Here is a 115343-nt window from a genome sequence, read left to right as displayed (position 1 = left end):
GGCCAACGCTGGCGCATAATTTGCTCAGACAAGAACGTGCCTATGAGGATTAGGGGGATGTTGTTTTCCCTTGTCCACGCAATCAGGAACGGAAAGATCGTTTGCAACGGCTGCCACTGGTCACCTTTTCGTCCCATATACAACAGGAGGCGTTCCCAATGGTTCACAAGCAATCCACGCGATAATGTCTGACTGCGCGCCAGGTCTTTGAATGCCTGCCGGGGCACGCCTATGCCCCGTATCCTGCTGACCTGTGCCATTGCATCGGGCCAGATACATGATGCCAGCCAGACGAGAAACTCGCTTTCATCAGCAACTAGATGGTTGGCTTCAAGATTAGATTGGGTGTTGGACCATTGGCGCAAATCTATATCTACCAGGCGCGCGCTGGAGTAAAGCCTTTCATTGATAGCGTTTATCAGCCCTGGGCGGGAAAAGGGCGTCGCTTCCAGCAAAATTGGCTTTCGTTGCTTGAGTTTGACCTCTAGATCGCGAATGACCAGCTCAGCCGTGCGTGGCAAATCCTGTTCCCACTCCAATGTAGCCCGTGTTCTGGACGTTATTTCGTCAAATTGCAAAACGTCTGCATGATCCTTCCATCCCTCCGGCGGGAGGAAGTATCGCATGGTCATTGTCAGGTGAGCTACCTGATCGGCGGGCGCTGTGGGCGACAGAATGGCGCGTAATCGGAGAAGTCGCTCGCCTTGCGATTCGATTCGCATCCCCTTGATGGGGGTTTCCGTTGTTGCGCTACAAGGATATATGTGGTTGCCATATGCCAATTTGGTTTTCTCTATCTGGACGGAGAGGTCTTCAAGATTGCCGGCATGTCCTACATTCCGCAACACGACTTCCAACATCAACTCATCCCCTCGCCGTATCGCTTGCCCTGGTCTTATCTCCAACTGCGGCGGACGCATCAACAACGCCAGTTTTGCATCCAGGGGACCATCCGGTTGCACCCAACGCCATAACAAGCCGGCCAGATGGCGCGCAAACAGGGGAGGGCGTCGTTCTTGATCCGGAACGCTTACCCACTGATGGCGAAAGTCATACGCCAAACGCCGAAGAGATTCTTTGACACGAGCGACGCTATCCGCTGTCAGTGATAACTGCGCCTGGAAGTCTGCCACTTCGCGCATCATCCGCTGAAACAATTCATTCGTTTGGCGATCCGATGACGGAATGATTTCGTCCAACAACTCACCTAACCGCCCCAGACCGCCCCCATGCAGCCGGTCTCCTACAAATTGCAGCCAGTCCTCATATTTTTCGCTTTCCAGTCCAACCTCAAACAGACGATATATGTCATAATAACGTCGCTGATAGGATTGGTTTTGCGGCGGTGATAGTTGCGCTTCGTGCAGATTGTGGATGATGGCTTGCAACTGCGCGGCGATTACCTCCAACTGGATATCCTTGTGCAAATCCGCCAGGCATTGAATCGCCTCCGCCAACGGTTCGGAATCCAGGAGGTGGGGTGATCGCTGTGTGCTATCCCCACTGCCGAGGATGGAAAGAATGCCAGGGCGGGCCAGTTCTACCAAAGCGCGATGAGCCAGTACCCATAGATTGACGTTATCCGCCAGGGTCATATCTCGCAAGAAGGCTGCCAGGTCCTCGAAAACCCAGGCGTCGTCGCTGCTGTTGGGGCGCAGTATCAGGCGCAGAATTTCCCATACATGCGGCGGCAGCGTGACCTTGGAAGGGTCGAATGGCTGTAGGTGTCGCAGGGCGTAGAGGACGGCTCGCTGCACTTCTGCTTCGGCGTGCGTGGCGGCCTGACGCAGCACGGGCATCCAGGTTTCCAGGTCACCGGTGCGCAGGCGTCCGGGAAGCATGAGGTGGCGCAGCACGGAGATGCCGGCACGAGGGGCTGTGCCGGCATCTCGCAACAAGGCCACGAGCCGTTCAACAATCCAGGACAACAGTTCCGACCCAGGTTCGGCATAACAAGCCGCGTCTACCAACGCCTGCGCATACGCCTGTTGTACCTGATCAGATCGTGAGGACACATTGACGGATGTCAGAATTTCCGCGGCGGCACGATTGCCGGCACAAGCCTCCCCAGCCAGATAACAAAGCGCATAACCCACCAACCGTTCATTCTTGGATGACGCCAGCCAACCCATGGTCAGCGCCAGGCCCGTCCGTTCTGTGCATCGCGCCAACTCATCCAGACAATCACGAGCTGCCGCGCGTATTTCCTTCTCCTCTTGCTCCCCTGGCGGATTAACCTGGACCACGTGCAATGCCTGGTTCAGGTCAATCATGAGCAGCAACGGCTGCCGGTCTCGGCTCATCACGGATGAAACATGCGTGATCGGCGACATGGCGGGAATGTGCCACTTGATCGCACCACTCACATCCAGGATCAAAACCATGTTCTCTCCCGCCTGTGTCTCCGCCCCCACAATCACTTCCTGACTGCCGTCGCTATCAACATCGCAGGCGGCAAGATTACGCGCCACCAGTCCTACCTGATAGCGCCACTGCTGCACGCCATCATGCTTGAGCAAGTACACGTATCCATCATCACAAGCCACGGCAATTTGCTTATCGCCGTGGCCGGCCTGCTCGACCATCACCACATCTAGCACCGTCCCATTGAACCGGTAATTGGCACGCTCACTGCCATCCAGGTTCAAGAGGTACAAGACGCCTTTGCCACTTGCCGCGGCTCCACCAACGAGAATGACCGGCATGGTTCCCTTCACCAGAGACGACACCTTGAGGGTGTTGATCCATTCCACCGGCAGGGAAAAGGACCTTGTCAATTGCCACTCGCCCGCGGATGTCTGGCAGTATTGAGCAACTTCGTTGCGATAGCAAAGTACGATCTGGGGGGCGTTGCTGCGCTCACGGGGGACAATGTCTAACCCTTGTATGTTGTGGCCGATGTGAAATGCCGGCATCAAATCCGCCAACTCACTGCTCGATGACGCCGGACCGATAAATATCTGCCCCCCGGCCGTCGCCACCGCTATTACATACTCCCGCTCATTAAACAACCGACCCGCGGCCAACGTGTGCGGCAAGTGACGGCCATTCTCTCCCCCCAGAATGGTCGAATCCTTGATCGTTGGCGACGCGGCCAGGTCCAAATGATATACACAACCAGACCATGTGGTCAGAAACACCTGCCCGCTTTCCCGCATGGAAACCACGTCACGCAGCGAGGTGTCCGCGGCAAACAACCAACGCACCTGCCGTCTATCCGCCAACATCTGCGCGTGTAAAGACAGCCCGGCCGTTAACAATTCCGTATCATTCGCCACCCGCCCCTGCTGCACCAGGTTCTTCGCCAGCGTGCGGTCCCCCATTTTTCGCTTTTCCCGAATCACCTGGTAATGGGTATTTGCGTTTATTTCTTGGCCAAAGCGTGCCGCCAGACGACCGGCCAGTAGATCAACGCCGCGACTGAGCGAAAGCGTGATGTCCCTCTGCCACTGGCTGGCGATGCGTAACCAATACGAGACAATGGCATCACCAACGGTCTCCGCGCGCAGGGCAGCGTCGGCTATCACTTCCAGAATACGGAGTCGTTCCTTCGCCGACAGTTGCTCGCTGTTTGCCGGCAATAAATTACCCAAAAACTCGTCAATCGGAGGACAACCCGGCACAGGATCATGCAACAAAGCATCCAAAGCAGCAATAAAACAGTCCATCTGCCCTGAATCGAGCCATGCCCGCAGTTGCGCCGCCAATTCCACGGACGACAACTGACCCAGGGCAGTCGCCAGCGTCGGTAAAACAACCGTCGCCAGCGGCTCCCAAACAGGCCGCAAACAGTACAACTCTCCATTATCAAAAGCAGCGTACAAATAACCCTGTTCCGAGTCGGCAACCATGGCCATGATAGTATGTGGCAGCGGGATCTCTTTCTGTGTATGGCCCGTCATATCAATAATCAGTAGTTTGCGTTCGTTGGTTGCCAACAACAGCAGCCAATCATCCGCGTCTTTACTGGAGGGACGCCGCCACAACGCCGCGGCCGTCGGCTGCCCACTCACCGGCACGCCCATCTCCGGCCACGTTTCATGCGTCACCCATCCCTGCTCATGCCAGCGCCAACACCAAAGTGACTCTCTGTCATCCCCTACCCAGGCGTAATGCGCCGTATGAACAAGTGTCGTAGGACGGCCAGATAGCGGCTGTTCCGCTGCCTTTCCCAACGGTGAAATGCCTCGGAGAACAGGGTGCTGCTCATGTTCAACCAACACGGCGTGCCACAAGCCATCCGTCGTGGGCGGTCCATAGCGACAGCCCGTTTTGATATGACGCGCCGGCAGATTTCGTGGGCGGCGCACAAACCGTAAATCAGCTTTATCGTAATACAGTTCAAGCCGTACATCCCTCTGATCCTGGCGTACGATGGCGTAGGCAGCAGCACCACCTGCATAGGTCGCGGGTTGGGACTGTAGTCCGATTATTTGATGCTCTGTAGGTTGCGAGGCTGTTTCAGAATTCCAGGCGGCGTGTTCGGTTGGCGGCGGAAATTCGTAAATGATCCCGTTCTGGCAGGCGACCAGCAGCTCCTGTGTGCCGTCCCCATCAAGGTCTACCAGAACAATGTCAATGACCTGGAACGATTGTGGCAGTATTGCTGTGTGTTGCGCGAGGAATTGTCGTGGCCACAGTTGGGCCAGCCGCGTTAGTTGCGTCGCCGTCGGTTTTCGCGGAGGAATGCCGGCATCCAACCAATCAGCCACAACATCCGCATACAATTGACCCGTCTTCTCGAGCTTGAGGATGGTATCGAACACAATGGCCTCCACCAAATAAGAACCCTTCCGGCGCACCCTTCAATTCCCAATTCCACGGATGCGCCCCGAGACAACGCCAACGCATATTTATTCCATATCGGGCCGGGTTTCAGAGATAAAGAGGAATCGCTCCGGGTACTCCTCGAACATATCGATGATCTGGTAGGGCAGGGCGCGCAGCAGGGGGGCGAGGGGCATATTCGCGGGGATAAAGGGGCGGGGCGGACGCGGTGGCGGGGGGCGGCGGGCGGGTTCCTGCCAGAGGGTGCGCTTGCGCAGCAGACGGCGATCATCGCTGAGGAACCCGAGGTAGTTGCCGCTGGGGTCATATATCTCCCGCCCCACCAAGAAACCAAGCCATTCCCCTTCAACACTAAACAGGTGACCACTTTCGTAAACGGCCACCCACTCACCGTCGCTGCGGTAAATTGAGATCATATTATTCCACCTTGCTATGTTCGGCTTGCTTCCGCCCGGTTGGCGTGTTGACATTATAGTGACAGCGGCGTGGAGAGGCAACCAGGAGAGGGAAAGGGGGAAGGATAAAGGCAGAAGGGTTAGGGGAGGGGAAGAAGGATGTGGTCGGAGGGGGGCGTCGGCGGTTGGATGGGGAGGCGCGCGCCGCTGACGGGGTCGTAGAGGCCAATGGAGAGTTGATAACCCGCGAGATCGGTCTGCGCTGACAATGATAGCAGGTAGGAGTCGAGCAGGTATTCGCCCGGCAGCCAGCCGGTGGTGGGGCGGGTCCAGTTGACGGGTTCGCCGTCCGCCTGGGCGATGATCTGGCCCGCGGCATCCAGCAGATGGACAAAAACGCGATAACTGGTATCTGTTTCCGCTTGCGCTTGCCAGAGGAGGGTCACGGCCACGGCTCCGGCGGCATCCGCTTCGGCGGCGGCATCCGCTTCGGCGGCGGCATCCGCTTCGGCGGCGGCATCCGCTCCGGCGGCGGCATCCGCGCGCACATCCGCGCCGCGCAGGGCGGCAATGTCGCCAAAGCGCGCGTCCACGGTCATCGGCATGGGGGGCGCGGTCCATTGGCGCTCCGGGGCGTCTATTTGCAGGCTGCCGAGGTCGGCGGGCGGTTCCAGACAGGGACCCTGGGGTGGGCAAAGTTGCAGGGTCCAGTGGTAGGCGGCGGAGGTGAGAGATGCCGGCATTCTCCCCCCCAACACCCCGCGCCACACATCCCCCGCCTGCCACCGCGTCGTCGGCCAATCCCCCCCCGCCGGCGGCGCATTCAACGTCAGCGCCGCCGCGCCATCCGGTCCCCACAGCGTCACTTGCGCCCGCCAATCCACCGTGGGCGCGGCCCACGCCCGCCAGAACAGCGTCAACTGGAACGGATCCCCCGGACGCGCCTCCCGCCGGTCCACGTTATACCCCAGCAAGGCCACATCTCCCCAGGTCACGGCCAACGGCCGCGCCATGTCCAGGTCCGCCACAGTCGGCGGCTGCGCCGGGCGCGATACGGCCAGCGACATCAGCGGCACAGGGCCGGCATTCGTGCCCGGTCGTGGCAGCAGCGCCAGCGTCTCCTTGTCAAACAAGCGCAGGTCTACCCGGTACGTCCCCGGCGGCGTCCCCGGCAGCGGACGCAGCAAGTGGCTGTCCACCGCCACCTGGCCGGGGGACCAGGCGCGCGTGTCATACGGTGGGCGAAAATCGCGCGGCGGGTCGCTCTCCTTCGGCGACCACCGCAGACCATCCGCGCCCACCAACTCCAGGGTTGTCTGGTACGGGCGGATGGGCGTCTGCGTGGCCGTCCAGTAAAGGTCAATGCGCCAGGTTCCCGGCTCCACCTGCCGCCAATCGTACCCCAGCAAGCGCATACCATCCTGAAAAGGCACATCCAGCGGCGTGATATTCGCGGCTACGCGGCTCTCTTGCCGCAGGGGATGGCGCAGGGGGGACGTGATGCGCGGCAGCAGCAGCCAGAGGCCGGCATTGAGGAGCAGGGCCAGCAGCCAGAAGGGGGCGAGGGGCGCGGCGGTGGGGACATGGGCGGCGGTTCGCCGGCGCGCCGTAGCGAATAGAAGGAGGATGGCGGCCAGGCTGGCGAGGGAGAGGAGATCGGCGGCGCGGCGCAGGGGGGTTTCGCGCCAGACGACGCGGAGTTCGTGCCGGCCTGCCGGCATTTCGAATGTCACCAATCCCGTCTGTGGCGCGGGAAATGCCGGCACAACCACCCCATCCACCCGCGCCTCCCAACCCGGATAATAAAACAGGCTGGCCGTCACCATCAGCGGCGCAGCCGCCTCAACCACGGCCGCCCGCCCCACCGCCTGCGGCAAGGTTCGCGTCAATTGCGCCTCCGGAGGCAAAATAAAAGGCACGTCCGCCGGCTCCGTGGGCATCACCGCCACCACGCGCGGCACATACTCCCCCTTCGCCGTCGTCCCAATTGTCGCCGTCTGCTGCTCAAACAAGCGGATGTCCGCGGCGGTCGGCTGCATCACGCCAGGACAATAACGGGGATTGAACCAGAACAGGCTCCCCAGCGAAAGGAGCAGAATTCCCCCGCCAGCGGCAACCACGGGACCACGCGCGCCCGGCCACACGTCCACCGCCAGCGCCAGTAGCAGCCCCAGGCAAATAACCGCCGGTCCCAACAGCCGCCAGGGAAACTGCACGAATTCCAACAGTGGCACGCGCGCCCACACCGGTTCGGAAACGGTCAGCATCAGAAAAATGTAGGCGAGTAGCGCCACTCCAACGCCTCCCGCGAGTGTGCGCCGGGCCGTGCCGCGGCGCAAGTGCGCCAGGGCGGGCAAAGCCAGGAATAGGGGCAGAATGCCCAGGGCGCGCGGCGGCGAGGGGTTGATCAGGTCGGGGTGGATGGCGCGGGGCCAGGCGAGGAGTTCGTCCAGGGTGATGAAGTTGTTCCAGTAGACGAAAATGGGCGGGACGAGCAGGCGGTCGCTGTGGATGTAGGGTCGCTCCAGAAGTGCCGGCATCCAAAAGAAAGCCGCCACCCCCAACCCCAACCCCAGCGCCACCCCCAACGGCAGCAGGCGACGGCGCGCCGCCCCCGCCAACCACCCGTTCAACAAGGCAAACCCGGCCAGCAGCGGGCTAAAAATAAGGGCAAAAACATTATGCGTGAGCAGCACAGCTCCGTAGCTGAGCGCGGCGGCGGCCACCCAGCCCCGCCCCCCCTCGCGCGCCAATCGCCCTATCGTCCACAGCGCCAGCGGCAGCAGCGCCCAGGCAAACGACTCCGCCAGATTGCCGCGAAAATAGACATCGTACCCCAGGTAGGGGGCGTACATGACGGCCACGGCAGCGGTGAGCGCGGCGGGGCGGCTGGCGTAGTCCCGCGCCAGGCGGTAGGTGGACAGCCCCGCGCCCCAAATGCTCAGGGCGAAGGCCAGCCGCAAGCCGAGGTTCAGCCCCGCGCCCAAATGCGACAGCAGGGCGGCGGCGTAGTAAGCAAGAGGAGCGTAGAAGTTGAACAGGGGATAGCCGTATCCCTGCGCCATGTCCGGCGCCCAGCGACTGTACCAGACGCCCTGCCGCAGCAGCACGTCAAGCTGGGTCAGGCGCAGCAGGTGGAAAGCGGCATCGTCGGAACAGGGGAGCGCGGGCAGAATACCCGCCCATGCGCCACTGCCCAACACGCCGATCAACAAGGCGACCGCCAGCGGCGACCGCCACCGGCGACCAGAGGGAATTCGTCTATCCATCGTGGCGATTATACCGTCAGGCGCGCCGTAACAACCAGAAATCAACCGTCAACGGGAAGCCGACAACGGAAAACGGACGACCGGCAACTGTCCTCCGCTTCTTATCCACTATATAATTAGACTTATCAGGTAACTGCTAAGGACTGGCGATGAAATAAGAAACGAAACTGCATCGCCAGTTTGAAGGAGCGGTAAGGAAACAACTTCGTTGTCTTATTTAATCTCCGCTCCTAAGGGTTCGCCCAAAATCAACTTTGGACTTTAGATTGGTTCATTCCTGGAGAATGAACCAATCTTGGGGTAGCCCGTTGCCTGAGCCTGCCGAAGGCAATACCGGCTTCCACAAGCTCAGTCCACGAGAGCGTTGACAGTTACCTTGAGAAACTGAATGGAGTTATGAACACAAGACAGCGAAAAAGAGCGTTGGTCTTATCAGGCGGCGGGGGGCGCGGGGCGTACCACATTGGCGTGCTGCGCTTCTTGCAGGAGCATGAGTGGTTCCCCGACGTGGTTGTGGGCACGTCGATTGGCGCGGTGAACGGCGCGGCGATTGCCTCCGGGCACGACGCGCATTCGTTGTGGGCGCTGTGGCGGCGGCTGGACACAAAACAGGTGCAAAAGGCGAATCTGAACCCGCTGGCGGGCAATTTTTTGCTGGACACGGCCCCGCTGCGCCAGACGTTGTTACGGGAAGGCTGGGTCGATTTCGCGCGCATCAATTCGGCGGAGGCGCGCGTACATTTGCGCGTGACGGCCATGGAGGTGGAAACGGGGCGGCTGTGCGTGTTCGGCAACAGCGCAGACGTGTTTCCCAGCCAGGTGCGCCAGGAGCCGCTGACGCTGGACCACATTATCGCCAGTTGTTCCATCCCCATTGTTTATCCGGCCACGACGGTGCACGAGACGCTGTATTGGGATGGGGGCACAGTGGCGAATACGCCGCTGAGTCCGGCGATTGATGCTGGGGCAGAAGAGATTGTGGTGGTGCTGATGACACCGTGGGAGGATGACGACGAGGCGGGGGAGATAGCAAACAAGCCCCGCTCACTGCTGGATGCGGCCGGCGCGGCGTTTGAGTGGGCGCTGCTGGCATCGTTCCAGGCGGATTTGAAACTGTTTCGTCGGGTAAACCAGTTGGTGCGGCTGCAACTGCAAAACGCGCGGCTGCAGGCGGCCAATACGCTGCCGCGGCAACAGTTGGCGGGGGAGCCACTGCCGCCGCTGGCGGACGCGGACCACAACGGCGTGCCCGATATTCTGGAAAAATCGTGGCAGGATTTGCCCGAACCGATTATTGTCGCCCCGCGCCGCCCTATTCCCGTGGAGCAGATTATCAGCTACACGGCGGCGGGGCATGAGCGCGTGTATCAGTTGGGGTATGAGGATGCGCGGCGCGCCTGGCGGGCGTCGGGGCGGACGGTGGAGGGGAGTGGCGGGCGGCAATTGCCTGCCGAAGGAAAGGAATCCAATGAAGATAGCAGATAGCGTAATCATTGTTACGGGGGCGAGCGCGGGCATCGGCGCGGAGACGGTGCGGGTGCTGGCGCAAAAAGGCGCGAATGTGGTGCTGACGGCGCGGCGCGCGGAGCGGTTGCAGGCGCTGGCGACGCACCTGGCGCATTATCCGGGGGAGCGGCTGGTGGTGGCGGGGGATATTGCCGAGGAGGCGTTCTGCCAGGAGTTGGTGCGGCGGACGGTGGAGGCGTTTGGGCGGGTGGATGTGTTGGTGAATAATGCCGGCATCGGCCACCGCTCCACCCTGCAAGAAATCCCCACCGACGACGTCCGCACCATCATGGACACCAACGTCCTGGGGCCGGTCTACGCCATCCAGGCCGTTTTGCCGCACATGCTGCGGCAGCGGCGCGGCCAAATCGTCAACGTCTCCTCCATCGTCGGCCAACAGATCGTGCCCGAATCCAGCCTCTACTGCGCCTCCAAAACCACCTTAAACGCCCTCACGCGGGGCCTGCGCATGGAGTTGCAGGGGCAGCCCATCCTCGTCACGCTCGTCTATCCGGGGCTGACGGAAACGGAATTTTACCAGGCGCGGTTGGGCACAGAGGTGAAACGGCGCGTCAGGCGCACCGGGGTTCCGGCGCGGCGGGTGGCGGAAGCGATTGCCGACGCCATCGCGCATGATCGGCGCGAGGTGTACATTACGTGGCCGGATTGGCTGCTGGTACAGGCCAGTCGCCTCTTCCCGCGCGCGCTGGACTGGGTGGTCGGCCGTTTCGCCTGAGTTTCTGGCGCGCCCAAGGTTGGTTCATTCTCCTAGAATGAACCAACCTGAACCTTTATTCTTGGAAGAGGTGGAGGAGGGGGATGGCGTCCATGCCGGCATTATCCCGCAACCGCGCCCCCGTCTCCCCGTCATACAGCCCCACAATCAGCACGTAGTCGCCTGGCGGCGCATCCGCGGGCACAGCCAACGTGTAGGGGTCCGCCAGGAACTCACCGGGGAACCAGCCCGTCGTCGGGCGGCGGCCTGCCAGCGGCGGCTGATCCTGCTGCGCCAGCACGCGCCCATCGTGCAGAAGCTGCACAAACACCGTGTAGCCGGTCGTGGTCGCCTGGACGCCGCGCCAGTAAAGCGTCAGCGGTAGGGGCGCGCCGGGCGCAAATGCGGCGGGATCCAGGTCGTACCCGACCAGTTCCGCCACGTCGCCCAGCGTGACGCCCAGCGGGTGCGCGGGGGCGGGGGGCGTAAAGGAGCGCGCCGGCACGGTGACGGTCCATTGCCCCAGGTCGGTGTATGCCGGCATCACCTCTCCCCCCGCCGTCAGCAAATCCAGGCGCAGCGTATAGCTCCCGGCAGGCACAATCCCCCCATCATCCGCCATCACCGGCAGCAAAAACGCGGCATCATCCCGCACGACGGCCCCCATGGGCCACGCCGGCGGCAGGAAGGTAGCCCGCCCCAGCGGACGCACGACCGTTGTGATCACCCGCCCTGTGGCATCCAGCAGCCGCAGTCGCGCCTGCATCAATGACGGCGCGCCGGTTGCCTGCCAGTACAGCGTAAACGGGAGCGTCTGCCCCACTTCGCCGCCATCCGGCCAGCCGGTCACGCCGACCAGCCGCACGCCGTTGCCCAGCTCGGCATCCAGGCGGCGGGTGATGGGAAGTGTGGCGGGGTCGGGCCAGGATGCCGGCATTGTCAACACCACCTCCCCCAGGACAAAACGCCCGCCCATCGGCTGCCCGCCGTCATCCAGCACGTCCAGCAGCCGCCCGCTGCCCGGCTCATACACCTGCGCCGTCAGCGTATACCGGCCGGGCGGCGTGCCGGGGAAAATGGCCAGGTCGTGGCGGTCCGCGCCATATTCGCCCGCACCCCAGCGCGTCACCGGATAGCCGGCGGGATGGAGGGAGTCCGACTGCCCATAGCGCCGCCCCTCGTCGTCCAGCAGATGCACGGCCACGCTGTATTCGCCGCGCACGGGCGGCAAGGCGCGCCAGTAGAGGGTGAGCGGGAGGACGCCGTCTGCCGGTGCGCGTCCCTGCGCCCCATCCGCGCCCAGGAGCAGCAACTGGTTGCCAAAGTTCACGCGGAGCGGCTGCGCCACGCCCATCAGCCCCGTCTCGTCCAGGCGTGTCTGGCAGACGGGATTGTGGCAGCGGTCCAGGTAGAGGGTTTTGCCCGCCAGTAGGGAGAGTCCCAACAGGATGCCCGCCAGGGCCACGGACGGCGACAATGGGGGCGGGGCGGCGGGCGGGGGCGGCGCAGGGCGGCGGCGCGGCCAGAGGCCAATGAGGGCGAGGCTGCCCAGGGCCAGGAGGGAAATGATGTCGGCGGCGCGGCGCAGGGGGGTTTCTTTCCAGGCGAGGCGCAGGGTGTGCGTGCCTGCCGGCATTTCCACCAACACCAACCCTTCCGGCTCGTCGGCGCGCCCATCCACGGGGCGGCCATCCAGCCAGGCATACCAGCCGGGGAAGGCGAAGCGACGGAAGCGGGCCGTAAAGGGCGCGGGCGCGTCCACGGTCACCGTCGTCGCCAGCCACTTTTCTTCCACGGCGATGATGTGCGCATCTGCCGGCAAACTGGCGGGGTCCAGGCGAGGTATGCGCGTATCCGGGGCCATCGCCTCGTATGCCGGCAGCAACGAAGCCGCATCTGGCAAACTGCCGACGGTCACGGGCAGGTAATCCCCCACGGAGGTTGTGCCCAGGAAGCCCAAATCCGCCTCGAAGCGAATCAAATCAATGGGGGAGGGGTCGGGAGGGGGGGGAAAGCGACCGGGAAACAGCCAGGGCAGGGCGAACAGGATGATGACGAGCGTTGCCAGCAGGCTGCCGCCACTGCCCAGGCGCACCGCGCCCAGTCCGGCGAGGCAGGCGAGGCAGAGGCTGGCGGGGCCGAGGAAGCGCCACGGGAACAGGACGAAGTGGAGCAGCGGCGCGTGCGTCCACAGTGGCGCGCTGATGGGCAGCACGAGGCCGATCAAGAGGAGGAAGGCGATGGTAAACAGCAGGCGGGCGCGCCGATAGGTGGGGGAGTGGGCGCGGGAGGGGAGCCAACCGATGGCGGCGAGTAGTAGTTGGGGCCAGCCGATGCTGAAGGGGATGGCGGGGTTGACGGCGGCGTAGTCGGCGGGGCGGGGCAGGGCCAGGAGTTGGCGGAGGGTGAGGAAGTGGGCGCGGTAGTCGAAGTTGGCGGCGTCGTTGAGTTTGTTGATCTGGACGAGGGATTTTTGGAAGAATGCCGGCATCCAGAAGAAAGCCGCCAATCCCAACCCCAACAGCAGCGCGCCCAGCGCCCACCCCGCACCCCGGCGTGGTTCCCTCCGCGCCGCCAGCAACCCATACCCCAGTAGCAGCGGCGCACCCACCAGCGCCAGAATGTTGTGGGACAGCAGCAGCCCGGCGTAGCAGCCCGCCAGCCACAGCATACCGGCCCGATCTTGCCGTTGCGCCAGTCGCTCCGCTGCCCACAGCCCCAGGCTCAGCCAGGCTACGCCCCAGGCTTCGGCATAAGCGCCCCGGTGGTAGACGTTCACGAGCAGATAGGGCGCGTAGGCGGCGGCGGTGGCGGCCACGATCATGGGGTGGTGGGCCATGCCGGCATCCGCGCGCCGCGAGAATGCCCGCAACCACAACGCCGCGCCCGCGCCCGTCAGCAGCAGCGCCAGGGCGTAGCCAATCAGGTAGGCGGTGGCGGTGCTGATCCCCACCACCCGCGGCGGCAGCAAAATAATGTAGCTGAGTGGCGCGTAGTAGTTAAAGAGGGGAAAGCCATAGCCGTACCCCATGTCCGGCTGCCAGCGAGAAAAAAGCACGCCGTGCCGCAGCGCCTGCTCCAGTTCCACCAGGCGATAAAAGTGCAGCGGACCATCTCCCCGCTGCGGCAGCCAGCCGCGCAGCAGCGGTTGGGCCGCGGGGAGTAGCAGAGCCAGGAACAGCAGCAGCCCGGTCAGGCGGGCGAAACGGTTGGCGCGCGTCATGGCGTGTAACAGTAGCAAATCAAGTCGAGATGGGCAACGATCTTCCTGGAAGCTGGCCTGCACAGGGCGGCAACATGGTTCACAACTTCCAGGAAGATGCGACCCCTGATACAATTGCCGGCATGACCCAACGCCGCGCCCTCTTCTGGATGGTAGGCTGCCTGCTGCTGGCCGCCCTGCTGCGCCTGCCCGCCCTATCCCAGTTCCCCCCCGGTTTGCACTACGATGAAGCCGCCAACGCCATCCTGGCCGGCGACATTGGCCTGCGCGGCGCGCGCCCTCTGTTCATCCCCAGCTACACCGGCAAGGAAGTCCTCTTTTTCTACCTGGCGGGCGGCGTCATGCGCCTGGTGGGCGAATCCGTGTTCGCGCTGCGCCTCACCGCTGCCTGCCTCGGCCTGCTCACGGTGGCCGCCGCCTACCGTGTGGGGCGCGAACTGCCGCGGGACCGCCGCACCGCGCTGCTGGGAGCGGCGCTGCTGGCCGTCAGCTTCTGGCATCTGCTCTTTAGCCGCCTCGGTTTCCGCGCCATCAGCCAGCCGTTGCTGCAGGCCTTGACTGTGGCGGCGCTGTGGCGCGGGCTGCGGTTGGTGGAAACCAAACCGACCGACGCTCAGACCTGGGCCACCTTTGCCCTCGGCGGCCTCTTCCTCGGCCTGACCGCGTACACGTACCTGGCGGCGCGCCTGTTCCCCGTGCTGCTGGCGCTGGCGCTGCTGCCCACGCTGCGGCGCAACTGGCGGCATCTCCTCCTCAGCGGTGGCGTGGCGCTCCTGATCGTGCTGCCGCTGCTCAACTATTTCCGCCAGCACCCGGACGCCTTCTGGGTGCGTATCCAGCAGGTGGGCGGGGATGGCCTCAGCCTGGGGGAGAGCGTGCTGCGGTCGCTGGGTATGTTTTTTCTGCGTGGCGATCCCTACTGGCGTTTTAATTTGCCGGCACGCCCGCTGTTTTCCGGGGTGGGGGGGGCGCTGCTGCTGGCGGGGGGGGCGCTGCTGGCGTGGCGGGCGTGGCGGGTGCGTGGTCGGCGGCGCGGCGCGGCGCTGCTGCTGCTGCTGGCTCCGCTGGTGATGCTGTTGCCGACGGCGCTGGCGACGAATGAGATTGTGCCCAGCAATTTGCGGGCGATGGGGATGCTGCCGTTTTTGATGCTATTGCCGGCATTTTCTCTCACTACCCTCCTCGATCTTACGCCCATCCGCCTCCCCCACTTGCTCCTCCCCTTGCTGTTGATTGGCGGTGGCCTCACTGCCCAGGCCTACTTCCAACAGTGGGGTCGGCGCGCCGACGTTTTTTACGAGAACGACGCGGATCTCGTGGCCGTGGCTGCTTTCCTGGACGCCACGGCGCGTCCCGACGAGACGGTTTTCCTGGCGGCGAAGCATTATCGCCATCCGACGGTGGCTTTTTTGAGCGGGGTGTATGAGCAGGTTAAGTGGCTGCCAGGTGGCGAGGCGCTTGTTTTCCCCGCCGCCGGACGGGTCCGCATTATTTATCCGCACAGCAGTCCAATGCCGGCATGGACCACTTCCCTCTTAGCTGACGCCGACGTGGAAACCGGGCCATTGGGACCGGATGGACAACCCCTCTTTACCGCCTACACCCTCACCGCGTCCCCTACGCTGACCATTTCCCACCCGTTGACCGTCAACTTCGGCAACGCCATCACCCTCCGGGGATATGATGTGGGCGCGGTGGCGGCAGGCGCGCTGCCGCTCACGTTGTACTGGCAAACGCAGGGGGTGCCATCGCGGGCGTTTGCGCCGTTTGTGCATCTGGAGGATGCCTGGGGCTATCGCTGGAGCCAGGTGGAGCGGGATGCGTACCCCAGTGAGCAGTGGGCGGCGGGGGAGTTGGTGGTGCAGCGGATGATTGTGCCGCTGCCGGCAGGCGCGCCGCCGGGGGATTATGAACCACGGGTGGGTTTGTTTAACGAGGAATCAGGCGAGCGGCTGCCAAATCTGGACGGGGAGGGACGATATGCCGGCAGCGCCGCCCGCCTTCATTCCATCACCATTCCCGCCAGCCCACCGCCCGACACCCTGCCCACGCCCCCCTTTCCCGCCGACCAATCCGTCTCCCCCGGCCTCACCCTCCGCGGCTACGAGCGCGGCAGCGCGACGGCGCAATCAGGGGAACATCTGGAACTCGCCTTCTGGTGGTCAGCAACCGCCCCCTTGCCCTCTGATTGGCGTCTGCGCGTGACGCTGACGGGGCCGAATCAACAGACGTGGACGCTGTGGGAAGGCCAGCCCGTCCACGACAGTTATCCCTTCGCCCAGTGGCCGACGCCCCTGTTCCTGATTGACCGCCAGACCGCCCCCCTCCCGCCTGACCTGCCCGCCGGCGCATACCAACTGGCTCTGCGACTGCTGGACGGGAGCAACACGACGGTTCTCAGCCAATCGCTAGGACCGCTGCAAGTCGCCGCCGCCGACCGCCTCTTCCGGACGCCGCCGATCTCCCACCGTCTGAACGCCCGCTTTGGCGACGAAATCGATCTGTTGGGCTACAACCTTGACGGAGACACGCTGACGCTGGTCTGGCAGGCGTTGACCCCGCCCGCCGCCGACTATACGGTCTTCGTTCACTTGCTGGACGCGCAAGGGGTTTGCTGCCTGTGGCAGAAAGACGCCTGGCCCCAAGACGGCACATATCCCACCGGCCATTGGCTGCCTGATGAAGTCGTGGTGGACCTCTACACCATCCCCGCGCCGGCGACGGCGTCCGCACCCCTCACCCTGGAAATCGGCCTCTACATCGCGGATACAGGGCAGCGTCTCCAGGTCACGCGAGCGAACGCCCCGCAAGGCGATGCCGTCCGCTTCTCCTGGCCCCCGCCCTCAGGAACGGAAATTAAATAAGACAGCGAAGTTGTTTCCTTGCCGTTCCTTGAAACTGACGATGCAATTCCGTACTTAATTTCATCGTCAGTCCTAAAGCGCGGAAAACTCCTTGGGATGTTCGCGGAATCCCCGGCGTCAGGCGCACACTTTGCTGGGTGCGTTTTGGTTCACGAATACTGATTTTTCATCGTCGTATTGCCCCATTTTTCCATTGCTTGAAGTATTGGGGCAAGGGTGTATCCTTTTTGGGTCAGTGAATACTCTACTTGCGGCGGGACAACTGGATAAACTTCTCGGTGAACTATGCCATCTCGTTCTAATTCTCGAAGTTGTTGCGTCAACATTTTTTGCGTAATTTTCGGTATAGCTCTTTTCAATTCACTGAATCGCCGTTTTTCTTGAAACAATATCCACAAAATTATTGGCTTCCATTTGCCGCCGATGATAGAAACTGTTGCTGTGACTGGGCAAAAATAATCCTGACTCATTCTTGGTATCCTTTTGGGTACTATGGCACAAAAAAGTGCGTACTTCCCTTCCTGATATTGAAATTGTATAATGCGCCACAGTGAAAAGCAAGCCAACCAAATGAAATCAGGAGAAAATATGTCAACGCTCGAACAAAACAAAGAAATAGCCTTAAGTGTGTCTCGCGCCATTCTGAATGGAGAATGGAACAAGTTGGACGCACTTTTGGACGACCAATTTACATACACAGGCGATGGATTTCATTTTACAAAGGATGAATACATCGGTTTTATGCAAGATATGAAAGCCGCTTTTTCGGGCTTGCACATGGAATTCCCAAATATCGTTGCTGAGGGGCAATACGTTTCAATTCGATTTGTCTCTACGGCGGTTAACACAGGCAGTTTTATGGGTGCCCCCGCAAATAGGAAAAACTTGGAGATTCACGGTATATTTGTGCGGAAGATAGAAAACGGTAAAGTTGTGCAAGAATGGCAAACTACGGATCTATTAGGCGTAATGAGACAGATAGGTTTTGGGGCTTTACTTGGATATGCGATATTTGTAGGGCTTTTCAAAGTGAAGCAAAAAGCACCAGTTCGTAAAGCATAAGGCTTTTTCGGAATTTAACAGACGGCGAAACAGGCTGTCAACTCGCTTGAGGCCATAAGAACGTTGTGCGACCGTTTTCAATTTGTTGTTAACACCTTCGACAAAACCACTACTGGCGCGCCTGTCAAAATAGCTGGCAATTTCGTCCAGATAGTTGTGGAGGGTTTTGAGAAAGTAACTGGACTCTGGTGTTTTTGGCGTAGAGGCTTCAGCCGGTCCACATATGGGGGTTGACCCGGCTAAAGCCTCGACTCCGATCACCCTATGTGGAATTCGCCAAACTCCAGAAAGTAACTGTTCAGCCTCTGGGGTGTATGGTCCAAGAGATCTTCCCGGAAGCTCGATTTCAAACCCCAAAACGTAACTGCTAAGCCAGATTGGACCAATTTTCTCTGGTGAAAATGGCCATTGAGCGCGTGAAATTGGTCCAATCTTCAGAGAGGGTTAGTAGTTACCCCAAAACGCCGCATCATTCGGCTTGTTTGGCATCAAAACAGCTTCCGGGAAGGTGGTCGTGAATACTCAACGTTCGCTCAAATTTTGCGGATAAAACCAAATTTGGTATACCCATATCCTATGGTAGACATTAACAGGTTCGACATACAGACAGAGCGAGTAGATGACATCCCGCTCATTTACAATTCGCTACAAAAAATGGGCATTCAAGCCATTGTGGATAGCATCATCGTCCCCCATGGCAACTGGCAGGGGTTGACGCCCGGTTGGGTCATTACCATCTGGCTGACACATATCCTGGTCAAGCACACCCACCGGATGGATTGCGTTCAGGAGTGGGTTGCCAAACACTTGTTGACACTGGGACACCTAACTGGGCAACTGGTTACGCCGTTAGATTTCACCGATGACCGGTTAGCCCTTTGTCTGCGGTATCTACAGCCGCAAAGCGACTGGGCTGAGGTCGAAAGTCGCCTGGGCAATCGCCTGGTGCGGGTCTATGACCTGGCCAAGAAACTGCCCGAACGGTGGTGTGCGCGGCTAGATGGCACCGTTGGCATTGTCAACCACGACCCCAACGGGTCGTGGCTGTTCCAGGTTGGCAAAGCCAAGAATGGTTTGTTCGAGACCCTGTACAAAATGATGATCGGCAGCCTCGACCCCTTGGGTTTACCGCTGGCGGTGGATATCGTCCCAGGCAACCGGGCTGATGACCCACTCTACATTCCCATTTACCAGCGCATCAAGCAGACTTTTCCGGGTCGGGCGCTGCTGGTCGTGGGAGATAGCAAGATGAGCGCGCTCCTGACACGCGCCACCGTCGCCAACAACAACGACCACTATTTGACACCCCTGGCCTATCTCAAAGATGAACCCAAGCTGCTCGACGAACTGCTGGTCGGACAGCAAGAGCGGGAAGCCCAGATACCGCTTATCTTTTTGGATGGGGCGCTGCCGACCAATGGCACAGCGCCCAATGCGGCTGATGCGGTGGCGCGGGGTTTTGAAGTCAGCCGGTCGCGCAGCGCCATCGTCAATAAGCGCCACGTCACCTGGCAAGAGCGTTTGCTGGTGGTGCGTTCCTTCAGCTACATGCAGAGTGAACGAGACGCATTACAGAAACGGTTGGATAAAGCCGAAGCCGCTTTACGCGCCCTGACACCGCCACGGCAACGCGGCAAAAAGCAGATAGAAGACGAGAAAACGCTGTTAGCGGCCATCAAGCGCATCCAAAAACAGTACAAAGTGTCCGGCTTATTCGTCTGCACGACTAAACGTGAGGTCGCGGAGCGTCCGATACGCGCCTATAAAGACAAGCCAGCGCGGGTGGAAAAGACGGTGCGCTACCAATTGACCGTACAGCGTGACCTGGTGGCGATTGCCGCGGCCATGTTCAAGATGGGGTGGCGGATTTATGCCACCAACGCGCCCGCTGTCGAGTTGTCATTGACCCAGGCGGTGCAAGCCTATCGCAGCCAGTACGTCGCGGAGAACATCTTTCGTCGTCTGCAAGGCAAGTTGCTCTCCATTACCCCGGTCTATGTGCAGCGTGATGACCATGCCGAAGGACTTTTCCACCTGCTGACCCTGGCAGCCCGGGTATTGGCTCTGGGTGATTACGTGGCTAAAGAGGCGTTGGCGGAGGTCAAAGAGGAATTGACCGGCATTTTTCCGGGTAATCCCAAACGAGGCACCGCCACGCCCACGATGGAGCGCATGCTGCAAGCCTTTGAGGACATCAACTTAACCGTCTTCCGGTTAGGAGCGCAGGTTCTTTACCAATTAACCCCGTTGACCGGTGTGCAAGAACGCATTTTGGGACTCTTGGGCATTCCGTTGACGGCCTACACGGGTTTGGCGGCCCTGCAATCCGCCTAATCCAGGGGAGGAGAGGGTCTATTATCTGTATGTGATTGGTAAAGTACGGTGAAAAGCCTCGATGAGTCAAGCGTTTACGGCATTATCGTAGTTTGCATTGTTTTGGAATCACCATCATCAACCGCAATCGCGCAAATTGACTTTTGGCATAAATTTTGAGCGAACGTTGAGAGAATATGATTGTCAACAGCAATTCCCAATATGAATGAACGGCTTTTGGTGCGAATTCCCTGGAAAAATGTTCTGGCCCGTCAAAAGTGGGGCATGGCTTGTTTCAGAGGGAAAAAAGGGGCTTGACCCTGCGGAATCACCATCATTGGAATTGCTGGCGGCGATTGGTTTCCCTGTCAAACTGGCAAAAAGCGAGTAAAATAGGGCATCTGAGTGACCGTCCAGAAATTGCTTGCCATTTTGCAGGTTAGCAGGTCACTTCAAGCGTATCCGACGATTCCGCGATAATTTATTCTTGGATGCGTTCTAAATCGCTTTGGCGCGCACACCCTGCCGCGGGAATGCGCCGCGCATGAACCCGGTGTCACCAACCGGCAACCCAAAACTATCCGCTACCCGCTGATCACGACTTTCAGAGGAAAACACGCAAATGACGCAAAATGACAATGGCCTGCGCTATTTTGGCGCAGCTTCCGCCTACTCCTGGCATGGCTCCGCAAACTCCATTGCTTTCGACCCCGTTGCCATCAAGGCAACCTTGCTGGACGTGAACACACCCTGCTACGTGGTGCGTGACCAGTATGGGCGCATCGGCGTCACCCGCGAGGGATATTTTCAATCCGCTTCCGCCGCGCCCTCCGGCATTGAGGGACTGACCGTACTCGCGCCCATGCCCGTCTATCAGTTGGGCGACCCCTTCTTCCGCGCCTTTCACCAGGTGCAGTACGCCTATGCCACCGGCGCCATGGCCAACGGCATCGCTTCCGAAGCGTTGGTCATCGCCATGGGGCAGGCCGGCTTCCTCGGCTCATTTGGTGCCGCGGGCCTGATGCCGGACCGCGTGGAACAGGCCATCCAGTCTATCCAGCAGGCCCTCCCCGGCGGCCCCTACGCCTTCAATCTGATCCACAGCCCGCAGGAAGAAGACATTGAACGGGCCGCGGTTGACCTGTACTTGCGGCACAACGTTGCCACGGTAGAAGCCTCGGCCTTTATGGACCTGACGCCCAATGTGGTTTACTACCGCGTGGCCGGTCTGGGTGTCGCGCCCGAAGGGTATATCACGGTTCGGAACAAAATCATCGCCAAAATTTCCCGCCGCGAGGTAGCGGAAAAGTTCCTGAAGCCGGCCCCGCCGCGCCTGCTGAACCAACTCGTCTCGGCGGGCTTGATCACGCAGCAGCAAGCGTCGCTGGCGGAGCATGTGCCCATGGCGGACGACATCACCGTGGAGGCGGACTCCGGCGGCCATACGGACAACCAATCGCTCGTCTGCCTGTTCCCCTCAATTACCCTCCTGCGCGACGAAATCCAGAGCCAATCCGCCTACCAGACGCGCATCGGGGCGGCGGGGGGCATTGGCACCCCGACGGCGGCGCTGGCGGCGTTCATGATGGGCGCTTCTTACGTGGTCACGGGTTCGGTCAATCAGTCTTGCCTGGAGGCGGGTGTGTCGCCGCATACGAAGGCGTTGTTGGCGCAGGCGGCTGTGCCGGATGTGGCGATGGCTCCGGCGGCGGATATGTTCGAGATGGGGGTGCAGGTGCAGGTGTTGAAGAAGGGGACGTTTTTCCCGATGCGGGCGCAGAAGTTGTACAGCGTGTATCGTGCTTACGATTCAATTGAGGCGATTCCGGCGGCGGAGCGGCAGCAGTTGGAGTCACAGATTTTCCAGCGCAATCTGGATGACGTGTGGGCGGATACGGCGGCGTTTTTTCAGAAGCGGGATCCGTCCCAATTGGAAAAGGCGAATCGGGACCCGAAGCGGAAGATGGCGCTGGTTTTCCGCTGGTATCTGGGGCTGTCGTCGCGCTGGTCGAACACGGGTGTGCCTGATCGCACGTATGATTATCAAATCTGGTGCGGTCCGGCGATGGGTTCGTTTAATGATTGGGTGCGTGGTTCGTACCTGGAGCCGCCGGAGAATCGGCGCGCGGTGGAGGTGGCCCAGCACATTATGTTGGGCGCGGCTTATTTGTATCGGTTGCATCAGGCGGGGTTGGGGGGTGTGATGATGCCGGCATTCTACCGCCAATACATCCCCACTCCCTTTGCCTAATCGCCCCATGAGCGAAAAAACCGACTCCCTGAAATCACCGGAATTCTCACGTTTTAATTCAGGGACCTTTTTTTGACGACACCCATCAGGTAGCTGCGGGTTAACGCCTTTACGGAACCCAGGTAGGTTGTTGCCCGGCGGCGACGACCTGGCGCGGCGCGCCGCCCGCCACATCCACCACCCAAATTTCCGGGCGCGCATTGGCTTCGGCCAGGGCATATCTTTGAAAGGCCAATGCGCGCCCGTCGGGGGACCATGCCGGCAAAACATAATACGCCGCAGGATCAACCGTCAACGCCCGCGCCTCGCGCCCATCCGCCCGCATCACCCACAACTGCTTCCCCATCGTCGTCCCCGCCTGCTGCCGCCCAAACGCAATCCACGCCCCATCCGGCGACCACACCGGCCCATCATCCTCCACCGCCGCCGCGCCGCTCAAATCCACCGGAGCCGCGTCGCTCAAATCCGCATAAAAAAGATGCACGGAAAAGCCCTCAATCGTGGTCGCATAAGCCGTAAACACCAGCGTGGGCGTGGTCGGATTCCAGACGGGCGACTGCCCCGTCTCGCTGGGCAACAAGCGTGTCTCCCCTGAATCCAGATTATAAAGCTGCACCTCTTGCGATTGTGGCGCCACGTAGCCGATCCAGCGGCCATCGGCGGAAAACGTCGCGCCCAATCCCAACCACTGGCTGTCACTGAACACAGGAAGCGTTTGCCCGGAAGCCACATCGAGCCACCACAGGCGCGGCGGCCCCGTTTGCTGCGTCGTCGCGTCAATGTTGCGCCGTTCATAAAGCAGCCGCTTGCCGTCGGGCGACCACGTAGGCCGGTGGCACAGGCCATCGTCGCAGCGTAGCAGGCGGCGCGCGCCCCGTCCATCCGTGCCCACCAGCCACATTTCGCTGCTGGCGGCTCCCGGCGCGGCCACGCTGTAAAGCACGGTGGTTCCATCCGGGGAGAGCGCGTAATCCACCACGTTCTCTTTTCCCCGCGTCAACGCCTCCGGCTCGCCGCCTGTGGGCGACACCAGAAATAGTTGGCTGACATCGGAGCGATCCCAGCCCAGGTAGAGGAGACGCGGCGTGGCTGTGTGGAATTCCCAGGTGAGGGGACGCAGCAGTAATTGTCCACGCTGGCTTCGCAATCCTGCCGGCACGCTCACGCTGTACGTCGTGTCTGGGGCTAATGGCGCGGTGGGCTGAACCAGGAGCGCGCGCCCATCCCAGGACACCGCCGCTTCTACGTCGGGGACCACCGTCACGGACACGTCCGCCGCCTCCATTTCCTGCGCGAAGGTCACGCGCAGGCCCGCCCGCGTGGAAACCGCGCGGCTCCCATCCACCGGGAATACGTCCACCACCCGCGCCCCCACCCGATCCCCGCGCAAGGCCATGAAGCCCGCCAGGAGCAACAGCCCCACCATCGTCGCCCAAACCAGGCGATCAAAACGGCTCAATGAAAGAGGAAATCGTCGTACACGCAACATTTTCGTTTTCCGTTATCCGTTGACTGTTATCCGTTGACTGTTGCTCAGGGCAGCCAGGCGGGCTGGCTGCCCACGCGGGCGATTTCCCGTTGCGCGCCGGTTTGCACATTCAGCAGCCAGATGCCCGGCTCGCCCTGGCTGGTGAGGATATAGCGCTGAAACAGCAGAGAGCGGGCATCAGGCGACCAACGCGGCGGCCCATGATTCACGTCCGCGTCCTGGGTTAACGGCTTGGCCTCGCTGCCGTCGGCTCGCGCCAGCCACAACTGCTTGCCCATGGGCGCGCGCGCCAGCTTGCGGTTGAAGGCAATCCACGCGCCGTCCGGCGACCAGGCGGGGAAGCCGTCATTCACGTTCAGTTCGGCGCTGAGGTTGATCACGGTATGGCTGTACACATCGGCGCTGAACAGGTTGATGGCGAATGCCTCTCCCTGGATTTGCACGTCCGTCAGCAGCAGACGGCGGCTGTCGGGACTCCAGGCAGCGACTTCGCCCGTCTGGCTGGGGGCGAAGACGCTTTGCCCCGTCTCCAGATTATACGCCTGCACTTCCTGGCTGAAAGGGACGTTGAAGCTCAACCAACGGCCATCGGGCGAAATGCGTGGATTCATGCCCAGCAGTTGGCTGTCCTGGAAGACGGGAACGGTCTCGCCAGAAGCCAGGTCTACCCACCAGAGGCGGGGCGGGCCGGGGGGCGCGCCGGCGAGACCGCGGGCGCGTCGCTCGTAGATGAGGCGGCGGCCATCGGGCGTCCAGGTGGGCGCGCTGCATACGTCGCCGGCGCAGTCTACTAGCTGCCGGCTGTCGCCTCCGAGGGCGGGTATGAACCACAAATTGGCGCGACCATCCGGTTGGCTGAGGCTGTAGGCGATGATGCCGGCATCTGGCGAGACCACAAAATCGACAACCTCATCCGTTCCCTGCGTCAGCGGTCGGGGCGGCTGCCCGTCCAGCGCCGTCACGAACAGTTGTTGCTGCCCCTGGGCATCCGGCGAGAGGAAGAGGATGTGCGGCGGGCGGGTGTGGAATTGCCAGGTGGGGACACGCAGCAGGCGCTGACCCTGTTGGGAACGGAGAGGGGGCAGGGTGACAGTGTATAGGGTGTCGGGTTGTAGCGGGGCGGCGGGAGTGAAGATGAGGGTGCTGCCGTCCCATGTGGTTTCTCCGGGCGCGGCGGGCTGCAGGGTAAGGGCAGGGGTGTCGGTGGTATTCATGGGTTGGGCGAAGGTGAGGCGCAGGGTGGTTTCCGTGGAAATGCCGGCAGCGTCCAATTCAGGAACAAACGCCGCCACCCGCGCCCCCACGCGGTCCCCACGCCACGCCAGCAGCCCCGCCAGCGCCAACGAACCCGCTATCACCAACCACGCCAGACGATCAAAACGACTCAAATGCAAATGACTTCCTATCGGGGACCGGCTCACGGATACAGGTACGGCTGTTTTGGCTGCTCAATCGGCGTGATCTCCTCCGCCATGAGGATCGGCATCTGCGCATTGATAAACGTCCCCACCTGAAATGCCCCCTTCACTTGCAGCCATTGGTCATCCGCATACGCCGCCGCATCCGCGGTGCGCACAATCACGCCAATGGGGGAGGCATCCGCCACACAGCAGCTCACCACGAACCGCGCCAGCATAAACTCATCCGCCGCAAACCGCTCATCCCGATACAAAAAACCGGTGAGATTGGCCTCCATCCCATTGAAAGCGGTGTCATCCGGGTTACGCTGGAAATCGGTGAGCCAGTCAAGGATGTTGCGCTCCCCGGCAACCAGCCCCATGCGGTCATCGCCGCGCGGCGGCGCAATGGAATTCAGGCTGCCGACCTGCACCTCCCGATTGCCCACCGCCGCCGCCCCCAACGGTTGCGGCGGAACCAGCAGCCCCAAGACGACGGGCACGGCCACCACGAAAAGCCCCAGCCAGGACAAAGAGCCGTGCGTGTGCCCTTCGTGATCGTGATCGTGGCCGTCGTCGGGCGGTTGGCGCAGGAAAAAGCTGGCGGCCACAATCAACAACCCGACGGATGCCAGTAGCACCAACGAGATGAAGCGCGGATGGATGTAGAACTCAATGACGCCCGTGGTCAGCCGTGTGTAGAGGTAGAGACCGAGGGCGACGAGGAGGAGGGATTTGAGAATGCGGGTCATGGTAAAGTAAAACCCTTCCCGGAAGCTCGAACAGCTTCCGCGAAGACAGGTTGCCTACCAGCCGAGGTTCAGGTTGACGAAAATGCCCAGGACGAGGGCGAAACAGAGCGGCAGCAGGATGAGGTAGAGAACGGTGCGTCGCCGGAAGACGCCGAGGAACATGAGCGAGCTTTTGATGTCCACCATGGGGCCAAAGACAAGGAAGCTGAGGATGGAGCCGGTGGTGAAGGTGCTGACGAAGGAGAGGGCCAGGAAGGCGTCCACAGTGGAGCAGACGGACAGGACGAAGGCCAGCAGCATGAGGGTGACGACGGAAATGACGGGGCCGCGCCCCAACGCCAGCAGGGTGGCCTGGGGCACGAGCGTTTGCATCGCGGCAGCCAACGCGGAACCCATGATCAGGTAGCGAGCCATGTCCAGGAAGTCGTCCCCACCGACGCTGAGCGCCTGCCAGATGGAGCGACGCGCATGGCCGTGGCCGTGATCATGGTCGTGATCATGCTCATGGTCCGGCGCGCAGAGGCGGGCTTCATCGGGCCGCAGGATTTCGTCCGGTTTGGCGAAGGTGAACAGGAGGCCAATGGCAAAGGCGATCAAGATGCTGAAGCCGACGCGCCCGAAGAAAACAGGTCCCCAGCCGAAGGCGGCGTAGGTGCTGATGAGGACGACGGGATTGACCACGGGCGCGGCCAGGAGAAAGGCGATGCCCACGGAGAGGGGCATGCCTTTCTGATAGAGGCGGCGCGTGACGGGGACCACGCCACACTCGCAGACGGGGAAGGCAAAGCCGAGCAGCGCGCCGACGAAGGCGGCGGGGATAGGGCGGCGGGGCAGGAAACGATCAAAGGCGCCGCGATCCACGTACACTTCTATCAGGCCGGAGACGATGGAACCGGCCAGGAGAAAGGGCAGGGCTTCCACCAGGATGCCGAGGAAGATGGTGACGAAGGTGCGAAAGCGGCTGCTGATGGCGGGGGGCGTCCAGTTGGTGAGGGCGTAGGTGGCCAGGATGAGGAGGAGTATGCCGATGGCAAAAACCAGCGGACGGCGCGATGTGGGAATTTCCCGTGGCGGCTTTGCCTGGGGCGTGGCGTGGTTGTATGGCTCACTCGTATCCATGAAGCCAACTGTCTCACGAAAATGAATCAGCGTCAAGATGCGCGGGCATGGTTTTAGAGATTGGTTCATTCTTGAAGAATGAACCAATCTTGGGTAGCCCAAATTATGGTAGAATGTGGCGAAATTCTCTGGCTGGAGGCTCACGTTGCGCGCAGGTGTGGATACGGGTGGCACTTTTACGGATTTTGTGTGGTGGGATGGGCGGCTGCTGCACATTCATAAGGAGTTGAGTACGCCGACGGACCCGTCACGGGCGATTTTGGCGGGGATTGAGCGGATGGGGGTGGGAGAAAATGCCGGCATTGTCCACGGCAGCACCGTCGCCACCAACGCTATCCTGGAACGACGCGGCGCGCCCACCGCCCTCGTCACCACCGCCGGCTTCGCCGACATCCTGTCCATCGGGCGGCAAAATCGCCCCGACCTTTACGCCCTTGTGCCGCAAAAACCGGAGCCACTCGTCCCCCAACGCTGGCGCTTCACCGTTGCCGAGCGCGTCACCGCCGCCGGCGACATCCTGCGCGCCCTCGACCCCGCCGCGCTGGAAACGCTGCTCGCCCAACTGGCGGCGGAGCCAATCGAATCCGTCGCCGTCTGCCTCCTTTTCGCCTTCCTCCGCCCCGATCACGAGCGGGCCATCGCCCAGGCCATCGCCGACCGCCTGCCCCACATCGCCAACGTTTCTCTCTCCAGCGACATCCTGCCCGAATATCGTGAATATGAGCGCACCAGCACCACCGTGATCAACGCCTACGTCGCGCCCCTGATGCGCCGTTATTTGCAGCGGCTGGCGGCGGGCGTGGCTCCCCGTCCGCTCACCGTGATGCAAAGCAACGGGGGCGTTATCCAGGCGGAGACGGCGGGTAAGCAGGCGGCGCGCACGGTGCTCTCCGGGCCGGCGGGGGGCGTGGTGGGGGCGCGCTTCGTGGCGGCTCAGGTGGGGCTGCAGGAAATCATTACGTTTGACATGGGGGGAACCAGCACGGATGTGGCGCTTTGCCCGGCGCGCTTGCCTACGACGACGCATGGGGAAATTGCCGGCATGCCCCTACGCCTACCCATCATCGACATCCACACCGTGGGCGCGGGCGGCGGCAGCCTGGCTTACGTGGACGCGGGCGGGGCGCTGCACGTAGGACCGCAAAGCGCGGGCGCGGACCCCGGTCCCGCGTGTTATGGCCGCCAGGCGGGGCAAGCGCCACCCCAGGCAACGACCACGGACGCCAATCTGGTTCTGGGTCGGCTGGACGCGGCTCATTTTCTGGGGGGGACGATGCGGTTGCGCGAGGATGTGGCGCGGCAGGCGCTGCGGAGGTTGGCGACGGCCATGCGCGCGCCGACGGCGCAGGCGGCGGCCTGGGGCGTGCTACAAGTGGCGAATGCGACGATGGAGCGGGCGATCCGCCGCATTTCCGTGGAGCGGGGGTACGATCCGCGCCATTTTACGCTGGTGGCGTTTGGGGGGGCGGGACCGCTACATGCCTGTGATCTGGCGCATAGTCTGGGGATTCCGCGGGTTTTAGTGCCGGCATTTCCCGGTGTCCTCTCCGCCCTGGGCATGTTGGTTGCCCCCCCCACCAGAGACTACTCCCAAACCATCATGCTCAAGCTCCAGGCCGATGACCCGCCCACCCTCCTCACCGCCGCCTACGACGACCTCTCCCGCCGCGCCCTGGCCGACATGAGCGCCGCCGGACACTCCCCCGACCACCTCACCCGGCAATGCCGCCTGGACATGCGCTACGTCGGGCAGTCGCACGAACTGAGCGTGCCCGCTCCCGCCGACCTGTCCGATCCGTCATCGCTGATGATGGCCTTTCACCAGGCGCACCAGCAGCGATACGGCTACCATCAACCGGAAGCCGCCGTGGAAATCGTCACCATCCGCCTGGCCGCCATCGCGGACATCCCCCTCCCCACCTGGCACACACCCGCCAACGAACGCGAACACCAGGAGGCGCGCATGGGGCGCAAACAAGTCTGGTTCCACCCCAACGGCCCCACGCCAACCCCCCTGCTCGACCGCGCCCGCCTCCGCTCCGGCGACACCTTCACCGGCCCCGCCATCCTCGTGCAGTACGACACCACCACCGTCGTCCCGCCCGATTGGTTGGGCCAGGTGGTGCAGCACGGACACTTGCTGCTGCAAAAAATCGACGAAAATACGGACTAATTCTTGGTGACCGTCTAAAAATCACTGTGACTATACAGGTCATCTGCCCAGATTGGACCAATTTGCTCTGGTTGAATCTTATTGATGTCTACAAAATTGGTCCAATCTCTCGGAGACGTGAATAGTTACAAATCACTTATCATTTGGCCGGTTGAAAGGTCACTTCAAGCGCATCCAGCGGACCCGTAATTTATTTTTCGATGCGCCCCAAAACATCCTCGGTAAATCATGGAAATCCGACGCGCCTTACCCACGGAAGCAGATGAACTAACGCGCATTACGCAAGCATCCAAGCAACATTGGCAATACCCACAGGCCTATCTTGATTTGTGGAATAGCCTGAATCTGCTCACCATTTCCGTGGATTACGTGGTAAACCACCCCGTTTTTGTTGCCGTTGGCAAAACTCACGGAACAGACAATATCATGGGCTACTGTGCTTGTGCCGGCACGGGTCAGACGCAAGAATTGGACAACCTGTTTGTATCCCCCGCATACATCGGTCAAGGCGTTGGACAGGCGCTGTTGCTGTATAGCCTGGCCTATATGCGCCAACAAGGCGCGCGCGCCGTGCGCATTGTGTCCGACCCGCACGCCGTTGCCTTCTATCAAAAATTCGGCGCGCGCCACATTAGTGATGTCCCTTCGCTGCCTGAGGGGCGACAATTACCATTGTTACAGATTGACCTGGAGGCCATAGCAAGGGATGGTTGACGGCTAATGGACATAGAAGAATCGGCGACCATGATACCTGTGGACTACGATTTGTTCAGTCGCGCCTTCAAGCGGGACCCGTTCCCCACGTTTGCCCACATGCGGCAGCACGCGCCCATCTACCGCCACGTTGCCCCCAATGGCATCGCCATCTGGTACATCACGCGCTATGAAGACGTGGCCGCCGTCCTCAAAGACGAACGATTCGTGAAGGACATCTTCAACGCGCTGCCGCCCGCCGACTGGGGCCAGATTCCGCACACCGACACCCTCTTGCAGCTCATTAACCGCAACATGCTGTTCGCCGATCCGCCTGACCATACGCGGCTGCGGGCGCTGGTCAGCCAGGCCTTCACACCTCGCCGCGTGGCGCAAATGGCCCCGCGCATCCAGGCTATCGCGCACGCGCTGCTGGACCGGGTGGCCGCGCGCGGCGAAATGGACCTGATTGAGGCGTATGCCTATCCGCTGCCTTTGACCGTCATCATGGAGATGCTGGGCATTCCCGCGGCGGACCAGGAAGAGATGCGCTTCTGGTCGCAGGCAATTATTGCCGCCGGCAGCCACGGCATCAGCTATCGGCAGCGCAAACAGCGCATCAGGGCGCTGGTGGATTACCTGGGACGCACCTTTGCCGCGCGGCGAGTGCAGCCGGAGGACGACCTGATCACGGCGCTGGTGCAGGCGGAGCAGGCGGGCGACCGGCTCACGGAGACGGAGCTTTCTAGCATGGCGGTGCTGCTGCTGGTGACGGGGCACGAAACGACCGTGAATTTGATCGGCAACGGCGCGCATACGTTGTTGACGCACCCCCCGCAGCGGGCATTGGCGCAGGCCAATCCCGCCATCCTGGAAACGGCTGTTGACGAACTGCTGCGCTTCGATGGCCCCGTGGAAACGTCCACGACGCGCTGGGCGCGTGAAGACGTTTTATTTCGTGGGCATCTGATCCAACGGGGGGATGTGGTGCGGGTGGTGCTGGCGTCCGCCAATCGGGACCCGGCCCAGTTTGACCACCCGGACGTGTGCGACTTGCGCCGCGAGGATAACCGCCATCTGGCTTTTGGCCTGGGCATTCATTACTGCCTGGGCGCACCGCTGGCGCGGCTGGAAGGACAGATCGCCCTGCAAACCCTGCTGGCGCGCTTCCCCGACGTGCGCCTGGCCGCCCCCGCTGACCTGACCTGGCGCTCCGGCGTCCTCTTTCGCGGCCTGAAGCGCCTGCCGCTCGTCTGGAGCCAGACGGCGGCTCATTGATGCGCGTCTACGACGAACCACAACGACGCCATATCATGCCCGGTTCCGCCTGTTGCCTGACCTCAACGGGCGCGGTCAGGTGCCGGCAAAAACAGCATGATACCTCACCAATCCGCCACGCCCCGCCAGCGCACCCGGCAGCAGTTCCACGACCATGAACACATCATCAGGCACGGCGAATTCGCAGCGAAGGCCGCGCGGCGGCGCGGGAGTGAAGCCGAAGCGGGGGTAGAATCTCGGGTGACCCAGAACAAAGACGATGGGTTGCCCGGTATCCAGGCAGGCGGTCAATCCTGCCGGCACTAACGCCGAACCAACACCCTGATTTTGCCAGGATGGTCGCACGGCCATTGGCCCCAACGCGATTGCCTGCCAATCGCCCGCCGCGGATGCAACCGTAACCGGCGTGAACAGGATGTGTCCCACCACCTGTCCTTCCGCTTCCGCCACCAGCGACAGAAACGGCGACACCACGCCACGCAGCGCGTCTACCAGATTGGCTTCATTGGCGCGGCCAAAGGCGGACTCGTTGACGCCGCGAATGGCGGGGAGATCCGCCTCCGTTTCTGGGCGAATCGTCAAATTTGTGAGCGCCTTGTTATTGGACATGACATATTCTCCCTCTTCGCTCAGGCGTATGGCCGGCGTAGCTATTTGGCCTCCGGGGCACATAATCCGTGAGACCTTCCCGGAAGCGCGATTTTAGACCCAAAGCGCCCCATTACCCAAGGGGTGTGTTTCAAATGGGTTGCTCAGGCTGCCCGCGCCGTAGGACAATTTGCCTAAATTGTCCCTTCATCGCGGAGGACAATTCAGCGAATTGTCCGACAGCAAGCAACCGTCAACTGAAATGAAACACACCCTTACCCAAGTCATTTAGCATCAAAACAGCTTCCGGGAAGATGGTCGTGGATAGGTAGATGCCGGCATCTTCAACGATTCACACGCCGCCACGCATCCGGGTTAACCGATCCGGACAACCAGCTAACCACCGCCCCCAACACCGCCCAGATGAGGACTGTTTCCCCCGTTGTCTTGCCCCGCGTCGCCAGCAGGGCGCGGGCCAGCGCATCCGCCAGAAAACGGACCCCACGCCAGAGCGCGGCGGCAATGGTCTGATCCAGCAAGAGCAAGATGACCAGCACAACGACGAGTCCCACAACGGCGAACCGCCCCTTCTGTTCCAGCCCAAACACGAAGAAGCCTATCAACACGATCAGCACGATTCCGAGGAAGGTCATCAGAATGCGCGCCAGCGCCAGCGGAGCCGCCGACAGGATCAAGCCGATAATCGCGCCCAAAGCTCCGCCGCCAAGAAGCCGAACAATGGTTTCACCCAGTTTCATAATGACTGCCTGTCCCTTTCTTGACCGCGAGGGGGGGGTGCTCGCGTTCCAGCCGCTTGCGGAATGCCGGCATTTTACCAACCCACTCAACTATCATTGCGACCACCTCCGCCCCCATGCTATAATCCCGCGGCTATGGTACAACCGGCCTCCAGAAAATTGAAAACTTGCGCGATGAACGCCGCCGGGAAAAAACGTGTGCTTTTGACAAACAGTATATCGCACCACAACCGGCGCGGCATATCCCCATCCGCGCCGCTTCGCCGCATGGTACATGGGCAACGCACATCGCACCAGAGAAAAATGGACTATTTGCATGAGTGAAAAGCTGAGTTTCGCCGACATTATCCTGCGTTTATTGACCTACTGGAAAGACCAGGGCTGCCTCGTATGGCAGCCATACAACATCCAGGTTGGCGCGGGCACAATGAACCCGGCCACATCGCTGCGCGTGTTGGGGCCGGAGCCGTGGAACGTCGTCTATGTCGAACCCAGCATTCGCCCCGATGACGGGCGCTTTGGCGACAACCCCAACCGAATGCAGCAACATTACCAGCTTCAGGTCATCCTCAAGCCCGACCCAGGAAACCCGCAAGAGCTGTACCTCAAGAGCCTGGAAGCAATCGGCATCAACCCCCGCGAACACGACATCCGCTTCGTGGAAGATAACTGGGAAAGCCCGGCACTCGGCGCGTGGGGACTGGGTTGGGAAGTCTGGCTGGACGGCCAGGAGATCACGCAGTTTACCTACTTCCAGCAGGCGGGCGGCTTTGACCTGGACCCCGTTTCCGTGGAGATCACCTATGGCCTCGACCGCATCTGCCTGGCCCTGCAAAACGCGGATAGCGTGTGGGAGATGACGTATGGCGCGGGCGTGCCCTATGGCGAAGTGCTGCTGCAAGCGGAGATTGAACACTGCCAGTATTACTTCTTTGGTGCGGACGTGGAGGCGCTGCACGAAGTCTACGACACCTACGAGCGGGAAGCCCAACGCTGCCTCACGGCCGGCCTGGTGGCGCCCGCGCATGATTACAATTTGAAGTGTTCCCATCTGTTCAATGTGCTGGACACACGCGGGGCGATTGGGGTGACGGAGCGGGCGAACTATTTCCGGCGTATGCGTACGATTGCGCGGCAGGTGGCGGAGCAGTATTTGCAGCAGCGCGAGAAACTGGGGCATCCTCTTTTCCAGACGCCCGGCTGGAACCAGCCGCCGCGCGTGGCGGAAACGCCGCCGCCGCCCGCGCTCACGGACGCCGACCCGCGTGCTTTTCTGCTGGAAATTGGCGGCGAAGAACTCCCCGCCGCCGACCTGACCTCCGCGCTCAATCAACTGCGGCAGATGGTTCCCGAACTCCTCGACAGTTTGCGCCTCGGCTATGATCGCGTGGAGGTCCACGGCACGCCCCGCCGTCTGTCTGTGTTTGTGCCTAACCTGGCGGCGCGCCAGACTGACCTGGAAACGGAGGCGAAAGGCCCGCCCGCCGACCGCGCATTTACGCCGGATGGGCAACCAACGGCGGCGGCTATCGGTTTCGCGCGTGGCAAGGGCGTGGATGTGGCGAATTTGCGCGTGGTCACGGAAGGGAAGCGCCGCTACGTGGTGGCCTCTGTGTTTGAGCCGGGGCGTCCCGCGCCGGAGGTGCTGGCGGAGCGGCTGCCGGACCTGATTGCCGGCATTAAATTCGAGCGTTCGATGCGGTGGAATCATACCAACATCACCTACAGCCGCCCGCTGCGCTGGCTGGTGGCATTGTATGGGACGGACGTGGTGCCTTTTGTGTATGCCGGCATTTCCGCCAACCGCACCAGCCGCGGCCTTCGCCCCTACGACTCCCCCCCCATCCCCCTCGCCGCCGCCGCCGACTACGCCCAGGCCATGCAACAAAACGGCATCATCGTGGACACGAACCACCGCCGAGAAACCATCTGGCGCGAAGCCGGCGCCCTCGCCGCCGCCCGTGGCGGTCATCTGCGCCGCGACGACGCCCTCCTCGCCGAAGTCACCAATCTCGTTGAGCGCCCCACGCCCCTGCTGGGCAGCTTCGAGCAGAAGTACCTGGCCCTGCCCGCCGACGCCCTCGTCGCCGTCATGAAAAAGCACCAACGCTACTTCCCTGTTTACGATGATGCCGGCAATCTACTCCCCTACTTCATCGCCGTGCGCAACGGGGACAACGTGCATCTGGACATCGTCACCGACGGCAACGAACACGTCATCCGCGCCCGCTTCGCCGACGCCGACTTCTTCTACAACAACGACATCAAGCGCGAACTGGCCGACTTCCTCCCCGACCTGGACAAACTCACCTTCCAGTTTGACCTCGGCTCCATGCGCGACAAGGTGCGCCGTCTGGAAAAACTGACGCCCGCCCTCGCCGCCATGCTGCACCTGACGCCGGCGGAAACCGCCATTGCCAGCCGCGCCGCCGTCCTCAGCAAGGCCGACCTGGCCACCAGCCTCGTGGTTGAAATGACCTCCCTGCAAGGGCTGATGGGCGGGCACTACGCGCGGCGCAGCGGCGAAAGCGCGGACGTCGCCGCGGCCATTGCCGAGCAGTACGAGGCGGTCAGCCGCACGCGGCCCGGCCTGGCGCTGGCCCTGGCGGACCGCCTGGACAGCCTTGTGGGACTGTTTGCCGCCGGACTGGCCCCCAAAGGCTCCAATGACCCCTTTGCCTTGCGCCGCGCCGCCATTCACATCATCGAGAACCTGATCGGCAACCAGATTCGCTTCGATTTGCGCCCGGCGCTGGCGCAGGCGGCGGCGTTGTTGCCCGTGGCCGCCGACTGGCCGGTGCAGCGGGAAGTGCTGGACTTCATCACGGGGCGGCTGGAAGTGGTGCTGCGGGAGAAGGGCATTAGCACGCATGTGGTGAAGGCGGTGCTGGCGGAGCAGGCGTTTGATCCCTTTGCCGCCGGCGAAACGGCGCGGGCGCTGGATGCGGCTATTCAGCAGCCGGGCTGGAGCGATTTGCTGGACGCCTTCGCCCGCTGCGTGCGCATCACGCGCGGCCACGACCAGGTGTATGCGCTGCGCCCCGATGCTTTCGCGCTGGCGGATGAGCAGCAGCTTTTGGCCGCTTATCGGCAGGCGAGCGACAGGATGGATGGGTCGCTGCCGGCATTTCTTGACGCGCTACGCCAGATGCAGCCGGCCATCACCCGCTTCTTTGATAACGTGCTGGTGATGGACGAGGATCAGGCGGTGCGCGAGAATCGGCTGGCGCTGCTGCAAGCGATTGCCCGCCTGCCGCGCGGCCTCGCGGACTTGTCGGAGTTGGAGGGGTTCTAAAATAGAAATAGAAACCCGGTTTTTTTGAAAAACCGGGTTTCTTCTTTTTAAGTCAGTTGTTGCAGCAGGTCGGCTTCGTCGGCGAAGGTGCGCGGCGTCGGTGTGGGGGAGAGCCGCGCCGCCAGCGCCGCCGCCTCTTTCTGGACGGCCTGGCTGCTGCCGGCATTTTCCCGCACATACGCCAGCAGTCCCGCCGCCAGGTCCACCTTCCCCTCGCGCCAACTCAACTCCGCCCAAGTCACCAGCGTCTCCATCTTCAGGCGCGCCTGTTCTCCCGCCTGCGTCAGTTGCAGCGCCTCCCGCAAGTAGCGCCGCGCCGCCGCCAGGTCTCCCTGACGGATCATCGTCTGCCCCAGGTAGCGCAGCGCCAGCACTGTGTCCATCTGGCTGTCCAACGTGCGATACAGAGACAGCGCCTGCCGCAGTTCTGCTTCCGCCTCCGCATCCAAGCCGCGCAACAGGGCCACCCGGCCCAACCAGAACAGGGCGTGCGCGTTGCCCATCGCGTGCCCCATTTCGCGCCAGATGCGCGCGCTTTCCGCGAGTACCTCCCCGGCCCGCGCCAACTCGTCCATCAACACGGCTACTTCCCCCAGATTGCTGAGCGATTGCGCCAGACCGGCGCGATGTCCCATGTCGCGAAAGAGGGACACGGCCCGCTCATAGAGGCGCATGGCGTCGGCTTGATTGCCGGCATCTGAGGCCGCCACGGCCAGGTTATTCGCGGAGATAGCCATGCCCCAGCGGTCTTGCTGCGCCTCGCGGATGCGCATGGCGGCCTGGAACTGCTCCGTGGCGGCGGCCATGTCTCCTAATTCGCGGGCGACAGTCCCCAGATTGTCGAGATAGACGGCCAGTTGGCGCGGACTGCCGGCATACGCCCCTCCTGCCAGCCCCGCTTCGTATAGTTGACGTGCTTCGTGATACCGCCCCGCCTGGATGCAGGCGTTGCCCCAGTAAAGGCGGGCCAACGTTTCCTTCTGTTGATCCTGGGCCGCTTGCGCCAGCGCCAGGCTTTCGCGCAGGTAGGGGATGGCGGCGACGGCGTTGTTTTGCAGCCGTTCCCCTTCGCCAAGATAGGCGAGGGCCAGCGCCAGTTCGCGTGGCCGGTTGGCGGCGCGGAGGATGGTGACACTGGTTTGCAGCCGTCGGCGGGCGTCATCGTACTGCCCCAGGCGTTGGTCGAAGCGCGCCCAGCGTGTGAGCAGGCGCGCGCGTTGCATGTCGCGGTCGGGGCCGGGAGGGAAGGTGTCCAGGTGGGCGGCGGCTTCCGCCAGCATTTGCCAACCCGGCTGGTAGAGGCTGTGGCGGTCGTAGAGGTAGAAGAGGGCGTGCAGCATGTCGCCCACGTCGGCTAACTGCCGCTGCGCCAGCGCCCAGGTCCAGGCGGCGCGGATGTTGTCGATTTCGGCGTCGATGGCGGCGATGTGCGTTTTTTCGTCGGGGGTGTTGAGCAGCGGTTCGCGCTGCCGCAGGAAGGCGGCGTAGCAGCGGCTGTGGCGGGCGGCGACCTGGAATTGGGCGGTGGGATCGCGGTTGAGTTCGATGCCGGCATAATGCCGCAGCAGCGTGTGTAGTTCCCAACGTCCGGCGGCGGTGCGGCGCAGCAGCGACTTGTCCGCCAGGTCGGCCAGCAGCGTCGGCGTGGCCGCGGCGACCGTCTCCGCCGCCGCGGACGTGAAGGAGGCGGCGAAAATGGCAAGCCGGTAAAACGTGGCGCGCTCTGTATCGCGCAGCAGGGCGCAGGTGTGCGTGAAGACGGCTTGCAAGCTACGATGGCGGGCGGGCAGGTTGCGGTAGGGGGTGCTGAGGAAGTCGAGGCTGGCGGCGACGTGGGCGGCGATTTCCGGGCAGGTGAACTGGCGCACCCAGGCGGCGGCGAGTTCGATTCCCAGGGGCATGCCTTCGAGATGCCGGCATACCTGGGCCATCGCCCGCCAATCTTCCTCCGTCGGCGTAAAATCTCGCCGCAGTTGCCGCGCCTGCTGCCAGAACAACCGCACCGCGCTGAAGTCCACCGCCCCCTCCGGCGACACGTCCGCCGGCGGGTACGCCAGGCCGGGCGCGTCGTGGACCCACTCCTCCCGCAAATTGAGCCGCTCGCGGGAAGTGACCAGCAGTTTCACGTCAGGGGCGTGATGCAGAAGGTGCGCCAGCAGCGCCGCGCCTTCCTCTTCCGCCAGCAGATGCTCCATGTTGTCCAGTATGAGCAGCAATTCTCGCTCTCGCAATTGCTGCGTCAGTTGCGTGTCGGGGGGGGCCTGCCCGGACAGTTCCAGCCCCAGGGCGTCGGCGATGGTGGCGGAGAGCAGGCGCGCGGAGGAGAGCGCGGCCAGCGGGACGTACCAGATGCCATCGAGGAACATGCCGGGGCGCTGTTGGATGATGTCTTGCGCCGTTTGCAGGGCCAGGCGGGTTTTGCCGATGCCGCCGGGGCCGAGAATGGTGAGCAGGCGGCAGTCGGGGTCGGCAAGGTGTCGGCGCAGGGCGGCGCGTTCGGCGGTGCGCCCGACGAAGGGGGTGGGGGCGGGGGGGAGGTTGTGCCGCCCGATGGCCCCGGCGCGGCGCAGGCGTTCGTAGAAGGCGGTGGTTTCCGCCAGGGGGAGGACGCCGAGGTCGTCGGCGAGGAGCTGCCGGCATTTTTGATACTGCTGTAAGGCGGCGTGGCGTTGTCCGGCGCGGGCCAGGAGCTGCATCAGGTGGCGATGGGCTTCCTCGCTGTAGGGGTCGAGATCTGCCAGGCGAGTCGCGTAGGGAATGCCGGCCTGATAATCGCCCACGAGCAGGAAATGGCGCACCAACATTTGCCACGCCTGCACCGCCAGCCGTCGCAGCCGTTCCCGCGTGACCAGCAGCCACGCTTCAAACTCTCGCCCGTCGCGGATGGTGAAATGGGCCAGGAAATCGCCCTGGTAGAGCGCCGCCGCCGTTTGTAGTTGCGACAGGTCGTTTTCTGTGAGGGGAAATGCCGGCATCCGCGTTTCCCAATCCCGCGGCAAGGCCTCAAAACGGCGCGCGTCAATCTCATGCGGCGACTGGAAATTAAAAGCCACATCCTGGCGCGTGATCAGCAGGTGGTCGCCCACCGCCCGCCGCAGCGCGGACAGCAGCGAGCGCAGATTCGCCTGCGCCTGCTCCTGCGGACGATCATCCCAGAGCAGGTCCGCCAGCGCCTCGCGCGCCACCGGTCGGTCCTGGCAAGCCACGTAGATGAGGAGCGCTTCCGCGGTGCGTGAAGGGAGGCTGGTGAGCGGCTGACCATTTAGGAGGATGGTCACATTGCCCAGAAGGTTGAGGGTGAGGTAGTCGGTCATAGTGCAATTTGTGTTCGCTTCTACATTATAGATACCCTTATCTAACAATCAACTGAAAACCACCAACTGAAAACTACCAACTGATGACTCTACTGAAAAAGGCCAAAAACCGGGTTTTTACACATGAACCACTCTGGTTATTTCGGCCGGACACTCGAAAAACCCGGTTTTTTCAGTGACTCAACTGATCACTATCCACCGACCGCCATCCACTGTTCCCTGTTCCGTCCACTAACCGATTCGCATTACATCGGGTATAATCCACCTATCCCGCGATAAACTATGCCAGCCAACCGGCCCAACGAGAACATGAGCGTATCCCAGGAAATTAAGAGCCGACTCGATATCGTCGAAATCGTCGAGGAGTACCTGCCGCTGCGTAAATCAGGTAGCTCTTACACCGGTTTTTGCCCTTTTCATTCCAACACGCGCACGCCGGCCTTCGTCGTCTTCCCCGACAGCCAGACCTGGCGCTGTTTTGGGGCTTGCGCCGAAGGAGGCGACGTTTTTTCCTTCCTGATGAAGAAGGAGGGGTGGGATTTTAAGGAGGCGTTGACGCGGTTGGCGCAGCGGGCGGGCGTGGAACTCCACGAGGCAACGCCCGCGCAGCAGGCGATGCAGGTGGTTGAGGATCGGCTGGCGAATTTGTTGGATGCGGCGGCGGACTATTTCCACCAGCTTTTGCTCTATGCGCCGCAGGCGGAATATGCGCGCCGCTATGTGGCCGGGCGCGCCCTGCGTGAGGAGACGGTGGCTGCGTTCCGGTTGGGTTTTGCGCTAGATAGTTGGGATGCGTGCCGCACGCATTTCATGAGCCAGGGGTATGATCTGGATGATTTGATGGATGTGGGGTTGTTGAGCAAGCATGAGGAGCGGGGCACAACGTATGACCGTTTCCGCAACCGGTTGATGATTCCGATCCGGGATGTGAATGGGCGCACGGTGGGGTTTGGGGCGCGCACGTTTGACCCGGATGGCGTGCCTAAGTATCTCAATTCGCCGCAGACGACGTTGTTTGACAAAAGCCATTTGCTGTATGGCCTGGATATGGGGAAGCGCCATATTCGGGAGGCGCGGCAGGCGGTGATTGTGGAAGGGTACATGGATGTGATGCAGGCGCACCAGATGGGGTTCAAGAATGTGGTGGCGCAGATGGGGACGGCGCTGACGGAGGAGCAGTTGCGGCTGCTGAAGCGGTATACGAAGCGGTTTGTGATTGCGTTGGATGCGGATAATGCCGGCATGAAAGCCACCCTCCGCAGCCTGGAAGTCGCCCGCGATACCCTCGACCGCGAAGCAGACACGCGCTTCGATCCTCATGGGCTGGTGCGTCATGAAGGCCGCCTGCAAGCAGACATCCGCATTGTTACCCTGCCTGCCGGCAACGACCCGGACAAGCTCATTCGCACCCAGCCCGGCCAATGGCCCCTCCTCGTCTCGCAGGCACGGCCCATCGTTGAATACGTTATCGGCGTTTACACCAGCGACCTTGACGCCAACGACGCCAAAGCGAAAGCAGAGGTCGCCCAAAAAGTGCTGCCCCTGATCGCCGACGTGGCCGACCCGGTGGAGCGGGAGCATTATCGCCAGACATTGGCCCGTACCCTGCGCATTGACGAACGCACACTGCTCAAAGTGGCCGTTCCTCGGGCCAGGTCCCATTCTCCGGCGGAAACCAAAGCGGCTGCGAGCGCGCCGCCCAAACGCTCCGCGCTTCCGCTGGGGCAGACCTTTGCTATTGAAAAGCGAGAGACCAATTATCTGCGGCAGGTGCTGGCCCATCCGCACATCATGATTGAGGTTGACAACATGCTGCGGCAGCAGGAGCAGCCCGTGCTGGCGGAGACGGATTTTTCCATTTTTGAGGATAGAATGCTTTTTCTGTCGCTGCGGCAGGTCATCTACGCGGGACTTTTTACGGCTGTGGAAGACCTGGTGGACCAACTGGATGCCCCATTGCAGGAACGGCTGGACTTCCTCACCAGTCAGGATGGGCAGCAGCGGTTCCTTTCCACGCCGGATACAGCCGATTCGCTGGTGCTTTCGGTGCTCCATTGCCGTGGCGAAAGGATCAGGCAGCAGTTGAGTAGTGTCAAGCAATTGTTGGAGCAGAGTGATAAGCAGCGGAATCCTGATTTGTTGGCGGCTTATGACCAGCAGTTGGGGCAGGATTTGTTGCGCATTAACAAGGCGAAGGCGGCGATGATGGCGGTTAATCGTCGTCGCGCCGCCGAAAAACGTCTGTGATGGAGAATGGGCGTTACGGGGTGGTTGGTTATACAATGGTAAATGCCGGCATTTTGCCCAACATGCCGGCTTGCTTACAAACGTATCACGCGCCTTCCCCAAGGCTACGTCTCCCAGTTGCCAGAGACCGCGTCATCAATTTTGTCCGCGAACAAACAGGCAACAACTGATCGTAAGATTTTACTTCTTAGTAGCCCTCCGAAAACAAGTTCACGTTTTCATCGGACGGCTACTGACAAGCTGTCCGCACAATTCCGCTAACTTAATTGCGGACAGCCACTTAGGTGCGACATACTTCTCTCCGGGCAAAGCGTGGCGTTATTCATGTCTGTGCATTGCCCTTCTGTCCGCTGCACAGTTACCAGGGATTAAGTCATGACCGACCTGATTGATAATGAATGGGAAGAGGTTGAGGAAGAAAGCTCTGGCAACGACGACTCCCCCATAAATGTGGAAGCGTTAGTCAAAGAAGCCCGCCGCTCCGGTCAAATTGACGAAGCGGATGTGCAGACGATCCTGGCTTCTACCGATGAAGAACAGGCCGACCTCCTCTATGAGCGACTGCAGAAGTTGGGAATCCGCATTGTCTCCGATAACGGGCAGACAGTGGAAGACATCGCCGAATCCTCCAGCTTACTGGGGTACGACACGGACGACACCTTCGGCGACGATGTCTATTACACGGACACGGTCGAAGATGACCCTGTCCACACCTATCTCAAGGAGATTGGGCAGGTGCCGCTGCTGACGGCGGAACAAGAAATCTGGCTGGCGACCCAGTTGGTCGCTTCCACCGTGTTGGAGAAGTTGACCACAAAGGCGAAAAAAGCCAACCCCGAAGGAAATTTCCGCCGCGAAGCAATGGTCATGAACTATGGCATCCTCTGGGATAGCTGGCTCAAAGCCCGCGGCGCCGCGATGTCCATTCAAGTGCAGCTTCCTGACCTGGGCCTGCTTATTGAAGAATCCCGTCAGCTTCGCCACACCTGGCATTCCGACCGCGTCTCCTACCTGCGGCACTATCTCAACGATGGCGAGTGGGGGCAGGCGGAAGCCTGGTCAGAACTGGCGCGCAACGTATTTGCCCTGTTCACCTCCCTCTACCTGCTGCCCACCCGATTCCAGGATGAGCTGCAAACCCATTATCAGAAGCACCAGGACTTTCCCTCGCCCCCATCATTCCAGAAAATAGTCAACCTGGATGATGCCGCCCTGGCGTACAACGAGTTCATGATCTACCATCTGGCGGAAGAGGCAAAAACAAATCTCACCCGGGCCAATTTGCGCCTGGTCGTCAGCGTCGCCAAGCGGTACATGGGGCGTGGTATCCAATTCCTCGACCTGGTGCAGGAAGGCAACGTTGGCCTGCTGCGTGCCGTAGAGAAATTCGACCACACCAAAGGGTACAAATTTAGCACCTATGCCACCTGGTGGATTCGCCAGGCCGTCAGTCGGGCCATTGCCGACCAGGCGCGCACCATCCGCATTCCCGTGCATATGGTGGAAACCATCAACAAAATCGTGCGCACACAGCGTTCTATGGTGCAAAAATTGAGCCGCGAACCTACCATTGAGGAACTGGTGCTGGAGTTGGACTATCTGACGCCGGAGGAAACGGAAACGATTCGTCGCGCCACGGATAATGACGGTCATATTGACCCACTCCTTTATCGCAAGTGGCGGCAGGCAGCCAATAAGGTGCGCAACATTTTGCACATCTCCCAGGACCCCATGTCCCTGGAGCTGCCCGTGGGCACGGAGGAGTCCACCCAGTTAGGTGATTTCATTGAGGATGACACCGTCGTGGAGCCGGTGGACGCCGCCTCGCAAGAATTGCTGCGGGAACAGGTGCGCGAGGTGTTGGTAAACCTGACGGAACGGGAGCGGGAAGTGCTGGAGATGCGTTTTGGCCTGGCGGACGGCAAAGACCACACGCTGGAGGAAGTGGGCAAAAAGTTCGGCGTGACCCGTGAGCGGATTCGCCAGATTGAGGCCAAAGCGCTGCGCAAACTGCGCCACCCCAGCCGCAGCCGCGCTCTGCGCGACTATCTGAATTGAGCGCCATCCCCAGGCAACCTTCCCTCCGGGGGGAAGATTTCCGCCTGGTTTCGTGGAAAAGCGGTCAGCGTCGGCAGCGCCGCCCTTAAAATCTACGCGAAGCAACGCTGCCTTGAGCAGTGAGTAACGTTGGTGCGTGGTGAATAGACCACGCACATTTTATGTCAAATGGATGCGTCATTTTTTTCGCATCCCTTATTGCCCGCCAATCTGTTTGTGATAAAATGAACAGGTCAACCTTTCAACTCTGCGAGCGTTTCATGGACCAGTTTCTCATCCCCTATATACCGATTGCCGTTTTGCTGGGTATCGCCCTGTTTTTTGCGGTGCTGCTGCCCGTCCTTTCTCTCAGTTTGGGGCCGCGTCGTCCTGGCGTGCGCAAGGACATGCCGTATGAATCGGGCATGACGCCCATTGGCGAGGCGCAGCGCCGCCTCCCGGTTCGCTTCTATCGGATTGCCGTCCTTTTTATCCTTTTCGACGTTGACATCATCCTCCTCGTCCCATACACCCTGGTGCTGCGACAATTGGGTCTCTTTGGCCTGAATGCCGTTCTCATCTTCCTCGTCGTCTTCATCTTGGGTGATCTTTGGGTGTGGAAAAAAGGAGTGTTGGAATGGGAATAGAACAAAAATTGGGGTCGTTGGGCGTTGTTACCTATCGCCTGGAGGACCTGGTCAATTGGGGGCGTACCAACGCCATGTGGCCGATGTTGTTTGGTCTGGCGTGCTGTGCGATTGAGATGATGTCTACGCAAGCGTCACATTACGATGCGTCGCGCTTTGGCATGGAATTGATGCGCCCCTCTCCGCGGCAATCGGATTTGATGATTGTGGCCGGGCGCGTTTCGCGCAAGATGGCTCCCGTGTTGCGCCGCCTGTATGATCAGATGCCCGATCCGAAGTGGGTGATTGCCATGGGGGACTGCGCTTCCTGTGGCGGCATTTTTAACAATTATGCCATTGTGCAGGGCGTGGACGAAATTGTGCCGGTGGATGTGTATGTGGCGGGCTGCCCCCCACGCCCGGAGGCCTTGATTGATGGCATTATGACGCTGCATGAGAAAATCCGCGGCGAGAAATTGACGACCTGGGCGGATAAAGCATGAACGATCTGGTAACGAAGAAGTTGCAGGCGGCTTTCCCGGAGGCGATTACGGAAATCGTCGATTTTCGCGGTGAGCGCACGTTTGTTATTGAGGCGGAAAACTTGATTCCGGTGTGCCAGTTTCTGCGGGATGACGCGGAGTTGCTTTATAATTTCGTTTCGGATATTTGCGCGGATGATTTGCTGCCGGCATTTCCCCGCTTTGCCGTTAATTACCATTTACGCTCCATTCCCCACAAACACGTGATTCGGCTGCGCGTGCCGGTGGAGGACCCCGACGAGGGGCCACCGACGCTGGGGCCGCTGTGGTCGGTCGCAACGTGGTTGGAGATGGAAGTGTGGGACTTGATGGGGATTCGTTTTGCCGGCAACAACAGCCTCCGCCGCCTCTTTTTGCCTGAGGATTGGGTCGGACATCCGCTGCGCAAAGATTACCCCCTGGGTTACGAAGAAGTCCAGTTCTCTTTCAACTGGGAGGCGATTGACGCCCGCAAGCCTTACGCCAAAGACTGAACGAACGGCGTGGCGGCGTTGTCCCATCCCTCCCTCTCGTGCCAAAACCTGACAATCTGAAACGAACTGATGGGCAGTGGAAGAAACGCCTGCCCGTTTTCTCTGTTTATGAGGCCAACATGACCCTAACAAGCGCGCAGAGCGACATTGTTCAAGAACTGACCGTGGAAGAACTGCGGGCCAAAGTTGGTTCCGGGATGACCATTGAGTCAGAAGAGCACATGCTCTTGAGCATGGGGCCGCAGCATCCCAGCACCCACGGCGTCCTCCGTTTGCTGGTGGAACTGGATGGCGAGACGGTCGTGAATCTGGCGAACGACGTCGGCTTTCTGCACACCGGCGTGGAAAAAAGCATGGAGTCGAAGACGTACACCAAAGCCCTGGTGATGACGGACCGCCTTGACTACCTGTCGCCGATGTCCAACAACATGGGCTATATTTTGGCCGTGGAGAAGCTTCTGGGTGTAGAGGTTCCGCCACGGGCGCAGGTCATTCGCGTGATTTTGCTGGAGATGGCCCGCATCAGCAGTCATCTGGTGTGGCTGGCGACCCATGCGCTGGACCTGGCGGCTATGTCCGTTTTTCTCTACTGCTTTCGCGAGCGCGAATACATTCTGGATGTGTTCGAGATGGTCGCGGGGCAGCGGATGATGGTCAGTTATTTCCGGCCGGGTGGGTTGTGGCGCGATGTTCCGGAGGAATTTGTGCCGGCAATTCGCCAATTCCTCGACTTCTTCCCCGCCAAAATCGCCGACTACGAAGCCCTCCTCAAGAACAACCCCATCTGGTTGCAGCGCACCAAAGGCGTTGGCGCCATTTCCGCCGCCGATGCCATCTCCTGGGGAATGACCGGCGCCAGCCTGCGTGGCTCCGGCGTAGACTGGGACATCCGCAAATCCCAACCCTACATGGGGTACGACACCTACGACTTCGAAGTCCCTCTGGAAACCGACGGCGACGTCTACGCCCGCTACCGCTGCCGTATGCGCGAGATGTGGCAGAGCCTGCGCATCATTGAACAGGCCCTCGATAGGCTCAAACCCGGTCCCGTGAACATTGACGACCGCAAAATCGTGCCCCCGCCGCGTTCGGAACTGGGACACAGCATGGAAGCCGTTATCCACCACTTCAAGCTGTGGACAGAAGGCTTCAGCGCTCCCACGGGCTACGTCTACAACAGCATCGAATCGCCACGGGGCGAATTGGGTTGCTACCTGCGCGGCGACGGCACGCCCAAGCCTGCCCGCGTCCACTTCCGCACCCCTTCCTACGTCAACCTGGCCTCGCTGCCCGTCCTCGCCAAAGGTACATTTATTGCCGACCTGGTGGCTATCATCGGCTCCATTGACATCGTCCTGGGTGAGATTGATAGATAATGCGTAACTACTTAGCCCGTTGTCTGAGCCTGTCGAAGACTGACATGGGCTGCGACAAGCTCAGCCCACGAGAGGGTTGTAGTTACGATGATGCCTGACAATTGCGGTAAATGATGGTGACTATACAGGTCATCTGCCCAGATTGGACCAATTTGCTCTGGTTAAATCCTGTTAATGTCTACAAAATTGGTCCAATCTCTCGGAGACGTGAATAGTTACAAATGATTTTGACGTAAATAACCCTGATCAAATATGGAGAGGTATGGAGTATGTTAGTCACCATAGAGGGGGTTTATCGTGATGGTAAAATTGAGTTAACCGGGATTCCTCAAAACATGCAGGATGAGACTCTGGTCATCGTTACGTTCTTGACGCCAAGATATGTTGATTTGCGTACACGAGGTATTGATGAGGACGAGGCATTCGATTTGCGGGCGCGTCTGAGTGCGTTTGCTGAAGATTGGGAAAGCTCTGAAATGAATATTTACGACCACTATGATGCAGCCCACACGTCTTTACAAGCGCGGTGACGTCGTCTTAGTCCTCTTCCCGCATTCAGATTTGCGAACAGCCAAGTCTCGTCCGGCTCTTATTGTCCAGGCCGACGATCTGCAGACGGACTTGCCGCAGGTAATTGTAGCTATGATCACGAGCAGAATGTTTCGTGCCAATCATCCGAGTCGCGTGACGGTATTGCTCGCCGATGCTGAAGGGCGAGAATCAGGATTACTGACTGATTCAGTTGTGATGACGGACAATCTGGCAACGGTTGGGGATGCCGCAATCGATCGTATTATTGGTTCCTTGCCGATGGCAGCTATTGATAGAGCGTTGCAACATACGCTTGGTTTGTAATGACTTATCGGTGGCTGAATGCATTGATGTGAAGTAGTTCTTCTGGGAGAAGGTTGTGATTGCAGAAAAGCATGGTGATCAAATCAAAGCAATTCTGGCGCGGTATCCAGATAAAAAATCCGCGGTGCTGCCGCTGATGCACCTGGCGCAGGAAGCCTATGGTTATATGAGTCCCGAGGCCATGGCGGATGTTGCCGGCATTCTCGACCTGGACCCCACGCACGTACTTTCCCTGGCGGGCTTCTACACCCTCTTCCATGAGGAACCCGTGGGCAAATACGTGCTGGAAATCTGCAACGACCTGGCCTGCGCCCTCTGCGGCGCGGACGAATTCGTGGAGATGGCTTCGCGCAAGTTGGGGATCCCCGTCGAGGGCACGACGCCGGACGGCCTGTTTACGTTGAAGACGGTCATGTGCCTGGCGGCGTGCGACAAAGCGCCCATGCTGCAGTGCAACCTGCACTACCACGAAAAGCTGGACGAAGCCCAATTTGATGCGCTGATCGCCCAACTGCGTGCGGAAGCAGCCACGGCAGGAGATTAGTATGGCTCACTTATTGCTGCGACATCGTGACGTGCCAGACATCCACAAGCTGGCGGTGTATGAGGAAAACGGCGGCTACGCGGCCTGGAAGCAGGCGCTTGGTTCGCTCACGCCCGTGCAGGTGCGCGACGAGGTGCGCAAGGCGAATATCAAAGGACGAGGCGGGGCGGGGTTTCCTGCCGGCATTAAATGGGGATTCATACCTAAAACCGACGCGCCCAAATACGTCGTCGTCAACGCCGACGAGTCAGAAACAGGCACCTTCAAAGACCGTGAACTGATCGAATCCAACCCCCATCAGGTCATCGAAGGCGCCCTCCTCTGCGCCTACGCCATCCAGGCCCAAACCATCTACATCTACTTCCGCGGCGAATTCCTGCGCACCGCCGCCCCATTTGAACAGGCGCTGCAAGACGCCTACGCCGCCGGCTACATCGGCGAAAACATCCTCGATTCCGGCTACAGCGTCAACTTTTACACCCACTACGGCGCGGGCGCATACATTTGTGGCGAGGAAACCGCCCTGCTCAACTCCCTCATGGGCAACCTGGGCCAGCCCTGGTCCAAGCCCCCCTTCCCCGCCGTCCAGGGCCTCTACGCCAGCCCCACCGTCGTCAACAACGTGGAAACGCTAGCCAACGTCCCCCTCGTCCTCACCAACGGCGCGGACTGGTATCTCGAACTGGGTACGCCCAACAGCCCCGGGCCTAAAGTCGTCTGCCTTAGCGGGCGCGTCAATCAGCCCGGCAACTACGAAATCGAAATGGGTAAGACCACCTACCGCCAACTCATTTACGACTTCGGCGGCGGCATCCCCGGCGACAAAAAAGTGAAGGCCATTTTCCCCTCCGGCGGTTCCGGAGCCATCATCACCGCCGAAGCAATGGACGCCCCCATCTCTTTTGAGGGATTGGCTCCCTACGACTCCATCATGGGGTCCGCTTCCGTGATCGTCTGCGACGAGACGGTAGACATGGTGTGGGCGGCGATGAAAGCCGTTCACTTCTTCAAACATGAATCTTGCGGCAAATGCACGCCCTGCCGCGAAGGAACGTTCTGGTTGGATAAGGTGCTGCACCGCGTTTACTACGGACACGGTCGCCCCGAGGACATTGCCTTGCTGAAAAGCGTGGCCGGACAGATTCAAGGCAAGTGCCTGTGCGCGTTGGGAGAATTCGCCATCAACCCCGTCCTGTCCGCCATCCGGTTGTTCCCACAGGAATTTGAAGCGAAAGTCAAACCCCATGCCAATGGGCATGGCGCAAAACAGCCGGCGGCGCGGCAACGGCAGACAGCCGCCGCCTGAGCAGGCTTGACGGAGCGGCATCCACACGCCCGCTGACAACGTCGTAAACTCTCACATCTGAGGTGCGGATGAGTGATCAAGTAACCCTGACCATTGACGGTATCGAACTGACCGTTCCTAAAGGGACGCTGGTCGTGGACGCGGCCAAGAAAGTGGCGGTGGACATCCCCGTCTTCTGCTACCATCCCAAGATGACGCCCGTGGGCATGTGCCGCATGTGCCTGGTGGAAATCGGCATGCCCATGCGCGACCGGGCCACGGGTGAACTGCTGCGCGAAGCGGATGGCTCGCCCAAACTCAACTGGGGCAAGGCGCTGCAAACGGGCTGCACCGTGGAAGTCGCGCCGGGGATGGTGGTGCGCACCACGACGGAGCAGGTGGACACAGCGCGGGAAGACGTGATCGAATTCATCCTTACCAGCCATCCGCTGGACTGCCCGATTTGCGACAAAGGCGGGGAGTGTCCGCTGCAAAACCTGACAATGGCGCATGGCCGGGGCGATAGTCGCTTCGATTTTAGCGACAAAATTAAGCTGGAAAAACACGTCCCGCTGGGCGAGTTGATTTACCTGGATCGGGAGCGCTGCATTCAGTGCGCCCGCTGCATTCGCTTCCAGGACGAGGTGGTGGATGATCCGGTGATCGGTTTCCACAATCGCGGGCGCAGCCTGGAGATTGTGACCATGTCCGATCCGGGCTTCGACAGCTTCTGGAGCGGCAATACGACGGATATTTGCCCCGTGGGCGCGCTCACGACCAGCGATTTCCGCTTTGGCGCGCGCCCCTGGGAACTGACGCCGGTCGCCAGTGTCTGCTCCCACTGCCCCGTGGGCTGCAACATGACCATGAGTACGCGGCGCGAGGCCGTTTCCGGCGGTCGTCCGGTGATCAAACGCATTATGCCGCGCCAGAATGAGCAAGTGAACGAAATCTGGTTGTGCGACAAGGGGCGTTTTGTGCATCATTTCGCCGACGATGCGGAGCGGTTGACGACGCCGCTGCTGCGCAAGAACGGTCAGTTGACGCCCGTTTCCTGGCAAGAGGCACTGGATGTGGTGGCCGGCAAGCTCCAGCAATTGAAGGGAGCCGCCGCCGGTCTGGCGAATGATCGTTTGAGCAACGAGGATTTGTTTGCCTTCCAGCACTTGTTCCGGCAAGGGCTGGGCAGCCATAACGTGGACCTGGCTGATAAGCGGATGGGCGGCGGCGACGTCGTGGCTCAGGTGGGCTTGAGCAGCGGCAGCAATTTGCTGCAATTGGGGCAGGGAGACGCGATCCTGGTGATGGCGTCTGATTTGCACGAGGAAGCGCCGGTCTGGTGGCTGCGTGTGAAACAGGCGGCGCAGCGGGGGGCGAGCGTGGTGGTGCTGAATGCGCGGGCCACGCGCCTGGATCGCTGGGCAAAACATGTGGTGCATTATGGCGCGGGCATGGGCGTGGAGACGCTGCGGCAGGTGCTGAACGGCGCGAAGGTGCTGGATGCCCCGGCGGCGGATAGGGTGCAGGCGGCAGGGCAGGCGTTGGCGAATGCGCGGAACCTGGTGGCATTTTATGGCTGCGAGGGGTTGTCCTACGCGGAGACGGAAGCGGTGGCGGCGCTGTTGGGCAATTTGCTGCTGTTGAAGGACGCGGATGGGGCGCATCGTGCCGGCAAAACAAACAATGGTCTCGTTCCTGTCTGGCCGCGGGGCAACACACAAGGCGCGTGGGACATGGGCGTGCGCCCGGACGCGGGGCCTGGCTACAAGCGTGTGGCTGCCCCCGGTTTGGACGCGGCGGCCATGTACGCGGGCGCGGCTTCCGGGCAGATCAAGGCGCTGTATGTCTTGGGCGCGGACCCGGTGGGCGATGGTTTGATGGCCGGGCGGGGCAAGCTGGCATTTTTGGTGGTGCAGGAGTTGTTCCTGACGAAAACAGCGGAACTGGCGGACGTGGTTTTGCCGGCACAAAGCTGGGCCGAACGCGAAGGAACCTACACCAGCGGCGAGCGGCGCGTGCAGCGTTTCTACCAGGCCATCCCCGCCGTGGGCGAGGCGCGCCCCGACTGGCAGATTTTGCTGCAAATTGGCGAGCGCGTGGGGTTGGGCAAGCCGAAGATGGCCGCCAGCCTCGTTTTCAAGCAGTTGGCCGCCGCCGCGCTGCCGTACAACGGCATGGATTACCGCACCCTGGCGCACGTCGAACCGCAGTGGCCGGACGTGGGACGGGACGACCTCTACTACGGTGGTACGGCCTACGATAACCAGTCGGGCCTGGGGCAGCAGTGGGCTGCCGGTGCGGAGAAGGGAAATGTGGCCTTGTTTGCCGTGCCGGACACGGGCGCGGCGGCGGATGGTTTGCGCGTTATCCAGGCGCGGACGTTGTACCGACCCGGAACGCTTATTGCCCGGTCGGAGATGTTGCAAGCGCGTGTGGCGCAGCCGGCGGTGTGGCTGCATCCGGCGGATGGGGCGGCTTTGGGCGTGGCGGATGGCGAGAGCGTTGCTTTGCGCGTCAACGGCCAGGTCATTCCCTCCCCGGCAAACGTGAATGAGGACGTTTCTGCCGGCATTGCCGTCGTTCGCGGCGTCACCTATCAAGCAGGCAGCATCCACATTGAGAAAATGAAGGAAGTCGCATGACACCAGGTCAAGTCGCCCTGCGGGCCTTAATCGTTGGATTCATCATGAGCTTCGTGGTCATCACGGGCTTTGCCTACACCACCCTGTTGGAACGGAAGCTGCTGGCGCGGCTGCAAGGGCGCGTGGGACCCAATCGCGCGGGCTACATCCCCATTCCCTGGAAAGGGGGCGAGCGCCGTTTCCTCAGCGGCTTCATGCAGCCCGCCGCCGATGCGGTAAAGTTGTTCTTCAAGGAAGATTACACGCCGGTGAAGGTGGATAGATACATTTACACACTGGCGCCGATGTTGACGGTGATGCCGGCAATCCTTATCCTGGCCGTCATCCCCTGGGCGGGCGAAATCAACATCTTCGGGGCTAAATTCTCCCCCTATTTCGCTATCGCGCCCGGTGTCAACGTCGGCGTGCTGTTTATCCTGGCGATCACGTCCATCGGCGTCTACGGCGTCGTGCTGGCCGGTTGGGGGTCCAACAACAAGTACGCCATTCTGGGCGGCATTCGCGCCTCGGCGCAGATGATCAGCTACGAACTGGCGTTGGGGTTGTCCGTGTTGCCCTCGATTATTCTGGCCGGCTCCATGGACCTGGGCGACATCGTGGCGGCGCAGCAAGGGGGCTGGTACATCTTCCTGCAACCCATCGCCGCCGTCATCTTCTGCATTGGCGCGCTGGCGGAATTACAGCGCGCGCCGTTCGACTTGTTGGAGGCGGAGCAGGAGCTTTCCGCCGGCTACAACGTGGAGTATGGCGGAATGCGATTTGGCATGTTCTTCATGGCGGAGTACATGAAGATGATCTCCCTCAGCGCCATTGCCGCGGTATTGTTTTTTGGGGGGTATCGCGGGCCGTTTGTGGACCAAGTGCCGGCATTAGGCTTCCTCTACCTCATCCTCAAAATCATCGTCGGCCTCTGCATCATGGTCTGGATTCGCGCCTCTTTGCCTCGCCTCCGCTACGATCAACTCATGTCATTTGGCTGGAAAGTGCTGCTGCCCATCTCCGTCCTAAACCTGATCATCACCATGGTCTTTGTCGTCCTCTCCTCCACCGGCGCGCTCAACCCGCTCTTCGACCTGCTCGGAACAATGCTACCATGAGCGCCCGGCAACATGAAACGTCATCCATGTCACCCGCTTGAGAAGGAAAAGATATGTTTGGAGAAATCCTGAAAGGCTTAGGGACCACGCTAAAACATCTGGTTCAACCCCCGGTCACCGTCGAATACCCAGAGGTGAAACGACCGGTCCGTAACCGTTTCAAGGGCCGCCACGAACTCAAGCGGTACGATAACGGGCTGGAAAAATGTATCGGCTGCTCTTTGTGCGCGGCGGCCTGTCCCGCCGATGCCATCTTCGTGGAAGCCGCCGAAAACACCGACGACGAACGTTACTCGCCCGGCGAGCGGTACGCCCGCGTCTACGAGATCAACATGCTGCGCTGCATCTTCTGTGGCTATTGCGAAGACGCCTGCCCCACCGAGGCGATTGTGCTGGAAAGTAACTTTGAGTTGAGCTTCTACGACCGCGCCAGCGCCATCTACACCAAAGAGATGCTCCTGAACCCGCCCCCCGAAGGCAGCCAGGACACGCCGCGGCAGGTCGAACCGGGCACATTCAATCGGGCCATCCCCGAAATGGAAAATCCGAAGTAGCTCCACGGAGCAAACGCAGCGTGAGGCGACGTTTATGGGAAATGCAATTGTCTTTTTTATCCTGGCGGTAACGGCGATAGGCGCGGCGGCAGGGATGTTGATCAGCCGCAATGCGGTCTACAGCGCCCTCTACCTGATCTTGAATCTGTGTACGATTGCCGTCCTTTTCTTGCTGCTGAATGCCCCATTCCTGGCTATGGTGCAGATCACGGTGTACGCCGGGGCCATCATGGTCCTGTTCTTGTTCGTGATCATGTTGCTGGGAGCGGAGCAAATTGGCGGATTACGCACGCTCCGTGGCAACTTGCCACCATTGGCGTTGGCGCTGGTGCTGCTGGCCGTGTTTGCCGTCGTTCTCACTAATAACGGCGTGAGCGCCGCCGCGACCGCGCCCATTGACGCCAGCCCCAGTGCCGTGGGCATCGCTCTGTTCCAGCATTTTGTCCTTCCTTTTGAAATCACCTCCGTCTTGCTGCTGGTGGCCATGATTGGTGTCGTCGTGCTGCAAACGAAGAAGGAAAAGGGATGAAGTAAAGGTATGAGGTATGAGGTATGAGGTATGAAGACCTCACACCTCATACCTTATACCTCATGCTTTCTCAAGGAGTCTAGCGTGACGGAAGTTTCTCTCAACTGGTACATTGCCCTTAGCGCCATTTTGTTTGCCATGGGCGCGCTGGGCGTGTTGCTGCGCCGCAACGCCATCATTATTTTCATGTCCATTGAGCTGATGCTCAACGCGGCCAACCTGGCTTTTGTGGCTTTTGCCCGTCAACTGGGCGATCTGAATGGACAGGTGTTTGTTTTCTTCGTGATGACGGTGGCCGCGGCGGAAGTGGCCGTGGGGTTGGCCTTAATCGTGTCCATCTTCCGCTCCAAGAAGAGCATCAACATTGACGAAATCAACCTGCTGAAAGGATAGCGCGAGGCGCGTATGAATGCTTTTGCACTGGCTCCCCTCATTTTGATACTGCCGTTTGTGGGCTTTCTCTTTAATGGCCTGATCGGTCGCCGCTTTGTGGACGCCGACCGCGCCGTGGGGGAGAAATGGACGGGCTGGATTGCCAGCGGCATGGCCTTGAGCGCCTTCGCCGTCTCTCTGGCGCTGCTGGCCAGCCTCAGCGCCCACGACTATCACGCTCAGGTTATTCCGCTGTTTGACTGGATCGTGATTCCCGCGGCCAATTTCCATGTGCCCTGGGCCATCCAGGTGGACACCCTGTCCGTGACGATGATGCTTGTGGTCACGGGCGTTGGCTCGCTCATCCACATCTACGCCATTGGCTACATGCACGGGGACAAGGATTACTCCCGCTTCTTCGCCTACTTCAACCTGTTCATTTTCTTCATGCTCGTTCTCGTGTCCGGCAGCAACTACCTGATGCTGTTTGTCGGTTGGGAAGGCGTGGGGCTTTGTTCCTTTTTGCTCATTGGCTTCTGGTTTGATTCCGTGGCGAACTCCGACGCGGCGCGTAAGGCGTTTGTCGCCAACCGCGTGGGCGACTTTGCCATGGTTATCGCCATGATCCTCACTTTTTGGACGTTTGGCTCCCTGGAGTTCAACACCGTTTTTAGTGGCGCGGAGGAGTTGTTCCACGCGGGGCACATGGTCACGTTTGGCACGTTTGCCGCGCCGTTGGGCACGGTGGTGACGGCGATTACGGCGCTGTTTTTGATGGGGGCTGCCGGCAAATCCGCGCAAATCCCCCTCTACATCTGGCTGCCGGATGCCATGGCCGGCCCCACGCCCGTCTCCGCCCTCATCCACGCGGCCACAATGGTCACGTCGGGCATTTATTTGATCACGCGCAGCAACGTCTTGTTTGAGATTGCCCGCGTCGCCGACGTAAAAATCCTGGGTCTCGTTTCCTCCCCTGACCTGGTGGCCTACGTGGGTGCGGCAACGGCGCTGCTGGCGGGCCTGATTGCGTTTACGCAGTTTGACATTAAGAAGGTGCTGGCGTATTCCACGGTGAGCCAGCTTGGTTTTATGGTGGCGGCGGTGGGGATGGGGGCGTATGTTGCCGGCATGTTCCACCTCGTCACGCACGCCTTCTTCAAAGCCCTCCTCTTCCTCAGCTCCGGCTCCGTCATTCACGGCATGGAGCATGGGCATCACCACATCCACGCGCACGGGCATGACGCCCACGACGGGCACGCCGTACAGGCTCCCGCCCACGACGACTTCGATCCGCAAGATATGCGCACCATGGGCGGCCTGCGCCAGCGTATGAACATCACCTTCATCGTCTTCATCACCGGCGCGCTGGCCCTGGCCGGGGTCGCTCCCCTGGCCGGTTTCTGGTCCAAAGACGAAATCCTGGCCTTTGCTTCCGAAACCAACCAGCCCGTCTACATTTTGTTGGCCCTGGCGGCCATTTGCACCGCCTTCTACATGGGGCGGCAGGTGAAAATGGTGTTCTTTGGCAAACCGCGACACGAAGCCGCCGCCCACGCCGAAGAAAGCCCGCCCATCATGTGGGTTCCGCTGGCGGTGCTGGCGCTGCTGTCCTTCTTTGGCGGCATGTTCATCAACCTGCCCTTCTTCAGCAAAGAGGCGTATGAGGCCGCGCACGGTCCGACGGGCGCGTTCTTGCGCCTGGAAGGATGGCTGGAGCATTCGCTGGCCTCTTTTCACCTCACAGAGGAAGGGCTGCTGCACCTGCCGCACGTGGAGCCATATTTGCATCCCCTGGTGGCGGGTATCTCCCTGGGGCTGGCGTTGATTTTCCTGGCGCTGGCTTTCTTCGTGGTCTACGGCAAGCGGCCGCGGACGGCGGAGGAGAAGGACCCGCTGCAGAGCATTCCTTATGTGTGGTCCTTCTTTGCGGCGCTGCCTCTGAATACGGTGGCAATGCAGGGGATTGTGCCGGCATTTAACAAAATCGCCGACTGGTGTGGACACGCCATTGATGGCGCATTCTGGCACGACTTCGTCCACAACAGCCTCATCCGGGACGCCTTCGTCGGCTGGTCCCGCTTTATTGACTTCATCGACAAAAAAGGACTGGACGGCCTTCTCGTCCTCGGCAGCGCCCGCCTCACCCGCTGGCTTGCCGGCATCATCCGCCGCGGCCAGACCGGATACGTGCGCAACTACGCCCTCACCATCTTCCTCGGCGTCGTCCTGCTCCTGGCCTACTTTGTCTTTGTCGGATAACGTCGAATCCCCATTCGGCTTATCCCTTTTGATCCCAAGAACGATAGAAACGTTTTGGAGACGGCATGAACTCAATTCTCACCATCGTCACGTTCTTTCCCCTGTTGGGTGTGGCAGCTATCCTGCTGCTGAAGTCGTTTAATCAGGAAAGCGACGACCGCATCCGCCAGGTGGCACTGACCACGTCCATTGCCACCTTTGTCATCTCGGTCATCGTCCTCGTGCTCTTTGATCGCAACGTCGCCACGCTGCAATTGGTGGATCGCGTGAAATGGATTCCCGCCTGGGGCATCGAATACCACCTGGGCATCGACGGCCTCAGCATTCTCATGCTCATGCTCACCACCGTCATCAGCCCCCTGGCGATCTACGCCTCCTTCAGCGCCATCCAGGAGCAGTTGAAGCAGTACTACATCTTCATGTTGCTGCTGGAAGTGGGCATGACGGGCGTCTTCCTGGCGCAGGACCTGTTCCTGTTCTACATTTTCTGGGAATTCACCCTCATCCCCATGTACTTCCTCATCGGCATCTGGGGCGGCAAACAGCGCGTCTACGCCTCCATCAAGTTCTTCCTCTACACGATGGCCGGTTCCCTGTTCATGCTGCTGGCCATCCTGTACATGGGCATCACCAACGGCACCTTCTCCGTGCCGGACCTGATCACGGGGCGCGCCGCCTTCGCCGGGATGCAAAATCTGTTGTTCATCGGCTTTGCGCTGGCCTTCGCCGTAAAGGTCCCGCTGTTCCCCTTCCACTCCTGGTTGCCCGACGCCCACACGGAAGCGCCCACGGCAGGGTCTATTATTCTTGCCGGCATTTTGCTGAAAATGGGCACGTATGGCTTCATCCGCTTCAATCTGCCCCTCTTCCCGGAAGCCTCCATCCAGTACGCCCCCTTCATCGCCGTGCTGGCCATCATCGGCATCATCTACGGCGCCATCGTCTCCTTCGCCCAAAAAGACGTGAAGAAACTGGTCGCCTACTCCAGCGTCAGTCACCTCGGCTTCGTCATGTTGGGCATCTTCTCGTTGAATGCTGCCGGCCTTCAAGGCGCCATCATCCAGGGCGTTAACCACGGCCTCAGCAGCGGCGCCTTATTCTTCCTCGTCGGCATCATCTACGAACAGCGGCACACCCGCGAGATCAAGGAATTCGGCGGCCTCTGGCGCGTCATGCCCGTCTTCAGCGTCCTTTCCCTGATCATCGTCCTCTCCAGCATGGGCCTGCCCGGCCTGAACGGCTTCGTGGGCGAATTCACCATTCTCCTCGGCTCCATGGGCGCTACCCAATCGCTGGGGCCGAACGCCTGGATTTACACCGCATTCGCCACCACGGGCGTCATTCTAGCCGCCGTCTATCTCTTGTGGATGTTCCAGCGCGTCTTCATGGGACCGCTGGACAATCCCGCCAACAAAAAACTGCGCGACGTCAACGGGCGCGAACTGGCCATCTTCGTCGTCTTCCTCGTCTTCATCGTCTGGATAGGCATCGCTCCCGCCGGCTATTTCAGCCTTATGAACAACACCGTCGCCTCCTTGCTCCGCAGCGTGGGCACACTCGTCGCCGGCGGCTGACGTTTCTGGTTTTTCCGAATCTGATAAAGCCCCTGGCCAACAAGAGCGCCAGGGGCTTTTTGCTTGAGGGTAGATGATGAGTGCGGATGACGTTGAAAGCGCATTAGTCCGGGCGTTGTGGCGTGTTTATGGGCGACCAGAGCGGCCACCGCTGTGGCAAAATGGCAATCTCCCCTGGAATGATCCCGATTTCTCGCGGCGAATGCTGCGCGAACATCTGGACCAATCCCACGGCGCGGCCTCGCGCCAGGATGAGGAACGGGCGCGGCAAATTGCCTGGTTGTGGCAAAAACTGGGGTTGGAGACGGGCAGCCGCGTGTTGGACCTGACCTGTGGCCCAGGGCTTTATGCCGTGGCGCTGGCGCGGCAGGGCTGCCAGGTGTTGGGCATTGATTTTAGCCCCGCGTCCATCGCCTACGCCCATTCCCTGGCGGCTTCCGCCGGCGTCACCGACCGCTGCCGCTTTTGCGAGCAGGACGTGGCCGCCTGGTCGCCGGAGGCGGCGGGGGAGACCGCTTCTTTCGACGCCGCGCTGTTTCTCTATGGGCAGTTGGCCGTTTTCCCACGCGAGACGGCGCGGCAACTGCTGCAAACGGCGGCCCGCGCCCTGAAGCCCGGCGGCAAGCTGTGCGTGGAGCTGCTCAATCCGGATCGCGTAGACAAGGCGGACAGTACGTGGTGGTTCACGGATGACCAGGGTTTGTGGGGGGACGCGCCGTTTTTGCATCTGGGGGAGCGGTTTTGGGACGAGGCGGCCCAGACCTCCGTGGAACGTTTCCAGGTCCTGCATTTGCAAACCGGGCAGTTTGACGAAATCACGCTGTGCGATCAGGTGTACACAAGCGAGGAGATGACCGGGATGATGCGGCAGGCTGGCTTCGCGGATGTGACGGTGTTTCCGACCTGGGATGGGCTGCCTCTGTACGATGCGGCGGAGTGGCTGGTGTATGTGGCGCGGAAGTGAGGCGGGGGAGGAAGGGGCGAAAATGCCGGCACGCAAAGAGATGGCGCAGCGGGACCCCCTGCCACACGCGGAACTGCAGGACGTGATCGATCTGGCGTTGTGGGCGGGGCAGATGCTCCTACAGCATGGGGCGCGCACGCAGCGGGTGGAGGAGACCGTGCATCACCTGGGGACCGGATTGGGCTGCGATTGGTTGGATATTCTCGTGTCCCCTAATGCCATTGTCCTGACGACGAGTAGCGGTCAGGCGTTCCGCACCAAGATCAGGCGTGTGAGCCGCGTCGGCGTGAACATGAGCGTGGCGGCGGAGATTAACGCGCTCAGCCGCCGCGTGACGGAAGAGGGGTTGGATCGCCATCAGGTGCGCGCCGCGTTGGAGCGGATTGACCAGATGCCGCTGCCATATAACCGCTGGCTGGTGGTGGTCATGGTGGGGCTGGCTTGTGCCGCGCTCAGCCGTTTGTTTGGCGGGGATGCCGTGGTTTTTGGCGCGACGTTTGTCGCGTCCGCAACGGCGATGTGGGTGCGGCAGGAACTGACGCGCCGCTACTTCAATGTATTTTTGGTGGTGACGGTGACGGCGTTTGTTGCCGGCATTCTCGCCAGCCTCCCCACGCTCTTTTCCTGGGGCGCGCAGCCCCAACTCGCCCTGGCCGCCAGCGTCCTCCTCCTCGTCCCCGGCGCGCCCCTGATCACCGCCGCCCAGGACCTGATCGAAGGTCATCTGGTTACAGGCCTGGCGCGTGGCCTCTACGGCAGCCTTGTTTCCCTGGCGATTGCTATCGGCCTGCTGCTGGCGATGTGGCTCATGGGGGTGTGAGGATGGGGGAAGGATGGGCAACATGATGGTTTGGGTGTTGGCGCAGGATGCGTTTTGGGCGGGGGTGACGGCGGTGGGGTTTGCCATCTTGTTTAGCGTGCCACGACGGGATTTGCCCGGCGCGTTTCTCACGGGAGCAGCGGGGCATTGCACGCGGGCGTTATTGGCGCAGTGGGGCGTGCCGTTGGAGGGGGCCACGCTGGCGGGGGCGGTGGTAGTGGGCGTATTGGGCAATTTGCTGGCGCAGCGGCTACACAAGCCCACGTTTGTGTTTACGGTTCCGGGGGTGATTCCCATGGTTCCCGGGGTGTTTGCGTTTCAGACGATGATGGGCATTTTGCGGGTGACGACGGCGGCGGGAGGAGAGGTGAGTGGGGTGTTGGTAGATGCCGGCATCAACGCCATCCACACCGCCCTCCTCCTCGGCGCGCTCGCCCTCGGCATCTCCGTCCCCCGCCTCCTCTTCCGCCATCCCCGCCCCGTCGTCTGAACCAGATACTGGAAGTGTATGGGATTGCAGAGTTCGCCAGAATCCTGCTATCTCATGCCCTTGCGCTTGAGCTATAGACGGTAGGTAAATACCAGCGTACAATAGTTACATAAATCGTTACGGCCTCGTGATAGAGGCCGCCGCGGCCCTAAAACAATGCCTACTGTTACTTTGCCCGCTCTCCGCACCGAAAATGAAGACCTGGAGAATGAAGTGGGTACGAAGTCAACAAGATTCTTGAGGTTGAAGCCATGAAAGACCAACAACTACTTGAGCGAATTACACTCAATCCCAACGTCATGGTTGGCAAACCTGTCATTAAGGGGACACGGCTAACAGTTGAATACATTCTCAATTTACTGGCGCACGGAGCAACAGCCGTAGAGATATTGGGCGAATACAAAGACCTCACACAGGAGGACATTCAGGCTTGCCTTTTGTTCGCCACCAAATCTCTGGAAAGCACGTCCTTCATGCCACTGGTCACGGAGATGGTCTGAATGCGCTTCCTGGTGGATGAATGCACCGGCCCGGCCGTTGCTGATTGGTTGCGGGCACAAAAGCACGAGGTCTTCTCAGTCTATGATGAAGCGCGAGGATTAGAAGATAGCGACATTCTGCAAAAAGCGTATGTTGAGAACTGGATACTTATCACGAATGATAAGGACTTCGGCGAGAAGGTTTACCGTGAGAGACGACCGCATAAGGGTGTCATTTTTCTCCGGCTTGAGGATGAACGGGCAGCCAACAAGAAAGAGACGCTCCGCAAACTGCTCGGCAATTACGCTGACCGATTACCTGGTCAGTTTGTGGTCGTCACAGAGGCGCGGGTCCGATTTGCGCGTACGTAAAGCCAGAGCAGAGATGTGACGAATTGTTATCGTCAAACTGGCAGTCACAGGCTGTGGGCAACCATGCAAGCAGCCCGTGTCGTTCCCTTTTTTCGGCCACAATCATGCAGGCGGTTGAAATGAGTTGGCTGTATACCCACTGACCCCGTTCCTACAGCCGGCATCAACGCCATCCACACCGCCCTCCTCCTCGGTGCCCTCGCCCTCGGCATCTCCGTCCCCCGCCTTCTCTTCCGCCATCCCCGCCCCGTCGTATAAGTGATCATCCAAAAAAGCTCTTCTTTCCACAAAACATGGTCAATTACGCGCCCATCCGCAAATGCTCGCCCAGAGGACGAAAAACGGGAACTAATTCGCGGACAGTTCCTGAGCGAATGGGTGTTCTATAGAAATCGCCCCCTCGTTTCCTGTATACTGTGCTTCAGCAGGTGGAGTAGGACAATTCGCCGAATTGTCCATTGCGGTAGAGGACAATTCAGGCGAATTGTCCTACAGATGAGCCAATGAAAACCATACAATCCCCTCTCTGCAATGAAAAGGAGCTTGTTCCATGTTAAGTCGCATTCGATTCCGATGGCTGGCGTGGTTGGCGCTGGGGTGTCTGGCGGCGTTGTTGGCGCTGCTGCTGCCGGCATCTCGCTCCACCGCCGCCGAGGTCATTCCCACCTTTACCATTACCGACGTCGTCCACAACAACAGCGTGACCATCCAAACGGCCAATTTCCCCGCCCACCGCACCTGGACCGTGACCATGGGCCTCATGGGCACGCGCGGTATTGGTGGCGTGGCGGCGGGGACGCTGGACTCTGGCGCGGGCGGCAGCCTGACCGCCACCTTCACCATCCCCGCCAGCCTGGCCGACACCCACCAGATTGCCATCCGCCTGGAGTCTGGTTCCTACTACAGCTACAACTGGTTCTACAACAACAACACGGCTCCCGCTCCGCCCGCGCCGACGGCTACCCCTGGCCCCACGCCCACGCCCGTGCCCACCAGCACCCCCGCACCACCACCGCCCACGCCCATTCCCGGCTACACGGGCACGCCCTCCTTCATGGTGTGCGGCGTGGTGCGCAACAGTTCGGTGACGATCAAGACGACGAACTTCCCGCGGCATCTGACGTTCCGCGTGTTGATGGGCGAGATGGGGACGCAAGGTGTGGGGGGGTATGATGCCGGCACTTTCGACTCCGCCGCCGGTGGTTCCCTCATCCAAACCTTCACCATCCCCGCCAGCCTGGCCAACGCCAGCCGCATCGCCATCCGCGCCCAAAGCGGCAGCTACTACGCCTACAACTGGTTCTACAACAACACCGCCAACGTCTGCCCGTAGGCAACGCTAACCATTTACCCATCTTCCCGGAAGCCTGCTTGTAGGTCATTTAGCATCAGAACCGCTTCCGGGAAGGTGGTCGTATTCCCCTGCTCGCTGCTGCTCATACGCCGCCGGATCATCCAGGTCACGCAAAATCGTATCCGTGCCCACGTCCACCAGATGCAACGAGGCCGCGTATTGGCGCAGCAGGTCGCGTGGCGCGGCGTCCGGGGGCAGCGCCAGCAGCGCCGTGAAAAAAGTGCGACCAATCAACACTGGATTGCCCCGCCTGCCCTGGTAGACAGGCGCCACCAGGTCCCCCTTACCCTGCCAGAACGCTGCCAGCAGCGCATCCATCGTTTGCGGCTCCACCATTGGCTGGTCCGCCAGCACCACCAGCACCGCGCCGATCCCCTCCTCTAGCGCGCGCACCGCCACTTTCAACGACGAAAGCATCTCTCCCACCTCATAATCAGGATTAAACAGGCTGCGTACGCCGGCGGCGGCGGCAATCTGACTCACCGCTGCCGCTTCGTGCCCCGTGACCACCACGGCGTCAAAGGCGCAGCTGCGCGTCACGTTTTGCAGCGTTCGCCCCAGCACGGTCGTCTCTCCCCAGGGGAGCAACTGCTTCGTCCGCCCCATGCGGCGGCTTTGCCCCGCCGCCAGCACCACGGCGCGCACGCGGCGATAAATCTCGCGCACGGGTCGCGCCGCGCGCGCCGCGCCAATGACGACGTGCGCCAATCGCGGATGCCGCAGCGCCCGCCGCGCCACCTCCCGCGCCGCCAACAGTTGCGCCTCCGTCTCCACCTGGTTGATGAAGGGGACTACCCGCGCGGCGTCCCCGACGCCGCGCAGCCCGCCTTCCGCGTGCGCCAGCAGCGCCGCCAGCGCCGCCGGCGTGATCGCCTCCGCCATGCCCAGCCCCGTCAGGGCGCAGACGCGCGCGGGGCGATGGGCGGCGGCGGCCACGGGTTGTCCGATGGCGGAGATGCCCACCACGGGCACGACCAGCGTCGTTTGCGCGGGGATGGCGGGTTCGTGCGCGGCGGGCGCTTTGCAGGGCCGCCGCCGTGATCCATCCGCTTCCACGAGGACGTGACGCACGTGGGGGCGATGCAGCAGCCGCGCGGGTAGGTCCGGGGGCATCCCCGCCACCTTTTCCCCCTCGTCCTCTCCCACCAGCAGGCAGCGCCCAAAACGGCGCAGCGCCAGGTCTAGCTGCGCCAGTTCCCCCAGGCGACAGACGGCGGGAGACTGCGCCAGTTCCGATTGCGCCAGATGCGTGGTCGCGCCCATGACGACGCCCGCCGGCAGCGCCGCACCGAGGGCGAACAACAGGCTCGTTTTGCCCCCCGCGCCGGTGAAGGCCACGATTTCCGCGGCGGGACCAATGCCCAAAGCGGTGGGCAGGGACAGGCGCGACGCTGTGGGAGGCAGTTGGCCGCGTTGATGCGCGGTGAGAATCGCTTCCAGCACGCCGCCGCCAATGGACAGCGCCTTGTCGGAGATGGTGAAGCAGGCGTCCACCTCTTCGCGGGCGTCCACGTCGCCGATTTTCAGGCCGGCGGAGACGACGGTTCCGGGGGCGATGAGGCCGCGCACAACCCCATCAAAGGGAGCCAGCATAGGATGATCGGCTACGCTGCCCAGTGGCTGCCCCGCGCGCACGCGCTGGCCGATTTCCACCAGCCACTCGGCGGTTCCGCCGACGGGGGCGCGAATGACACGTTCCGCGCCTCTGCCGCCGATGATGCCGGGCGTGCCCGTGTTCGGCAGCGCCGCTCCGCGCCAGATGACGCGCCCCAGGCGATGGCCGCGCATCGTTTCGATCACCGCGTGGCAGTCACGCCCCGCGTCGAAGCCCGGTCCCAGAGCAATGACCAACGCTGCCTGATCGAGGTGGGTGTCAATGTTCCGCTTGGCCATGCGCGCGTCAATGAGAATGCTGGGGGGATGGGGAAGATCAGGGAGTTCCGGCGAGACAAGAACGGGGACCAGACCCGCGTACGCTTGCGCGACGGCTTCCGCCACGGAAGCCGCGCGCCGCGCTGTCATTCCCTCAATCGTGACCTCTCCCTCACGCACGGCGGCGGCCACGGACACCCGCCGCCGCACCACCAGCGGCTGCGCCAGTTCCAGCACCACCACGGGAAATCCCGCCTGCCGCAGACGATAAATGACGCCCGTTGCCAGGTCGCCGCCGCCGCGAATAATGGTGAGATGGTGGGCAAAGTTCATGGGGAATGGTTAATGGGTGAATTCGTGAATGGGTGGTAGCGGCTAAGCCAGATTGGACCACTCTCCAGAGAGGGTTAGTGGTGACAATGGGTGAATGGTCAACGGAGGACACCTGTCCGTCCGGCGCGATCATTAGTAACCGTTCGGGAGATTGGTTCAATCTCACAGATTGAACCAATCTGCATTTTGAACGTTTACTTAGCCATTTAATGACGCGACTGTTCAGCAATAAACTATTCTTTTGCCTGCCGTAGTTCGGCGGCGTGGGCTTGAAAATGTCTGGCGGGATAGTGGAACAAGGCTTCCAGGGTGACGAAGCCGCTGAGCATGGGGTCCCAGCCGGGATAGTCTACCCCTTTCTCCCACTCATTTTCTTCTACGCTGTGCAGCGCCGCCAGCGTGTGGGCGTGCGCCTTGTCATACGCCGCCGCCAGGTAGGCGTGGGTGGGGCGGCGGCCACCCCAGCGCGTGTACTGCTTGTTTAGCCAGTGAAAGAGGAAGGCGGGGACGTGTTGCGGCAGTTTCCCGGAGCGGCGAATCAGGGCGGCGTCGGTGGGGAGAAAGCGCAGGGCGACGCTCATGTGGAAGAGCATTTGCCCGACATTCCAGGCGGGATTGGGCGTGGGGGCGGGGAAGCGGTCGGCGGGCATCGACGCCAGCAGTTGGTGGAAAGCCGCGCGTGTGGCTTCCAGCTCTTGCGCCAGCGCGAGGCGCTTGCCGTCAGCAGTTGGCGGAGTCATTTTGCTTTCAGAGGGTGATGGCCTCGCCGTCGGCGGGGATGCGTAGCCGGGCGGGGGAGATGTGCGCGTCCGTGGCGGCTTGCCGCAGCGCCGCGCGCGAAGTCAAGCAGTGGTCCAGCGCCTCCAGATGCGTGGCGATGACGGTGCTGTGGGGGGCGTGTTGGCAAACCGCGACCGTTTGCGCCGCGTCCATGATGATGGCTTCTTGCTCGTTGCCCCACACGGCCCCGCCGGAATGGGTGACGATCACGTCTGGTTGCCATTGGTCAATCGCCGCGGCAACATCTTCATACCATACACTGTCGCCGACCCAATAGAGCGTCGGCTCGTCCGTTGCTTGCAGGACAAAGCCGGATACGGGTCCCATCAGGCGCAAAATGGCGGGGCTGGTTCCGTGTCGCCCGTTGACGCGGTGAATGCGCATGTTCCCCCAGGTGTGCGTGCCGGCAATTGGCGTAACATTCTGGAAGCCTTTGTCGCGGATGCGGGCCTCGTCGGCGGGCTGGCAGAGGAGCGGGTGGTCTTGAGGCAGACGGTGCTGCGCGGCGGCGTCGAAATGGTCCGTGTGCAGGTGGGAGACGAGGGTCATTTCGCTGTCGTGCAGAACGTCCGCGGCGGGCATGGGCAGCTCAACCAGCGGATTGGGGCTGACGTTGGCGTAGGCGGGGAGCGAGCCTTTGGTCGCCAGGTAGGGGTCTATGACAAAGGTGTGCCCGGCGTAGGTCAGGCGCAGGGTGGCGTTGCGGATGAGGGTCAATTTCATGCGGCACTTTCCTGGGGAGCAGGCCCCACACGGCGGAAGCGGGGCAAATGTTCCCGCGCCAGCGCCGCTGCCGCGTCGAAGTCGGCGGGCGTGGCAAACGCTTCGCGCGGCAGCCAGTAGAAGACATTCTTTTGCGGATAAATCAGCAAGCCCGCCGGCGCTTGCATCGTTTCGTACATGGAGGCCCAACTCTGGCTGAAGTTGAACCCTTCGCCTTGCCCATTGATTCCCGCGGCATCCAGTTGCCAGGCGACTTTTTTGTTCAGATTGGGCAGCTTGCGGATGTTACGACGCAGGAGCCAGCGGTTGTAGGGGACGAACATGAGGAGGATCAGGGCGGGAAAGAGCAGGATGCTGAGGAGAACAACGTTGTCGATCAGCCACCAGGTGACAAACCCCACCAGCAGTGCCACGACGCCGATGATGGGGTAGATGTAAAGGAAGCGGTTCTGATAGAAGAGGTGGGTAGACATTCCCTGCATGAGGGATGCTTCGGTGAAGGCGGATTGGGCCGTTATTGAGTCCGGGTTTTGCATAGGATGCTCCGCACTGGAAATGGGTGGTCGGTGGTGAGTTGGTTCACTCTCAAAAAGGGTAATTGCTTAGCCAGATTGGACCAATTTTCCCTAGTGAAAATAGCCATTGAGCGCGTAAAATTGGTCCAATCTACAAGTCTAATTCTCACTATTTTGCCGCAGGCTGTCAATGATCTGGCGATCCGTGGCGGCGAAGGCGTAGGGGGCGAGTTGGTCCAGCGTGACCCAGGCGTGGTCGGCGACGCCGAGGTGACGGGGCTGGCCACCGTGGTAGGTGGCGTGGTAGGCGTGCAGGGTGATGCGAAAGTGGGTGTAGGCGTGCTTGATGGTGGTCTGGTGGCTGCCGATGGTGATGTCCAGGGCGAGTTCTTCCCGGATTTCGCGGCGGAGGGCCTGGGCGTGGCTTTCGCCCGGTTCGCATTTGCCGCCGGGGAATTCCCAGAGGCCGCCGAGGAGGCCGTCGAGCGGGCGTTGGGTGATGAGGAAATGGTGGTGGTCGCGCCAGATAATGCCGGCAACCACATCATAATGCGGCGTGTTCTTTCGGGGCGGGCGCACCGGGCGTTCCAACTGCGTCCCCTGCGCCGCCGCCAGGCAGTGCGGGCGCAACGGGCAGCGGGCGCAGTCAGGCTTCGCTCCCGTGCAAACCGTCTGCCCCAACTCCATCAGCGCCTGATTGTAATCCCCCGGTCGTCGTGAGGGGACCAATTCCGCCGCCAGCGCCCACAACCGCTTCTTCGTCTCCGTCCGCGTCACATCGTCCGATAGGTCAAAGAGGCGCGTGAGGACGCGGATGACATTCCCATCCAGCACGGGCGCGGCTTCGTCGAAGGCGATGGAAGCAATCGCGCCCGCCGTATACGGGCCGATTCCGGGGAGTTGCCGCAGAGCCGCCGCTGTTTGGGGCAGGCGTCCGTCCATCTCCCGCGCCACCTTTTGCGCCGCCGCGTGCAAATGACGGGCGCGGCTGTAATACCCCAACCCTTCCCACGCCTTCAGCACCTCCCCCAAGGGGGCGTCCGCCAGCGCCGCCACAGTGGGGAAGCGCGTCATCCAGCGGGCGAAGTAGGGAACGACGGTGCTGATTTGCGTCTGCTGCAACATAATCTCCGACACCCAGATGGCGTAAGGATCGCCGCCGCCGCGCCAGGGCAAATCCGCGTGCCCCTCATCCCACCACGCCAACAGCAGTGCCGCAATATCATACCTCATACCCTCATACCTCATACCTCATTATGCGCGGTGATAGCGAATAACCGGATGCGTGTTCGCCTCGATCTCCTCCAGGTTGGCGGCTACCAGTTCGCCGCGTTGGTAGAGGTATTCGACGTGCGCGCCGGCTTCCTCCAGGGCCAGGAGGACGTGGTAGCTTTCCACCGGGCCGAAAAGCTCTTTGCTCACTTCGGCGATGGAGCGAGGTTCGCGGCAGATGTCGAGGGTTTTTTGTAGTCGTTCTTCGTGGCTGTGGCGAATGGCCTGGATGCGGGCGTAGATGTCGGGAATGGGGGTTTCGTGTCCGCCGAGGCCGAGGGTGATGTTGGGAATGCCGGCAATTTTCCTCAACGAGTCCAGATAATGCCCCAAACCCATGTGGTTGGTGATGCTTTCCGGGGCCTGGTGCGGCGTGATGCGGGCGAGGACATGGTCGGCGGTGAGCAGGATGTCGTCCACTTGCAGGCAGAGTTGGCCGGGGCAGTGGCCGGGGACGTGGTAGGCGTGGAAGTCGCCGGTGGGCGTGGGGCCTTCTTCGATGAGGAAATCGACGGGGACGGAGTGGTAGAAGCCCTTAGCCCAGAGGTAGACGGACATGAGGTTTTCGCGGTGTTTTGCCGGCACGCCCGCCATCTCCAGAAAGTTCTCCAACCGCCGCGCCGCCACCACCTGCCGCTCCTGGTGGTTGGACAGCACGCGCCGGTCCAGCACATGCACGCCAACCGGCGCGTCCGTGAACTGGCGCACGAATGGGAGGCCGCCAAAATGGTCAATGTGCCCATGCGTGATAATGATGCTGTCCAGGTTGGCGAGACTGAGGCGGGGATCGTGCTGTTCTTGCAGCGCGGCGAAGCCCGCCTGAAGCTGCTGGTTGCACTCAGGCAGCCCGGAACCGGTGTCGATCAGCGTCAACCGCTGCCCATCGTCAATAACGTAGATGTTGGCGACCAGGCTGGTGAATGCCTGGACGGGAAAGGTATAAATGCGGCGACCCGCCGCGGTCGTGAATTTCTGGATTGAATTTGTACTCATCGTGATGCGTGCCTTATCTTCCCGGAAGTTGTTTTCATGCGAAAGGTGTGGAATTTTGGGACACTTTTGGCCTGATATGGCGCTTCCGGGAAGTTCGGTGATGCGTTTTAGGTGACGGCAGGCATGTCGGGCGCGTATTTTTCGTAGAGGCGGTCGGTGACCACCTGGCGCAGCCGCGTCATGGCGGTGAAGATGTCCTGGTAGGAGGTGTAGAGGGGGGCAATGCCCAGGCGCAGGTTGTCCGGGCGGCGGAAGTCGGGGAGGACGTTCATCTCTTCGATGAGGGCGCGGTCGATGCGCGCCGCTTCCGCGTGACCGAGGGAGACGTGGGAGCCGCGACGGGCGGGGTCGCGGGGGGAGTTGAGGGTGAAGCCGAGGGGTTGCAGCCACGCTTGCCAGAAGGCGATCAGGTACTCGGTTTGTTTCATGGATTTGGCGCGGAGGCGGTTTATGCCGGCATCTAACAATAAATCCACCCCCGGTTCAATCGCCGCCAGGGAGAGCAGCGGCGGCGTGCCCGTGAGAAAGCGGGTTATGTCGCCGCTCGCTTCATATGCCAATCCCAGTGCAAACTGATTCCGCTGCCCAAACCAGCCGGAAATCGGCTGTTGCAACGTCTGCTGCCAATCGCGGCGCACGAAAAGGAAGGCGGGCGCGCCCGGCCCCCCGTTGAGGTACTTGTAGGTGCAGCCCACGGCCAGGTCCGCGCCGCTGCCGCGCAGGTCCACGGGCACGGCCCCCGCCGAGTGGCTCAAATCCCACAGCACCAACGCCCCCACGTCGTGTGCCAGGGCCGTGATCGCGGCCATATCATAGGTGTAGCCGCTCTTGAAGGCGGTGTGCGAAAGGGAGAGGAGGGCGGTGTCTTCGTCGAGCGCGGCGGCCAATGCCGGCACGGGACCGTGGATGCCGTCGGGGGAGGGGAGGATACGCAGTTGGTGTTCGTTCCCGCGCGCGCCCTGGAAGATGTACAGGTCGGAGGGGAAGTTGAGGTCGTCGCTGATGATGGTGTGGCGACCGGGGCGGGCGTGCAGGGCGGCGACGACGAGTTTGTACAGGTTGACGGAGGTGGAGTCGGCGATGATGATTTCGTCGGGGTGGGCGTGGAGAATGCCGGCAATTTTCTCCCCCACCCGCCGCGACAACGTAAACCAGCCCTCATTCCAACTGCGAATCAACCGCTGCCCCCACTGCCGCGTCACCATCTCCTGCAACAGCCCTACCGTCGCCCGCGGCAGCCGCCCTAACGAATTGCCGTCCAGATAAATCAAATCCGGGTCATCAATCACAAACGCCTGGCGAAACGGAGCCAGGTCGTCCTGTTCATCGAGCGCCATAGCTTCGGAAAGTGTGAGATCGAACATAGGAATAATAAACCTTCCCGGAAGCTCAGTCGGCTTGCGGCAAGGTGGTAACGTCGATTGTTTTCAATGCGGCGCGCACGGGGCTGCCATCGCCCCCTTCGATCTTCAGCGGCAGCGCCGCCAATTCATACACGCCGTCGGGCACGTCCGCCAGCATCAATCCTTCGAGGATGGCGATGCCGTGCCGCAGCAGCGCGTTGTGACCGGGCATGTCGGTGCTGTGGGCGTCGTCCATGGAGGGGGCGTCGGAGCCAAAGAGGATGATGCCTTGCTGCCCCAGGTAGGCGGCCAGCTCCGGGCTGGGGTACACGAAGGCATCGGGGAAACGGGTGGGATCGAGGTGACTGGCCTGGCTGTGAATGAGGATGCGTGGGGCGAGATGGAGATTGATGTGCGTGAAATCTGCCGGCATTAACGGCCCCGCCATTTGACGCACAGTCACAACCTGGGCCGTCCCCCAATAGATGGACAGCGGCAGCGACTCCACCGTACGCACACCATCCGCAAAATGGTGCGGCGCGTCCATGTGCGTGCCGATGTGCGCGCTCGTGGTAATCGTCGTCAAATTGACGCTGTGGCCGTCCGCGCGCCGCAGCATGGGCGTCAGGCCAAACGGCGTATCCTCCGGCCACGGAGCCAGTGTCGGGTTCAGCGTGCGGCTGATGTCGTAGAGCGTCATGTTGAAGAATTCCCCGTTTTCATGATAATAGCAGGTAGAGAAAACGTAACTGTTAAGTGACCGTCTAAGAATGACTTCCCCTTTTCAGATTGATTCATTATTTCATCGTTAGTCCCAAGTCCGATTGGACCCGTTTTCTCCGGTGAAATTGGTCCAATCTCCAGAGATTCACCAAGAATGAAGCAATCTTGGGGAGAAAGGCAGTTCATTCCTTGCCGCTGGTACTTTAGCGATAAAGAGGGCATTATGCAACGCCGAATTCTGGTGGGGCTGCTGTTTTGCGGGGTGTTGGGGCTGCTGCTGGTTATTGTGGTTAGCGCGCGCACGTTGCAAGACGCGCGCCTGTATGAACCCTTGTGGGCCAAAGCCGAACCGACGCCAACCATCACCCCCGCCCCGACGCCGACGGCCACGCCGACGCCATCTGGCGTGGAGTTTCGTGGCATGTGGGTGACGCGCTTTGACTGGACGAGCAGTGTCCAACCCGCCGACCCGGCCAAAATTGAGGAGATCGTCAACGACGCCGCCTCCGCGCACATCAACGTCATCTTCTTCCAGGTGCGGGCCAATGCGGACGCTTATTATGCGCCGGGCTTGGAGCCGTGGGCGAAGCGCGTCAGCGGCGTGTTCGGCCAGCCGCCCAGCCCGTATTGGGATCCGCTGGCGACGCTGGTGCAGGCGGCGCACGGGCAGGGTATCCAGGTTCACGCCTACCTGAACGTCTATCCCGTGTGGGACGATTGCCAGACGCCGCCCGCGGAAAACGTGCTGCCGCGCCCGTTCTACTATGATTTGCGCGATTTCCACGGCGTCACGGGGAGCCGGTTAAACGGGCTGCAATGGAACACCAGCTACAACGTGGCTTGCAGCAGTTACCTGCGCGCTTCGCCCGCGTCCACTTTCGTGGATGATCACCTGCTGGCGGTGGGCGCGGACCTGGTAACGCGCTACGATATTGACGGCATCCATCTGGACCACATTCGCTACGAAGGTGTGAACACCTCCTGCGACCCGGTGAGCGAGGCCAGCGCGGGCGCGAACTGCTTCACCACTCCGCCCGATGGCTACTTAAGCTACGGGGATTGGCAGCGGGCGCAGGTGAACGGGACGGTTGCCAAGTTTTATGACCAGGTTGTGCCGCTCAAGCCGGGTCTCTGGTTGTCCGCCGCCGTCTGGCCCATCTACATTGACATCTGGAACTGGGGCGGGCAGGAAGGGTATTACGACTACTATCAGGACTCAAAGGCGTGGGTGGCGGGCGGTTACATTGACAGTATTTCGCCCATGATTTACCCTGGTAGCTATGATTGTGACAATCCGGGCTTCTGGACGCAGCAGCGGTGGGAGACGTTGACGGCGGATTTCCAGGCCAGCAGCGCGGGGCGTTTTGTGATTCCGGGCATTGGCACGGGGTACTGCACTTTTGCCGAAATTGAGGCCCGCATCGACATGGCGCGGGCGATTGGCACGGCGGGGCAGGCACTTTTTTCCTACGGCGGCTTGAAGGCGAACGGGTATTTTGATGACCTGGCGAATGGTCCGTACGCGCAGCCGGCGGCTGTGCCCACCCTTTCCTGGCATCCATGAGCCGATCTCGGTCGTGGCTGTCTGCAATTAAGTTAGCGGAAATGTGCGGACAGCGGCCATTCATGGACAGCGGCTGTCACGGACAGCGGCTGTCCGTGACAGCTTGTCAGTAACCGTCCGTAAAAAGTGTGAAGTTGTTTTCGGACGGTTACTTGAGACACGGATTAACGCGGGAAACGGGGATTCAGGCTTTTTTGGTAACTGCTAAGCCAGATGGGTCCAATCTCCAGTTTTCCCCGATAGGTGGCTAGTCGTCACGAATCGGGCCGGATATTCAGGCGACGGCGCGATGGGGTCAAAGGAGAGTAGAAAATGAATGGTCCTTTTCCGGCGATTGCCTCGATTCTTTCTCCGGCAGCGCTGATAGAGGAGGTTCTGCCGGGGTTTGTGGAGGATGAGGTGACGGGATGCCGGTTTTACTCCGGTGGGTTTAATCACACGTATCAGGTTTGTATGAGGAATGCCGGCATCTACTACCTGCGGGCATACCGTCGTCATTGGCGCACATTGGCCGACATTCAATACGAACTGGACGTACTCAACCACCTGAAGCGGAAAGGATTCCCGGCGGCGCAACCGGTTCCTTATCGGGATGGTCAATACTTCTGCGCCGTTTCCGCCGTGGAGGGAACCCGTTACCTGGCGCTATTCACCGAGGCCCCCGGCGCGGAAATCTCTTACGCGCAGGAACCGGCAACCCTGGCGCGGCGATATGGGCAGGCCGTGGCCCACATGCACCACGCCCTCGACGACTTCAGCAGCCCCCATCCGCGCTTTTGCATGGATGTCGCCTACTTCATTGATCGGTCGCTGCACACCATTGAACCGTTCCTGAGCCATCGCCCGCATGATTGGGCCTACGTGCGGCAGTTTGCGGCAACGTTGCGAGAGCGGCTATTGGCGTTGCCTGTCGCCGAGCTGGAGCAGGGCTTCTGTCATGGTGATCTCCAGGGGTATCATGCTAACATGACGGCTGATGGCACGCTCACCTTCTTCGACTTTGATTGCGGAGGGGAAAGCTACCGTGCTTATGATCTGGCCGTCTTTCTCTGGTGTTGTCGCCTGGAAGACGCCATCGCCGCCCGCTGGCCTTCGTTTCTACACGCCTACCGCGAGACACGTCCAATCAGTGACCTGGACACGCGGGCGATCCCCTTGTTCGTTTGCGCCCGGTATCTCTGGCATATGGGCGTGCATACCCAGAATTCCGTCGATTGGGGGGTCGATTTCCTCAATGACCGCTATTTCGACACGCACTTGCAGCGTCTGCGCGACGCCGAGGCCGATTATCTGACGCATTCGCAACTGCCAACGGACAGACCCACATGACCCAACTGGTCGTTTTTTTGTCTCCATATATCGCTACCTATGGCTACTTTATTCTTGCCGGCATGTTAATCCTGGAAGGCGCGGGTTTACCTGTGCCGGGAGAAACGGTGCTGCTGATCGTGGCCGCGTTTGCTTCGCATAGCACCCTTTCCATCGAAATAGTGATCGCCGTGGGCGCGGTGAGCGCGGTGGCGGGGGACTCCATCGGCTACACGCTGGGGCGTCGCCACGGACCGCGCGTGCTGCGCCGGCTGCATGGAGATGGGACGGGGATGGAGAAGAGCCAGGCGTTTTTCCGCCGGCATGGTCCCAAGGCGTTGATTGTGGCCCGATTCATTCCCGTGATCAGGGTGTTTACGGCGGTTGTTGCCGGCATTAACCAGATGCCCACCCGCCTTTTCATCCTCTACGACATCCTGGGAGCCATCATCTGGGCCACCGTCATCGGGCTGCTTGGCTACGTTTTTGGCAACAACCTGGAACGACTGGACCATATTTTGCAGCGGATTGGCTGGAGTCTGCTGTTGGCCGTGCTGGTCATTGCCGGCAGCATCTGGCTCATCCGCCGCTGGTCCCGCCAGGAAAGCCGCGTGCGCGCCCGCCTGTTGCGCATCAGTCATCGTTTGCGCCTGCCCCAATTCTTCGCCTGGCTGCGCTACCGCTTCAATCCCGCCGGCGGGGCCACCTTCGTCGTCACCATCAGCTTTGGCCTCGTCGTCATCAGTGGCTGGCTCTTTGGTGGCATCACTCAAGACGTGCTGGCGCGGGAGGAGTTTGCCCTCTACGATGCCGGCGTTGCCGTCTGGTTCCTCCTCAACGTCACCGCCGAAAGCCAGGAGTTCTTTCTCCTGATCGGACAACTGGCGTCAATGGACATCATCTTCATTGGCACGGCGCTGGTAGCTATCCTCCTTTTATGGCAAAAACGGTGGCGTCGACTCATCGCCCTCTGGATTTCCGTCGCCGGCGGCAGTCTGCTCAATCTCCTGCTCACCCACTTCGTGCAGCGCCGCCCCCCTTCCTTCCCCGCCACCCTCGTCCCCGGGCGCACCTTCAGCTTTCCCGCCGACGAACCGATGCACGCCGTCCTTTTGTACGGGTTCATCGCTTACCTGATTGTGCGCGGCGTTCCCAAGTGGGGCTGGCAAGTCACCACGGCTTTGGGCACAATTACCCTCCTGGTTCTCATTGGCATTAGCCAGATGGCTCTGGGTACGCACTACCTCAGCGACGTGGTCGCCGGACTCATGGCCGGCATTTTCTGGTTGGGCACGACCATCCTCCTCAGTGAACTCATCGCCCCCGCCGAAACGGAGAAGAACCCCGGTTTTTAGAGCGACCAGGTCTTTACCCCGCCGAAACCCGGTTTCTAGACCTACTGCGAGAGATGTATGAAAGATTCCGCGCCTTTTGATCTGTTGCACGAGAGCGCCCACTTGCGGGCGCGGCCGTTTACTTCCCGGGTTCCCCTTCTTGGCCCCTTTATTGTCTGGCTGCGCACCACCTGGAACAACGTCGCCGCCCGCTGGTACGTGCAGGCCATCGTGGCGCAGCAAACCGCCTTTAACCAGCTTCTCGTGGCGCAAATTGAAACCCTGGAAACCCGCTTGATCGAACAAGATCGCCTGCAAACGGAACTCATTCATCAACTGGCGGAACTGACCGCGATGATAAAGACGGAGAGCGGAATAAGAGATGAGGCGTCGTTGGATGATTCTAATTCATAACGTGACCCCGTGATGTCCATGCTCTCCCTGGCTTACTTCAGTCCGCTGCCACCCGCGCGCACGGGCATCGCCGACTACAGCCGCGAACTGCTGCCGTTCCTGGCGCGGCGGGCGCGGGTGACGTTGTTCACGGACGCGCCGCCAACGGATGACGTGCGTTCCCTGGCCCAATATCCCCTGGCCGACTACGGCTTTCGGCGTTGGGGATATGATGCCGCACTTTTCCAGATGGGTAACAGCGAACACCATGCGCCCATGGTCCGCGTTTTCCGGCGGTATCCGGGTATTTTGGTGCTACACGACGCGGTGCTGCACCATTTCCTTGCCGACCAGACGGCCGGCCGCGGAAATTTTCCTGCCTATGCGCGTGAATTGGGGTATGAGATGGGAAATGCCGGCATTCACCTCGCGCGAGACATCCAATACCAACGCCAACCCCATCCCCTCTTCGCCATGCCCCTGACCCGGCGACTGCTAGACCTGAGCCTCGGCATACTCGTCCACAGCCAGTACGCCGCCACCCGCGTCCGCGCCCACACCAACCACCCCGTCGGCATCATTCCCGCCTTGATCGACATTCATCCCGGCCAACCCCGCCGCGAGCAGCTTGGCATGCCGGCACACACCCTCCTCCTGGGCAGCTTCGGCCAGATCACCGCCGCGCGGCAAATGGACGTGACCCTCGCCGCCTTCGCCCGCCTGCGCCAGACCCACCCACATGCCCACTACCTCATCGTCGGCGACGTCCACCCGGAAGTGGACCTCCCCGGCCTGATCGCCGCCCACGATCTGGCCGCGCACGTTACGCACCTGGGCTACGTCCCCAATCTGGCGGCGTTTGTCGATTGGATTGGCTCCGTGGACGTGGTCATCAACCTGCGCTATCCCACTGCTGGAGAAACCTCGGCCACCGCACTGCGGGCGCTGGCCGCCGCACGGCCCCTGATCGTCTCCGACGATGGCTGGTACGCGGAACTCCCGGACACAATCGTCTTGAAAATGCCCCCACGCCGCGACCCCGACGCGCTCCTGCCTCTGCTGCGCCACCTTGCCGACCACCCCGACCGGCAACGGGCCATGGGCGAAGCCGCCCGCGCCTATGTGGCGGTGCATCATCAAGGCGGAGCGGTGGCCGATGCCTACGTGGCGTTTGTCGCCCGCGTGCTGCGCCAACTGCATGAGGCGGCCCATGCCTGATGCGCCGGCGATTTTGCTGATCGTCGTCGCCAATTTGCTCCTGGGCGCGTTGGTTTGGCGCTGGTTGGAGCGGAGCGTGGCGAACGTCCCCCGCTCCGGGTCGGATGCCGCGCTCGCGCCGGATATGCTGGAACGCGCCTTTGCCGCGCTGTCGCTGGGCATTGGCATCACGGGATGGCTGGCGCTGCTGCTGGCGGAATGCGGCTGGTACAGCCTCTCGCGCCTGGCGCTGCTGCTGGCGTTGTTGACGCTGGTCGCCGCATACTTTGGCCGCGCCACGCCCCCGGAGCCACGCCCCGCGCGCCGATGGCATCCAACCTCGCTCATCCTGCTCGCCTGGCTACCCCTGGCCGCCTGGCTCTTCTTCCGCCCGCACGAATACATCCTCGGCGGCGCGGACGCGGGCGTCTACGTCAGCCTGGGCGCGAACATTGACCGCAGCGGCGGCATCCTCATTGACGATCCCCTGCTGGCGCGGCTAGACCCCGCGCTATACCCCGTGCTGCTGCGCGCTCTGCCGCCGCCGGAAGCCGCCCCTTACTACTGGTTTCCCGGCTTCTATGTTCCCGGCGCGCCGGCGGGGCGGGTCGTTCCCCAGTTTTATCCGCTTCATCCAGTCTGGTTTGCGCTGGCGGATGGCGTGGGTGGCATCTCCGCCAGCCTGCTCCTGCCCGGATTGTGGGCCGCATTAAGCGTGATCGCCCTCTTTCTGCTGGCGCGGCGCATCGGCGGCGCTTGGGCGGCCTTGCTTCTGTTAGGCGGCATGTCGCTAAGCGGCCTGCAAATCTGGTTCAGCCGCTACCCCACCACGGAGACATTGACGCAGTTTCTCCTCTGGGCGGGCGTGTGGGCGTTGGGCATTTGGTGGACGGATCGGTCGCGGCGGACCTGGGGACTGCTGGCCGGCCTCCTGTGGGGCGAGATGATGCTGACGCGCATTGACATGTTTTTTGTGTGGAGCGTGCCCTTGCTGCTCCTCGGTTGGCTTTGGACGCGGGGCGAAACGCGGCGGCGGGACGGCTGGTACTTTCTCCCCCTCTTTCTGCTCACGCTGCACAGCTTCGTCCATGCCTGGTGGCAGAGCCGCCCCTACTTCCTGAACACCTTTGGCCTCGGCCTGAACCTGTTGCGCCGTTTCGCCATAGTGCCCGTTGCCGCCCTGTTTCTACTCGTGTTGCTGGCGGTGCTGTTTCGTCGCTACCCCCGGCGAGCGTTGGCCGCCCATTGGATGCGCTGGCAGCGCCCCGCCGTCATCGTGGCCATGGCCGTCATCCTCCTTCTGGCCGCCTATGCCTGGTTTGTGCGTCCCTACGGCCAGGCGGGCGTGCGAGTATGGAACAACTGGTTTGCCGCCGAACAAGTCACCGTGGCCGACCGTGAGAACCTACAGCGGTTGGGCTGGTATCTCTCGCCGTTGGGCGTCTGGTTGGGTGTGATGGGGAGTTGCTGGCTCCTGTGGCGTTGGCAGCGGGGCCGCCGCCTGGAAATGGGCGCGACGCTGTTTGTGGGGTTGTTTTTCTCCTTGCTGTACCTGTGGCGGTTGCAGAACAATCCCATCCTCATTTATGGCTTGCGCCGTTACGTGCCCGCCGTGATGCCCTTTGCGATACTGGCAGGGGCCGGGCTGCTGGCCTGGCTGCCGGCACGGCGGCAAAAATGGGCGCGTGTAGGGGGGATTGCCCTGGTGCTGTTGTGGCTGGGGGGGCTGGCCTGGGGAGCGCGCGGGCTGGTGCGGCAGGTGGACGCGCGCGGGCTGGTGGCGCAACTAGACGCGGCGGCGAATGAACTGCCCGCCGCGTCTGTTCTACTGTTCAACGACCCGGCTCCCGTGGGGTTGGGGGACTTTATGGGGATGCCGCTGCAATTTTTGCACCAACGGTACGCTTTTACGTTGCACGACGTGGCGCAACTGGCGCGCGGAGATCTGGCGGCGCGACTACAGGGAGCCATTCGCGGTTGGCAGGCGGAGGGGTATGCCGTCTACTGGGTGGGCGACCCCGCCTGGCTGACGGAGCAGGGCGTTTCCTTCTCCCCGGCGGCGGACATCACGCTGCGCGCCGGCACGTTGGAGGGCAGCCGCGACCATCGCCCCCGGCAAATCCTGGCGCGCGAATGGGCGCTGACGCTGTACGAGATCGAGCCGTGACGGGCTGCCGACCATACTCATCTTGTGGTTCTGGCCTGCGGGGGGCGTCTTTTGTTACGTGTCGTTCTGGCACACAAACGACCAAAAGGTGTCTTGGGCGACGGTGGCGGGGCGGCGGCTGTTTCGCCCGAAATAAATGGCTCGTTTGAAGGCTACGCCCTGGATGTCGACGGTGGCAACACCGCTGCGCACCACTTTTTCCAGAATGAAACTGGATACAAAACCGGCCCCCAGTCCTTCTTGAACGGCAAGGGCGATGGCTTCCGAGTTGCCCAGGACGAGCAGCGTGTTTAGCCGGTCTACAACGATGCCTGCTTCCGTGAGGGCGGCTTCCACGGTTGTTTGTGTGCCGGATGTGGTCTCACGAAAGATGAAGTTGGCATCATAAAGCTCATCCGGTTCGATGATGCCGCGCCCGGCCCAGGGATGGGAAAGCGGTACGATGAGTTTGATCTGGTCATCGAGAAATGGGAAGAATTCCAGATGCCGGCACGGGAGCTGAATCGAACTGGCTAGGGTGAAATGTACCTCTCCGTCGCACAAACGCGCCAGGGAAGTGCGCTGGGAGCTGACCTGGCACGACACTGTTACGTTGGGGTGCGCACGCAAGAAGCGGGCCAGAAGTTTCGGCAGAATGTATTTGCCTGGCGTTGTGCTGCAGCCTACGCGCAGCTCACCAAACAATTCCCCTTTTAGCGATTGCATTTGCTCTTCGATGTGCATGGAGCGGGTAACGACTTCCCGCGCCAATGGCAGCAGCGCCTGGCCGGCGGCGCTCAATTCCATGCGCCGTCCGGCGCGCACAAAAAGCGGTTGTCCGAGCTGGTTTTCCAGTGAGGTAATATGCTGACTGACGCTGGGTTGGCTCATGTGAAGCTGACGGGCAGCCGCCGTGAAGTTTAGCTTCTCCGCCGCGACAATGAAAACGTTTAGTTGGTGAACATCAAGCATGGTTCACGCGCTCCCCGCAGAAACGGCCAGGCGGCCGTTGTTCCGCGAAATTTTGCATCGTACGCTCGCTTTTGGGTCAGGCTGCCGCGCCGCGCAGGCGTTGCAGCAATTGCTCCACTTCTTCTTTTTTGTCGAGGGGCAGGCGGAAGTCGAATTTGCCGGCACTGCCGCGAATACCCAGTACCAGCCCGTCCCGCTTCTCTTTCAGCGTCACCTCCGCCACCTGCGTTGGCGTGATCACTTTGCTGTGTCTGTTTTCTTGTGCCAACGCATCCAGGTTTGTTTGCGCCAGCCGCGCCTGCCCTTCCGCCACCTTCTTCTCAATGCGGCGATGGGCCGCATTGACGGCCGCTTGCTGCGCAAACCCGCGTGCATTCACCTCATTGCCTGCCGGCCCCGTGTTAATGATATACAGTTTCCCGCTCTGCCAGATGAGGCTGTAGGTGCGGCCATTACGAATCAGACCCGATGGGATGATCGCCCGATCAATCCGTAGCATTCGCGTTCGTAATTATTCAGCCTGGAGATCTTCCCGGAAGCTCAATGTCAAGCCCAAAACGCCTCATTATTCAGAACATTTGGCATCAAAACAGCTTCCGGGAAGGTGATCGTGAATAGTTACTCGCGTTCTCTCCAGTCGGCGGGCACGCTGCCCGTAAGTATTCCCATGTATAGATACCCGTCCAGTGGCCGTCGCTCCACTGGAATTGAATCGCATAAGACCCGACGGCTTGCACGCCTTCTACCGTCAGGTCCGTTGGCGGCGTTTCGTACAGGGCGACGCGGTCCGGCGCGCCGCCCATGTTGGCGTGCCCCCCCTTGCATTCCACGCAGGGGCAGATGGCCCGCAGCCCGTCAAACGGATAACGGCACTCCGGGCCATCATGCCAACGAATGATCATCTCGCGGGCGTTTCGGTCTACTTTTACGTCGGCGGGTTTGGCTGATGCCGGCATTTGCTAATCCCTCATAGTACGATGATTTGCACGCTATCTCGCATCCCATTATAGCCCAGGTCACGCCCAAAATCAGTACTACCATCCAGCTTCCGGGAAGATGGGGGTGAAGCAGCTACCTGGGTTATCCAAAAGAAAAACTTATGGCATGGCATAAGCAATATCTATCGAAAAAACCTATCTTTTGATTGAAATAACAAAACAATTACTTATAATTGAGATTGTAAATTTTTTCACAATTAGAGGATGTGCCCCATGAAGCAATTCAGCAAAGCCCTTGCGAGCATTCTGTTGCTGTTATTGACCGCTTGTGGTCAGAGCGGTCCGGCGTCCGTCGAGGATTATCCTATTGCCGCGGCGACAACAGTCGCCACGGCGACCGTCAACGTGCCCACAGCGACAGCCATGCTCCCCACCGAAACGTCCGTTGCGCCTACGGCGACCACCATCGTGCCCACTGAGGTGCCCACCAACACCCCAACGCCTGAGTCGGTTGCCAGCAACTGCCTGATTTGCCACAGCGACCGGCAGGCACTGGTTGAACTGGCCGCACCAATCGAAGAACCGGAGGAGTCGCTTTCCTCCGGGGTTGGTTGAGGCGGTTCTGTGGCTCCGTTGGAGCCATGGCAAAAGGTATTGATCGATGCCGACGCATTTGGTGAAACCGAACATGGCGAAGTTGCTTGTATCGATTGCCATGACGGTGTAGACACGCCCGACAAAGAGAAAGCCCATGCGAACATGGTCGCCCGGCCCAGCGAAGGCAACGCGCCTGTCTGCGCCGACTGCCATGAAGAGCAGACGGCGACTGCCGCCAACAGCCTGCACATGACACAAGAAGGGTATTGGACGGTTCTGGAGGCGCGGGGGGCGGACCGCGACCATCCCGGTATGCAAGAAATGTTTGGCAACCACTGCGCCAGTTGTCACACGAGCTGTGGCGATTGCCACGTGAGCCAGCCGGCAAGCGTCGGCGGGGGCCTGCTCAATGGCCATGTTTTCACCGCCAAACCGCCGATGACGCGCACCTGTACCGCGTGCCACGGCAGTCGTGTAGGTAATGAGTACATGGGCAAGAATGAAGGCGTGCTGGCGGATGTTCACTTCCGCCAGGGGCGCATGACGTGTATTGATTGCCACGTGGGTGAGCAGATGCATGGCTTGTCCGTTGATGATCCGGCGCAGGCTGATGCACCTCATCGATATGCCGGGGAAGAGACCCCAGGTTGTGAGTCGTGCCATGATCGGGATGATGCCGGCATGGATGATGTGCGCCAGCATCGTTTGCATGGTGATGTACTCTCGTGCCAGGTATGCCACGCGACCGTGTACATCAACTGTGATAGTTGCCATGTGGCGCTGAGTGAAACGGGCGGGACACCGTTTTTCACGACGGACGCGGCGTACTTTACGTTCCTGATCGGTATCAATCCGCTGCAAAGCAGCGACCGCCCCTATGCGTATGTGCCGCTGCGCCATGTACCGGTGGATGCGACGAGTTTTAGTTTTTATGGGGAGGGTTTAATGCCGGCATTTGATAGCCAACCAACCTGGCGCTATGCCACACCTCATAACATTCAGCGGCTGACGCCACAAACGGAAAGCTGCAACAACTGCCACGGCAATCCCGACATCTTCCTGACAATTGACAAAGTAGCGCCCGAAGAATTGGAAGCGAACCAGGCCGTCATCGTGGAAGAGATCCCGGAGGCTCAAGACGAGCCGGAAGAGCCGTGAATAAGGAGAACATCGTGAAATACAAACTGAGAACGCTGCTGATCCTCGTGCTGGTCCTGGGCTTGCTCATTGGTTGCAATCCTGCAGACAGCGCGGACAATACGGTTAACAACGCCGGGGAGGAAACGACCGGGCTTGTCGAAGACACGCCCGTGGCGGAAGCCCCCCCCGCGGAACCACAGAATCTACCGGAACCAACCGCCACCCAACCGCCCCAGCCGACTGCTGTTGAAGAGGTGGAACCCACTGTTACGCCCGAACCAGAAGTACTCAGCGAGGAGGACCTGGACATGGCCTTCGCCGCTTTTCTGGGGCAGATGGTTGCTTACAACACGATTTCGTTGGAAGACACCAATCTGGCGCTGGCCGAAGATCCGCCTCCCTTTTTGCTAGACGTGCGCGATGTTACGGAAGCGGAGGAGAAAGGCCACATCGAAGGTGCCGTTCTCATTCCTCTGCGGGAACTTGGGCGGAATCTGAATTTGCTGCCCGGCTACGATACGCCGATCATCACCTACTGTGGTAGCGGTTGGCGGGCGACTATTGCCATGACGGCCCTGGTTGCCATGGGGTGGGAAGATGTGCAGGTGCTCAAAGATGGCAGCTTTGGTGGCTGGGTAGAAGCCGGCTATCCGGTTGTGGAGGGAGCGCCCGCCCCCGGGCTTGTTCTGGATGTCGTGGAACCGGATGCTGCCATGGTGACGCAGTTTGAAGCGATGCTCAGCAGCATTCCCGAAGGTTGGGGGGCTGTGACGAATGAGGGGCTGAATACGGAGTTGATTGAAGATGCCGGCATCGTACTCATCGACGTGCGCACGGAAGGTGAAGTATCCGAGAAAGGCTACATTGACGCGCCCGAACATGAGCAAATCAATCTGCCATTGGCGGAATTCATCACGCTCAAGGGCGATTGGCCGGCAGCCAAAGACACGCCTATCGTTATCTATTGCGGCAGTGGCCATCGTTCAACCATCGCCACAACCATCCTCTGGACGTATGGCTACACCAACGTGCGCAGTTTGAAGGGTGGCTTCGGCGGTTGGGCCGGCGCCGGTTTTCCCGTTACCCAAGATGTAACCCTGGACGTCGTGTTTGACGATTTCCTGGCAAACATGCAGGCATACAACACGATCAGCCTGGAAGATACAAACGCCGCGCTGCTCGAAGACCCGCCGCCGTTCCTGCTGGACGTTCGTGAAATCTCGGAAGTGAGCGAAAAAGGGTACATTGAAAGCGCGGTCGTGATTCCTTTGCGGGAACTCGCGCAGAACATCGAATACCTGCCCCGCTTCGATACACCCATCATCACCTATTGCGGTTCGGGTTGGCGGGCCACCATTGCCATGACGGCCCTACAAGCCATGGGATGGACCGACGTGCGCGTGATGACGGGCGGCAGCTTTACCGGTTGGGTGGAAGCGGGCTATCCCGTTATTGAGGGGTTGCCGGAAGAAGGACTCCTGCTGGATGTGGCCGCGCCGGAGCCGACCATCCTGGCCCAGATGGACCAGATGCTCAGCCGTATTCCTGAGGGCTGGGGCGTCATTCGCGCGGATGCGCTCAACACCGCGTTGATTGAAAACCCGGACTTGATCTTGATTGACGTACGCCGCGAGGAAGAAGTGGCTGAAAACGGCATTATTGCCGCCGACAACGTACTCACCATTCCGCTGGAATCGTTTATCGCCATGCGGGACCTGTGGCCGGCAGACCCAGATGCCTCAATTGTGACCTACTGTGGTAGTGGACACCGGTCAACCATCGCCATGTCGATCTTGTGGTCGTATGGATTCACCGATGTGTTAAGTCTGAACGGGGGTTTTTCCGGTTGGGTTGAGGCCGGTTATCCTGTTGTCGAATACGTCGCGCCCTAATTCGCTGTCCGCAATGAAATTAGCGGAAATGTGCGGATAGCGGCCATCCACGATAGCGGCTATCTATCCACGATAGCTTGGCAGTAACCGCCCGTAAAAAGTGTGAAGTTGTTTTCGGGCGGTTACTAATCGTCAGTCCATAGCAGTTACTTTGGGCGAACCCTAACGAAAATAGTCATCGGGATAAGGCCCCGTGCGCGCCGACTCATCCGGTACGGCCAGCGTCAGCACGGGGTCTCCCTCGTTGTAATAAATCCCGTGCGTCCGCCCCATCACGAATCCTTTTTGCGTGGCCCGCAGCACCCCATCCCCCAACGGACGCCCCCAAATGTCGCGCACTTCCGCCACCGGCTGCCCCGCTTCCAGTCTGTCGCCTGGCTGCACCAGGTGCAGCAGTACGCATGGCTCCGTGGCGCGCAAAGCGCGGGAGCGGCGCACCGGGTATCCTGTGTCAATGACGGGAATGCCCGTAATGGGTTCCATTTCGCCATCTAACATGCCGGCCCAGCGCATCACGTTGCGCGTTCCCGCCAGACTGGCGCGCACAATGGCCGGGTCCGGCACGCGATCCGTGCCCAGTTCCACCGTAAAGGCGGGAATGCGCCCCACCAGCAGCGCCGCGCCCGATGTGGAGCGGTGCAAATCCTCGTCGATGTAATGCTCCGCCGGGTATTCGTTGATGATGGTGTGTCCATAAGCGCGCAGCATCCCATCCAGGCGGTCGGCCAGAGCTTCCGCTACCTGGCGGTTGGTGGCTGCGTTTTCGTCGGCCCGGTAGAGGACACGGTCGCGGAAGGCGAAGGAAATGGAGCCAATGGAAAAGTTGTGATAGTCGATCAGGTAGTCCGCCGTTTCCTGGATGACGGCGAACAGGTGCGCGAAGGCGCGTTCGACGGCAGAGGGGGGCGGTTTTTCTGGATTGGTTGCCGGCTGCCGCGGGCGACCGTCGGGCCAGAGGCGATTGGGGTTTTGGGAGACGTTGTAGGGCACGTAGCTCATGGTGCGCAGGCCAATGGGGCTGAGGGCGGGCAGGAGCACAAGCGTGCCTTTGAGCCGGCGCGTCAGGTCGGGGGTGAGGAGTTGGTAGAGGATGGTGGGGCCGGTGTGTTCGTTGCCGTGAATGCCGGCACTTAACCACAAACAAGGCCCTTCCTCCACCCCCTGCGCAATCATCACCGGCAAAAACTCCACCTGCCCCGTCGGATGGCGAAAGGCGTCAAACCGGCCATATTGAATCGTGCCCGGCTGCGCCACCGCCGTACCTACACTGATTGGGTCCATTTTCTCTTCCCCGTTGCCGGCATTCAGGCAAGTGGTCTCTGTTTGGGATCTACTTCGTGGCAGGCAACCCAATGCCCCTCCGCCGCCTCGCGCCAGATAGGCGTATGCGTGCGGCAGTGCGCCTGCGCGACCGGGCAGCGCGTGTGAAAACGGCAGCCGCCGGGCGGATTTATCGGGCTGGGCACATCCCCGCTGAGGACAATGCGCTGTCGCTTGCGCGCCACTTTCGGATCAGGGATGGGCACGGCGGAGAGCAGCGCCTGCGTGTACGGGTGCAGCGGATTCTCGTACAAGGCGTCCCGCGGCGCCGTTTCCATCAACACGCCCAGATACATCACGGCCACGCGGTCGCAAATGTGCCGCACCATGCTCAGATCATGGGCAATAAACAGGTACGTCAGCCCAAACTGCGCCTGCAAATCCTCCAGCAGATTCACCACCTGCGCCTGGATGGACACGTCCAGCGCCGAAATCGGCTCGTCGCAGACGATAAAAGCTGGATTGGAGGCCAGCGCCCGCGCCACGCCAATGCGCTGCCGTTGCCCCCCCGAAAATTCGTGTGGGAAGCGATTCACGTACCGCGCACTCAGCCCGACCAACTCCAGCAGTTCTTTCACGCGCTCGGCACGCGCTTTATCATCGGGAATCAGCCTGTGTACGCGCAGCGGCTCTCCCACGATGGCGTTTACCGTCCAGCGCGGATTAAGCGAGGCAAACGGATCCTGGAAGATAATTTGCGCCTGGCGGCGAATGGTCTGCATCGTTTTGCCGTCCGCCCCCACCACATTTAGCCCGCCAATGGTGATTTCGCCGCTGGTAGGTGGATAAAGCCCCAACAACGTGCGCCCCGCCGTGCTTTTGCCGCAGCCGCTCTCGCCCACCAACCCCAATGTCTCGCCGCGAGCGATGTCAAAACTGATGCCGTCTACGGCTCTGACGGAGCCGGCAATGCGTTGGATGATGATGCCCCGCCGGATAGGGAAGTGCTTTTTCAGGTTCCGTACCCGCACCAATGGCGGAGCCTGATCAGGTGAAACGTTCATCGGGCTTCTCCTGTGGTTGGGTCTACCCAGCAGGCGACCCGATGGGTGGGGGATAACGCGCCAAGCGGAGGCATTTCCGTCCAACATTTCTCCAGTGCATATTGGCAGCGGGGAGCAAAAGGGCAGCCGTGCAGCGGCACAAGTAAGTTGGGCGGCACGCCTGGGATGGAAAGAAGCCGACTGTCGCGGCGGCGGTCGGCGCGAGGGAGGGCGGCCAGCAGGGCGTGGGTATATGGGTGTTGGGGCTTGTCGTAGAGGTTGTCTACGTCCGCTTCTTCCACGATTTTGCCGGCATACATCACAATCACCCGATCCGCCATACCCGCCACCACGCCCAGGTCATGCGTAATCCAGATCATGGACATATTCAGCCGCTCCCGCATCCGAATCACCAGGTCTACAATCTGCGCCTGAATCGTCACATCCAGGGCCGTCGTCGGTTCGTCCGCAATCAGCAGCGATGGCTTACAGGCCAGCATCATGGCAATCATCACCCGTTGCCGCATCCCTCCGGAAAACTGGTGCGGATAGCTGCCCAGGCGATGCGCCGCGTCAGGGATACCCACCAATTCCATCAATTCCACGGCTCCCTGCTCCGCCTCTTCTTGTGTATGGCTGAAATGGCGTCGCAGCGCCTCCGTAAGCTGCCGCCGCAGCGTCAAAACCGGATTGAGCGACGTCATTGGGTCCTGGAAGATCATGCCGATCTCCCGCCCGCGTATTTGCTCCAACTCCTCTTCCGACATGCGCAGCAGATCGCGTCCCAGGTAGAGCGCCTGGCCGCTGACAATTTCGCCAGGAGGCATGGGAATCAGGCCCAAAATGGACATCATACTCACTGATTTACCGCAGCCGCTTTCTCCGACGACGGCTACTGCTTCTCCTTTGTGTACGCGGTAGGAAATGCCATTGACCGCGTGTACGGTTCCTTCCGGGGTATGGAAAGCGACCCGTAAATCTTCGACTTCCAGCAGTAGTTCTTTTTGCATCATGAACAGTATCTCCCGCGGCTTGATCACGTTTGCGGTGGCGGGCAGGCACTGTCCACCTTACAGAGGCCGGCTGCGTGGGTCCAGGGCATCGCGTAGTCCATCTCCGACGAAATTGATGCTGAGTACGGTGAGCAAAATGAGCAGACCCGGGAAGAACCAGAGCCAGGGGGCGGTCTCAATGTAATTGGTTGCGCCCGTGATCATATTGCCCCAGGTGGCCGTAGGCGGCTGCACGCCCAGGCCGAGGAAGCTGATGTACGCTTCGGCGATGATCGCCCCGGCCACGCCCAGGGTGGCGGAGACGACGATAGGGGCAACGCTGTTGGGCAGGATGTGGCGGAAAATGATCTGGCCGTTGGGCGTGCCAATGGCGCGGGCGGCCAGCACAAACTCGTTTTCTTTCAGCGATAGGAATTCGGCGCGCACGATGCGCGCCAGGTAGGGCCAACTCGTGAGGCCAATGATCAGGATGATGACGATGACGCTGCCGCTGAAGGTTCGCCCCAGAAATTGCACATCGGGGATTTTGCCGCCGAAGAACTTGGCCATGACCAGCAGCAGGAAAAGGGAGGGAATCGTGAGCACGGCTTCCGTGAAACGCATGAGCAGGCTGTCGATCAACCCGCCATAGTAGCCGGCGACGGCCCCAATAAGGATGCCAATGACGGTTTCCACGAGCACGGCCATGAGGCCGATGAGGAGGGAGATCTGACCGCCATAGATGGTGCGGGCGACAATGTCGCGCCCGATGGTGTCCGTGCCGAAGGGGTGGGCGGCGGAGGGCGCGGCCAGGCGCAGACCCGTGTCCGTGAAGTTGGCGTACTGTTCGCTGAGGATGAGGGCGCCGCCAAAGGAGTAGAGAAAGAGGAGGATGAGGACGATGCCGCCAAAAATCGCCATTTTGTGGCGGCGGAAACGCAACCAGGTCATGCGACCAAGCGAAAGCGGCGGCGCTTCCAGTTGTTCTACGGCGGGACGGTTGACGAGGGGCGTGTCCAGCGCACTCATGGGCATTCTCCTGCTAACGGATGCTCGTTAATCATAGCGGATGCGCGGGTCGAGAAGGGCGTAGGCAATGTCCGTGAGAATTTGGAAGAAGATGACGGCGATGGCGAGGAGGACGAGGATGCCCATGACGACGGGGGAATCGGAGCGGGAGAGGTGGTCGAGGAAGAGCCGCCCCATGCCCGGCCAGGCGAAGATGCGTTCGGTGACGACGGCTCCGGCAAGCAGGAAGGGCAGGTCGAGGCCAATGATGGTGACGATGGGCAGGGAGGCGTTCTTGAGGGCGTGCGTGAAGATGACGGTGTTGTTGTCCAGGCCTTTGGCGCGAGCGGTGCGGATGTAGTCCTGGCCGATGACTTCCAGCATGGTGCCGCGGATGTAGCGGCTGTAGCCGGCGATGCTGAGGAAGGCGATGCTGGAAACGGGCAGGATCATGTGCAGGATGATCTGGCCGGCGGTTTTGCCAATGCGGGGGTCGAACATGCCGACTGCCGGCAAATGCGGCAGCCCCCACCGTTGAAACAAAACCGCAAAAATGTAGATGGACATCAGCGCCACAAAGAAAATGGGCATGGACAAACCCACAAACGAAATCGTCGTTACCAGGTTATCCATGCGTGAGTATTGATGCAGGGCGGAATAGATGCCAATGATCAGGGCGGCAGCCACGATAAGGACCTGCGCGGGGATCATCAAAAGTAGCGTATTGGGGATACGCTCCCAGATGATTTGCATGGCGGGCTTGCCGCGATTGACCAGAGACGTACCAAAGTCGCCGCGGAGAACACCGTGGCGCGTGCCCGGCGTCTCCGGGATACCATCGCCATCCAGATCGATTTTGGTCCAGTCGTTGCCGATTAGCCAGAAGAGGTACTGTTTGTAAATTGGCTGGTCAAGACCAAGCTGGCGCGTGAGGCGCTCACGGTCGGCGGTGCGGGTGGGTTGGCGTCCGCCGAGCGTGGCCAGCGGGTCGCCCATGTTTTGCAACAGCACGAAGAGGATAACGCTGATCACAAAAAGGAGGGGAAGCGCCTGTAGGAGGCGGCGTATGACATACCGGGTCATGGGGACCTCCATGGTGCGGCGCACTTCCGAAAAGTGCGCCGCACCTGCGTTCGCTGCCGCAATTACGGCTGCATATCCCAGTTGGCGATGTCGTAGAACGGTGTGGCGCCGGACAACTTCACGTTGGTGAGTCGCCCGCTGACAGCCCAGATGTCCGGGTCTTGCCAGATGCCCAGCCAGTAGATTTTCTCAAACATCATGTCCGAGATTTGGCGGAAGGTGGCCTGCCGTTCGTTGAAGTCCACCTGTGTCTTTTGCAGTTGGAACAGCGCATCCAGTTCCGGATCGCATAGGGCCTGGTCATTGACGCCGTTGGGCGACTCGTCGCTGGCGATTTCGCTGCACAACCAGTAGCTGGTATCCGGGTCGGGGAAGGAGGGAGAGTTGGAGGATTCGCAGATGTCCAGTTCACCGGTGGCGCAGGGGCCGCCTTCGCCATAGCTGGCGAAGTAGATGTCTGACTCGTAGTTGCGAATGTCCAGACCGACGCCGATTTCGGCTAACTGCTGCTGCGCCACGGCCTGGGTGTCCTGGCGAATTTCGCGGGTGGTTGTGCCGTGAATCAGTACCAGTTCTACGCCGTCTTTGTCGCGCGTGCCGTCTCCGTTGCTATCTACCCAACCGGCATCGTCGAGCAGCTTGCGCGCCTGGTCTGGGTCGTAGGGCCACGGCTCCAGGGCGGGATCGGCGAAGGGGGTGCCGTCCCAGAAAGTGACGGCGGGTTGGGTGAGGCCGAGGAGGAGGTCCTGGTTCAGTTTGAAGCGGTCAAAGCCCATGGCGATGGCCTGGCGTACGCGCACGTCTTGCAGGGCCGGGTTAGCCGTGTCCCGGAAGTTCATGAACCAGCCTTCGTTGTAGCCGGAGACGACGGAGAGGATTTGCACGCCGGCGTCTTCGAGGGTGGGTACATCGGAGTAGGCGATGAAGGTTCCCAGGTCGCCGTCGCCGGTACGCAAGGCCGCGACTTGGGAGGCGTCATCGGGGACGAAGCGGATGAAGATTTCGTCGATGTTGGGGGGGGCGTTGTAATAGTTCTCGTTGCGCACGAAGCGGGCGAAGCTGCCGGATTCCCATTCGACGAAGCGGTAAGGGCCGGCGCTGACGGTGGGGGCGGCGTTCCAGTCGGCGGTGTCCAGGGTTCCTTCTGCTTCATAGACGGGACGAAGGACGTGTGCCGGCAAAAGATACGTCCACAACGTCGCGGCCCAGGGTACGAACGGCTCCTTGAACGTCGTCACCACCGTCTGGGCATCGGGCGCTTCCACGCTTTCAATCAGGTCATACGGATAGGTGGACACCACCAGGTTCTTGGGATCAATGCTCATCTGGTAGGTGAATACGAAATCGTCCGACGTGATGGGTTCCCCATCATTCCAGACAATATCATCCCGCAACATAAGCGTGATCACGCGCCCATCGGTTGAGATGCCGCCGTTGTCCGTCGAGGGTATCTCCGTGACCAAAACGGGATGCGGATTGTTCTGGTCGTCGAAGTTCCAGGCGGATGCGTTCCAGATTGGCTGTGTGATGGCCGAGAACCACATGCTGCTGTAGATGGGGTTTAGAGAGTCAAACTCCTGGGTGAAGATGAACGTGGCGACTTTGCGCGCGGCTTCCGTTGCCGCCGGCTGCACGCCGGTTGTTTCTTCGCCTGTGGTCGTTTCCTGGTCCGTTTCCGCGCCGGGGGCCTCGGTTGTGCCGCCGCAGGCGATCAGCGCCATGGCGCCGATGAGCAACAGGGCAATCAGGACAAACAACTTATTTTTCCTATTTTTGGACATGGTCTCTTCTCCTTCGAAAATGTAGGGCGATTTTCCAAATCGCCCGCCCGATTTGGAAAATTGGGCTACGACGGCACATCATTTTCATTCATGGTGGTCGGCGACAGCCGGTGAAGTCTCCTGCGAAATCAGTTGTTCATTGTTGAATCTTCTGAAAAAAGGCCAAAAACCGGGTTTTTACACATGAACCTCTCTGGTAATTTCCGCCGGACAATCGAAAAACCCGGTTTTTTCAGTGATTCCCGGAAGCTTGATTTCCGGCCCCAAGCGTCTCATCATTCAAGTCATCTAGCATCAAACCAACTTCCGGGAAGGTGGTCGTGAATAGTGGCGTTGTCAGTTGGTAACTGCTAACGCTCTCTGGAGATTGGACCAATTTTCTCCGGTGAAAATTGGTCCAATCTAGCCTGGCAGTTATGTCAGTTGTTGGTTATTGGTTGGAGGACGCCAGACCAGACGCCGCGCCCGCCTGACCCGTCGGTGCAGATTTGAAGGCCGGATATGCTGCCGCCCACGTCGAGCCGGGCCAGGCGCAGGGCCTCACAGTCCTGGTTAAGGCCGTGTCGCAGCCAGAGAAGGGCGTTCGGCTGACTGTAGCCCCAGTTGCCATCATGCCCATCCTGGTCAACAAACGTGCCGTCTGGAGCCAGGTAGAAGATGCCGTCGCCTGTTTCGCCGTTGTTCCAAAGGTAGTGGAAATTGATGGAGAGGGTGGCGTGGTTGTGGGGGCAGGCGGTGTCGGCGAGGACGTCGTTGCCGGCATATGTGTCCACAAACAACCATGTCGCCGCCCACGCATTATTGCTGCCGCTGCCCAGCACATGCGCGAAACGCCCATCAACGGCAAGGACGGCTCCATCCCCCAGGAAACGGGCCGCTTGCGGTGTCACCTCTATGGCCGATCCCCGCTGGATGCCAAAAGCGACCGCCGTGGGGTGCGTAACGGCATGGCTCACCAGGCGACCATAGAGGTAGTCGTAGGACACGCGCGGCTCGAAGACCGCATCTGGCAACAGGGCCAAACCGGGCGTAATGGCGATATGGTCGGCCAGGAAACTCTCACTGGCCTGGATTTCCACTTCTTCCTGAGTCAGGGGTGTTGGCTCCGCGCTCATCCAGCCCCCCACGGCAGCCGCCGCGGCATTATCAAACAGCATGGGAACGCCTGCTTGCCATCGCTGCGCCAGCAGATCGTCAATACCAAAGCTGGTCAAGGCTGCCACCTGGTCGGCCATGATGACCTGATCGTCCCCGGTGATGAAGAGGGCCGTGGCCGCTGCCAACTGCGCGGCCAGCGTCTCTAAATCCGTATTATGCACTAAAATTGCCGTTTGTACATTGTCCACGCCCAGACTCATCAAATCTGATTTCCATAGCAGGGCTTCCGCCAGCGCGTCCCCGGCATGGGCAAAACCGGCCGCTAATATCAGCGTCGGACCGCCGGTGGCTTGCGCTTGCGCGGCGAAACGCTGTGTGACGACGCCCACGGGATCGGTTCCCAGGTCGCCCGTTATTAGCAGAGGGGCCGCCGTGGCCGTGGGCGCGCAAACCAGGGCCAGGTTGCGCGCCTGGATGTCCGGCAGCATCGGGTCTATCTGGCCGTTGACGATGGGGCGGCGCTGACCGAAATCATAACCGTAACCGCCGGGGGGCAGCACGTGCAGCGCCGTGTTGCGCATAGCAAGCGTGTGGTGAGGACCAACATAACTGGCGGCATCCGCCGCGCCATAGCTTTCCAGGTCCGCCACCAGCGCCACATATGCGCCGGCGATGTTGCTGATGATCTGGCCGTCGTCGATAACGGCGCCTGTACCCCAATCGACGCCCATCCCGATACGGCTGTTTGTGGGTAGCCGCTGCGCCGCTTGCAGCAGCCGCGGCAGCCGTCCGCGTTCCAGCACATGCTGCTCAATCACGCTTTCTTGCAGGCCGAAGCGCAGCCCGCGAAAGCTGCTGCCAATGGGGTCGTACCACAGTTCCACCGAACCATATTCCAGACCGTTCCAGGCGTTGTTGTTCCCCGTGTAGCCGGCGATCATGTAGCGGGATTGTATGCCTGCGCCGGCGCTGTTGCCGCCAATGGGCGCGCCGACCATGTACAGGAGTTCGAGCGCATCTTCGGCGGGGGTGTTTGCCAGCACCTGCATGGTGACGGTCTGGTCGCCGCCGACGATGTAGACGCCATCCACGGTGGCGTCTAGCAGGGCGACTTTGGCCTGATCGAAGGCGTCGCTGCGTACCTGGATGTCGGGGACGAGGATGGCGCACGTGGTCGGGGGCGTCACTTGCGCCTGGCAGGCGGCCAGTACCTGGTCGGCGCGGGTGAGGGCGGTGTTGTAGTTATCCTGGCGTTCGGCGGGAGAAATCCAGAAGGGATCGGAGGCGTAGGGGGTGGGGAGGAGGCGAAGTTGGACGACGCTGTCGCTGTTGCCGGCAGCGGCCCGGGCGGCGAACAGTTCCAGCGTAGCGGTTTCGTAGCCCGCGCCGATGGGGATGAGGGTGGTGGGGGTGATGGCGCGGGCGACGGCGTGAGGTAGGAGGATGCTCAGCATGAGTACGATGCTGAGTACGACACAAAGATGAAGGGCTTTCCGGTGGGGATGGGAAATGAAGAGACGCATGGAACCTCGCATCAGGGTTGTGTGGGGGTGTTCTGCAGGGCGGTGATGAGTTGAATGCCGGCATTTTCAATATGCCGCCGCATGGCCTCTTCTGCCGCCGCTCCGTCGCCCGCGGTCAAGGCATCCAGAATGGCCGCATGTTCTCGCTCGTCGCGCAGGTCGCGTTCCGGGAGGGATTGGGAGGCAGTCTGGGCGAAATTGCTCCACAACATCGTGGGCAGCGTATCCCACATTTGCTTCAGCACCCGGATCAGATAGCCGCGGCGGCTGGCCGTAAACACGCTTTCGTGAAAACGGCGATTGAGCTGGCGATAGACCGCGAGCTGTTCGGGGGCACGGTTTTGCCGCATTTCCGCCAGCAGTTGTGCCAGTTGCCTCAATTCCTCCGGCGTGATGATGCCGGCAGCGGTGCGCGCGGCCAGTCCTTCCAAAAAGGCACGGTGCAGATAGATGTCCGCGATTTCATCTGGGGCGTAGGCGATGACGCGCACGCCACGGTAGGGAAGATGCTCCACCAGCCCTTCGGCGGCCAGTTCCTTCAGCGCCTCGCGTACGGGCATCTGGCTTACCCCTAACTGTTGCGCCAGCTTCTTCTGCCGCAGCCATTCACCCGGTCGATACACGCCATTGAGGATGTCGGCGCGCAACCGTGCGGAGACTTTCTGCTGTAGTTGCTGGTGCGAAACAATCGCGGCGGGGACATCTGTCATGAACGACTGACTCCAAAGAGCATCTGATATTTGATATTTGATATAATTTTGGCACTGGTTACAGGGTAGCACACGCGACGAAGGCTGTCAAGCTATGTGGCGCCCCAGAGTGCGCGGCGTTCTTGTTGACACCGTCGTTTTTGTGGGGCGAATGCTGTCCCGCGCGAGGGCGCTGCTTGCCTGGCGCACCTGTATGCGCCCCGGCTTTGCGGTACAATTCAGGGTATGGTTATTCGTTGGTGGCGTCGGGGGGTGCGGGCGGGTTTTCGCCTGCTGTACAATGAACTGGCCTGGACGTATGATGGGGTCAGTTGGCTTGTTTCGTTGGGAGAGTGGCGGGCGTGGCAGGCGGCGGGGTTGGCGTTTTTGCCGGCATCTTCCCCCACCCCTCCCCGCATCCTCGAACTGGCGCACGGTCCGGGACATATGCTGGTAGCCCTGCGCCGCGTCGGATTTGCGCCCGTGGGCGTGGACCTTTCCCCCTTCATGGGGCGATTGGCACGGCAACGCCTGCGGCGCGCCGGCCTCCCTTCACCCCTGATCCGGGCGTCGGCGCTGGCACTGCCCTTCGCCGACCACAGCTTCGACCACATCCTGGCGACTTTCCCCACCGACTTCATCACGCAGCGGGAGGCGTCAACGCAGCTTTGGCGGCTGCTGCGCCCCGGCGGGCGCCTGGTGATTGTGCCCCAGGCGCAGTTTCGCGGGCGCGGCGTCCTGGTGCGGCTGCTGGCCTGCCTGTACGCGATCACAGGGCAGCGGCTGGCGGTGACGTCAGCCGCCGTCAGTCCGTGGCTGGCACTGGAAGCGGCGGGCTTCCGCGTGCGCGAGGAGCATGTATCGCTGCCGCGCAGCGTGGTCCTGGTGGTCGTGGCGGAGAAGTTCCCTTACAATTAAGGGTGCATCCGTAAGATTGACTCTACTGAAAAAAGGCCAAAAACCGGGTTTTTGCACATGAACCACTCTGGTAATTTTTGCCGGACAATCAAAAAACCCGGTTTTTTCAGTGAGCTCAAGAATGAACCCATCTGAACTAACAACCGCGAGCAAGCACTTACCGCTTGTGCTTGACTCGCTTTGTGAGACTTCCATGACACAATCTCGAAATGCAGCCAAGCAAACCGTGCCCCTGGTACAGCAGTTGTTCGTTTTCCTGGTGGCGGCGGTTGTCATTGCTCTGGATCAGTTTAGCAAAGCCATCGTAGAGGCGCGGATGCCGCTGAATACAACCTACGCGCCGATTCCCTCGCTGGAGGCGTTCTTCCGTATCACGCACGTGAGCAACACAGGCGCAGCGTTTGGCCTGTTCGCGCAGGGCAGCATGGTGTTCACCATCGTGGCCATCGTGGTTTCGTTGGTGATCGTTTTCTACAGCTTTAGCCTGCCACCGGGTCTCCTGCCATTACGTCTGGCGCTTGGTTTGCAGATGGGGGGGGCGCTGGGTAATCTCATTGACCGTTTCCGCCTGGGGCATGTCACGGATTTTCTTGATTTTGGTCCCTGGCCGGTGTTTAACGTGGCGGATACGTCTATCGTGGCCGGGGTGGCGATTCTGGCGGTGCTGATGCTGTTGGAACAGCGGCGGGAGGCGGTGGCCAACGCGGCCGCGCGCCAGGATGAACCGCAGGGGGAACCACCGGAAGGGGGAGAGCGGGATTTGAGCGCGATGGTGTTGCCTTCCTCGGGCTACGAAGAGGTTAATGGGCGCGAGAGTTAGCGCGACTGCTCCAGGGCGGAATTGAGGTTGCTTGTGCGGGAATTGACGTTGGCGTTGATGGCGGAAGGGGACCGGATTGACCGGGCGCTGGCGGCGGCGTGGCCGGAGTTGTCCCGGGCGCAGTGGCAGCGGTTGATTGGGGAGGGGTTGGTGCGCGTTGCCGGCATTTCCGTGAAAGCCAGTTATCGCGTCAGCAGCGGCGACATCGTCTCCGCCACCATTCCTGATCCGACGCCCACCCTCCTCCAACCCGAACCCATCCCCCTGGACATTCGCTACGAAGACGACGACCTGATCGTGGTGAACAAACCTGCCGGCATGGTCGTCCACCCCGGCAGCGGACACGAAACGGGCACGCTCGTCCACGCCGTGCTGGCCCACTGCCCCGACCTGCCCGGCATCGGCGGCGAAATTCGCCCCGGCGTCATCCATCGGCTGGACAAGGACACGTCCGGCCTGGTGATCATGGCCAAGAACGAGCGGGCGCTGCGTTACGTGCAGGGGCAATTCAAGGCGCGCACCGTGGAGAAGATGTATCTGGCGCTGGTGGAGGGGCGGTTGCAGCCGCCGCGGGCGCTGATTGACGCGCCTATTGGCCGCGACCCGGCGGAGCGCAAGCGGATGAAGGTGATTGAGACGGAGCAGGGGCGGAAGCGGGATGCGCGCACGCAGGTGGAAACGGTGACGGCCTACGCGGATTACACGCTGGTGGCCTGCAAGCCGATCACGGGGCGCACGCACCAGATTCGCGTGCATCTGGCTTACATGGGCTTCCCTATCGTTGGCGACCGTATCTATGGTCGGCGCAAACAGCGGCTACTGCTGTCACGCCACTTTTTGCACGCCTATCGCATTGTGTTCCGGCGGCCATCGGATCGGGATGTGGTGTCGTTGGAGGCGGAAATGCCGGCAGAACTGCAAACCATCCTCGATCAACTCACGCCATAACCCCTTGTCCTTTTGCCTGCGGCAGGCTCAGGCAACGGACGCAAGGCGCACCGGCAGCGCCAGGAAAAACGTACTCCCCTCGCCCAACGTACTCTCGCACCACACCCGCCCGCCATGCCGCTCGGCAATTGAATGCACAATCGCCAGTCCCAATCCTGACCCCTTCACCCGTTCCGTGCGCCGTTCCTTGATGCGGAAGAACTTCTCAAACAAGTGCGCCTGATCCTGGCGGCTGATGCCCGGCCCCCGGTCCCGCACACTCACGATCACTTCCTCCCCAACTTGTGCGGCCCGGATCACCACCGCACCGGACTGGGGCGCATATTTGATTGTGTTGCCCACCAGGTTGGAAAGCGCCTGGCGAATCAAGCCGGCATCTCCGTGCAGCGGCGGTAGTTTGGCCGGAATCTCCACCACGTAGTTCAGCCCAGCCTCCGCCGCCGGCGTTTCATAATCCCGTACGATGGCCTGAATAAGTTGCTCCACGTCCACATCCGAGAGCACCAGGTCCACGCCCGCCTCAATGCGCCCCAGGTCCAGCAGATTATTCACGAGCACGGTCATCTGCTCAATGCCGGCCTTAATCTTGGTTGCGTACACCTGTTGCTGCTCATTCAAATCCCCCACCATGGGCAGCATGGTCGCATACCCCTGCATAAACGTCAGCGGGCTGCGCAAATCGTGCGACACCGTCTGCACGAATTCCGATTTCAGCCGGTCTACTTCCTTCAACGTCGTGATGTCGTGCAGCACCACCACGCGCCCCATTACCTGCCCGCTGTTGCTGATGATGGTGGCGGCGTTGGCGTACCACGTGTTGCCACTCTCCGTCTCAATTTCCATCTGGCGCGACCGATCAATGGGTTCCGTCAGCAGTTCGCGCAGGCGGGGCAGTTGGATCACGCGGCGGACAGGCTGGTTGATGGTGTTCGCCACGGGCAAAGCAAAGGCGCGCTCCATGGCCGGATTGACCAGCAGCACCCGTTCTGTCTGGTCGGTGACGATCACGGCGTCGCTGGTGCTGGCGAGGACGGCGGCCAGGCGGCGGCGTCCGCCTTCGGCGCTGGCGAAGAGAAAGCCGTTGATGACTTGCACGGCTGCCAGGCCGGCAAGTGTGTGCAGCAAGTTCAATTCGCTTTCGGCAAATTGGCGCGGCTGCCGGTAGCCGAGGACGAGGACGCCCTGGAAGCGGCTGCCGCCGCGGATGGGAATGGCGATAAGGCCGCCAAGCGGGCCGCCAAGCGGGCCGCCAAGCGGGCCGCCGAGCGGGCCGCCGAGCGGGCCGCCGAGCGGGCCGCGAAGTGGTCCGCCCGGTGGGGGCGGCTGGTCAGTGGGCAGGGTGAGCGCCGCCTGGATCTCTGCCGCGGAGGAGAAGCGTTGTTCGCCGTGTTGCCGTGTCAGGCTCATGAGTTGGCGGTCGTAGGCGGCCATGTCGGCAGCGGCGGGGCCTTCGCCAAAGGTGAGGGGGTGGGGGTGATTGGGGTTGAGGACGACAATGCGCACGCCGGCGGCCCCTGTACCGCGGATGGCTCCCTGGAGAAGTGCCGGCATTCCCGCCCGAATGTCAATATGTGCCGCCACATCCTGGCTCACGCCCAGCAGCAGCGACAACTCATCCAGCCGTTTTTGCAGCGAACGCTGCATTTGTTCAAACGCCCGACCCAACTGCCCAATCTCATCCTCCCCCTTCACCGTCACGGAAGTATCCAGATTGCCGGCGGCGATGTCGCCCGCGGCCTGTCCCAGTTTGCCCAAAGGTTGCGTGATGCTGCGCGATAAATAGATCAGGTTGATGGCAAACAAAGCGGCGGCCAGCAGTAAGACACTGGCCATCGGCGCGGAGATGGTCAGCGCCAGCCCTAACACGACTTCGTAGGGCACGGCCGTGACCACCGTCCACGGATGATCTTGACCGGTGACGTAGACCACGAGTTCGCGGGCGTTGGTTTGCGCCGCCCGCCCTTCGTACGTGAAGGCGGCGGCGGTGTCGTTCACCGGGCGCGGGCCGCTGATAGGCGCTTTCCAGATCGTCAGCAGGTTTTCGGCCCGCGGATGGGCGATAATCTGTCCGGCGCTGTCCACCAGGAATCCGATGCCTTCGCCCCGCGTTCCTTGCAATCCTGCGATGAGGGTCATGAGGGATGTTTCCGGCGCGCGCCCGATCAGGGCAGCCTGTGGCTGGCCGTCACTGCCGGGTACGGGGACGATGAAACTGATCGTATAGCCGTCTACGGCCGTCACCTGGGCGGCGCTGGTGAGGAAGGCACGGGTGCTGATGGCCTCGGCCACGGCTGCCCGTTCCAGGCTGGTGAGCAACGGATTGGTCGCATCGTTGGGGTAGGCGGCGCGCACCGTGGCCTGGCTGTCCGCCAGTATCACGCGGCGGTATAAGGGGCCGCTGCGGAAGAGCTGACGCAGCGTTTGGGTCTGCGTGGCGGCATCGGCAGTGAGCCAATCCGGTTCCTGGCTATATTGCACGAGCAAATTTTGCCGCTGAGCGAGGAAGTCGGGGATGGTGCTGGAGACGGTTTGCGCGTTGTAAGCCATTTGATTGAGAACCAGCCGTTGCGAAACCAGCACCGCCACGTTGTAGACGACGATCAGGAGGAGAAAGATGAGGATGAGGGCGAAGAGGAAGAAGTTGCCGAGCAGACGCCAGCGCAGGCTGCGGCTTTGGGGAGAGGGGCGACTGGGTGCGGGCGGCGGCAGGAGCCGTGGGAGTCCGACGAGGAGGAGCGTGACGGCGAGGCTGCTGAGGATGGCTTCCAGCAGCAGGGGGGGCAGGTATGTCCAGGCGGTGGAGAGAGCGAGATCGAAGGCGGAGAGGGAGGTGGTGTTGGGAGCAATGTAGGCGAAGGTGGCGGGGGCGATGAGCAGGGCCGTCAAGAGGAGCGTCAGCGGTCCGCTGACGAGGGGGCGGCGCAGCCAGGCGTAGAATCGACCGGTGTAGGGTTGCCGGCATGTCCAACTGAGGAAAATGCCGGCAAACGCAAAATGAAAGGGAGTGAGGACCTGATGCGTTTGCCACAAGGCCCGCCCCAGCCCGCTAAAAAAACCGACCAGCAGTGCCGCGGTCGGGTTTAGCGTGATGGCCGCCAGGAGAATGGGGATAAGGCCAAACGGCGTGCCGGTGGCGGTGGCGCTTTGCAGGGTATCGGAGAGGGCAAAGGGGGCGCGGGTGGCAAAGCTGAAGGTGAAAGTCTGGCTCAGGAGAAGGGAGGCCAGCGCCAGCAGCAAGGTCCAAAGCCAACGGCGGCCGCCGCGCAGTTGCCGCCAGTCGGCGCGATGGTTTACCAGCAACGCGCCGAACGCGAGAAGGTACAACGCCAGGAGAAAATAACCAATGAGTGGACGTTGTGGCAGGACGATTTGTGGTGTCGCGTTTGCCCCCCACAGGTCAAATGGCATAGAAACCCCTTCTTCCTTCCATAACGCGAAATACAGAGACGAATTATAGCATGGCGGAGAAGGGGTTACAATCGGGACGATAGCCTTTCAGTCCCCATTGTAAAAGAGGTTCACAGCGTTGCTCCTCCCGTTTGGGGAATGGTCAAGATTGGACCAATTTCACCAGAAAAAAATAGGTCCAATCTGAACTAAGTAAACGTTCAAAAACAACTTAGTGATTTGCAGATTGGTTCAATCCGTGAGATTGAACCAATCTCCGTGAGGTTAATTCCGAACGGTTACGAAGGGTTCGCTCGGAATTAACTTTGGCCTTTCCCGTACACGAGAACCCTTCCAGCGCATCCATCAATTCCCGAGTGAAGCCTTTATTAACGGATGCGCCTTAATCATTCATTGCGGACGACGGGTGGCAGGATGGTTTCGCGCAGGACGGCGGCCACGGGGCTGCTGCGGCGTTTAACGATGAGGACGGGGCATTCCACTTCGTCGGCGACCTGGCGGGTGATGCTGCCGACGAGCAGGTTGCGGAACAGGGGTTCGCTGGTTGCGCCCATGACAACGATGTCGCTGCTGGTTGCTTCCCGAAGAATGCCGGCAAGCGGCGAACTCGCCTCCACCCGCTTCTTGTCGATAGGCGCATAATCCGATCCGTTGGTGGCATAGCGGAATGCGTTTTCCGCCTGTGCCTGGGCGACGGCGGTGTCCATGTTGGGCGGCGTTACGTGCATCAGCACAATTTGCGATGACTCCGGCGTGTTGCGGGCCAGGGCGATGGCCGTACTCAGGGCCAGCCGACTGTTGGGACCGCCGGCCACGGGCACGAGGATGCGGTGCAGCTTGTCAAAGGGGCGCGAGCGCAGAATGGCGATGTCTGTGGGCGGATTGGCGATGACGTGGTCAATGACGGAGCCAAAGAGTCGCTCATTGGAGCTGGATGTTCCCGGCCAGCCGAAGAGGAGCATGTCGCTGGCATTCTCGGCGACTGTTTTGACGATTGCGTGGGATACGGAGCGCCCCAGGCGGATGACGGTGTGTACGGGAACGTCAAACTGACGCGCTTCGGCAATGACGTGTTCCACGATGGGGCGGCGTTCTTTGAGGAAGTAGCGGCCATCGGAGAGTTGTAACGTTGCCGGCACTTTGATCACATTCAACGCCAGCACCTCCCCCCGATGCTCACGCGCCAGGATGCTGCCCAGGCGGCCCAACTGAGACGCCTGCGCCTCGTCCGCGACCGGAACCAGCACCGAATAGTTGACCGACACCAGCGCCTCGCGGTGCAGCACTTCGTGTGGGCGTTCCATTTGCTCTTTGTTCTTGAAATAGCCCCAGTAAAGCATCATGCCGACGGCGATCCAGGCGATGGTGATGATGCCCACGCGCCCTGTTTCCACGGCCAGGAATATCGCCAGCGCCATGTTGGTGACGATGCCGATCAGGGCCGGCCAGGGGAAAAGGGGGACGCGATAGCCGCGCTCCAGGTCGGGTCGCCGCCGTCGCAGGGTCATCAAGGTGATGTTAACCTGGGCAAACATGAGGAGGAACATGACGTCCGCCGCTTTCGCTACCTGGTCAATGGGCAGCGAAAGGGCCATGATGATGATTAGCACGGCGGAGATGCCAATGGCCCCAAAGGGGGTGTGCATCCGGGGATGGATGCGACCGAAGATGTCCGGCAGATTGTGGTCGCGCCCCATGGCGAAGGAGACGCGGGAGGAGGAGTAGATGGTGGCGTTGAGGGCGGACATAGTGGAGGCGAGGCCGCTGATGAGGATGAGGATGCCGCCCCAACGGCCCATGAACTGTTCGGCGGCGCGTACGATGGCGACCTCGCGGGCTTGGGCCAGATAATCCCAGACGGGGATATTGCCGGCATTCGCCGGAACCGTCACGGCGCCAATTGCCACCAGCGCCACCAGGACGTAAATGATCACGACGATCACAATGGAGATGAAGATCGCCCGCGGGATGTTGCGCATCGGGTCCTTCACCTCTTCGCCACTTTGGGCGATGATTTCATACCCCTCGAAGGCGATAAAGGTCAATCCCATAGCGACGAACACGCCGCTGAGGCCGTGCGGCAAAAAGTTCTCCGTGAAGACGTTCAAATCCGGGCGCAGGAACATGGCGCGCACGCCGACGACAATGAAAATGCCCAGAATGATCACCTTCGCAATAGTCACGACATTGCCCACCAGCCCCGTTTCGCTGGCTCCACGTACATTGATGAAGGCAAAGAGGATAACGATGATGCCCATGAACAGGAGCGTGAGGCTGTGGGCGTGGTCCAGTACGCCCGGATAACCCAGGGAGAGCAGCTCGACGGCGAAGCGGCCAAAGCCGAGGCCATAGAGCGAGCAGGCCACGGCGTGCGCAAACCAGCTCATCCACCCGGCCAGGAAGCCCTGCGTGCCACCCATGCCTTCCTTCACCCACAAATAGCCGCCGCCTGCTTCGGGAAAGGCGGATCCCAACTCGGCATAGGAGAGCGCCGTGAAAGTGGTCGTGATGCCATTGAGAAGGAAAGCCAGAACCAGGGCCGGCCCTGCTTCGCCCGCGGCGATGCCCGTAAGCACAAATATGCCTGCGCCGATCATGGCTCCCACACCAATCATGGTGATGTCGAGCAGACCGAGGGTGCGGCTGAGGGTGATTTCTTCCTGGGATTGCAGCCCATTACTCATCTAGTTTCCTCCTGAATAGGGACGCACAAGGCGAGGGAATGATATATTGTTTTGCTTGATTCTGACTTCTGCTCTTTTCCAACCAGCGGGAAAGGGCGCAGAGCCGTCCGGGGAGCGTCTGGCGGGGTGTTTTCGCAGACGAGTCTTTCGGGGTTTGATTCGCGCAATAATACCAGTTATGTTGAAGGTAGGCCAAGTTGAGCGGGTTGCCAATATGGTAGATGTGGTCTATTATCCGCGCGCCTGGTATGAGAGGGGTTATTAGCGATGCGGCAATCACGACGGTTTACGTATTTTTTCTTGTTGGGCATTATTGCGATGACATTGCCGTGCTATTGTGCCGGCATTATCCTCTACCGCCTCGCCCCCGACCCTAACGCCCTGCCCACGCTGCCCGCCATCATCACCCTCACCCTCACCCCCACGCCCACCCTCGCCGCCACCCTGCCCCCCAACGCCCCCGCCTCCCCCACCTCCCAACCGACCATCACCCCCCAACCTACCAGTACCCGCCCCACGCCCACCCTCTTTGCCACGCCCGGTCAGTTCCAGACCGAAACGCCCATCCCGCAACCAACCACGGCCACGCCCTCCGCCACCCCCTCCGCGACGCCCACGCCCACGCCCACGCCCACGCCCACGGGTACGGGTACAGGCACACCGAATGCCACGGAGACGGGCACGCCCACGGCCACCAGCACCATCCCCGCCATCGTCACGCTCACCCCATCGGCGACGCTGCCACCGCCCACGGCCACGTCAACCCCCCTCCCCAGCGATACGCCTCCGCCTTTGCCCACGGACACGCCACCGCCCAGCGATACCCCGCTTCCCACGGCGACCGATACCCTGGCGCCGCCGACGGAGACGCCGATTCCCGACCTGCCCACGGAAACGCCGCCGCCGACGGTGGAAGGGTGAGGACTGGCGCTGAAATAAAACGCGAATTGCAGCGCCAGTTTGAAGGAGCGGTCAGGAAACAACCTCGTTGTCTTAAAAAATGGATAACTATTCACGACCACCTTCCCGGAAGCTGTTTTGACGCCAAATGAGTTGAATAGTGAGGTATTTTGGACTTGAAATCGCGCTTCCGGGAAGATCTCTTGGACCATATACCCCCGAGGCTGAACAGTTACAAAAATGGAACAAATTGCCCCCGACCTGTATTTACTTAACGGATTTCCCAAATACGCGATCAACACCTATTTGATGGGTGATGTGTTGGTAGATGCCGGCGCACGTATGGACAAAAAACGAATTTTGCGCCAGTTAAAAGGTCGCGACGTTGCCGCTCACGCCCTCACGCACGTTCATCCCGATCATCAAGGGGCCAGCAAAGCGGTCTGCGAAACATTGGGCATCCCCCTCTGGTGTCCTGAAGCAGGCGTAACGGCGATGGAAAGCGGCGATCTGTCAAGCCAGATGCCTAATAGTCCGATAGCCACCCTTTCCAAATGGCTTTTTGCGGGACCTGCCCATCCTGTCAACCGCATTTTGCATGAAGGGGATGAAGTGGCAGGCTTTACGGTCATTGACACGCCAGGGCACGCTCTCGGTCATGTAGCTTTTTGGCGGGCATCGGACAGGGTGTTGATTTTGGGCGATGTGCTGATTCATGCCAATGAGTTTGGACGGGTGCGCTTGAGCGAACCGCGTCCCGGGTATACACTCGACCCGGCGCAGAATCGGGAATCGGCGCGTAAGGTCGCTGAATTAAACCCGGAAATTATTTGTTTTGGGCATGGGCCGGTATTGAGAAACGGCCGTCAATTTCAAGAATTCATCACCCAGCTGTCGTAAGTTTTGCGTAATTGGCGGCGAAATTTGGGTGCAAAATGCGGGCGAGCTTCGTAACTGTCGTCGATCTTGGTTGGTTGAAAGCCAGATGTGGTTTTTTGACCGTTTTTCGGCGCTTTCAAAAAACCCGTATTTTTGCGAATTATGCTGTGATTGCACAAAAGCTACGTTAGGGAAAACCAAAGTACTCTAGGAATTCGCGGGGAGTGGAGGCTTTAGCCGGAATATGTGCGCAAGAATCGGCTAAAGCCTTCACTCCAAATCCATATGTGTGGGGTAGACCCCGCGAAATCCGAAAGAGCCATTATTTTTAGAGGAGACCTCATGCGCCACGGCGCACCACCATCAATGACAACATCTTCCCGGAAGCTGTTACCCAGGGCCATCATCCGTGACGACGCTTCCGGGAAGATCATTTTCGAAGGAGACCTCATGCGCCACGGCGCACCACCATCAATGACAACATCTTCCCGGAAGCTGTTACCCAGGGCCATCATCCGTGACGACGCTTCCGGGAAGATCATTTTCGAAGGAGGAACGGCCGTCATAGATGTTGACAAAATCCAGATTCGTAACTACAATTGTTGCGAATCTGGAGCAATCTATGAGCATCAGTAGCCGTTTTGCCGTCGCCACCCACATTTTGACGTTGTTGGCGTTGGAAAATAAAGGCAACCCTACTACTTCTGAATATCTGGCGGGCAGCGCGGGCACAAACCCGGTGGTTATTCGCCGCATTCTCAGCCCCTTGGACAAAGCGGGGCTGGTGAAAACCTGTTCCGGCGTCGGCGGCGGCGTGCAATTAGCGCGTGACCCACGGCAAATCACCCTGCGAGACGTCTTTCAGGCGGTGGAACGGCCGAACACGCTGTTCTCTTTGGGTAAGCGCAAAAAGAACCTGTCCTGTATTTGCAGCCGCAACATTGACCCGATTATGGAAGCTGTTTTTCAAGGGGCGGAAACGGCCGTTTCCGACACCCTATCCCAAACCACCCTCGCCCAGGTTGCCCAACAGGTGATAGAAGCGGAAGGACGCGATTAGTTTGTTCGTTTGTCTGTTGGCTGCCAACAGACAAAATTTTTTCATTCAAACTGTAACAATTAAAGTTACGGGTTCGGTGCGTCAGGTCAGCCGCCTCTTCACGCCCGGCGAGAAAACATACTCAGGCGGCAGAAAGGAAATGTAATCGTGATAACGAAGAATGGTAAGGTAGTACTCATCACAGGAGCTAACAAGGGCTTAGGCAAGGAGATCGGCCGGCAGTTAGGCGCACTTGGATACACGGTGATCCTTACGGCACGGGACGAACAGGCTGGGGACGCGGCGGCGGCTGAACTCGTGGCTGCAGGGTACGACGCCCACACGGTTCGTCTTGAGGTCACCAACCCAGACGATATCGCCAACCTTGTGGACTATGTCGAAACGACTTTCGGCAAGCTCGACGTGCTTGTGAACAACGCCGGGGTCGCCCTTGAGTGGGACGGGAATCCAACCAACGCAGACAAGGTTCGCCGCACCCTTGAGATAAACCTCGTTGCCCCCTACGCGATTACCGAAGCGCTCATGCCGCTTCTCTCGCGTAGCGATGACGCACGGGTGATTAACCAATCTTCGATGCTCGGCTCAATAGGCACTGCTGAGAACGCGTGGGATCAGGTCGGGGGCTTCATGTCTATCGGATACTCGACTTCGAAGGCCGGGCTAAATATGCTAACGCTGATTCAATCGAAAACGCTGGCGAGCAAAGGGATCGCGGCCGCCGCTGCCCATCCCGGGTGGGTGAAGACCGATCTCGGAACCGATGCAGCGCCGATGGAGGTTGGCGAGGGCGCGAAGACGGTTGTCGATCTGGTGACCGTCGCTCGTGATCAATTCCCGAACGGCCAGTTGCAACATCTGGGCGCTCGTATGACTTGGTAGGGATCGTTGCTTGATTTGGCGCGGAGGTCTGCCGCGGCCGGTCAAACAACAATACCTCGGAGTCGAGGCTTCAGCCGGGTCAACCCCCATTTGTGGACCGGCTGAAGCCTCCACGCCAGAAACGTCAGTTTCCAGTAATTGCGGACAGCCATAAGGGCGGAGTTGGTCAAAACCCGGCAGTTGAAGGACAATGGAGCGGTGATGAGCCACGGCCTGAAGCCCGATAACGTATCTACGGCGCGCCGCGCGTCTGGGAAAAAAGAAAACATGGTAGACCTGGAATCCTTACTCAAGACGCTTACGGAAACGCCCGGACCTTCTGGTGCGGAGTTACCCATCGCGCAAGCGGTGCGCGACGCCTGGCAGCCCTACGTGGATCATCTGACGATTGACCGGGTGGGCAGCCTGATTGCCGTGAAGGAGGGGCAAGGAGCCGCACCGCGCCCGCGTTTGCTTGTTGCCGCGCATATGGACGAGATCGGCCTGATGGTGAAGTCGATGGATGCGTATCCTTCAGGAGAGGAGGGGTATGGCTTTTTGCGTGTGACCAACGTTGGCGGCGTGGATGTGCGCCATTTGTTGGGGCAGCGGGTGATGGTGCATGGGCGCGCTCAGGGCGACCATGATTTGCCGGGGGTGATTGGGGCGCTGCCGGCAAAAATGCTCCCCGACGGCAAGCAGAGCAAGGTGTTCGGCTATGAGACGCTGGTTGTTGACGTGGGACTGCCGTTGCGCCAACTGCGCGAATGGGTGTCGGTGGGGGATTTTGTCAGCTTTCATCAACCTTTGCGTACGTTGTTGGGCAAGCGCGTTGCCGGCAAATCCCTGGACAATCGCGCTTCCGTCGTCGCCCTTACCGTTTGCCTGGACGTCCTCAGCCAGCGGCGGCACGCCTGGGACGTGATCGCCGTCGCTTCGGCGCAGGAGGAGACCGCCCTCCTCGGCGCGGCCACAACCGCCTTCGCGCGGCAGCCGGACGTGGCGCTGGCGATTGACGTGACGTTTGGCAAGGGGCCGGGCGCGAATGACGAGCAGACGTTTGGCCTGGGGGAGGGGCCGACGATTGGCCTGGGACCGAATGTACACATGGGCGTGTATGAGGCGCTGAAGGAGGCGGCGGGGGCGCTGGAAATGAAGGTGCATACGGAGCCGCACGCGCGTTATTCGGGGACGGATGCGATGGCTTTGTATATTGCGCGTGCCGGCATTCCCACGGGCATTGTCGGTATCCCCCTGCGCTACATGCACACCATGGTGGAGTCCGCCGACCTGCGCGACATCGAACGCGCGGGCCGTCTCCTGGCCGAATTCGCCGCGCGCCTGGATGACGAGTTCATCCCCCGCCTCACCGCCACCCTCCTGCCGGAAACATAGGCCGATTATTCTGTTGCGCCTGAGTTGTTGCCTTCCGCGCCCGAAAGCCGTGTCTATGTGGCGCACATAGTGGTCGTTTGGACTTGAGTTTTCCCAAGACGGGTTCATAATTGTTGAACTTTGAGAAATAACATCTTCCCGGAAGCTGCTCCCCAGGGCCATCATCCGTGACGACGCTTCCGGGAAGATCATTTGTATCTATTCTCGTCTCCGAGAGATTGGACCAATTGGGTAAGGGGGGGTGTGTCAATCATGCCGGCATGGACGCAGCCACCTATCACACCCCTCGCCCAGGAACCGTGCCGGCGCGGCGTGCGTCTGGTGCGCTGCGAAAACCTATCCCGCACTGTAAAAGGAAGTATCATGATAGGCAAGAGAGGAACGAAACTGTTGTTGTGCCTCATTCTGTTGGCGTTGGCGGGCGGCGTGGCCTACGCCAATCCTACAACCGGCACCTGGGAGGAGAGAGCCACAGTCAATGAACTGGTGCTGGCGACTGCGTTTGCCGACCCGCAGACCGGGTTGAGCGTCGGCGCGAAGAACCTGATTGGACCACGTATTCTGCGTACGATGGATGCCGGCATTTCCTGGCAATCCGTCCTCAACACCACCCCCAACCTCGCCCTCACCGACATAACCTGGCAGGACGGCAACACCGCCTTCGCCACCGGCTCCGGCGTCAAGCTGTTCTTCAACATGAACGATGCGATTCTGAAGACCGACGACCGGGGAACGACCTGGGAAAGCGTCTGGAACAAAGGATTATTCTCCTACTGGACGGAGATTCAGGTCGTTTCGCCAGATGTGGTCATTGCCACGGGAGATTGGACCCCCTTCTTCTATACCTACTATGGCGTTGCCTACTCCACGGACGGGGGCCAGACCTGGGAGGAACGAAAATGGAATTGGAATTGGGACCCCATGGGGACGTATGCCTGGCCGACTGATTTGCATTTCCTGGATGAAAATGTCGGCTTCCTGGCCGGGGGTGTCTGGCCGCTGGCGGCCACCGCAGGCGTCCTGGGTGTGCCTGCCGACGAACGCTTTGCGCCAGATGCCGGCAGCGCCGGGGACCAATGGCTGGCCGTCGCCGAAGTCACCACCGATGGCGGGCAAACCTGGACCACAATCTTTGAGCAACCCGGCTTCACCCTCACCGACATCAACTTCGTCAACCGGAACGAAGGCTGGGTGACCGGTTACTACGAAACGGGCTGCTGCGTGGCGCATGGCTGGATTTTCCACACCACCGACGGCGGCCTGACCTGGGAACAGCAGTTTTTTGGCAAGGAAAATGTGGCGGCCATCCAGGCCATCCACATGTTCAATCGCCGCGAGGGCTGGGTGGCCGGCTACGAGGATAATCAGGCAACGGCGCGCACGCTGCTCTATCACACCACGGATGGCGGCGAGACCTGGGCGGAGATGGATTTCCACCCCTTCGCCGATCCGTTTGACCTGTTCTTCTTTAATGAGAGCGAGGGCTGGACGGTTGGCCCGAACAGCGCGCAGATGAGCAAGTTCCTGCACTATAGCGACCCGGAGCGGACGCCCAAAGTCACGGTAAATGTGGTCAACCACCCGGACACGTACACGCCCGGCGGCAACCTCACCTGGACGCTAAACATCCAGAACGTCAGCGGGGAGACGCAGCAGGGGGACCTGTGGCTCTACCTCGCCAGCCCCGCCATCCCCGCCGCTTCGCCTTTTCCCATTCCGCTGGCGCAGGGGGTGACGCTGCCGGCAGGTTTGAATATCAATCCGACCCTTTCCCTGCCCTTGCCCGCCTGGATGCCGGCAGGCGTCTACAATCTGGAAACCGTTATCGGTCCCTTTGGCGTGGACGATCCCCTGACGCACCTGGCCTACGGCAGCTTTGATGTCACCTTCATTCCGAACGCAGCCGAGAGCAACCGGTAGCAGAGGAAAAAGCCGTGGTTCTTCAAGAACTCGCGGGGAGTGGAGGCTTTAGCCGGAACAAGAACTCGCGGGGGGTGGAGGCTTTAGCCGGAATAAGAACTCGCGGGGAGTGGAGGCTTTAGCCGGAACAAGAACTCGCGGGGAGTGGAGGCTTTAGCCGGAACTGGAACACATCCGCAATCGCACAATTGAGCTGGAAGCCGCGCATGGTGGCCTGAACTTCTCCCACTTCCGCGAAGTAGACCGGTTGCCGTCGGATAGGCTGGCGGCGCTGGCGCAAACGTTCCCGCAACGGTTGGAACCAGGAGAGTTATGGCGCGCGCTGCACGCGGCTACCGACTGCTTCTTTGAAACGGCATCCCGCATGGAGCGCGCCCGTGGCGACAGCCAGTCGGCGCCGCTGCGTGAGGCGATGGGCCATTATCTGGCATGGATTACCGCGAAACCTGGCTCAATTCACGCTGACCCGGAGGCTGAGGCGGCACATGCTGGAAAAACCCGCGCTGGCCGATGAGAGAATTGTTGCTTGTCTGCAAGAAGAATATGGCCTGCCGGTCGATGATCTGCGTTTCTTGCCTCTGGGGGCGGATTTGCGGACGGCGGTGTATCGCGCGGATGCCGGCATTCTCCCCCCCTACTTCGTCAAATTAAGACAGGGCGCTCTGTACGAGGCTTCCGTTGCCGTGCCCAGACACCTCGCCGACCTGGGTCTGAAACAAGTGATCCCCCCGCTGCCCACGCGGAGCGGAAAACTCTGGGCGGACCTGCCTCCCTACGTCGTGGTCCTTTACCCCTTCATCGAAGGACGCGACGGCTTTGCCCAACCCCTGGCGGATCGGCAGCGCATGGAGTGGGGCGCGGCATTGAAACAACTGCATACGACCCCCATCCCCGCAACCATTACCCGTGACATACCGCGAGAAACATTCTCCCCACAGTGGCGCGCATCCCTCACCCAATTCCTGGTGCACCTGAATGGCGAGACCTATCTCGATTCCGTGGCGCGGGAACTGGCCGCCTTCCTACGCAGTCGGCGCGACCTCCTCACCATGTTGGTGGCGCGGGCGGAGCGGCTGGCGCGCGCGCTCCAAACCCATCCCACGGAATTCGTCCTCTGTCACGCGGACCTGCACGCCTGGAATATCTTGATTGATGCCCACGGCGCACTTTACATCGTCGATTGGGATACGCTCATCTTCGCACCCAAAGAGCGGGACTTGATGTTTGTGGGCAGTGGTTTGGGCGGCAGAGGGCACACTTTACAGGAAGAAGCGTCGTTGTTCTATCAGGGATACGGGTCAACACCCGTTGACGCCGCCGCGCTGGCCTATTATCGTTACGACCGGATCATCGAGGATATCGCCAGCTATTGTGAGCAGATATTCCTCTCATCGGAAGGGGACGCGGATCGAAAACAGGCGCTGTTGTCCGCCCAATTCAATTTCTCGCCCAACGGAACCATTGCCATCGCTTGCCGCGCGGATACCATGCTGCCCACCGTGGAGAAAAACGCCTTTCTCGCCCAGATTTGAGCGCGAAATCGGTTGATCCCCTCCTCCATTTTCTGGTAGAGTAAAGGCAAGCCCAACCTCCGGTGGGCGCGGCGGTGGGGCAGCCCTGGCGACGACGTTTCGGTGACCTGGTTCCGGGTTGGCTCTCGGCAGGCAAAGGAGAACGTGATGACCCCCTCTAGTCCCCGTACCCGCGCAATACCCCTCATGTTGCTCATGGTTATGTGCCTTTTTGCCGCGCATGCCCAGACCGTGGCGGCCAACGACAACCCAGCTTCCCAACCGCCGCAAGGCATTTGCACGCCTGGTCCGCACCAGATCGCCCTCTTCACGGGCACATTCTTCGGCGGTGACTGCGTTACCCTGGACCTGGGCACGTATCTTTCCGCCGACCAGATTGGCCTCGCTGACAATAGCGTCTCCTCCGTGCTGGTGGGCGGCGATACGCAGGTCGTCCTCTGCACCAATCCGTTCCTCGGCGGCGTCTGCGAGACCTTCACCGTTAGCGACAACGACCTCTCCAACAACCCTGTCGGCAGCGACACCGCCTCCTCCGCCCGTGTACAGACATTGGGCACGGGCAATTGCAGCGCCGGCGCTTACCAGGTGGCCGTTTTCGTCAACCTTTTCTACGACGGCCAGTGCGTGACGCTGGAAATCGGGGATTACCCCAACACGCTGCTGATTGGCATACCGCCCAACACCATTTCCTCCATCCAGGTGGGCGCGGGCGTGGAAGCCGTTCTCTGCCGTGGCTTTGAATTCACCGGTATCTGCGAAACGTTCAACCGTAACGATCCTATTTTGAGCAATAACCCGATTGGCAATAACAACACGTCCTCCATTCGCGTGCGCTATCCCACCAATTACCAGTGCTATCCGGGCCTGTTTCAGGTAGCATTGTATACGGAGGCAAATTACGGCGGTGAATGCGTGAAGCGCGGCATCGGCTTCTACAGCAATGCGCTGCAGATCGGTTTGCCGGACAATTCCGTCTCCTCCGTGCGCGTGGGCCTGGGCGTGCGCGCGGTGGTGTGCCGTGACAACAACTTCGGCGGCGTCTGTGAAACATTCACCAATGATGACCCAGACTTGAGCAATAATCCCATTGGCAGCAACCAGGCCAGTTCGCTACAGGTGCTGCCGGGGAGTGCGCCCACCCCATGATACCCGGTGGGGCGCGCCCAAAGTGCGCCCCATCTCAGTGACACAGCGAGAACCTATGAACGAACTGCTACAACAATTGAGTGAGGCTGTTGGCGTCTCCGGCGCGGAGCAGGATGTGCGCCTGCTGATCCGCGACCTGATCACGGATCACGTCGATGAGATACGGGTGGATGCCGTGGGTAATCTGCTGGCGCTGAAGAAGGGTGACGGCTCTTCCGACATGCGGGTGCTGGTGGATGCGCACATGGATGAAGTGGGCTTGATGATTACGGATGTGGATAGTGCCGGCACGGCCAAATTCGAGAAGATCGGCGGCCTGGATGATCGCATCCTGCTGGGCAAAGTGGTGCAGGTGGGGCCGAAGAAACTGACGGGCGTCATTGGCGCGCGTCCCGTCCACTTGCTGCAAACGGTCGGTGAACGCGCCTCCGTGGTCAAGGCGGACAGTATGCGCATTGACATTGGGGCCGGCAGCAAGGATGAGGGGCAGGGGAAAATGAAGCCGGGCGACCGGGCCACGTTTCTCACGCCTTACCAGGAGTGGGGCGAACTGGCCGTGGGCAAGGCGCTAGACAATCGCGCGGGCTGCGCCATTCTGGTGGAACTGCTGCGCGGTTCCCGTTATCCCTTCGACCTGTATGCCGCTTTTACGGTGCAGGAGGAGGTGGGCATGGCCGGGGCGCGGGTGGCGAGTTTCGCGGTTGCGCCGGATGTGGCCCTGGTGTTGGAATGCACGCCCGCGTATGACCTGCCGAATGAGAATGACGTGAGTCCGAATGTGGCGTTGGGGCGGGGGCCGAGTGTGTATGTGATGGACAGCCGCACGATTCAGGACCCGCGCCTGGTGAGCCACATTATGCGCACGGCGGATGCGCAGGGGATTCCCTTCCAGATTCGGCAGCCGGGTGGCGGGGGGACGAATACGGGAATGATTCAGCGCGCGGGTGGAGGAATGCCGGCAGCGACCCTTGCTGTTCCTGGTCGTTATCTACACGCCCCCGCCGCCATCATCAGCCTTACCGACTACGCGCGCGTGCGCCAACTGGCCGACGCCGTCTTGCGTTCTCTTTCCCGCGACCTGCTGGCGCGATAAACGAACACCCTTCTCCCCCACATTAACGCCTTTCTTGCGTCCCGCCAACACGATTCTGACGCACGCCTCGTACCATATTTGTTGTATGGCGGGGCGTGTGTTTTTTGATGCCCGGCTTCCATCCCACCGTAAGGAATACGAAAAATGAATCTGAACAAGTACACGCATCGGGCGCAAGAGGCGATTTTAGAAGCGCAAAATCTGGCGAAGACCAACAACCACAGCCAGATTGAGCCGCTACACCTGCTGGCGGCTTTGTTGGGGCAGGAAGATGGCGTTGTGCCCCAGATTGTGAACCGCATTGGCGTGAATGCGCGCCAGTTGGCGACGGAGGTGGCGCAAGCCCTGGCGCGGCTGCCGCGAGCGTTTGGTGCTACCGCGCAGGTGACGCTGTCGCGGGAGGTATCGGAGATTGTCCGTGAAGCGGAGGCTGTTGCCGCGCAGTTGAAGGATGAGTACGTCAGCACGGAGCATCTCTTTCTGGCGCTGACGCGGGCGGCGGAGCAGGTGCGGTCGTTGGTTTTGCTGACGAATGCC

General features: G+C 60.9%; 91 protein-coding genes (2 of these 91 running past the window's edge). 56 read left to right on the top strand and 35 right to left on the bottom strand.

From position 1 onward, the window contains the following. The 3 genes from H6650_11600 to H6650_11590 all read right to left on the bottom strand — a co-directional run. A protein-coding gene (locus H6650_11600) for a hypothetical protein (protein ID MCB8952650.1) crosses the window boundary here: on the bottom strand, positions 1 to 4766 show its 5' portion. 2929 nt of this gene lie to the left of the window's left edge; only the first 4766 of its 7695 coding nucleotides appear in the window; the start codon lies at positions 4764 to 4766; its stop codon lies off the left edge, out of view. A gap of 87 nt (positions 4767 to 4853) precedes the next feature. Continuing rightward, positions 4854 to 5204: a hypothetical protein gene (locus H6650_11595; protein MCB8952649.1), complete on the bottom strand. Its 351-nt coding sequence runs from the start codon at positions 5202 to 5204 to the stop codon at positions 4854 to 4856. A 119-nt stretch (positions 5205 to 5323) separates the two neighbouring features. Beyond that, positions 5324 to 8452: a hypothetical protein gene (locus H6650_11590; protein ID MCB8952648.1), complete on the bottom strand. Its 3129-nt coding sequence runs from the start codon at positions 8450 to 8452 to the stop codon at positions 5324 to 5326. A 396-nt stretch (positions 8453 to 8848) separates the two neighbouring features. Here H6650_11590 and H6650_11585 point away from each other — a divergent pair, with 396 nt between their 5' ends. Then, complete coding sequence (locus H6650_11585) at positions 8849 to 9937, top strand: patatin-like phospholipase family protein (protein MCB8952647.1); 1089 nt, start codon at positions 8849 to 8851, stop codon at positions 9935 to 9937. After that, entirely contained in the window at positions 9921 to 10694 is a 774-nt protein-coding gene (locus H6650_11580; protein MCB8952646.1) for an SDR family oxidoreductase, read from the top strand. Before H6650_11585 ends, H6650_11580 begins: the two co-directional genes overlap by 17 nt. A 55-nt stretch (positions 10695 to 10749) precedes the next feature. Here the strand turns inward: H6650_11580 and H6650_11575 are convergent, their stop codons facing one another. Beyond that, positions 10750 to 13914, bottom strand: a complete 3165-nt coding sequence (locus tag H6650_11575; protein MCB8952645.1) for a hypothetical protein — start codon at positions 13912 to 13914, stop codon at positions 10750 to 10752. A gap of 11 nt (positions 13915 to 13925) precedes the next feature. On the opposite strand from H6650_11575, the gene H6650_11570 reads away from it, so the two are divergent. Further along, positions 13926 to 16760, top strand: coding sequence for a glycosyltransferase family 39 protein (locus tag H6650_11570; GenBank protein MCB8952644.1), 2835 nt, complete (start codon positions 13926 to 13928; stop codon positions 16758 to 16760). 149 nt (positions 16761 to 16909) lie between these two features. Here H6650_11570 and H6650_11565 read toward each other — a convergent pair whose 3' ends face one another. Next, positions 16910 to 17230, bottom strand: coding sequence for a helix-turn-helix transcriptional regulator (locus tag H6650_11565; GenBank protein MCB8952643.1), 321 nt, complete (start codon positions 17228 to 17230; stop codon positions 16910 to 16912). Between the two features lie 118 nt (positions 17231 to 17348). Between H6650_11565 and H6650_11560 the strand changes: the two genes are divergently transcribed. Next, the gene (locus tag H6650_11560) at positions 17349 to 17822 is read left to right on the top strand and encodes an ester cyclase (protein MCB8952642.1); all 474 of its coding nucleotides are present in this window, start codon (positions 17349 to 17351) and stop codon (positions 17820 to 17822) included. Here the strand turns inward: H6650_11560 and H6650_11555 are convergent. Beyond that, positions 17754 to 18179: a transposase gene (locus tag H6650_11555; GenBank protein MCB8952641.1), complete on the bottom strand. Its 426-nt coding sequence runs from the start codon at positions 18177 to 18179 to the stop codon at positions 17754 to 17756. The two genes, H6650_11560 and H6650_11555, sit on opposite strands and share 69 nt — an antisense overlap. Before the next feature lie 219 nt (positions 18180 to 18398). Here H6650_11555 and H6650_11550 point away from each other — a divergent pair, with 219 nt between their 5' ends. Continuing rightward, positions 18399 to 20156 (top strand): transposase, encoded by a 1758-nt coding sequence (locus H6650_11550; GenBank protein MCB8952640.1) that lies wholly within the window; start codon positions 18399 to 18401, stop codon positions 20154 to 20156. A 601-nt stretch (positions 20157 to 20757) separates the two neighbouring features. After that, positions 20758 to 22386: a PfaD family polyunsaturated fatty acid/polyketide biosynthesis protein gene (locus H6650_11545; protein ID MCB8952639.1), complete on the top strand. Its 1629-nt coding sequence runs from the start codon at positions 20758 to 20760 to the stop codon at positions 22384 to 22386. A gap of 109 nt (positions 22387 to 22495) precedes the next feature. On the opposite strand, the gene H6650_11540 is transcribed toward H6650_11545, so the two are convergent. From H6650_11540 to H6650_11525, 4 genes are read right to left on the bottom strand one after another with little or no spacing between them, the layout of a single operon-like run. Then, the gene (locus H6650_11540; GenBank protein ID MCB8952638.1) at positions 22496 to 23875 is read right to left on the bottom strand and encodes a PD40 domain-containing protein; all 1380 of its coding nucleotides are present in this window, start codon (positions 23873 to 23875) and stop codon (positions 22496 to 22498) included. Between the two features lie 44 nt (positions 23876 to 23919). Then, entirely contained in the window at positions 23920 to 25263 is a 1344-nt protein-coding gene (locus H6650_11535; GenBank protein ID MCB8952637.1) for a PD40 domain-containing protein, read from the bottom strand. Positions 25264 to 25292: 29 nt separating this feature from the next. Next, positions 25293 to 26024, bottom strand: coding sequence for a TIGR03943 family protein (locus tag H6650_11530; GenBank protein MCB8952636.1), 732 nt, complete (start codon positions 26022 to 26024; stop codon positions 25293 to 25295). A gap of 54 nt (positions 26025 to 26078) precedes the next feature. Next, positions 26079 to 27143: a permease gene (locus tag H6650_11525; protein ID MCB8952635.1), complete on the bottom strand. Its 1065-nt coding sequence runs from the start codon at positions 27141 to 27143 to the stop codon at positions 26079 to 26081. 115 nt (positions 27144 to 27258) lie between these two features. On the opposite strand from H6650_11525, the gene H6650_11520 reads away from it, so the two are divergent. From H6650_11520 to H6650_11510, 3 genes are all read left to right on the top strand, one after another. After that, complete coding sequence (locus H6650_11520; protein MCB8952634.1) at positions 27259 to 29316, top strand: hydantoinase/oxoprolinase family protein; 2058 nt, start codon at positions 27259 to 27261, stop codon at positions 29314 to 29316. 228 nt (positions 29317 to 29544) lie between these two features. Beyond that, positions 29545 to 30030, top strand: a complete 486-nt coding sequence (locus H6650_11515) for a GNAT family N-acetyltransferase (protein MCB8952633.1) — start codon at positions 29545 to 29547, stop codon at positions 30028 to 30030. Between the two features lie 30 nt (positions 30031 to 30060). Beyond that, complete coding sequence (locus H6650_11510) at positions 30061 to 31287, top strand: cytochrome P450 (GenBank protein ID MCB8952632.1); 1227 nt, start codon at positions 30061 to 30063, stop codon at positions 31285 to 31287. A gap of 75 nt (positions 31288 to 31362) precedes the next feature. Here H6650_11510 and H6650_11505 read toward each other — a convergent pair whose 3' ends face one another. Then, on the bottom strand, positions 31363 to 31896 hold the full coding sequence (locus H6650_11505) for an N-acetyltransferase (protein MCB8952631.1): 534 nt from the start codon (positions 31894 to 31896) through the stop codon (positions 31363 to 31365). Between the two features lie 323 nt (positions 31897 to 32219). After that, entirely contained in the window at positions 32220 to 32633 is a 414-nt protein-coding gene (locus tag H6650_11500; GenBank protein ID MCB8952630.1) for a hypothetical protein, read from the bottom strand. A 316-nt stretch (positions 32634 to 32949) separates the two neighbouring features. Here H6650_11500 and H6650_11495 point away from each other — a divergent pair, with 316 nt between their 5' ends. Then, positions 32950 to 35928: a glycine--tRNA ligase subunit beta gene (locus H6650_11495; protein ID MCB8952629.1), complete on the top strand. Its 2979-nt coding sequence runs from the start codon at positions 32950 to 32952 to the stop codon at positions 35926 to 35928. A 47-nt stretch (positions 35929 to 35975) separates the two neighbouring features. Here H6650_11495 and H6650_11490 read toward each other — a convergent pair whose 3' ends face one another. Then, a complete protein-coding gene (locus tag H6650_11490) occupies positions 35976 to 39242 on the bottom strand; it encodes a tetratricopeptide repeat protein (GenBank protein MCB8952628.1) in 3267 nt (1088 codons plus the stop codon). 309 nt (positions 39243 to 39551) lie between these two features. Here H6650_11490 and H6650_11485 point away from each other — a divergent pair, with 309 nt between their 5' ends. The 23 genes from H6650_11485 to H6650_11375 all read left to right on the top strand — a co-directional run bounded on the left by H6650_11485 (position 39552) and on the right by H6650_11375 (position 62712). After that, positions 39552 to 41489, top strand: a complete 1938-nt coding sequence (locus H6650_11485) for a DNA primase (protein ID MCB8952627.1) — start codon at positions 39552 to 39554, stop codon at positions 41487 to 41489. Positions 41490 to 41864: 375 nt separating this feature from the next. Next, complete coding sequence (gene rpoD, locus H6650_11480; GenBank protein MCB8952626.1) at positions 41865 to 43547, top strand: RNA polymerase sigma factor RpoD; 1683 nt, start codon at positions 41865 to 41867, stop codon at positions 43545 to 43547. Positions 43548 to 43807: 260 nt separating this feature from the next. Continuing rightward, the gene (locus H6650_11475) at positions 43808 to 44173 is read left to right on the top strand and encodes an NADH-quinone oxidoreductase subunit A (protein ID MCB8952625.1); all 366 of its coding nucleotides are present in this window, start codon (positions 43808 to 43810) and stop codon (positions 44171 to 44173) included. After that, on the top strand, positions 44164 to 44655 hold the full coding sequence (locus H6650_11470) for an NADH-quinone oxidoreductase subunit B (GenBank protein ID MCB8952624.1): 492 nt from the start codon (positions 44164 to 44166) through the stop codon (positions 44653 to 44655). Before H6650_11475 ends, H6650_11470 begins: the two co-directional genes overlap by 10 nt. Continuing rightward, positions 44652 to 45167, top strand: a complete 516-nt coding sequence (locus H6650_11465) for an NADH-quinone oxidoreductase subunit C (protein MCB8952623.1) — start codon at positions 44652 to 44654, stop codon at positions 45165 to 45167. The genes H6650_11470 and H6650_11465 overlap by 4 nt, the downstream gene beginning before the upstream one ends. 203 nt (positions 45168 to 45370) lie before the next feature. After that, positions 45371 to 46543 carry an NADH dehydrogenase (quinone) subunit D gene (gene nuoD, locus H6650_11460; protein ID MCB8952622.1) on the top strand — a complete coding sequence of 391 codons (1173 nt, stop codon included), beginning with the start codon at positions 45371 to 45373 and terminating at the stop codon, positions 46541 to 46543. A 269-nt stretch (positions 46544 to 46812) separates the two neighbouring features. After that, positions 46813 to 47073, top strand: a complete 261-nt coding sequence (locus tag H6650_11455) for a hypothetical protein (protein MCB8952621.1) — start codon at positions 46813 to 46815, stop codon at positions 47071 to 47073. Beyond that, a complete protein-coding gene (locus H6650_11450) occupies positions 47039 to 47398 on the top strand; it encodes a type II toxin-antitoxin system PemK/MazF family toxin (GenBank protein ID MCB8952620.1) in 360 nt (119 codons plus the stop codon). Before H6650_11455 ends, H6650_11450 begins: the two co-directional genes overlap by 35 nt. Positions 47399 to 47453: 55 nt before the next feature. Then, positions 47454 to 47942, top strand: coding sequence for an NAD(P)H-dependent oxidoreductase subunit E (locus H6650_11445; GenBank protein ID MCB8952619.1), 489 nt, complete (start codon positions 47454 to 47456; stop codon positions 47940 to 47942). Between the two features lies 1 nt (position 47943). After that, complete coding sequence (nuoF, locus tag H6650_11440) at positions 47944 to 49248, top strand: NADH-quinone oxidoreductase subunit NuoF (protein MCB8952618.1); 1305 nt, start codon at positions 47944 to 47946, stop codon at positions 49246 to 49248. Between the two features lie 68 nt (positions 49249 to 49316). Next, on the top strand, positions 49317 to 51869 hold the full coding sequence (gene nuoG, locus H6650_11435; protein MCB8952617.1) for an NADH-quinone oxidoreductase subunit NuoG: 2553 nt from the start codon (positions 49317 to 49319) through the stop codon (positions 51867 to 51869). After that, a complete protein-coding gene (nuoH, locus tag H6650_11430; protein ID MCB8952616.1) occupies positions 51866 to 52966 on the top strand; it encodes an NADH-quinone oxidoreductase subunit NuoH in 1101 nt (366 codons plus the stop codon). Before nuoG ends, nuoH begins: the two co-directional genes overlap by 4 nt. Before the next feature lie 53 nt (positions 52967 to 53019). Beyond that, positions 53020 to 53520, top strand: a complete 501-nt coding sequence (gene nuoI / locus H6650_11425) for an NADH-quinone oxidoreductase subunit NuoI (protein ID MCB8952615.1) — start codon at positions 53020 to 53022, stop codon at positions 53518 to 53520. A 34-nt stretch (positions 53521 to 53554) separates the two neighbouring features. Continuing rightward, positions 53555 to 54049 carry an NADH-quinone oxidoreductase subunit J gene (locus tag H6650_11420; GenBank protein MCB8952614.1) on the top strand — a complete coding sequence of 165 codons (495 nt, stop codon included), beginning with the start codon at positions 53555 to 53557 and terminating at the stop codon, positions 54047 to 54049. A gap of 30 nt (positions 54050 to 54079) precedes the next feature. After that, positions 54080 to 54442: an NADH-quinone oxidoreductase subunit NuoK gene (nuoK, locus tag H6650_11415; protein MCB8952613.1), complete on the top strand. Its 363-nt coding sequence runs from the start codon at positions 54080 to 54082 to the stop codon at positions 54440 to 54442. A gap of 12 nt (positions 54443 to 54454) precedes the next feature. Further along, positions 54455 to 56680 (top strand): NADH-quinone oxidoreductase subunit L, encoded by a 2226-nt coding sequence (locus H6650_11410; GenBank protein ID MCB8952612.1) that lies wholly within the window; start codon positions 54455 to 54457, stop codon positions 56678 to 56680. Positions 56681 to 56745: 65 nt separating this feature from the next. Continuing rightward, complete coding sequence (locus H6650_11405; GenBank protein MCB8952611.1) at positions 56746 to 58254, top strand: NADH-quinone oxidoreductase subunit M; 1509 nt, start codon at positions 56746 to 56748, stop codon at positions 58252 to 58254. Between the two features lie 73 nt (positions 58255 to 58327). Next, positions 58328 to 59218: a class I SAM-dependent methyltransferase gene (locus H6650_11400; protein MCB8952610.1), complete on the top strand. Its 891-nt coding sequence runs from the start codon at positions 58328 to 58330 to the stop codon at positions 59216 to 59218. Next, the gene (locus H6650_11395; protein MCB8952609.1) at positions 59202 to 60038 is read left to right on the top strand and encodes a threonine/serine exporter family protein; all 837 of its coding nucleotides are present in this window, start codon (positions 59202 to 59204) and stop codon (positions 60036 to 60038) included. Before H6650_11400 ends, H6650_11395 begins: the two co-directional genes overlap by 17 nt. 22 nt (positions 60039 to 60060) lie before the next feature. Then, positions 60061 to 60528, top strand: coding sequence for a threonine/serine exporter family protein (locus H6650_11390; GenBank protein MCB8952608.1), 468 nt, complete (start codon positions 60061 to 60063; stop codon positions 60526 to 60528). A 251-nt stretch (positions 60529 to 60779) separates the two neighbouring features. Continuing rightward, complete coding sequence (locus H6650_11385; GenBank protein MCB8952607.1) at positions 60780 to 61028, top strand: DUF433 domain-containing protein; 249 nt, start codon at positions 60780 to 60782, stop codon at positions 61026 to 61028. Beyond that, entirely contained in the window at positions 61029 to 61379 is a 351-nt protein-coding gene (locus tag H6650_11380) for a DUF5615 family PIN-like protein (protein ID MCB8952606.1), read from the top strand. A 550-nt stretch (positions 61380 to 61929) separates the two neighbouring features. Beyond that, positions 61930 to 62712 (top strand): hypothetical protein, encoded by a 783-nt coding sequence (locus H6650_11375; protein MCB8952605.1) that lies wholly within the window; start codon positions 61930 to 61932, stop codon positions 62710 to 62712. 45 nt (positions 62713 to 62757) lie between these two features. Here the strand turns inward: H6650_11375 and H6650_11370 are convergent, their stop codons facing one another. From H6650_11370 to H6650_11335, 8 genes are all read right to left on the bottom strand, one after another. Then, entirely contained in the window at positions 62758 to 64938 is a 2181-nt protein-coding gene (locus H6650_11370) for an EF2563 family selenium-dependent molybdenum hydroxylase system protein (GenBank protein ID MCB8952604.1), read from the bottom strand. Between the two features lie 233 nt (positions 64939 to 65171). Then, a complete protein-coding gene (locus tag H6650_11365; protein MCB8952603.1) occupies positions 65172 to 65678 on the bottom strand; it encodes a DinB family protein in 507 nt (168 codons plus the stop codon). Positions 65679 to 65685: 7 nt separating this feature from the next. Further along, positions 65686 to 66441 carry an MBL fold metallo-hydrolase gene (locus H6650_11360; protein ID MCB8952602.1) on the bottom strand — a complete coding sequence of 252 codons (756 nt, stop codon included), beginning with the start codon at positions 66439 to 66441 and terminating at the stop codon, positions 65686 to 65688. Beyond that, positions 66438 to 66977, bottom strand: coding sequence for a hypothetical protein (locus H6650_11355; protein ID MCB8952601.1), 540 nt, complete (start codon positions 66975 to 66977; stop codon positions 66438 to 66440). Before H6650_11355 ends, H6650_11360 begins: the two co-directional genes overlap by 4 nt. A 138-nt stretch (positions 66978 to 67115) precedes the next feature. After that, positions 67116 to 68204 (bottom strand): A/G-specific adenine glycosylase, encoded by a 1089-nt coding sequence (gene mutY, locus H6650_11350; GenBank protein MCB8952600.1) that lies wholly within the window; start codon positions 68202 to 68204, stop codon positions 67116 to 67118. Positions 68205 to 68210: 6 nt separating this feature from the next. Next, on the bottom strand, positions 68211 to 69221 hold the full coding sequence (locus H6650_11345) for an MBL fold metallo-hydrolase (GenBank protein MCB8952599.1): 1011 nt from the start codon (positions 69219 to 69221) through the stop codon (positions 68211 to 68213). Between the two features lie 107 nt (positions 69222 to 69328). Next, positions 69329 to 70585, bottom strand: a complete 1257-nt coding sequence (gene kynU, locus H6650_11340; protein ID MCB8952598.1) for a kynureninase — start codon at positions 70583 to 70585, stop codon at positions 69329 to 69331. Positions 70586 to 70610: 25 nt separating this feature from the next. Further along, positions 70611 to 71264 carry a cyclase family protein gene (locus H6650_11335; protein MCB8952597.1) on the bottom strand — a complete coding sequence of 218 codons (654 nt, stop codon included), beginning with the start codon at positions 71262 to 71264 and terminating at the stop codon, positions 70611 to 70613. Between the two features lie 246 nt (positions 71265 to 71510). Here H6650_11335 and H6650_11330 point away from each other — a divergent pair, with 246 nt between their 5' ends. The 6 genes from H6650_11330 to H6650_11305 all read left to right on the top strand — a co-directional run bounded on the left by H6650_11330 (position 71511) and on the right by H6650_11305 (position 79250). Further along, positions 71511 to 72851, top strand: a complete 1341-nt coding sequence (locus tag H6650_11330; protein ID MCB8952596.1) for a family 10 glycosylhydrolase — start codon at positions 71511 to 71513, stop codon at positions 72849 to 72851. A 312-nt stretch (positions 72852 to 73163) separates the two neighbouring features. After that, on the top strand, positions 73164 to 74180 hold the full coding sequence (locus H6650_11325; GenBank protein ID MCB8952595.1) for a phosphotransferase: 1017 nt from the start codon (positions 73164 to 73166) through the stop codon (positions 74178 to 74180). Further along, on the top strand, positions 74177 to 75514 hold the full coding sequence (locus H6650_11320; protein ID MCB8952594.1) for a bifunctional DedA family/phosphatase PAP2 family protein: 1338 nt from the start codon (positions 74177 to 74179) through the stop codon (positions 75512 to 75514). Before H6650_11325 ends, H6650_11320 begins: the two co-directional genes overlap by 4 nt. A 57-nt stretch (positions 75515 to 75571) precedes the next feature. Continuing rightward, positions 75572 to 75907 carry a hypothetical protein gene (locus H6650_11315; protein ID MCB8952593.1) on the top strand — a complete coding sequence of 112 codons (336 nt, stop codon included), beginning with the start codon at positions 75572 to 75574 and terminating at the stop codon, positions 75905 to 75907. 12 nt (positions 75908 to 75919) lie between these two features. After that, complete coding sequence (locus H6650_11310; GenBank protein MCB8952592.1) at positions 75920 to 77104, top strand: glycosyltransferase; 1185 nt, start codon at positions 75920 to 75922, stop codon at positions 77102 to 77104. Further along, a complete protein-coding gene (locus tag H6650_11305; GenBank protein ID MCB8952591.1) occupies positions 77097 to 79250 on the top strand; it encodes a hypothetical protein in 2154 nt (717 codons plus the stop codon). Before H6650_11310 ends, H6650_11305 begins: the two co-directional genes overlap by 8 nt. 54 nt (positions 79251 to 79304) lie before the next feature. Here H6650_11305 and H6650_11300 read toward each other — a convergent pair whose 3' ends face one another. The 3 genes from H6650_11300 to H6650_11290 form a co-directional block, all read right to left on the bottom strand. After that, entirely contained in the window at positions 79305 to 80201 is an 897-nt protein-coding gene (locus H6650_11300; protein ID MCB8952590.1) for a LysR family transcriptional regulator, read from the bottom strand. A gap of 76 nt (positions 80202 to 80277) precedes the next feature. Then, positions 80278 to 80700, bottom strand: coding sequence for a hypothetical protein (locus H6650_11295; protein ID MCB8952589.1), 423 nt, complete (start codon positions 80698 to 80700; stop codon positions 80278 to 80280). Between the two features lie 85 nt (positions 80701 to 80785). Beyond that, positions 80786 to 81157: a DUF971 domain-containing protein gene (locus H6650_11290; GenBank protein ID MCB8952588.1), complete on the bottom strand. Its 372-nt coding sequence runs from the start codon at positions 81155 to 81157 to the stop codon at positions 80786 to 80788. A 255-nt stretch (positions 81158 to 81412) separates the two neighbouring features. Between H6650_11290 and H6650_11285 the strand changes: the two genes are divergently transcribed. From H6650_11285 to H6650_11275, 3 genes are read left to right on the top strand one after another with little or no spacing between them, the layout of a single operon-like run. Beyond that, positions 81413 to 81754, top strand: a complete 342-nt coding sequence (locus H6650_11285) for a hypothetical protein (GenBank protein MCB8952587.1) — start codon at positions 81413 to 81415, stop codon at positions 81752 to 81754. A 39-nt stretch (positions 81755 to 81793) separates the two neighbouring features. Next, the gene (locus tag H6650_11280) at positions 81794 to 82894 is read left to right on the top strand and encodes a hypothetical protein (protein MCB8952586.1); all 1101 of its coding nucleotides are present in this window, start codon (positions 81794 to 81796) and stop codon (positions 82892 to 82894) included. A gap of 14 nt (positions 82895 to 82908) precedes the next feature. Further along, positions 82909 to 84768, top strand: a complete 1860-nt coding sequence (locus tag H6650_11275; GenBank protein ID MCB8952585.1) for a hypothetical protein — start codon at positions 82909 to 82911, stop codon at positions 84766 to 84768. A gap of 162 nt (positions 84769 to 84930) precedes the next feature. Here H6650_11275 and H6650_11270 read toward each other — a convergent pair whose 3' ends face one another. The 8 genes from H6650_11270 to H6650_11235 all read right to left on the bottom strand — a co-directional run bounded on the left by H6650_11270 (position 84931) and on the right by H6650_11235 (position 95266). Then, positions 84931 to 86049: a succinylglutamate desuccinylase/aspartoacylase family protein gene (locus H6650_11270; protein ID MCB8952584.1), complete on the bottom strand. Its 1119-nt coding sequence runs from the start codon at positions 86047 to 86049 to the stop codon at positions 84931 to 84933. Between the two features lie 23 nt (positions 86050 to 86072). Then, positions 86073 to 87092 carry an ABC transporter ATP-binding protein gene (locus tag H6650_11265; protein MCB8952583.1) on the bottom strand — a complete coding sequence of 340 codons (1020 nt, stop codon included), beginning with the start codon at positions 87090 to 87092 and terminating at the stop codon, positions 86073 to 86075. Next, positions 87089 to 88081: an ABC transporter ATP-binding protein gene (locus H6650_11260; GenBank protein ID MCB8952582.1), complete on the bottom strand. Its 993-nt coding sequence runs from the start codon at positions 88079 to 88081 to the stop codon at positions 87089 to 87091. The genes H6650_11265 and H6650_11260 overlap by 4 nt, the downstream gene beginning before the upstream one ends. Before the next feature lie 60 nt (positions 88082 to 88141). Then, the gene (locus H6650_11255) at positions 88142 to 89092 is read right to left on the bottom strand and encodes an ABC transporter permease (GenBank protein ID MCB8952581.1); all 951 of its coding nucleotides are present in this window, start codon (positions 89090 to 89092) and stop codon (positions 88142 to 88144) included. Positions 89093 to 89119: 27 nt separating this feature from the next. Continuing rightward, the gene (locus tag H6650_11250; GenBank protein ID MCB8952580.1) at positions 89120 to 90154 is read right to left on the bottom strand and encodes an ABC transporter permease; all 1035 of its coding nucleotides are present in this window, start codon (positions 90152 to 90154) and stop codon (positions 89120 to 89122) included. A gap of 62 nt (positions 90155 to 90216) precedes the next feature. Continuing rightward, positions 90217 to 91935 carry a peptide ABC transporter substrate-binding protein gene (locus H6650_11245; protein MCB8952579.1) on the bottom strand — a complete coding sequence of 573 codons (1719 nt, stop codon included), beginning with the start codon at positions 91933 to 91935 and terminating at the stop codon, positions 90217 to 90219. Positions 91936 to 92354: 419 nt separating this feature from the next. Beyond that, on the bottom strand, positions 92355 to 94487 hold the full coding sequence (locus H6650_11240; GenBank protein MCB8952578.1) for a Type 1 glutamine amidotransferase-like domain-containing protein: 2133 nt from the start codon (positions 94485 to 94487) through the stop codon (positions 92355 to 92357). An 80-nt stretch (positions 94488 to 94567) separates the two neighbouring features. After that, positions 94568 to 95266, bottom strand: a complete 699-nt coding sequence (locus tag H6650_11235; protein ID MCB8952577.1) for a GntR family transcriptional regulator — start codon at positions 95264 to 95266, stop codon at positions 94568 to 94570. A 225-nt stretch (positions 95267 to 95491) separates the two neighbouring features. Between H6650_11235 and H6650_11230 the strand changes: the two genes are divergently transcribed. The 3 genes from H6650_11230 (at position 95492) to H6650_11220 (ending at position 97931) form a co-directional block, all read left to right on the top strand. Beyond that, positions 95492 to 96163, top strand: coding sequence for a methyltransferase domain-containing protein (locus H6650_11230; protein MCB8952576.1), 672 nt, complete (start codon positions 95492 to 95494; stop codon positions 96161 to 96163). Positions 96164 to 96356: 193 nt separating this feature from the next. Beyond that, positions 96357 to 96983, top strand: a complete 627-nt coding sequence (gene lspA, locus H6650_11225) for a signal peptidase II (protein MCB8952575.1) — start codon at positions 96357 to 96359, stop codon at positions 96981 to 96983. Positions 96984 to 97040: 57 nt separating this feature from the next. Beyond that, positions 97041 to 97931, top strand: coding sequence for an RluA family pseudouridine synthase (locus H6650_11220; GenBank protein MCB8952574.1), 891 nt, complete (start codon positions 97041 to 97043; stop codon positions 97929 to 97931). A gap of 27 nt (positions 97932 to 97958) precedes the next feature. Here the strand turns inward: H6650_11220 and H6650_11215 are convergent, their stop codons facing one another. After that, positions 97959 to 101339 carry a HAMP domain-containing protein gene (locus H6650_11215; protein MCB8952573.1) on the bottom strand — a complete coding sequence of 1127 codons (3381 nt, stop codon included), beginning with the start codon at positions 101337 to 101339 and terminating at the stop codon, positions 97959 to 97961. Between the two features lie 386 nt (positions 101340 to 101725). Continuing rightward, the gene (locus H6650_11210) at positions 101726 to 104023 is read right to left on the bottom strand and encodes an amino acid permease (protein ID MCB8952572.1); all 2298 of its coding nucleotides are present in this window, start codon (positions 104021 to 104023) and stop codon (positions 101726 to 101728) included. Between the two features lie 267 nt (positions 104024 to 104290). On the opposite strand from H6650_11210, the gene H6650_11205 reads away from it, so the two are divergent. Both H6650_11205 and H6650_11200 read left to right on the top strand, forming a co-directional pair. Further along, positions 104291 to 104944: a hypothetical protein gene (locus tag H6650_11205; GenBank protein ID MCB8952571.1), complete on the top strand. Its 654-nt coding sequence runs from the start codon at positions 104291 to 104293 to the stop codon at positions 104942 to 104944. 219 nt (positions 104945 to 105163) lie between these two features. Continuing rightward, on the top strand, positions 105164 to 105823 hold the full coding sequence (locus tag H6650_11200; protein ID MCB8952570.1) for an MBL fold metallo-hydrolase: 660 nt from the start codon (positions 105164 to 105166) through the stop codon (positions 105821 to 105823). Between the two features lie 212 nt (positions 105824 to 106035). On the opposite strand, the gene H6650_11195 is transcribed toward H6650_11200, so the two are convergent. Then, positions 106036 to 106368, bottom strand: a complete 333-nt coding sequence (locus tag H6650_11195) for a hypothetical protein (GenBank protein MCB8952569.1) — start codon at positions 106366 to 106368, stop codon at positions 106036 to 106038. A 56-nt stretch (positions 106369 to 106424) separates the two neighbouring features. Here H6650_11195 and H6650_11190 point away from each other — a divergent pair, with 56 nt between their 5' ends. From H6650_11190 to clpB, 9 genes are all read left to right on the top strand, one after another. Further along, positions 106425 to 106862: an Rrf2 family transcriptional regulator gene (locus tag H6650_11190; protein ID MCB8952568.1), complete on the top strand. Its 438-nt coding sequence runs from the start codon at positions 106425 to 106427 to the stop codon at positions 106860 to 106862. 147 nt (positions 106863 to 107009) lie between these two features. After that, the gene (locus tag H6650_11185; protein ID MCB8952567.1) at positions 107010 to 107741 is read left to right on the top strand and encodes an SDR family NAD(P)-dependent oxidoreductase; all 732 of its coding nucleotides are present in this window, start codon (positions 107010 to 107012) and stop codon (positions 107739 to 107741) included. Between the two features lie 201 nt (positions 107742 to 107942). After that, positions 107943 to 109115 carry a M20/M25/M40 family metallo-hydrolase gene (locus tag H6650_11180; protein ID MCB8952566.1) on the top strand — a complete coding sequence of 391 codons (1173 nt, stop codon included), beginning with the start codon at positions 107943 to 107945 and terminating at the stop codon, positions 109113 to 109115. A gap of 363 nt (positions 109116 to 109478) precedes the next feature. Continuing rightward, a complete protein-coding gene (locus H6650_11175; protein MCB8952565.1) occupies positions 109479 to 111035 on the top strand; it encodes a hypothetical protein in 1557 nt (518 codons plus the stop codon). Positions 111036 to 111282: 247 nt separating this feature from the next. After that, on the top strand, positions 111283 to 111549 hold the full coding sequence (locus tag H6650_11170) for a hypothetical protein (GenBank protein MCB8952564.1): 267 nt from the start codon (positions 111283 to 111285) through the stop codon (positions 111547 to 111549). Beyond that, positions 111521 to 112567, top strand: coding sequence for an aminoglycoside phosphotransferase family protein (locus tag H6650_11165; protein MCB8952563.1), 1047 nt, complete (start codon positions 111521 to 111523; stop codon positions 112565 to 112567). Before H6650_11170 ends, H6650_11165 begins: the two co-directional genes overlap by 29 nt. Positions 112568 to 112714: 147 nt before the next feature. Further along, the gene (locus tag H6650_11160) at positions 112715 to 113713 is read left to right on the top strand and encodes a hypothetical protein (GenBank protein MCB8952562.1); all 999 of its coding nucleotides are present in this window, start codon (positions 112715 to 112717) and stop codon (positions 113711 to 113713) included. A 55-nt stretch (positions 113714 to 113768) separates the two neighbouring features. Beyond that, positions 113769 to 114806 carry a M42 family peptidase gene (locus H6650_11155; GenBank protein MCB8952561.1) on the top strand — a complete coding sequence of 346 codons (1038 nt, stop codon included), beginning with the start codon at positions 113769 to 113771 and terminating at the stop codon, positions 114804 to 114806. A 144-nt stretch (positions 114807 to 114950) separates the two neighbouring features. Further along, positions 114951 to 115343: the 5' end (the start) of an ATP-dependent chaperone ClpB gene (gene clpB / locus H6650_11150; GenBank protein ID MCB8952560.1), read on the top strand. 2211 nt of this gene lie beyond the right edge of the window; 393 of the gene's 2604 nt are visible here — the first part of the coding sequence; it begins with the start codon at positions 114951 to 114953; the stop codon falls past the right edge of the window.

The organism is Ardenticatenales bacterium (assembly GCA_020634515.1).
Taxonomy (GTDB): Bacteria; Chloroflexota; Anaerolineae; order Promineifilales; family Promineifilaceae; genus JAGVTM01.
Note: the sequence above shows the minus strand (reverse complement) of the source record. Positions and strands in the feature narration are given on the sequence as shown.

What these genes read in the sequence shown, in the direction of transcription:
- H6650_11595 (MCB8952649.1), bottom strand. Translation starts at nt 5,204, where the DNA reads ATGATCTCAATTTACCGCAGCGACGGTGAGTGGGTGGCCGTTTACGAA.
- H6650_11590 (MCB8952648.1), bottom strand. Translation starts at nt 8,452, where the DNA reads ATGGATAGACGAATTCCCTCTGGTCGCCGGTGGCGGTCGCCGCTGGCG.
- H6650_11585 (MCB8952647.1), top strand. Translation starts at nt 8,849, where the DNA reads ATGAACACAAGACAGCGAAAAAGAGCGTTGGTCTTATCAGGCGGCGGG.
- H6650_11580 (MCB8952646.1), top strand. Translation starts at nt 9,921, where the DNA reads ATGAAGATAGCAGATAGCGTAATCATTGTTACGGGGGCGAGCGCGGGC.
- H6650_11570 (MCB8952644.1), top strand. Translation starts at nt 13,926, where the DNA reads ATGGGCAACGATCTTCCTGGAAGCTGGCCTGCACAGGGCGGCAACATG.
- H6650_11565 (MCB8952643.1), bottom strand. Translation starts at nt 17,230, where the DNA reads ATGAGTCAGGATTATTTTTGCCCAGTCACAGCAACAGTTTCTATCATC.
- H6650_11560 (MCB8952642.1), top strand. Translation starts at nt 17,349, where the DNA reads ATGTCAACGCTCGAACAAAACAAAGAAATAGCCTTAAGTGTGTCTCGC.
- H6650_11550 (MCB8952640.1), top strand. Translation starts at nt 18,399, where the DNA reads ATGGTAGACATTAACAGGTTCGACATACAGACAGAGCGAGTAGATGAC.
- H6650_11545 (MCB8952639.1), top strand. Translation starts at nt 20,758, where the DNA reads ATGACGCAAAATGACAATGGCCTGCGCTATTTTGGCGCAGCTTCCGCC.
- H6650_11540 (MCB8952638.1), bottom strand. Translation starts at nt 23,875, where the DNA reads ATGTTGCGTGTACGACGATTTCCTCTTTCATTGAGCCGTTTTGATCGC.
- H6650_11530 (MCB8952636.1), bottom strand. Translation starts at nt 26,024, where the DNA reads ATGACCCGCATTCTCAAATCCCTCCTCCTCGTCGCCCTCGGTCTCTAC.
- H6650_11525 (MCB8952635.1), bottom strand. Translation starts at nt 27,143, where the DNA reads ATGGATACGAGTGAGCCATACAACCACGCCACGCCCCAGGCAAAGCCG.
- H6650_11515 (MCB8952633.1), top strand. Translation starts at nt 29,545, where the DNA reads ATGGAAATCCGACGCGCCTTACCCACGGAAGCAGATGAACTAACGCGC.
- H6650_11510 (MCB8952632.1), top strand. Translation starts at nt 30,061, where the DNA reads ATGATACCTGTGGACTACGATTTGTTCAGTCGCGCCTTCAAGCGGGAC.
- H6650_11505 (MCB8952631.1), bottom strand. Translation starts at nt 31,896, where the DNA reads ATGTCCAATAACAAGGCGCTCACAAATTTGACGATTCGCCCAGAAACG.
- H6650_11500 (MCB8952630.1), bottom strand. Translation starts at nt 32,633, where the DNA reads ATGAAACTGGGTGAAACCATTGTTCGGCTTCTTGGCGGCGGAGCTTTG.
- H6650_11495 (MCB8952629.1), top strand. Translation starts at nt 32,950, where the DNA reads ATGAGTGAAAAGCTGAGTTTCGCCGACATTATCCTGCGTTTATTGACC.
- H6650_11490 (MCB8952628.1), bottom strand. Translation starts at nt 39,242, where the DNA reads ATGACCGACTACCTCACCCTCAACCTTCTGGGCAATGTGACCATCCTC.
- H6650_11485 (MCB8952627.1), top strand. Translation starts at nt 39,552, where the DNA reads ATGAGCGTATCCCAGGAAATTAAGAGCCGACTCGATATCGTCGAAATC.
- rpoD (MCB8952626.1), top strand. Translation starts at nt 41,865, where the DNA reads ATGACCGACCTGATTGATAATGAATGGGAAGAGGTTGAGGAAGAAAGC.
- H6650_11475 (MCB8952625.1), top strand. Translation starts at nt 43,808, where the DNA reads ATGGACCAGTTTCTCATCCCCTATATACCGATTGCCGTTTTGCTGGGT.
- H6650_11470 (MCB8952624.1), top strand. Translation starts at nt 44,164, where the DNA reads ATGGGAATAGAACAAAAATTGGGGTCGTTGGGCGTTGTTACCTATCGC.
- H6650_11465 (MCB8952623.1), top strand. Translation starts at nt 44,652, where the DNA reads ATGAACGATCTGGTAACGAAGAAGTTGCAGGCGGCTTTCCCGGAGGCG.
- H6650_11455 (MCB8952621.1), top strand. Translation starts at nt 46,813, where the DNA reads ATGTTAGTCACCATAGAGGGGGTTTATCGTGATGGTAAAATTGAGTTA.
- H6650_11450 (MCB8952620.1), top strand. Translation starts at nt 47,039, where the DNA reads ATGATGCAGCCCACACGTCTTTACAAGCGCGGTGACGTCGTCTTAGTC.
- nuoF (MCB8952618.1), top strand. Translation starts at nt 47,944, where the DNA reads ATGGCTCACTTATTGCTGCGACATCGTGACGTGCCAGACATCCACAAG.
- nuoG (MCB8952617.1), top strand. Translation starts at nt 49,317, where the DNA reads ATGAGTGATCAAGTAACCCTGACCATTGACGGTATCGAACTGACCGTT.
- nuoH (MCB8952616.1), top strand. Translation starts at nt 51,866, where the DNA reads ATGACACCAGGTCAAGTCGCCCTGCGGGCCTTAATCGTTGGATTCATC.
- nuoI (MCB8952615.1), top strand. Translation starts at nt 53,020, where the DNA reads ATGTTTGGAGAAATCCTGAAAGGCTTAGGGACCACGCTAAAACATCTG.
- H6650_11420 (MCB8952614.1), top strand. Translation starts at nt 53,555, where the DNA reads ATGGGAAATGCAATTGTCTTTTTTATCCTGGCGGTAACGGCGATAGGC.
- nuoK (MCB8952613.1), top strand. Translation starts at nt 54,080, where the DNA reads ATGAAGACCTCACACCTCATACCTTATACCTCATGCTTTCTCAAGGAG.
- H6650_11410 (MCB8952612.1), top strand. Translation starts at nt 54,455, where the DNA reads ATGAATGCTTTTGCACTGGCTCCCCTCATTTTGATACTGCCGTTTGTG.
- H6650_11405 (MCB8952611.1), top strand. Translation starts at nt 56,746, where the DNA reads ATGAACTCAATTCTCACCATCGTCACGTTCTTTCCCCTGTTGGGTGTG.
- H6650_11400 (MCB8952610.1), top strand. Translation starts at nt 58,328, where the DNA reads ATGATGAGTGCGGATGACGTTGAAAGCGCATTAGTCCGGGCGTTGTGG.
- H6650_11395 (MCB8952609.1), top strand. Translation starts at nt 59,202, where the DNA reads ATGTGGCGCGGAAGTGAGGCGGGGGAGGAAGGGGCGAAAATGCCGGCA.
- H6650_11390 (MCB8952608.1), top strand. Translation starts at nt 60,061, where the DNA reads ATGATGGTTTGGGTGTTGGCGCAGGATGCGTTTTGGGCGGGGGTGACG.
- H6650_11385 (MCB8952607.1), top strand. Translation starts at nt 60,780, where the DNA reads ATGAAAGACCAACAACTACTTGAGCGAATTACACTCAATCCCAACGTC.
- H6650_11380 (MCB8952606.1), top strand. Translation starts at nt 61,029, where the DNA reads ATGCGCTTCCTGGTGGATGAATGCACCGGCCCGGCCGTTGCTGATTGG.
- H6650_11375 (MCB8952605.1), top strand. Translation starts at nt 61,930, where the DNA reads ATGTTAAGTCGCATTCGATTCCGATGGCTGGCGTGGTTGGCGCTGGGG.
- H6650_11370 (MCB8952604.1), bottom strand. Translation starts at nt 64,938, where the DNA reads ATGAACTTTGCCCACCATCTCACCATTATTCGCGGCGGCGGCGACCTG.
- H6650_11365 (MCB8952603.1), bottom strand. Translation starts at nt 65,678, where the DNA reads ATGACTCCGCCAACTGCTGACGGCAAGCGCCTCGCGCTGGCGCAAGAG.
- H6650_11360 (MCB8952602.1), bottom strand. Translation starts at nt 66,441, where the DNA reads ATGAAATTGACCCTCATCCGCAACGCCACCCTGCGCCTGACCTACGCC.
- H6650_11355 (MCB8952601.1), bottom strand. Translation starts at nt 66,977, where the DNA reads ATGCAAAACCCGGACTCAATAACGGCCCAATCCGCCTTCACCGAAGCA.
- mutY (MCB8952600.1), bottom strand. Translation starts at nt 68,204, where the DNA reads ATGAGGTATGAGGGTATGAGGTATGATATTGCGGCACTGCTGTTGGCG.
- H6650_11345 (MCB8952599.1), bottom strand. Translation starts at nt 69,221, where the DNA reads ATGAGTACAAATTCAATCCAGAAATTCACGACCGCGGCGGGTCGCCGC.
- kynU (MCB8952598.1), bottom strand. Translation starts at nt 70,585, where the DNA reads ATGTTCGATCTCACACTTTCCGAAGCTATGGCGCTCGATGAACAGGAC.
- H6650_11335 (MCB8952597.1), bottom strand. Translation starts at nt 71,264, where the DNA reads ATGACGCTCTACGACATCAGCCGCACGCTGAACCCGACACTGGCTCCG.
- H6650_11330 (MCB8952596.1), top strand. Translation starts at nt 71,511, where the DNA reads ATGCAACGCCGAATTCTGGTGGGGCTGCTGTTTTGCGGGGTGTTGGGG.
- H6650_11325 (MCB8952595.1), top strand. Translation starts at nt 73,164, where the DNA reads ATGAATGGTCCTTTTCCGGCGATTGCCTCGATTCTTTCTCCGGCAGCG.
- H6650_11320 (MCB8952594.1), top strand. Translation starts at nt 74,177, where the DNA reads ATGACCCAACTGGTCGTTTTTTTGTCTCCATATATCGCTACCTATGGC.
- H6650_11315 (MCB8952593.1), top strand. Translation starts at nt 75,572, where the DNA reads ATGAAAGATTCCGCGCCTTTTGATCTGTTGCACGAGAGCGCCCACTTG.
- H6650_11310 (MCB8952592.1), top strand. Translation starts at nt 75,920, where the DNA reads ATGTCCATGCTCTCCCTGGCTTACTTCAGTCCGCTGCCACCCGCGCGC.
- H6650_11305 (MCB8952591.1), top strand. Translation starts at nt 77,097, where the DNA reads ATGCCTGATGCGCCGGCGATTTTGCTGATCGTCGTCGCCAATTTGCTC.
- H6650_11300 (MCB8952590.1), bottom strand. Translation starts at nt 80,201, where the DNA reads ATGCTTGATGTTCACCAACTAAACGTTTTCATTGTCGCGGCGGAGAAG.
- H6650_11295 (MCB8952589.1), bottom strand. Translation starts at nt 80,700, where the DNA reads ATGCTACGGATTGATCGGGCGATCATCCCATCGGGTCTGATTCGTAAT.
- H6650_11290 (MCB8952588.1), bottom strand. Translation starts at nt 81,157, where the DNA reads ATGCCGGCATCAGCCAAACCCGCCGACGTAAAAGTAGACCGAAACGCC.
- H6650_11285 (MCB8952587.1), top strand. Translation starts at nt 81,413, where the DNA reads ATGAAGCAATTCAGCAAAGCCCTTGCGAGCATTCTGTTGCTGTTATTG.
- H6650_11270 (MCB8952584.1), bottom strand. Translation starts at nt 86,049, where the DNA reads ATGGACCCAATCAGTGTAGGTACGGCGGTGGCGCAGCCGGGCACGATT.
- H6650_11265 (MCB8952583.1), bottom strand. Translation starts at nt 87,092, where the DNA reads ATGAACGTTTCACCTGATCAGGCTCCGCCATTGGTGCGGGTACGGAAC.
- H6650_11260 (MCB8952582.1), bottom strand. Translation starts at nt 88,081, where the DNA reads ATGCAAAAAGAACTACTGCTGGAAGTCGAAGATTTACGGGTCGCTTTC.
- H6650_11255 (MCB8952581.1), bottom strand. Translation starts at nt 89,092, where the DNA reads ATGAGTGCGCTGGACACGCCCCTCGTCAACCGTCCCGCCGTAGAACAA.
- H6650_11250 (MCB8952580.1), bottom strand. Translation starts at nt 90,154, where the DNA reads ATGACCCGGTATGTCATACGCCGCCTCCTACAGGCGCTTCCCCTCCTT.
- H6650_11245 (MCB8952579.1), bottom strand. Translation starts at nt 91,935, where the DNA reads ATGTCCAAAAATAGGAAAAATAAGTTGTTTGTCCTGATTGCCCTGTTG.
- H6650_11240 (MCB8952578.1), bottom strand. Translation starts at nt 94,487, where the DNA reads ATGCTGAGCATCCTCCTACCTCACGCCGTCGCCCGCGCCATCACCCCC.
- H6650_11235 (MCB8952577.1), bottom strand. Translation starts at nt 95,266, where the DNA reads ATGACAGATGTCCCCGCCGCGATTGTTTCGCACCAGCAACTACAGCAG.
- H6650_11230 (MCB8952576.1), top strand. Translation starts at nt 95,492, where the DNA reads ATGGTTATTCGTTGGTGGCGTCGGGGGGTGCGGGCGGGTTTTCGCCTG.
- lspA (MCB8952575.1), top strand. Translation starts at nt 96,357, where the DNA reads ATGACACAATCTCGAAATGCAGCCAAGCAAACCGTGCCCCTGGTACAG.
- H6650_11220 (MCB8952574.1), top strand. Translation starts at nt 97,041, where the DNA reads ATGGCGGAAGGGGACCGGATTGACCGGGCGCTGGCGGCGGCGTGGCCG.
- H6650_11215 (MCB8952573.1), bottom strand. Translation starts at nt 101,339, where the DNA reads ATGCCATTTGACCTGTGGGGGGCAAACGCGACACCACAAATCGTCCTG.
- H6650_11210 (MCB8952572.1), bottom strand. Translation starts at nt 104,023, where the DNA reads ATGAGTAATGGGCTGCAATCCCAGGAAGAAATCACCCTCAGCCGCACC.
- H6650_11205 (MCB8952571.1), top strand. Translation starts at nt 104,291, where the DNA reads ATGCGGCAATCACGACGGTTTACGTATTTTTTCTTGTTGGGCATTATT.
- H6650_11200 (MCB8952570.1), top strand. Translation starts at nt 105,164, where the DNA reads ATGGAACAAATTGCCCCCGACCTGTATTTACTTAACGGATTTCCCAAA.
- H6650_11195 (MCB8952569.1), bottom strand. Translation starts at nt 106,368, where the DNA reads ATGACGGCCGTTCCTCCTTCGAAAATGATCTTCCCGGAAGCGTCGTCA.
- H6650_11190 (MCB8952568.1), top strand. Translation starts at nt 106,425, where the DNA reads ATGAGCATCAGTAGCCGTTTTGCCGTCGCCACCCACATTTTGACGTTG.
- H6650_11180 (MCB8952566.1), top strand. Translation starts at nt 107,943, where the DNA reads ATGAGCCACGGCCTGAAGCCCGATAACGTATCTACGGCGCGCCGCGCG.
- H6650_11175 (MCB8952565.1), top strand. Translation starts at nt 109,479, where the DNA reads ATGATAGGCAAGAGAGGAACGAAACTGTTGTTGTGCCTCATTCTGTTG.
- H6650_11165 (MCB8952563.1), top strand. Translation starts at nt 111,521, where the DNA reads ATGCTGGAAAAACCCGCGCTGGCCGATGAGAGAATTGTTGCTTGTCTG.
- H6650_11160 (MCB8952562.1), top strand. Translation starts at nt 112,715, where the DNA reads ATGACCCCCTCTAGTCCCCGTACCCGCGCAATACCCCTCATGTTGCTC.
- H6650_11155 (MCB8952561.1), top strand. Translation starts at nt 113,769, where the DNA reads ATGAACGAACTGCTACAACAATTGAGTGAGGCTGTTGGCGTCTCCGGC.